The sequence below is a fragment of the Agrobacterium sp. ES01 genome (assembly GCF_050320885.1).
GTDB lineage: Bacteria > Pseudomonadota > Alphaproteobacteria > Rhizobiales > Rhizobiaceae > Allorhizobium.
This window is the reverse complement of sequence record NZ_JBNQTH010000001.1, coordinates 497,208-607,007: the sequence shown is the minus strand read 5'-3', so window position 1 is coordinate 607,007 and position 109,800 is coordinate 497,208. Positions and strand designations below refer to the sequence as shown.

Here is a 109,800-nt window from a genome sequence, read left to right as displayed (position 1 = left end):
ACGCGTGACGGATGTCAGTTCTTCCGTGGGCGCGCTATCCAAGCGCGTGGAGCTGCAGACAAGCTTTGTCAAGGATCTGCAGGACTCGCTGACCTATGGGGTTGGCCGCATGGTCGATGCCGATCTCAATGAGGAAGCGACCCGTTTCAAGGCGCTGGAAACCCAGCGCAAGCTCGGCATGGAATCGCTGTCCATGATCAACACGACCTATATCGATTTCTTCGAGTTGATGTCGGCCTGACCGCCCGCTCGACGAAAACGGCATTCCTGGGAACACTGCGCTGCGCCGGATGGTGGAGCGCAGTGTCTCTGTCGGCAGGAAGACGTGCTGCGTTTATGGCTTGCCGAGGAATTCTTCGCAGTAGCTCGGGCCGCCATCGATGCCGGGTTTGTCGACCACCAGACGCACGCTGCGGATCACGTAATCTGGGGAAACGGTCAACTGCGCTTCGCAGCGCACATATTCGGTGCGGGCCGAATGCAGCATCTTGCCCTTCTTGCCATTGATGGTCTCGTAAACCGCCGGGATCGTCCGTGTCTGGTATCCGCCACGCCAGGTGTAGAGCGTGCTGCCGCCGGCGGCCGTGTCGCTGATCGGCGGACCGAACTTGGCAAAGAAGGCCCCGGCCTGCTGCCCGTTCCAGCGCGCTTCGACATCATTGCGTGGCACGCCCGTGGTTGTGCATCCTGCAAGTGCCAGTATCAGGCCTGTGGTGACGGTCGCGCGAAAATTCATCTGTCTTCCCTTAAGAGTGAACAATTCAAACGAAGGAGAATTGCGCAATCTGCAAGCCCGCAAGTCCAAGGGCGCGCCGTGCCAGTCCCATCGTCAACAGCCCCCGTGTAAACCCATTCGTACACGGGTGAAATCGCTCAAGGCGACCTGCCGTTAAATTATCTCATCTGATGCAAGCGTGTCACGTTTGCAGTTGTTCCCGTCAACAGCGACGAGGCCGACACACAGGCGGATGAATACCGGTCTCAACAATTGAGACTTTCGTCGTATGTTTTTCACATTCCCGCTTGTGCATGAAAAAAGGCTGGTTTATGAAAACGCCGCTGGTCGCGGAGTGTAGCGCAGTCTGGTAGCGCACCACGTTCGGGACGTGGGGGTCGCAAGTTCGAATCTTGCCACTCCGACCAGCTTGAATTGATTGTATCAGTTCGTTTTTCCGCTGACTTTTTCCTTCTTCTACAACCTATATCCGAGAAAGCCGACAGCGTTCAGCTAATGTCTATCGAGCCATAAAGATGGTGCTGACCGTGCTGGAACTCGAAGAAGAGACCGCAAATGGTGTGTCTGAGCGCCTTACGATCGACGGATCCATAGACGACACTGCAACTCCTTTCAGAAACGACGACTACAACCAGCGCGCCTCTTTTAAGCAACGCTCCGTTGAAATTCATTTGGTTGTTGGAGGGCATCTTTGTATGGTTATCTTCAACACGCAAGGGAACGCATCGTTCTGGTCATGGCTTGCGGGGCTTGATTTGCCTCTAGTGAGCGAAAGCGCCACGTAAGCCGGTCCAATCATGTGTTTTTCTTTCATGAGATGGCACCCAGGGTAGCTAGGTGGGGGATGTATTCCGCGGCTCAAGGTACTCTCGAGATTGCCCGTCCACCTGTGTATCCGGCCCTGCAGGTAGAATTTACTGTTTGTCGAACCTTACAAGTGGCGTTGACAACAATTTAAGACCCGAAGCTAGCCGTTGGGGGCGCCAACAACGCAGAATTCGAATCTTTGGATTTTTAGGAGGTTAGGCAATTGGGTTTGCGAAGATTTCTCGGGTTGAAAAAAATGAAGGCCCAGCCGCCGTTCCCATCTCTGAAACAGTCCACCGCGCAGTTGCATCAAGATAGCTGGGTGGTGCACGAGACGAATGAAAAGAAAGGTGGTTTCTTTGTTGAGATCGGTGCCTTTGACGGCATTTCTCTGAGCAACACCTATATCTTGGAAAAAGATTTTGGCTGGAATGGCATCCTGGTGGAGCCCAATCCAACTCACACAATCCCGATCTTATCTAGACGAAAAGCGAGCCTGTGTACGCAGCCTATAGATAAAGTGACAGGTACCAATGTTACGATGCGCTTCTTGATCAATACGCCAGAACTATCCAGTTTGTCTTCCGCCTCACAAAAAGACATGCATGCGGCCCATCGCCGGAAGGACTATGTTGAGATAGAAATGCCATCCCTGAATGTAAATGAACTCTTAGAGAAAAACGCAGCGCCTATGATAATAGACTACATGAGCATAGACACAGAGGGTAACGAGCTCGACATATTAAATTCGTTCGATTTTGAGACGTACAAGGTGTCGCTTTTCTCGGTAGAGCACAATTTCACAGAAGATGAAGTGAAAATTGATAGTATTTTGTTCGAGAACGGATATGAAAGGGTGCACAGGGATTTCTCGAATTTCGACGCGTGGTATCGTCGCGAGAATTCATAACGTAGGTCCGCGAGGACAGGCAGTGGGCTAATAGCGGTCAGCGGTGTAATCGCTGCAACGTTCATCGCCCCGAGACTCCAGCGCTCGCAGTTTGGGCGTTTTGGGTAGTGCTTCTCGCAAACAAGGACGTATCGATTGTCGTTGTATTGCATGACTGCATCCGATATCCGAGTCGGGTCTCACGACTGTAACCTCATCGGCCGGCAAGTTTTTTGACCAATATTAGCACGATGTCGGTGAGTATTGGAGAGCCATCGGCTCTCCTTACGCATAAACAATTCGACAGATTAGAGTCCGAATTAGGTGAGCAAGCCGCATCCTCATCTTTTCGCGCTAATAACCATCGCTTTATTCAATAAACACCGCCTGATTTTCTGGCTGGGAGACTAATATGGGTATTGGGCTTAGCCGCCTCTGGAAAAAGAAGCGCATTGGAAGCATGGCGCTTGACGAGGTCAGGTTCCTGAAATCGCGCGGCACCACCCTGTATCTCGATGTGGGGGCGAATATCGGGCAGACGGCGCGGGGTCTCCGGTCCGCCGGTTGGGACGGGCAGATCATTTCCTTCGAGCCGCTACCGGACTGTTTCCAAGAACTGCATAAATCCGCCATTTCCGACTCGAAATGGTCCGCTCTTAATATGGCGCTCGGCGATACAGACAGCATGGCGGATATGGGAGTATCCAAAAGCAGGGCCTCCAGTTCGTTACGGAAAACCACGGAGCTTCTAACCTCCATACATGAGCCTACAACGTACGAGGCCACCATACAGGTGCCGGTGAAGAGACTGGACACAGTTCTTCCTGGCATAGCTTCGGACCGCGATATCATTCATTTGAAAATTGACACACAGGGTTATGAGAAAAACGTAGTAGAAGGCGCGCTCGGTGCTATCGGTCGGATTGATTCCATACGGATGGAGGTTGCAATATCGGAAGTCTACGAAGGCGAAATGACTCTGCCCGACGCAATTTTAAAGATGAAGGAATTAGGTTTTCTCTTGGTCGACGCATGGAATGGCTGGCGCCATCCACGAACGAACGAATTGCTGCAGCTTGATCTCCTTTTTCGAACCGGAGCAATGTCGGCTTGACTGCTTCGGTCGATATATGCCGAATGAGGCGGATCTATTCCTAGTCGCAGCATCGTCACAACCAAACCGGCAGTTTCCGCATCCACTCGACAATATTAATCTGTCTGGCAAACCCGCTGTTCAGCTTCCTGCGTGCTGGTATTCGTAAGGAGGCATCTGCTTGACGGGCTTTTCGACTTTGTCGCGCGCAATGCTTCCAGCCGGCTGATTGCGCAAGATCGAAGCCCAATGCCGACGATCGCGAAGCTGTTTTTGTCCGAGCTACAACTGTGCTTGACGCCATCAAACCTTGTTGCGATGAAGCACCCGACCGTGGGGAACGCGAAGATCGAGAGAGAACGTGGCAGAAAAGATTGTCGTCCAGGCTTGGACCCAAAAAGCCCGAAACTATGAGCAGACCGCAAAAGACGGATTCTGGGGTATTGGTGATCTGCTCCGGGGCTCCAATGTTCTGTTCGATGCCTGCAAGGCCATAGGTGCTGGCTATGTTCTCGATATAACCGGTCATCCTGTCTCAAATATATTCACGCCTGCCAACAGCGTTGGCGCCGACCCCGGCGATGTCGAATTCTGGACGTTCGGCCCTCCGGAGGAGGTGTCGGAACGTCTCACCAATGCCCTCGCTGTCAGCGACCGCTTGGTCCTTAACACCAATGGTGGTCGCAACTGGCCAGCGGAGTCGTCGGCCGACTGGAGCAAATTGGTTCGCCAGGTCATGACGCCAAACCCAATCTTCGAGCAGCATCTGGCACAGGTCATGCCGTCCGAGCCCTACAATATCTTCCACTTCCGCTTGGGGGATGCGGGTTTGGTTCGAGGGGAAAAATCCCAATTGCGGCGTGCCATACAAGCGTTGGACCGGCATGGAGAACACGACGATATTGTCATCACGGACTCACTGGAATTTCAGGAATATATCCGCAATCACAGGAAGTGTTTCCGCGTCAGCGACGCAATACCGGTCCATACCGGCCTAAGTTCTGACACGACAACCATTGCACAGACAATGGGCGATTTTTTTCTGATTGGTCATGCCAAGAAGGCAAAAAGCTACAGCGTTTACGGCCACACCTCAGGCTTTGTCGTCGCCGCATCGCGCCTGTTCGATGTCCCCTTGATATCCCTGAGTGTTAGATCAAAGAGCCGCACGAAGAATCTCTTCAAAAAACTCAAAACGCTCTGGCGTTGAAGAATATCAAGATGTCCGCTTTGTAATTCGCAGATGCCCATGCTCCGGCTTTGGTAACCGGTCCAATACATCCTGGTATAGAGTTTCTAGCGGCAATCAATCTTACGATTTTCCGGTGCAGCCTGTGCATTTGTTCTGCCCGTCCAAGCCGGTGCCGGCATGTTCAGTAGAACACTTATAAATATGTATTCTTATCAAAAAGCACGCTAAAATAGATTCAACAGAATCTAAATTAGATAGTTCTTAATGATGTGCATGATATCCCTTTGCCCATGGCAAGGGAGGCGTCAATGGCGGCAGTCGGAAAGATCATCGTGTCGGATATGGCATCGGATTCCGATTGGCTTTTGCCGTCTTCGACAATGTCTCTGCGTCCCCACATCCCCACAGCAATGCAGCACGCCGGAAATTTGGCCATTCAAGGCCTTGGCTGTCTCACACGCCTGTCGCAATGCCGCGCACCATCTTCGGGCGCCCATTTGGCACGGCATCCGATGAAAGCCGAGAGTTCGCCTACGGCAGGCTTCCGTTTCGACAGCATGGCATTTGCGCAGCTTCAGGAGAACTCTGATGCTTGACTACGTCGCTCCACCCACGGAAACCCAGACATTTTCCTCGAGCGGCGGACGCGTTCTGCTGGTTGACGATGACCGGATCGGCATTCAGATTTTGAAGGCCCTTCTCGAGAGCCTCGGCTATTGCGTCGATACCGCGGAAAACGGCGCCGATGCCTATGCCCTGCTGCGAGAAGATCCCGGTTGCGTGGATCTGGTGGTCACGGACCGGCTGATGCCGGTGATGGACGGCCTGGCACTGACGCGCCGGCTCAAGCGCGATCCGAAGGCTGCCGATATTCCGATCGTCATCTTGACCGGGGCCATGGAAGTGGACGAAATCGCGTCCGGCATCGAGGCGGGAGCCTTCTATTATCTCTCCAAACCCGTCATCCCTGAAATTGTCAGATCGGTGCTGGATTCGGCGATGCAGCGTTCGCGCCGCATGCAGGTCATCGCCGAGAAACCCCAGGGTCTGCAAGCGGGTTTCGCCAATGTGCAGATCCTGCGCACCACCCTGTCCAAGGCGTCAGAGGTTGAACGCGTCTGTCGTCTGTTGGCCAATGTCCATCCCCATCCGGAAACGGTGATTCAGGGTATCTACGAACTCGTTCAAAACGCCGTGGAGCATGGCTTGCTGCGCTTCAACAGGGAGACCAAGGAGCGTTTGCTGTCAAACGGCACCTGGCTGCAGGCGATGGCCGACCGCGCCCGCGATCCGGCATATGGGCACGGCATCGTCGAAGCAAACATGCTCAGACGTCCGGATTCGCTCGTCCTCACCGTCAAGGATCCCGGTCCGGGCTTCGACTGGAAGCCCTGTCTGGTGGATGGACCGCCTTCGCCTTCGGCCTTGTGTGGTCGCGGTATCGCGCGGGCAGTGGATTTCATTTTCGACGGCCTGACCTACAATGAGGCGGGCAACGAAGCGACGGCAATCATGCAATTGCGACAGGCATTCAGGTGCTAGTCCATGACGGCTGACGGAACGACACGGATAGCCATCCGTCCGAGATATTTTCTCGTTGCGCTGATACTTGTCCTGACGGCATCCCTGCTGGCCTGGTTGGTCATTTCTGCCGTGCGGGTCAGCATGGCAGATTTTGAACAGGACACCGACAATGCATCGAAACTGGTGCGCCAGAAACTGGATACGGTGGCCATCCGCTTGAAGGATCTGTCGACCTTTGTCGCATCGGGCATGGAGGATCAGATCAAGGCCAAGCTCAGTCGGATCAGTCGGGTGTCACCCTATATGACCGAGCTTGGCTATGTCCGCTCCGATCATCCAGGTTCGCCGCAGATCTATTATAGCCAAACATCTCATATGGATCCGAAAGCGGCTGATTTCCCGGAGATTCTCGCAGCGTTGAACGCGCAGCCCGGTCAGGTTGCATTCTTCGCAAAAGCCTTCAAACCAGCCTCGGTTTTCAGCCGATTGAGCGAGGACGATCTGGTTTTCGCTCAAAGTACCAGGGCACCCAATGCGCTGGGGCTGAGATCCCATCTTGATCCGTTTCTTGTGACCTATGCGGTCATCGACATGCATCAGCTTCTGGTGCAGTCGGCTGCCGAATTGCGCAATGCGCAACTGGTCGGGGTCCACTATACGACCGATGGAATGTATCGCGAACTGGAGATCGAGCAGGTCGACAACAGGAGCCTGCTGCAACTGGTCATGTCGCAGACCAAATCCGTTCCCGTGCTCGCCTCCAACAATCTCAACATGGTTCTCGAACTGAGAGGCGATTTCAAGGGCGGAGCAACGCTGTTGTTCTTCGTGCTCGGCATATTGACCCTGTCTTCGATTGCGACCGGGTTGTTCATCATGGCGGAATTCCGCAATCAGGCCGTGCGAAAAACCTTGCAACAGGCAGCCGAACGCGAACGTGTGGCCAATAATGCCAAGTCGGAATTTCTGGCCAATATGAGCCACGAAATCCGCACGCCGCTGAATGGCGTTCTGGGCATGTCTGAATTGCTTGCCAGATCCAGTCTGACACCGGCGCAGCAACGCTATGCCGATCAGATCAAGACCTCGGGCATGACACTGCTGGGCATCCTGAACGATATTCTCGACATGTCGAAGCTGGAGAGCGGTCAGTTGGCCATCGACGCGGTCCGCATCGATTTGCCCGCCCAGCTTCGCGAAACGCTCAGCTTCTTCACCGCCAATGCTCGCGCCAAGGGCATCGGCTTGCTGCTGGATATCGATGTTGACGTGCCCACTGCCGTGGTGGTCGACCCCATGCGCCTGCGCCAGATCCTTTCCAATCTCGTATCGAATGCCATCAAGTTTACCGAGGTGGGCGAAATTGTCGTGTCGGTCTCCTTCACGCCCTCGCAATCGGGGGAGGGCCATGTCGTTATCGCGGTCAGAGATCAGGGTATTGGCATGAAGCAGGAAGAGGCGGATCGCCTGTTCAGGCGCTTCAGCCAGGCCAATGCGGCAACCACACGCAATTACGGGGGCACGGGCCTGGGACTGGCCATCTGCAAACAGCTTTGCGATGCCATGGGCGGAACCATCACGGTTGAAAGCGAGCGCGGAAAGGGCTCCACCTTCTATGTCTCGCTGCCGGCTGCTGTCGAACAACAGGAGCAGATGCCAATCTGGAAGTTTGGCGATATTGCCATTGTCAGCAATTCCGACGGTGTTGCAGCCATTGTCGACAAGGCCCTTGCCAATGCGGGCGTCCGACCGAAACGCTTCCGCTACACACGGGATCTTTCCAGTCGTCTTTTGGCGGGACCGGAAGGCGGTCGCGAGAACTTCAGCCTGATCCTGTTCAACGATGACGGGGATGTGCATCACGCCAAGGACGAATGGAATGCGATCAAGGGCAAGATCGCGCCGGCAGCCAAATCGGTCATATTGGGCGAAATGCAAAGCAACCGGAATTACGTTGCTTTCGATGGTGTCGTAGTCAAACCCTTTGCGCCCACGGGCCTCATGGAAACCGTCATGCGCGTTATGGCGGATGGAGACGAACTGATCTCGCCAGAAGCGGCCGCGAAGCGCGCGCCAAGGTCCACGCGCCGGTTTGACGGTTACAAGCTGCTGCTGGTCGATGACAACCACGTGAATCTGCTGATCGCCGAGGAGTTCCTGAGTGAATACGGTTTCCAGGTGGTCACGGTCACGGATGCACGCAAGGCCATTTCTGTCGCACAGACAGGTGATTTCGACTTGATTTTCATGGACTGCCAGATGCCGGACATGGACGGATACGAGGCAGCCGAAATTCTCCGTCAGTTGATGTTGGAAGACAGGATTCGCCGCGTTCCGATCGTCGCGCTCACGGCCAATGCGCTGAAGGGCGACAGGGAGAAATGTCTAAGGGCCGGCATGGACGAGTTCGTTGTCAAGCCGCTGCAGACCCAAAGCTTAAGCGACATGTTCGAACGTCTGGTCACAATGGATGAATTTGGCGGGCTGACCAGGAACCGCACAGGACCAGCCGTCAGCACTGCGCCAGCCACGGCGACACCCGTCGAGGAAGCCAACCAGCCTTTGGCTATCCCGTCACCGCTGGAGACCGTCGAAGAGGTGCGGCGAACCGAGATCTCTCAAAGCCCGGATACCGCTTTGCCGAAACTGACGCTGGTGGCTGAAACGCCGCCCATGCAGCAGGGCAGTGATCAGGACCTATCGATCATGGATGTCGTCGTCTTCAAGCGAACCCGCGCATCGATGAAGAAGTTCGATACGCTCATGTCCTTCTACCGCAATGATACAGCCGACTACATGGAGGCGATCCGGCAGGCTTTGCACAACGGCGACGAGAAACTGGCAATTCTGCCGGCGCACACAATCAAGAGTTCCAGCGCTATGATCGGTGCTGTCGGCCTCTCGGCGCTGGCGGCCAAGATGGAAAAGCATCTTCGCATGCTGGATGCACCATCCGAGACCGAACTGGCATCCATTTTTGAAAAAATGCAGACCGCCTTTGAAGCGACGCTCAGACAGATCGATCTGCTTGTCGTTCAAAAGGAAGACCGGGCCGTCGGGTAAGTTCCTATAGCGGCTGTGTCAGCCACCTGCATTTTCTCGCTGGGTGCCGGCAATTGCCAAAAATGCGGTCACTGCAGTCGCACTTGCCAAAAACCCTTATTTCGCTATTTTCATCGTTATGTAGTTTATCTGCATAACGATGAAAGGCGCTGACATGAACGCTACCAGTTTGAGGCCGGCACTCGATTTCCATGGTGCCAATGGCCACCGCGCCGGTGCCGATCGCTTCGCCTTGCTCGACGCCATCGACGAGACCGGCTCCATATCCGCGGCTGCCAAGCAGGTTGGCCTCAGCTATCGTGGAGCATGGGATGCGGTAAATGCGCTCAACAATCTCTTTCCAAGACCGATTGTTACCGCACGGCCCGGCGGCAAGCAGGGTGGCGGTGCGGAAGTGACGGAGGAGGGGCGGCAAGCGCTGTCGCTTCACCGGCGCCTCACGGCATCGATTGCAGAAATCCTGTCCAGCGTGGAAGCCGGTCTGGCGGCCGGTGCCATCCCGCAGTCGCTGATATGGAGCCCGATGATGAAAACCAGTGCGCGCAACACATTCCACGGTGTCGTCACGGCCGTCGAGCATGGTGCCGTCAATGCCGAGGTTCTGCTGAAGATCTCGCCTGATGTCACCATGGCCGTCATCCTCACGGAAAAAAGCCTGACCGAGTTGAAGATCGAGCCTGGTGTCGAGGCCTATGCCCTGATCAAGGCCTCGACGCCGATCCTCATGGCGGATGACGGAACTTTGCGCACCTCGGCCAGAAACAGCATTGCCGGCACAGTGATCTCTGTTGAACCCGGTGCCGTCAACACCGAGGTTGTGATGGATATCGGCGAGGGCAAGACACTCTGCGCCATCGTCACCGATGACAGTGCAGACGCCATGGGCATCAGGCCCGGAAACCGGATGCGCGCGCTCATCAAGGCATCCCAGATCATTCTGGCACTCGCCTGATCCCTTCCCATCTGTCCTGTAACCTGGTGATCGATATGAAATTTGTCCTCTCCATCCTTGCCGCGCTGACACTGTTTTCCGCACCCGCTCAAGCCGGCGAAACCCATGTCGCGGTCGCCGCCAATTTCACCGCAACGGCGAAGGATATTGCCGCGGAATTTGAAAAGAAAACCGGCAACACCGCAATCTTGAGCTTCGGCTCCACCGGCAAGCTCTATACCCAGATCGCCAACGGTGCCCCGTTCCAGATATTCCTGGCCGCTGACGATGTGCGCCCCGCCAAGGCCGAGGACGAAGGTCTTGCCGTCGCCGGAAGCCGCTTCACTTATGCCATGGGCAAGCTGGTTCTTTATTCGACAGACAAGACCCTGGTCGACCGGGACGGAGCTGTTCTGGCAAGACCGGATGCCTTTGCAAAACTCGCGATCGCCAATCCGAACACCGCTCCCTATGGCAGCGCTGCCGTCGAGGTGATGAAGGCGAAGGCCGTCTATGATGCCGTGGCGGATCGCCTGGTTCAGGGCGACAGCATCGCCCAGACCTTCCAGTTCGTCGAAACCGGCAATGCAGCTTTGGGCTTTGTTGCCCTGTCGCAGGTGATCGCGTCTAAACAGGGCTCCCGCTGGATCGTGCCGCAGGATCTCTACACGCCCATCCGACAGGATGCAGTTCTGCTGAAAACCGGTGAACAGAATGAAGCGGCCAAGGCCTTCCTTGATTTTCTAAAAGGCCCTGAGGCGAAGAAGATCATCCAGTCCTACGGCTATGGCCTCGACAGCGCTTCCTGAGAGATCGGCCCATGGCAGAAACAATCTTCCTGACGCTGCAACTGGCAGTCACCGTCACCATCCTGCTGCTGCTGATCGGCATTCCCATTGCCTGGTGGCTGGCCCGCTCGAAGGCATGGTGGAAGGAGGCGGTCGGTGCGATCGTCGCTTTGCCGCTGGTGCTCCCGCCCACGGTGCTCGGTTTCTATCTGCTGCTGGCGCTGGGACCGTCCAGTCCGCTGGGCCAGGCCATTCAGGCCGTCTTCGGTCGTTCGCTTCCCTTCACCTTTGAAGGACTGGTGGTCGGATCGGTCGTCTATTCCATGCCCTTCGTCGTTCAGCCCATCCGCAATGCCTTCGAGGCCTTTGGCGACAAGCCCCTGGAGGCAGCGGCGACGCTCAGAGCATCGCCGCTGGACCGGTTTTTCACCGTCGCTCTGCCGCTGGCGCGTCCTGGCATCCTGACCGGCGCCATCCTGGGCTTTGCCCATACGGTGGGCGAATTCGGCGTCGTTTTAATGATCGGTGGCAATATTCCCGGCGAGACAAAGGTGCTGTCGATTGCCATCTATGATTATGTCGAGACGCTGGAATGGCAAAAGGCCCATATTCTGGCCGGCGGCATGGTGGTCTTCGCCTTCCTGGTCGTTCTCGCCATGATGGCAAGTGAACGGCGCATGCGGAGCCGCTTTACATGATGATCGAGGCCCGGTTTGCCGGCGATCTCGGCGCTTTTCGTCTGGATGCCAGTTTTGAGTTCCCTGACCGGGGCGTCACCGCCTTGTTCGGCCCTTCCGGCTGCGGCAAGACCAGCCTGCTGCGCTGCTTTGCCGGTCTCAACCACCTGCCGCAGGGAAAGCTCACGATTGATGGCACGCCATGGCAGGACGAGGCGCGCTTTCTGCCGCCGCACCGGCGTGCGGTCGGCTATGTCTTTCAGGATGCAAACCTGTTTGCCCACCTGTCGGTCCGGGACAACCTTCTCTATGGCCGCAAGCGCGCGCTGAAGAAACCGCTCTCGGCCAAAGGCGACGATGTGGATGATTTGGTCTCGCTGCTTGGAATTGGTCACCTCCTCGATCGCGCACCGGCCAATCTCTCCGGCGGCGAACGCCAGCGCGTGGCAGTCGGGCGCGCACTGCTGGCCGAACCACGGCTGCTGTTGATGGATGAGCCGCTCTCGGCCCTCGACTATGGCGCCCGCCAGGAAATCCTGCCCTATCTCGAGCGTCTGCCAAAGTCGCTCTCCATTCCCATCCTCTACGTCACCCACGCGCCGGATGAAGTGGCCCGCCTTGCCGATCACATCGTCTTGATCGACAAGGGCAGGGTGCGCGCAAGCGGCCCTGTGAGCGAAATCATGGCACGGCTCGATCTGCCGATGCTAAACGACGAAGACGCCGGTGTCGCAATCGAGGCCCATATCGGCGAACGCGATCCGCAGTGGCATCTGGCCCGCGCCGATTTTGCGGGCGGCTCCCTCTGGATCCGCGATCCGGACCGCGCGGTCGGCGCGCCAGTCCGTTTGATGATCCGCGCCCGCGATGTCACGCTGGCCTTGTCTCCGCAAACGGATTCCAGCGTGCTCAACAGCATTCCGGCTGTGATAACCGACATCGCGCCGTCAACGCACCCGGCCGCGATCACGGTGCGGGCCATGATGGGGGAGACGCCGGTGCTGTCTCGCGTCACCACCCGTTCTGCCGCCGAACTTGGGCTCGCGCCGGGCAGCAACGTCTGGGTTCTGGTGAAATCGGTTGCCGTCCTCGATTGACGAGCAAGCGACGGCTGGAACAATTGTGTGCCGTGGAGCGTATCAGCACAAGACGGCGCAATCCCTGCGCTGGATTGGAGGAACTTCCATGGTGCAGAAACCGCAAACTTTCCACGGCGAACCGCCGGAAATTGAGCAGGAGTTCGAAACACGGGCCGAACTGGAAAGCAAGATCGCAGAGCAACTGGCCGTTTCCGATGGGATTGACGCCTCCGATGTCCGGGCGATCCTGACCGAAAACGGGGACGTGTTGCTCGATGGTCATGTCATGATGCAGTCCGAAGTGGATCGCGCAGTCGAGATCGTGCGGTCCGTTGCGGGTGTTGGTCAGATTACGGTGAGGCTTGCCGTCGGTTAAGCCGGGTTGGCAGCAGGGCAACCTAGCTTGCAATGAAACGTCAATTGCATCCATTCAAGCATCGGTAAAATCAATAAAAATGGCTCTTGGCGGCGATCACTGTCACCAACGTCCACTTTTGTCTGTGGATGAGGTTGTGCGCAGATGCAACTCCCGCTTGAAAAATCGAAACTTTGATATGTATGGGTGATTAGATGCTTTATTAGATAGGTGTTTCTTGCCCGGCAGACGGCGAAGAGAATATGATCGGGTGACGCTTGCCGATGTTGCGCGTGCCGCAGGTGTCAGCGCTATCACGGTATCCCGGGCCTTGCGAAATCCTGAGCAGGTGTCACCAAATCTGCGTCACGCCATTCTCAAATTGGTGGACGATTTGGGCTATGTGCCCGACTTTGCCGCGCGTACTCTGGCTACCAAGAAAAGTAGTGTCTTTGCTGTTCTCGTGCCCTCCATGGCCGAGTATATTTTCATGAATGTCATGAGCGGCATCGAGGACTGCGTAAGGCCGACGGAATACCGCATCCAGTACGCAAATTCCCACATGGACGTGCGCGAGGAAATACGCCAACTCAAGCTGTTCCTCGGCCAGAACCCGGCCGGCATCATCGTGTCGGGCACCGAGGGTCACGTCGAAAGCATGGAGCTTCTGCAAAAGGTCGGCTGTCCGCTGGTGCAGATCATGGACACCGGTCTCGAACCGATCGATATGGGGCTCGGCATCAATCACTTCGATGCGGGAAAAGCGGCCGCACAACACCTGGTCGATTGCGGTTACCGACATATCGGTCTGTTAGGAGATTTTGCCGGTAAGCGTGCAGAACGGCGCTATCACGGTTTTCACTCGATCCTCGCGCCCCTCGGATTATTTGATCCGGCATTCATCTTTTCAGAAGACCGGTCGCCAAGTGTACGGGGTGGGGCCAGGCTCATGGCCAGATTGTTGGAAACCGCACCGGAAATAGACGCCGTCTTTTGCCGAAGCGACGATATCGCGCTTGGCGCCCTGTTCGAGTGTCAGCGGCGGGGAATTCGTGTCCCCGAGGACTTTGGTATTTGTGGTTTCAGCGATCTCAGTTTCGCCAATACCTCCGTTCCGGCTCTCACCACCATAAGGGTGCCACGCTATGAGATGGGCTATTGCGCCGTCGGCATGCTGCTCGACCGCGAAAAAGGCGTCCAGGATATGCCCAAAGTGGTCGATCTCGGCTTCCAGCTCATTCATCGGGAATCGACCAGAAGACCAAAACATCAGGACTGAGAAAAAAATCCACCTGTTAGAGCATGGATTTGGCAGCCAAAGTCGGCACCGTCAGATCTTTTACGATCGGGGCGAGGAACTGAACCCGTGCTGATCGTCTGCCATTGACTGTAACGCACCGCTCGGATCTTGCCGGCGTATGACGATGCGCTTGCCGTTTGCCGATTGCTGGGCGCTTTGACGCGCAGCGGCAAGAGCCAGCCAGAAGCTGTTAAAGCCGCGCGGCTTTTGACCTTCGATCAAGCATAGCCAGCCCCCGGAATGCGGGACGATATCGCAATAAGTGGTATGCATCGGATTGCTCCTCCTTCAACTCAAGAACGCCCCAGTCGATGCGCGGTTCCTGAAATGAGGACGGATAGCAGAGATAATGTCAGGCATGCATTCGGGTCAGCATGCCCGTCACGTCGTGATAGTCGGCAGGCTTTGCCAATATGAAATCTGCGGGAATGCCCGAACTCGCGATCTCGGCAATTGGACGGCCTGAAACGATGCGAAATGGCGTTCCCATCTCCATCAGACGCTTCGCCACGATCACCGAATCGCCATCCAGAAGATTGAAGTCAAGGATCGCGCATTTGAACCGAACACCCTCGAGCATTGCCAATGCCTCGCCGCATCGGGCGGTGATTGCGACATCAAAGCCGGCATCGGCCACCGCAGTGGCCGCATCCAGTGCCAACATCGGATTATCCTCTAAAACGAGGATCGTCTCCATCGGTGTCTCGTTTTGGGATAAGGTCATGTCATGTCTCCATAAGCTATTGATCACCCAATGCCCCAGCACCGCATTAGGTTCATTTTAAACTTATGAAAACGCGTGATTATGGTTACCGGTTGGTAAATGCCGGTTTGCAGGACATGCGCAAACCGCCTCGTCTTGCTGCACTGCGGAACCAAATCCCCTCTTGGGAATTACAGTCGCACAGGCACTGATGGAGAAGCCAATGGATACGCTGAAGACGTCCTTCGAAATGAGACCCGGCGATCCGAGCAAGCGCGGAGCCACCTTTGACGGAGAGGGCGTCAATTTCGCCCTGTTCTCCGCAACTGCCGAGGGCGTCGAGCTTTGCCTGTACGATCCAACCGGCAAGACAGAGATCGCCCGGCTTGCGCTCACCGAATATACCAACGAGATCTGGCACGGCTATGTGCCGGGCTTAAAGCCCGGCGCCCTGTATGGCTACCGCGTCCATGGTCCCTATGATCCGGCCAATGGCCACCGCTTCAACGCCAACAAGCTTCTGATCGATCCCTATGCCCGCGAACTTGTTGGCGACATCAAGTGGGGACCGGAAGTCTTTGCCTACGATCTCGAAAGCGAAGACAAGGATCTGAGCTTCGACGAGCGCGACAGCGCCGCCTTCATGCCCAAGGCCCGCGTCACCGATCCGGCCGCCATCGACTGGGGCAATGACCGGCCGCCGCTGATCGGTTGGGCCGATACCATCGTCTATGAGACCCATGTGAAAGGCTTCACCCATCTGAACCCGGCCATCCCGAAGGAACTGCGCGGCACATTTGAAGGTCTGGGCCACAAGGCAGCGGTTGATTATATCAAGAGCCTTGGCATCACCGCCGTGGAACTGATGCCGATTCATGCATTTCCCGACGACAGCCATCTGCTCGACAAGGGGCTGAAGAACTACTGGGGCTATAACACTATCGGCTTCTTTGCGCCGGCCTCGCGCTATTTCGGGCCGCGCGGCCTGCAAGGCTTCCGCGATCTGGTGCGCGCATTCCACGATGCCAATATCGAAGTGCTGCTGGATGTGGTCTATAACCATACCGCAGAAGGAAACGAGCTCGGACCAACGCTCTCCTTCAAGGGCATCGACAACTTTTCCTATTACCGCACGCTGCCCGACAATCATCGCTATTATATCAACGATACCGGCACCGGAAATACCGTCAACACCTCCCATCCGCGCGTGTTGCAGATGGTGATGGACAGCCTGCGTTACTGGGCCGAAGACATGCATGTCGATGGTTTCCGCTTCGACCTCGGCACCATTCTGGGCCGCGAGCCGGAAGGCTTCGATCAGCGCGGCGGCTTCTTCGATGCGGCAATGCAGGACCCGACGCTGTCGCGCGTCAAGCTGATCGGCGAGCCCTGGGATATCGGTCCGGGCGGCTATCAGGTCGGAGGTTTTCCGCCCGGCTGGGCAGAATGGAACGACAAATATCGCGACTCGAGCCGCGAATACTGGCTGAACGGCGCCGGTGCCGCGCCCGATTTCGCTGCCCGCATCCTGGGTTCCGGCGATATCTACGACCGGCGCGGTCGACGTCCATGGTCCAGCGTCAATTTCATCACGGCCCATGACGGCTTCACGCTCAACGACCTCGTATCCTATGACATGAAGCATAACGACGCCAATGGCGAGGACAATAACGACGGTCACAACCACAATATCAGCCACAATTATGGTGTTGAGGGACCGACCGACGACGAGGCCATCAACGCGGTGCGCGATCGCCAGAAGCGCAACTTTCTCGCCACCATGTTCTTCTCCCATGGCACGCCCATGCTGCTTGCCGGCGATGAGTTCGGCCGAAGCCAGATGGGCAATAACAACGGCTATTGCCAGGACAGCGAGATTTCCTGGCTGCACTGGGAGGATTTGCCACCCAGCAATGAAGAACTGCTCGATTTCACCCGCCGGCTGATTGCCCTTCGCAAAGCCCAGCCGCTGCTGCGCCGACAAAGCTGGCGCGACGGCACCCAGATCCACTGGTTCAACGCCACAGGCGGCGAACAACTGCCCGAACACTGGCTCGACGACAATACGCTGACACTGCAATTGAAGCGTGATGATTTGAAGGGTGAGGAAGGCATCTGGTCCGACGCGCTGATGCTGTTCAACCCGCTTAGCGAGGATACCGAATTCGTCCTACCCGCCAGCGATTGCGCCTGGACACTCGAACTCTTCACCCACCAGCCCGAACGCGAGCGCGAAGTGATCGGCAACGGCAACTTCATCATGCCACCGAGAAGTCTGGCGCTGTTTTCGGGCGCGGAATGAGGGAATATCTCTGTGCCTTCAGAGCAGGAGCTAGCGTTGCGACGGGGCACAAAGCCGCGCAGCTTCCGCGTCAACGGAAGCGGTAGTCTGACAGGCAGGGTCGATCGCAAGATGCGGCCATAATTGGTGGGCGTAACGCCTCATCTCTCGTCGCATAGGTCGAACTTTAAAATATCGCTGGTCATTTCCCTAACCACTCGGCGAGCCTCTCATCGGCCTTCAGCTTGTCGAGCTGGACGTTGCATGCCAAAACTCAGTCTTTGAGATTTTCGCAATGAAACGTTCTCATATCAGGCTTGGTATCGCTGCGGTTTTGGCGGTTGGCGTCTGGTTTCTGATTTTCCCGACCTATTCCTGGCATCAGAAGCTGACAATTCGTGTCGACACGCCGCAAGGCGCGGTCGAGGGGTCTTCTGTCGTCAAGGTGGCCTGGACCCGCGACCTGAAGCTTCTGCCGGACATGCGGGCCGCCCATGGGACGGTGACGGGTGAAGCGACCGTCGTTGCCCTGCCAAACGGCCGTTATCTCTTCGCGCTGCTTCCCAGCGAGTATTATGCCGCCCGTATCTTCGTCCCTGAAATGTTGCCCCAGAACGGATCGATCTCGCGCGACAGCATGATCCCGATTGCGCTGGCGATAACCTTGTACAAGGGCAAAACGCGCACGCTCACACCCGACCAGTACCCAGTCCTGGTAACCTTCGAAGACATCAACGATCCGGCGAGCGTGAAACATGTCCTTCCGGATGAGTTCGCAGCCGCCTTCGGCCCCGGCTACCGGCTCGACGCCATGACCATGTCGATTACCGGGGAAGCGTTAACCGACGGGAAGGTGGTGAGCGTGTTGGGGTGGTTGCCTTCTACGGGCTTCATTGTTCCGCCCGAGCAACAGCCTGAGCTCGCCCGAGACCAAACCATTGAGCAGCGACTTAGACCAAGCAATTTCATCGATATAGATACTTGGGCAGTCCTTAGAGGCAAGGAAAAATCAAAAAATGGCCATCTCAAATGAACTATTTTCTGCAGTGCTCTCGATGGACGCTTACAATAGAGGCCATAAATCAGGATTATCTGATGGGGTCAACGTCGTTAATGGTGTCGATATTGACGGCCTCGGTGAACGCGGTCCCGTCGGAGCTTCAGAGATCATCACCTATGAGAACTTGGAAATTGACGAAGAGCAATTCAAAGCGTGGGAGGCTGCAGGTTTCTATGTGGTCGCGTACAAAATCATAGACGAAAACGGAAACGCGAAAATCGTGATTTCATACCGCGGGACAGACTCTGTCGGCGAGTTGTTGACGACGGATCCAAGTGTCACATTTTTCGGTGACGAACAGGACCCGTCGATTGAACTGGCTCGGGATTTTGACAATCAGTCATCGAACAAAACCCAGCGAGGTGATGGGCGGCGGCTGCTTGCTCCAAGGCCGCCATACATCCTCCACCGGCTGATGGCGGGGGGCTCGAGAGGAGCCCCCTTCAATCCAGATCCTCGATCACGTGCTTGGCCTTGGCTGCCGTCACGCGGCGCAGTTCCACCTCGTCGCGGCGTGAGGCGAGGAGTTCCAGCGCCATCACTTCGTCTGCAAGGTCTGCGGGCAGCGACAGGATCACACGACCGGCATTGGCGTTGAGACCGCCGATGTCCGAGCGCCTGGCCGTGATCATCCCGCCGGCCACCGTGTTGTTGGTGTCGGGATCGATCAGGATGAAGGCGCCGGTGGCGCGGTTCTGTTCGTAAGGATCGAAGAAGGCCGTCTCGTCGAAACTCAACTGCACCTTGCCTATGGCATTCATGGCGAGGCTGTCTGCCGGTCCCCATTTGCCGCTCTTCAGGTCGAGCTGCGACACCGGCTGCACCTGCACGCGCTGGCGGCGCGACCCGGCCTTCAGCCAGTAGCGCTTGCCCGGCTGGATCGGTTCTGCCTGCAGCGCCACGATCTGGGCGTCGAAGGCAAGGCCTGCCTGCGGCTGGCCTTCCAGCGAGACGATCATGTCGCCGCGCGACACATCCACCTGCCGGTCGAGCACCAGCGTGATGGCATCGCCGGTAACGGCAGCATTGCGCACCAGATCGAAGGTCACGATCTGCTTGACATTGGCAATCGCGCCCGATGGCAGGATGGCCACGCTGTCGCCGGGCTTGACCGAACCGCCGGCAACCGTGCCCTGATAGCCGCGAAAGCTTTCGCCCGGACGCGAGACGCGCTGCACCGGCAGGCGGAAACCGCTGGTCTGCGAGCCGCGCAAGGTGGCAAGCTCCAGTGTTTCCACAAGCGTCGGGCCTTCATACCATGGCATCACGGCGGCGCCGGAATAGACCACGTTTTCGCCCTTCAGTGCCGACATCGGAATGGTCGTCACCTGACGCACGCCAAGCGACAGCGCCAATGTCTTGAACTCGTTGCTGATCGCCTCGAAGCCGGCGCGGTCATAATCGGTCAGGTCGATCTTGTTGATTGCCAGCACGAACTGCTTGATCCCCATCAGCGCGGCAATGGTGGCATGACGGCGGGTCTGCTCCAGAAGGCCGGCGCGTGCATCCACCAGCAGGATGGCCAGATCGGCGGTCGAGGCCCCGGTTGCCATATTGCGGGTATATTGCTCATGGCCGGGGGTGTCGGCGACGATGAAGGAGCGCTTGTCGGAGGCGAAATAGCGATAGGCGACATCGATGGTAATGCCCTGTTCCCGCTCGGCCTGCAGACCGTCCAGCAGAAGGGCGAAATCGGGCAGGCCCAGATCGTTCTGGCTGCCGCTGTCGCGGGCAAGGGTGGCCGCCTGGTCTTCCTTGACCGCCTTGGTGTCCCACAACAGGCGCCCGATCAGCGTCGACTTTCCATCGTCCACCGACCCGCAGGTGATGAGACGCAGCGGTCGTGTGTCGCGGGTGACAGGTGCCGGCTGGGCTTCCGGAGTGGTCTCGACAAGGGCTTCGGCGAGGGCGTTGCTGGGTGCGGTCATCTCAGAAATATCCTTCGCGTTTTTTCTTTTCCATCGAGCCGGACTGGTCGCGGTCGATCGCGCGGCCCTGGCGTTCCGACACCGTGGCAATTTCCAGCTCGGAAATCACTTCCTGCAGGGTCGTGGCAGTGGAACGGATCGCGCCCGTCAGCGGCCAGCAGCCGAGGGTACGAAAGCGGATCATGCCTTCCTGGATCTGTTCATCGGGCAGAGCCTCGAAGCGTGGATCTTCCGCCCAGACCAGCATGCCGTCGCGCTCCACATACTGGCGTTTCTTGGCATAATAGAGCGGCACCAGCGGAATGTTTTCCGCCTCGATGTAGCGCCAGATATCGACCTCGGTCCAGTTCGACAGCGGGAAGGCGCGCACGCTCTCGCCCTGACGGATCATGCCGTTATAGATGTTCCAGAGTTCCGGGCGCTGGTTGCGCGGGTCCCAGCGATGATCGGGGGTGCGGAAGGAATAGATGCGTTCCTTGGCGCGACTTGCCTCTTCATCACGCCGTGCACCGCCAAAGGCTGCATCATATTTGCCGGCATCCAGGGCCTGCCGAAGCGCCTCGGTTTTCATGATGTCGGTATAGAGCGACGACCCATGGCTGAACGGCGTGATACCTTCGGCCTCGCCGCGCGGGTTCTTGTGTTCGATCAGGTCCAGATCGTAGCGCTTGGCGATCTCGTCGCGAAAGCCGATCATTTCCGGAAACTTCCAGCCGGTGTTCACATGCAAAAGCGGGAAGGGCACGCGTCCGGGATAAAAGGCCTTGCGCGCCAGATGCAGCAGAACGGACGAGTCCTTGCCAATGGAATAGAGCATCACCGGCTTGTCGAACTCGGCAGCCACCTCACGAAAGATATGGATCGCCTCGTTTTCCAGCGCCTTCAAATGCGGATCGAGCGGCGGCTTGGTCGGGGCGTCTTTCGAATGTGGATCGAATTCGGAATGATGCAGGGTGTCCATGAACTGAATTCCAGTCTTGTGGCCGAACGGCCTGTCTCAGAGTGAGCTTGAATTGGGTGAGGATGCAGCGGCTTCCGGCACATGCAGGCCGCATTCGCGTGTCTCGTCGTTTTCCCACCACCAGCGGCCGGCCCGTTCAGGCTCGCCGGGCTTGATGGCGCGGGTACAGGGTTCGCATCCGATCGAGGGATAGCCGCGCTTGTGCAGCGGATTGGTCGGCACGGCCTGCTCTTCGACATAGGCATTGATATCGTCGATGGACCAGTCGGCCAGCGGGTTCACCTTGATGAGATTGCGCTCGCTGTCATATTCGGCGAACGGCGTGTTGGCGCGGTTGCCGGATTGCGAGCGGCGCAAGCCCGTGACCCAGACCGAGGCACCGTCAAGAGCCTTGGAAAGCGGCACGATCTTGCGCACATGACAGCAGGCGTGACGCGCTTCGACGCTTTCGTAAAAACCGTTGAGGCCGTATTTGGCGGCATATGTATCGATGTCGTCCTGCGTGGGGCGGTAGCGCTCGATCTCGATGCCGAAGCGGTCTTCGGTCTCATTCATCAGCGCCAGCGTTTCGGCAAAGAGGCGACCCGTTTCCAGCGTGGAGACGGTTATGGGCAAGCGGTCGAGGCCGATGGCCGCCGTGATCACCTGGTCTTCGATGCCAAGCGAGGTGGTAAAGACGGCCCGTCCGCCGAGATTGGCAACAAGCGCCAGTCGACCGGCAAGATCGAGGGCTGCCAGTTGTTCATCAAGCGCTGCTGCTGTTTGTTCTCGGCTGTGCAATGTCATTGGATCATCCTGCGTCCATCGTCAGCGGATTATCCCAGCAGCGCGGACAAACGGACAGAAATAGCCGTTCAGATTCGCTCAAACGCTGAGCAAATCTGTCTCGCATTGCCGCATGACGGGAAAAACACGCCCCGAATGACAGCAATCGCGAATATGTTCGCTAGCTAATTTTATTTTAGCAGATGCTTTAAAAAAGAATTCACATCCTGATGTCAAAACCACCCGACGGCACGCTTTCGCGTGCAGGCTGAGTTGCGTTCTTATTGAGGCTTTGATGGTGGCGTTGACGTCCAAACAACAACAATCGGATGGTCTTTCATCCGGCACGGCAGAGATCGTGGGCACTGGTCATGCAAGGCGGCGGCGTCAAGCCGCAAAAGTCGGAGGCGCACTCGTGGCGCTATCGAGTGCGACGGCACTCGGTGCCGAGTTTATTCTCAATGACGGGCTTATGGCCGCGACGTCGCGGTTCATCTCTGCCCGTCTGCTGCCGCAATCCACGGGCGGTGTCGGACTGGCCGTCGTCGCCGGCGCCGTTGCCGGCCGGAAACTCGTGCGCTTGCCGCGCCGGCGCGAATTGCCGCCAAGCGAAGACGAGATTGCGCGCGCCGTGGAAATCTTGGGCCGCCAGACAAATGCCGCCGCAGGCCTGGTCCGGTTGGGTGACAAGACCGTGTTGTTTTCCGATTGCGGCAACGCCTTCATCATGTATGCCCGCCGCGGTCGCTCCATGGTATCGCTGTTTGATCCGGTGGGAGACCAGTCCGCATGGCAGGCGCTCACGCGAAAATTCATCGCCCATGCCAGAAAGTCGGGTTGTCGCCCGGTCTTTTATCAGGTCTCGCCCGACTTCATGCCGGTGGCCGCCGATATGGGGCTGAAGACCTACAAGCTCGGCGAACAGGCTGTGGTCGATTTGTCCACCTTCACATTGGCCGGCGGCGACTGGCTGAAACTGCGCCGCTCCATCAATCGCGCAGAACGCGACGGCCTGGAGTTCGAAATGCTGGCAGCGGAAGCTGTGCCCGCAGTGCTGGATGAACTGTCCGAAGTCTCCGATAGCTGGCTTGCCGCGCACAATGCCGGCGAGAAGGGCTTTTCCCTTGGCACCTTCAAGCGCAACTATGTGCAGTCCGGTCCGGTGGCAGTCATTCGCCACGAAGGAGTCATCATTGCCTTTGCCAATATTCTGACGGCCGTAAGCGGCGGAGATGCCTTCATCGATCTCATGCGCAATCGTCCCGGCATCCATCGCGGTGCCATGGATCTCTTATTCGTGCGCATCATGTTGCATCTGCAGGCTCAAGGCTTTCGCAGTCTCAACATGGGCATGGCACCGCTTGCCGGGCTGGATGTGCACGGCAAACGCCCTCTGTGGAACCATATCGGCAATCGCATCTTCGAAAATGGCGAGCGCTTTTATAATTTCCGTGGCGTCCAGGCCTTCAAATCCAAATTCGACCCCGCATGGAAGCCACGCTACCTGGCGGTCGCCGGCAGCGCATTTCCAATGGCGGCGCTGCTTGACGTCACCCTCCTGATCGGAGGTGGTCTGCGGGGTGTCCTGAGGCGATGAAAAAAGTCCTGGTCGCAGTCTCCTCGGCTTGGCTCCTGATGGCGCCAATGGTTTTCGCCGAATCGTCCGAAACGTCCGAAACGCTGACGGCGACCAGCCTGCCGCTCGACCGCATTTATTATCCGCGCGATCAGGCCCGCGCCGTTGTGGTCCTGTTGTCGGGCGAGGAGGGCTGGTCAACGGCAGAGACTTCGATAGCCGGCACGCTTTCCGATAAGGGGGTCGTGACCGTGGGTGTCGATCTTCCGGCCTACTATCGCGCATTGGCTCTGGAAGAGAGATCGTGCCTCTATTTGGTCTCCGATATCGAGCGCATCTCCAAGCAACTGCATCGCCTGGCCGCTATCGAAACCTATCGCCCACCTGTCGTGGCGGGGTTGGGGGAAGGCGCAACACTGGCGCTGGCCATAGCGGCGCAGACCCCTGTCTCCACCATATCGGCCACCATCGCTGTCGATCCCGGCAGTGTCGTTCCGTTGGAAAACCCGCTCTGCACCCCGGCACCCAAAACGCCGTCAAGCGATGGGATCGCCTATGGGCTGACCAAAGGCCCGCTCCCTGATCCCGTCACCATCGCGCTGACGCATGCTGCCAGCGCAGTTGGCCGTCGCCATGCCGCACGGCTTCAAGCCAGCCATCCGGATGTGGCGGTGGTTCAGGCCAAGGGTAGTCCTGCAGCAGTTCTGTCCGATGCTCTGAATGCTGTATCCGCGAGCCTTGCGGGTGCCAATGTCGCGCTCGACCTGCCGCTCGTCGAGCTTCCGGCAGACGCCGGCCACGACGTCTTTGCCATCATCTATTCCGGAGATGGCGGCTGGCGCGATATCGACCGCAAGCTCGGCTTCTTCCTGCAACAGGCCGGTGTTCCCGTCGTCGGCGTCGATAGTCTGCGCTATTTCTGGAGCGAGAAAACACCGCAACAGACGGCGACCGATCTGACCGCCATCATCAAGGCCTATCGGAAGCGCTACGGCGTATCGCAAGTCGCCTTAGTCGGCTATTCCTTCGGTGCCGACATACTGCCCGCCGCATTCGCAAAACTGGAAGATGATATCAGAGACGATGTGAAACTCGTTTCCCTTCTGGCCTTGTCGCGCAGTGCCGACTTCGAGATCGCCGTCACCGGCTGGCTCGGTATGTCAGGCGAGGGGAAGTATGGCGATCCGGTCGATGATCTGGTGAAGGCCATGCCGGCGGGCAAATTGCAATGCGTCTACGGCGTTGCCGAGACCGAAAGCGGGTGCCTGGCGCTCGGGACGCTTGAACGACAAGGTGCCGAAATCATCCAGCGACCGGGCGGTCACCACTTCGACGGCAAATACGAACTGATTGCCGACCATATTCTGGACAGACTGCGCCAGCGTGTGGCTTCTAATCCCTGAGAGGATCTAGCGCTCCGGTTGGGCGTCGGGCTTGGTCGCTGCTTCGGTGTCGTCACCGTCCACCTTGGCCATCGCGCGCTGCATGCGGATGCCCTCGGCAATCCAGGCGCGGGAAAGACCGTGATAGAGCGGTTCCGGCGCAAACATGCGCGAGGTCAGATAACCGAGCATGGAGGCCGCCATCAGCGCAATCACGCCTTCATGGCTATCGGTCATTTCCAGAATGATCACGAATGCCGTCATGGGCGCCTGAACGACGCCTGCGAAATATCCGGCCATCCCAAGCACGGCAGCAAGGCCGATGGAGACACCGAGCATCTGCCCGACCGTGCTGCCGAAGCCGGCACCGACAGAAAGCGATGGTGCGAAAATACCGCCGGGAATACCGGATGCCATGGACAGGAAAGTCGCCGCGAATTTTTCCAGGAAATAGCTAAACGGCAGGGCATCGCCTTCAATGGCGCTGCGGGCCTGCTCATAGCCGGTTCCGAATGTGCTGCCATGACCGATGACGCCGATGACAGCGACGGCCAGGCCACAGGCAGCAGCAAGGCCGACCATACGCTTGATCGGATCGGGCTGCGCCCAGCGGCGGATGCGCCGCGATGCGCTGAGCGATCCGGCCGAAAACAGGGCACCCAGTCCGCCGCCACCGATGCCGCAGATGATCACCGCGGCCCATTCCGCGGGTTTCACCACTGTGATGCTGGCAGAGCCGAAATAGGTATAGCTTCCAACGAGACCAAGCGCCGACAGACCCGAGAGGATCACAGCGGTCAGCACCAGCCCGTTTGCGCGCGATTGATAGGTTCGGCTCATCTCCTCGATGGCGAAGACGATTCCGGCAAGCGGCGTGTTGAAGGCCGCTGAAATGCCGGCCGCTGAACCGGCAAGGATCAACCCTTGCGCCTGCGCCATGCCGCCAATGCGCCCGGCAATCATCATGATCGATGCACCCACCTGAACCGTCGGACCTTCACGGCCGATAGAGGCGCCGCAAAACAGGGCAACGATGGTCAGCATGATCTTGCCAACCGCAACCCTCAGCGACAGCAGTCTCGACCGTTCGCTGTCGCGCCGCAGATGGCGGGCGGCAATCGCCTGTGGAATGCCGGAGCCCTGTGACGCCGGGAAAAGGGTAAAGGCAAGCCAGGAACAGAATGCAAAACCGACAGGTGTCAGGATCAGCGGCAGCAGATAGGTGGATTCTCCGCTGTCGAGCAAACCGTGAAACAGGTTCTGCGCGACGTCGGCCATGTGGGCGAAGACGACACTGATCACGCCAATGGCGAGTGCACCGGCCCAGAAAACGGCGCGAGGCTTCCAGACCCGCCACGAGCCCCACATCACCCGGGACCGGCGCAGCATCTTCAGCTTCTTGTAACTCGTGGGCATGGTGTGGCGTCTTTACGCAAACAAAATGAAATTGACCGTCAGGCCGGGCGGACTGACGCAATCCAATCGTGAAGAAAGGAAGTTAAGAACCCTTATCCTCCTCGTGGTTTTTCATTGCAACCCGCTGGCAAAAATTCTTGTCGATGAACAGGAACCAAGCGATGAATTGAGATATGCGGCAACCTTGACATCATGCCTCGTCATCAGATGGCGGAAAATGAGATGCGGACAATTGTGGATATTGGCGAGGATGACCTGAGCGCCCTGGATCAACTCGCCAAGCGGGAGCGTTTGTCGCGCGCAGCTCTGGTTCGCCAGGCGGTCGCCGACCTTCTGGCGCGCAAGCGGCAACTGGATGCAGCCGACGCATTCGGCCTTTGGAGAAGCGAGCCTGTAGATGGGCTGGAATATCGGCTGCAATTCCGGTCTGAATGGTGAAGGCGTTATTCGACACCAATATCCTGATTGACTACCTCAACGGTCGGGATGAGGCGCGCGTTGAACTGGCGCGCTATGACGCAAAAGCCATTAGTGTGATCACCTGGATGGACGTGATGGTTGGGGCCGCTTCTGCCGTCTCCGAACGCACACGAGATTACCTGTCGGACTTCGACATCATTGCCATCGACCAGTCAGTCGCTGAGCAAGCAGTCAAAATCCGGAAAGCCGAAAAATAAGGTTACCCGACGCCATTATCTGGGCGAGCGCCGCGGTCGACAATCTCATTCTGGTCACGCGCAACCGCAAGGATTTCAGGGAAACTCACCCCGGTATCCGAATTCCCTACAGGCTTTGATGCATGCGCAAGGGCGCGGTCGCACGCATCAAGCAAGCAAGGGCAATCAGCGCCGCCTACCGGTCGCTCGTCTCCCACCGTGGATTGATCCAGGGCTCCTGGTTCGAGCGGGGCAGCGGTGCACGTCCCAGAATATGATCGGAGGCTTTTTCGCCGGTCATGATCGACGGGCCGTTGAGATTGCCATAGGGGATATCCGGGAAGATCGAACTGTCGGCAACCCGAAGACCGTCGACGCCGATCACCCGGCATTCCGGATCGACCACCGCCATCGGATCGTCTTTTGCCCCCATTTTGCAGGTGCCCGAGGGATGGTAGGCGCTCTCCAGATGCTCGCGCAGGAAGGCGTCGATCTGCTCGTCGCTTTGGACGTCTTCGCCCGGCTGGATCTCGGGGCCGCGGAAATCGTCGAACGCCTTTTGACCGAACAGTTCGCGGGTGAGCCGCACGCAGTGGCGGAACTTCACCCAGTCTTCCTCGTGGCTCATATAGTTGAAGCGGATCACCGGATCGGCCTTCGGATCGGAGGATTTCAGCGTGACATTGCCGCGCGACTTCGAGTGGTTGTAGCCGACGTGAACCTGGAAGCCGTGGCTCTTGGCCGCTGCCTTGCCGTCATAGGAAATGGCGACGGGCAGGAAGTGGAACTGGATGTCCGGCTGCTTGATGCCGGGCGCCGAGCGCACGAAGGCGCAACTTTCGAACTGGTTCGAACCGCCAAGGCCCTTGCCGGAAAACAGCCATTGCGCGCCGGCCACGCCTTGCCAGAACCAGGGCAGCCAGGAATAGAGCGAGACGGGCTTGGTCGACACCTGCTGGAAATAGAATTCCAGGTGATCCATCAGATTGGCGCCCACGCCCGGACGGTCAACCTTTACCGCGATGCCCATGTCCTTCAGATGCGATGCCGGACCGATGCCGGACAGCATCAGAAGTTTGGGCGAGTTGAACGACGAGGCTGCAACGATCACTTCGCGATTGGCCTTCACCACCTCGATTTTGCCGCCGCGTTCGATCTCGACACCGATGGCGCGGCCGTTCTCGATCACCACCTTGCGGGCAAGGCAGCGCACCAGCTCGACATTGGGCCGCTTCAAGGCGGGCTTCAGATAGGCATTGGCGGCAGACCAGCGGCGTGACTTCCAGATGGTCTGCTCCATCAGGCCAAAGCCTTCTTGCTTTTCACCGTTATAGTCTTCCGTGGTCTCGAACCCGGCCTGCTTGCCGGCCTCGACAAAGGCCTGCACCAGCGGGTTCTTGGCAGGGCCGCGCTGAACATGCAGCGGCCCGTCGGTCCCGCGCCATCCCGGCTGACCGCCATGGGAGTTTTCCATCCGCTTGAAATAGGGCAGCACATCCGCATAGCCCCAGCCTGCAGCGCCATTATCCTCCCAGCGAGTATAATCTTCCTGCGAACCGCGCACATAGACCATGCCGTTGATCGAGGACGATCCGCCGATCACCTTGCCTCGCGGCGCGGTAATGCGCCGGTTGTTGAGATGCGGTTCCGGCTCGGTCAGATAACCCCAGTTATAGCGCTTCATGCTCATCGGCCAGGCAAGAGCTGCCGGCATCTGGATAAACGGTCCGAAATCCGACCCGCCATATTCCAGCACCATGACCGTGTGCTTGCCGTCTTCGGAAAGACGATAGGCCATGGCCGAGCCTGCGGAGCCGGAACCGATGATGATGTAATCTGCCTGGTTCATTGCAAAACCCTCGTCGAATGGACGCAATTATAGCTGTAAGCTATATTTGCGAAATGAAACTTGCGCGCTACACCAAGGCAGCAAGCAAAGCACTGGATCGAATGCAGCCGAAACGGCGTATTGCAATCCGTTTCAAGTTGGATGCTTTTGCCCGCGGTGAGCTCGTCGATGTCAAGAAACTCAAGGGAAGTCAGCTGCTGCGTATCCGGGTCGGCGATGACCGCGTGATCGTTGATGAGCAGGAGGCTTTGGTCATCGTGATCGAAGCCGGTCCAGGCGGCATCTACAAGGAGTGAACCATGGGGCCGTTGCAAAAGACCGTAATCGAGGGGCAGTCCTATGTACTCGTCCCCGAGGAAGAATATGAAGATCTTCTGGACACTCTGGCCGCTCACCGGACCATGGCGCGGGTGGAGGCAGGTGAAGAAACCTGGCCCGCAGAACTTGTTTAAGAGCTGTGGGAGACGGACAGCCGTATCGGTACATTCCGCCGTTATCGCGGAATGAGCGTCTCTGAGCTTGCGCTCGCCGCCCGCATCTCCCAGCCCTATCTCTCGGAAATCGAAAAGGGCAAGAAGACGGGCTCGGTCGACGTCCTCAAGCGCATCGCGAATGCGCTCAAGGTCGATCTCGACGACATCGTGGTCGATATCGGCGACTGACCTCTGCATCAATACGGCGCCTCGCATGGTCCCATGCCGACATAGACCGTTCTCAGTTCCGTATAATGTTCGATCGCGGCGAGCGAGTTTTCGCGCCCGAAGCCTGACTGCTTGGAGCCGCCGAACGGCATTTCCACCGGGCACAGGTTATAGGTGTTGATCCACACCGTTCCGGCCTCCAGTTCTGAGACGACGCGGTGTGCGCGGGTCATGTCGGCGGTAAAGACGCCACCGGCCAGGCCGAACTCGGTCGCATTGGCCCGTTCAATCACTTCGGCCTCGTTGTCGAAATCGAGAACGCACATCACCGGACCGAAGATCTCTTCGCGAACGATGGTCATGTCGTCGGTCAAGTCGGCAAACACGGTTGGCTGCACATAATAGCCGTCGCCGGAAACATCGTTGGGAATGCCGCCGCCGGTGACCAGACGTCCGCCTTCGGCCTTGCCCTTTTCGATATAGCCGATCACCTTTTCGCGCTGCGACCAGGAAACCAGCGGACCCATCTGGGTCTCTTCCTTCTGCGGGTCGCCGATCAGGATCTTTTCCGAGCGCTCCTTCAGGCGAGCGAGGAATGCCTCCTTGATGCCTTTCTGCACGAACACGCGGGTACCGTTGGAGCAGATCTGTCCGGTCGAATAGAAATTGCCGAGCATGGCCCCGGAGATGGCGCTTTCGATATCGGCATCGTCGAAGACGATCATTGCCGACTTTCCGCCCAGCTCCATCGTCACATGCTTCAACTGGCTGGCGGCAGCGCCTGCTACCTTGCGGCCTGTCGGCACCGAGCCCGTCAGCGATACCTTGGCGACATCCTTGTGATTGACCAGCAGCGGGCCGGTATCGCGATCGCCCTGGATCACATTGAACACGCCCTTCGGCAGGCCGGCCTCGATCAGGATTTCGGCGATCTTGAGGGCGCCCAGAGGCGTCACCTCCGATGGCTTGAACACCATGGAGTTACCAGCAACGAGCGCCGGTGCCGCCTTCCAGCAGCAGATCTGCTGGGGGTAGTTCCACGCACCGATGCCGACGCAAACGCCAAGCGGCACGCGTCGTGTATAGGCCCAGTCCTGCCCAAGCGGAATATGCGAACCATTCATCGCAGCCGGTGCGACACCACCGAAGAATTCGAGCGAATCGGCGCCTGAGGTCGGATCGGCGACAATGGTTTCCTGGATCGGCTTGCCGGTATCCAGCGTCTCGAGGTCCGACAACTCCTTGTTGCGTTCACGCATGATCTCGGAGGCACGGCGAAGGACGCGGCCACGGGCCGTCGGGCTCATGGCGGCCCATTCCTTTTGCGCACGCTTGGCCGAGGCGATCGCCTTTTCGACGATGGCCGGCGTTGCTGCATGAAGTGTCGCGATCACTTCACCGGATGCCGGATAGATGTTCTCGATAACGGTGCCGTTCTTGTCTTCGACATATTCGCCGTCGATGAAATGGGAGCCGGGCGGTTGGGTCTGCATAGTCATTCTCCTCGCGGATAGCGCTTGGATTCTTCCAGGATGTTCAGGTCCATGTGGTTGCGCATGTAGCGCTCCGATGCCTTTTGCAGCGGCTGGTGATCCCAGGGGTAGTAGGACCCGTTTCTAAGGGCCTCATAGACGATCCAGCGCCGCGCCTGGCTTTCGCGCACGGCTGCGTCAAAATCGTCCATGTCCCAGCGGGCGCGACATTTGGCGTTGAAATAGACCAGCACGGGGGCATGGCGTTCGTCTGTCGCCAGATTGTTCTGCTCCAGCGGATCGGCTTCGAGGTCGAAAAGCTGGTCGGGATCGAGCGCGCAATGAATGTATTTCCACTTGCCCTCGCGGATGGCCACCATGGGCGCATAGGAGCCTTCAGCGGCATATTCCATCAACACCGGCGCGGTGCGCTTTTCACCGTTCATCACGCCCTTGAGGCTCATGCCATCGGTCCAGGGCATGATCTCGTCCATGGAAATACCGGCCAGATCGCAAAGCGTTGGGGTCACATCCAGGTTCGAGGTCGGCACCTGAAACAGGCCGGGCTCAATGCCGGGGCCGGATATCATCAGCGGTACGCGCGCCGAGCCCTCAAAGAAGCTCATCTTGAACCACAAGCCGCGTTCGCCAAGCATATCGCCATGGTCGGAGCAGAACAGGATATAGGTATTGTCCAGCATCCGCGTACGCGTCAGCGTATCGATCAGTTCGCCCACCTTGTCGTCGAGATAGGAGATATTGGCGAAATAGGCGCGACGTGAGTTTTTCACGTCTTCTTCCGTGACATTGAACTTGTCGTAGTCGCAGGAATGGATCAGGCGTTGCGAATGCGGGTCCTGGCTGTCGAACGGGATCTCGCCGATTTCCGGCAGCAGATATTCGCAGTCTTCATAGAGGTCCCAGTATTTGCGCCGCGCGACATAGGGATCGTGCGGATGGGTAAAGGATGCAGTCAGGCACCAGGGGCGGCGGCCTTGATCGTCGTTTTCGCGGGCCAGATGATAAAGCTTCTGGTTGGCCAGAAAGGCCACTTCGTCGTCATATTCCATCTGGTTGGAGATTTCGGCAACACCCGCACCGGTGACGGAACCGAGATTGTGATACCACCAGTCGATCCGCTCGCCCGGCTTGCGGTAATCCGGTGTCCAGCCGAAATCGGCCGGATAGATATCCGTCGTCAGCCGCTCTTCGAAACCATGAAGCTGGTCAGGGCCGACGAAATGCATCTTGCCCGATAGCGCGGTGTAATAGCCGGCGCGGCGCAGGTGATGGGCAAAGGTCGGGATCGACGACACATATTCGGCAGCGTTGTCGTAAACCTGCGTGCGGCTCGGCAATTGTCCGGCCATGAAGGAGGCGCGCGCCGGCGCACACAGCGGCGAGGATGTGTAATTGTTCTTGAAGCGCGCGGAACGGGCGGCCAGCGCCTTCAGGTTCGGCGCATGCAGCCAGTCTACCGGGCCGTCCGGAAAAAGCTTTCCGTTCAGCTGGTCGACCATGATGATCAGAATATTCGGCTTTGTCACGGCAATGGATTCCTGGAAAAGGGAGCGAGTTGGGCATTGATGTAGTCTTCGGTCAGCGCGATCGACGCCTTGATCGAGATCGGTGCCGATTTGAGACTTTGCCTCAGGTAAAGTCCATCGATCATCGCGGCTGCGCCTTCGGCAATTCGGGCCGCGTCATCGGGCGGGCAGAGCATTTTCAGGGCGGACAGGAGGTTGGAGCGAAGGCGCCTTGCATAGATGACGAGCAGCTTGCGGGTTTGTTCCGAACGCTGTGCTTCCGAATAAAAGGCAAGCCAGGCCGAAATCGTCTCTGGCGCGAATTGTTCGGTCGCAAAACTCGCCTTGATCACCGCCGAGATCCGAGCGCGCGGGTCGACCGTCCGCTCCAGTGCGACCACCGCATCGCGCCGCAGACGGCGAAGCAATTCGCGGATGGTCTCGACCAGCAACTGCTCCTTGGAGCCGAAATAGTGATGTGCCAGCGCTGGCGACACGCCCGCCTCCTTGGCAATCTCCGACATGGTCACTGCAAGCGAGCCGTGATGGCCGATTGCGCGCAAGGCGGCATCGGTCAGGGCTTTTCGACGAACAGGTTCCATTCCGACTTTGGGCATCGGGTCTCCGGGTTTTTTATTGATTGATTAGTCAATTAAAAACACGAAACGGGGTCGAAAGGCAAGTATTGCAACGGATTTTCCCCGATAGGGAGCAAACCTGCTTGTGCCAGCAGGGGCGTTTTGCTGCCCCAAGACGCCGAGACGCGAGAGATGTGTCGACAGGACATCCCCCGCGCTTTTCCCCCTGATGCTCTCGATGTCCTAGCGCAGGAACGGCTTTGCCGTCATGCTGCCAGGCAGCGGCACGCCGAGACGCGAAAGCACGGTCGGGGCGAGCTGAAGCTGATCGAGCAGGGTATCCTTGTCCGGCCCTTCGCCACCGCCAAACCAGTAGAAGGCGAAATCCTGCATTTCGTCATCATGACCGCCATGATGGCCGCGATCTGTCTGGCCATGATCGGCAGTGACGATCACCTCATATCCAGCCCTTCGCCAACGCGGCAGAAAGGCGGCAAGCTGGGCGTCGATGGTAAAACAGGCAGCATCCATCTGGGTGCAATCATGGCCGTAGCGGTGGCCCATACTGTCCAGCGTGCAGGTGTGGAGAATACCGTAGTCGATGGAAAACCGTTCCGTCAGCATGGTCAGCGTTGCAAACAGGTCGAGATCGCTCGGCGTCATCTGGTTCTGGTGGTTGTAGCCGGCCATGGTGTGGAAACGGCCATGATGGATCGGCCCGTCCACCTCGTCATATTCGATGTCGCGAACCATGTCGAAGGGCGCACGCTGAAAGAACGTCGACCAGAAGGAATGCGTGACGGCGCCTGACTTGCCGCCAGCCTTGGCAATTTCCGAGAAGATGTCTGGCTGCTCCACACGAAAAACAACGTCATTGGACAAGACGCCGTGTACCTGCGGCGGCACGCCGGTATGGATCGAGGCATAGCAGGACGCCGAGGTGGATGGCAGCACCGAGCGCATCTTCCACACCCGCGCTTCGCCGGATTGCACCCAGCCTTCCAGATTGCCCATCAGCCTGCGGGCATTCCGCCACGGCTGGCCATCCAGAACGATCAGCAGGAGTTTGTTGTTCAGTGTCATGTCGTCCTCCTCGGGCACGCTCGGCCGATCTCTCCGCAATGGGTAGATGTCGCGCGTTCACAGTCTCTTTCGCTGTATAACCGAATTGATCGGCTGAACAGCACCCCACCAATCGTCACAAAACTTTCATCAGATCGTCATGAACGGGAAAGGATTCCTTGAGGATTAGAAATCAGGATAAGGCCATAAAAAACAAAGATATTTGGAGAGCGAAATGGTTGCGGAAGCGGTTGAAGCGGGAGTATTGCGCCGATTTGCCAGCGACCAGTTATTATCGCTTGCCAAGCTTGTGGTGGAAAACGCTTTTCAGCCCATTGTCGAAGTCGGCACCGGAGATGTCTTCGGATATGAATCGCTGATGCGCGGACAGGATCGCATCGGCTTTGAAAACCCGATCGATCTTCTCGACAGTGCCCAGTCGTCCGGCCAGCTTCTGGCGCTGGAACAGATGGTGGCAAGCCGTGCGCTGGCCAAGTTCATTACCATTCCCGATTACACAAGCTCGACACTCTTCCTCAATCTCGATGTCAGGCTGATCCCGCAAGGGCAGGAGATGATCGAGGTTCTGGCCCAGCATTTGAAGACCTCCGGCATCCCGCCCTCATCGATCTGCTTCGAACTCTCCGAGCGTTTCGACAATACCGGTCATCCGGAATTCAACGGGCTCATCGACGCCATGCGCAAGGCCGGATTCAAGCTGGCCATCGACGATTTCGGCGTCGGTCATGGCGAGATGAAGCTGCTCTGCGACTATCCGATCGACTATGTGAAGATCGACCGCCATTTCATCAGCAATCTCGATTCCAGCCCGCGCAAGCGCCACCTTGTGCGAAACATCGTCAACATCGCCCATGTTCTGGGCGTAAGAGTGATTGCCGAGGGTATCGAGACCGAAGCGGAATTTCTGGTCTGCCGGGAATTCGGGGTCGATCTGGTGCAGGGCTGGTTCATCGCCCGACCGACCACGCATCTCAATGAATTGAAGCCGGCTTTTCCGCATCTGCAGGATCTCGGCAAGGTGCGCCGCTCCAGCCAGTCTCTGGATGAGATCCTGATCCGCAAGGAAATCGAGAACCGCTCGATCGTCTATGAAAATGACAGCATCGACCAGGTCTTCGATCTGTTCCGGCGCAATCCCACCCAGACCTTCTTTCCGGTCCTCAATGCCAATCGCGAGCCGCGCGGCACCATCAGCGAGCATCACCTGAAGGAATATATCTACCATCCCTTCGGCCGAGACCTCCTGAAGAACAAATTATATGAGCGTACCGTCTCGCAATTCGTCGCCCGCGCGCCCATCGTCGGGCTCGATACCAATGCCGAACGGCTCATGTCGATCTTTGCCAATATGGATGGCTCCGACTGCGTGATCCTCACGGAAAACATGCGCTATGCCGGTGTCGTCTCGGCAGGGTCACTGATCCGCGTGATCAACGAAAAGCAGTTGAAGGTGGCGCAGGATCAAAACCCGCTGACCGGCCTTCCGGGCAATCTCGCCATTCGCGACTTCATGCAGGATGTCGTGCGCGACGGCGATGAAACCCGCTTTTTCTGCTATTGCGATTTCGACTATTTCAAGCCGTTCAACGATCACTACGGCTTCCATATCGGCGATCACGCCATCACCCTGTTTGCCGCTCTCATGCGACGCTACTTCTTCTCCGAGGGCGATTTTCTGGGCCATGTCGGCGGCGATGATTTCTTCATCGGCGTGCGCGGCTGGACGCAAGAGGAATTGACCGAGATCCTCGACCGGTTGCTCAGCGATTTCCACGACGATGTCACCACGCTTTACGGACACGAAGAACGCCGTAACGGCTTCATCCACGGCAAGGACCGCAACGGTCATGAACGAACCTTCCCGCTGATGCGCTGCTCCATCGCGGTCCTGGCACTGCCGGACGGGCTTGTGATGGATGATGTGAGTCGCGTCAGTGCGGTGATCGCCCGCATCAAGAAAAAGGCCAAGGAAAGTGAAAGCGGTCTCTTCATCGACAGTTTCGCCATGGGCGAAGAAGCGGCGTGATTGACCGTCCGCGTCAATGAGCCTTCTTTTCAAGCGGGGTATAGCACCCTAAGTGTGTGCTGACCTCGCGAACAAAGGAGCCCCCCGATGACGCTTCCCGAAACCATGCGATTTGTAGACCTCAAGGATTTCGGCGCGCCGGATGTCATGCGGCTTTCGCAAATGCCTGTGCCGAAACCCGCAGCCGGCCAACTGCTGCTCAAGGTCGAAGCGGCTGGCGTCAACAGGCCGGATGTGGCCCAGCGTCAGGGAACCTATCCCGCACCCAAGGATGCAAGCCCGGTGCTTGGCCTTGAAGTTGCAGGTGAGGTGGTGGCCGTCGGCGAGGGCGTGTCCGACTTCAAGCTTGGCGACAAGGTTTGCGCGCTCGCCAATGGCGGCGGCTATGCCGAATATTGTCTGGTGCCAGCCGGTCAGGCCATGGCCTGGCCGAAGGGCTATGATGCGGTGAAGGCCGCAGCCGTGCCCGAAACCTTCTTCACCGTCTGGGCCAATCTGTTCCAGATGGCCGGTCTGACCGATGGCGAAAGCGTGCTCATTCACGGCGGCACCTCCGGCATTGGCACGACCGCAATCCAGCTTGCCAGGGCCTTTGGCGCAACGGTCTACGCCACGGCCGGCAGCGACGACAAATGCAAGGCTTGCGTCGATCTCGGCGCCATCAGGGCGATCAACTACAAGACCGAGGATTTCGTCGAGGTCATCAGGGAGCATACCGACAAACGCGGCGTCGATGCCGTGCTCGACATGATCGGGGCTGCCTATTTCGACCGCAATCTCTCCGTTCTTGCCAAGGATGGCTGCCTGTCGATCATCGCCTTTCTCGGCGGTGCGGTGGCGGAAAAGGCCAATCTCGCGCCCATCATGGTCAAGCGCCTGACGGTCACCGGTTCCACCATGCGCCCGCGCACGGCGGAGGAAAAGCGGGCCATCCGCGATGATCTGGTCAAGGAAGTCTGGCCGCTTCTGGAGACAGGCGATGTCGCCCCCGTGATTCACAAGATTTTTGCCTTCGATCAGGTGGTCGAGGCCCATAAGCTGATGGAAACAAGCGAACATATCGGCAAGATTGTCCTGTCCTTCGACTGATATCTCTGTCCCGATCCATCTGCTTATCTGCCGATCACGCCAGCCTCGTGCAACGGTCGCTCGATAACCTTCCCGCGCGAGCAATCTGTACAGCAAGCTGTCGCCGTCCGCGCGGTGTTCGCCAATTGCGCGCAGACGGAGTGTGGAAGGACATGCCAGGATGAACACCGATTTTCAGCGCGCGCTCAAGGAATACAAGGCAGGCCAATTGCCCAAGGCGCTGAAATTTGCGCAGTCGGCTGTGGGCAAGGCCGGGCCGCATGAGAGTGGTGTGCAGGCACTGATCGGCTCCATCCAGTACAAGCTCGGCGAGCGTCTGCCGGCAGCAGACGCCTTTGCCAGGGCCGGCAGCTACGAAGACGACAAGGCCGCCGGTTTCATGAAGCTGGCCGTCACCCTTTTTCACGACGCCCGCCGCTTTGATCGCGTGATTGCCGATGGACCGCGCGCCGTGGCGCTCAATCCGAACGACAGCGATCTGGCTTATCTGGTCGGCAGTGTCTTTTTCGGTAACGGCCTGCGTGGCGACATGTCGCCGATCATCGCGAAGCTCGAGCGCAGCAACGACCGCCACATGGCACTGATCATCAATTACTACCGTTTGTCCGGCCGTCTCGAGGAACTCTATGACGAGCTCAATTCGGCGATTGCGTCGGAACCCCACAACGCCTTCCTGCATATGTCACGTTACGTGGTGGCGCGCGAAATCTGCGATTTCGCAGCGCTGCGCGAGCATGACCGTCAACTGGAAACGCCGGATGCGCCGGTCGTCATGCGCCAGATCGCAGCCGAATCCGCGCTTGGCCGTCTTCTCTGGTGTGGCGATGAGGCCATCAATGCCCGTCCAAGCCAGGATACACGGACCCACAGTGCGAACCTCGAAAGGCTCAAGCGCGAGCGCCGCGCGATTTCGCCGGCCGGCAGCAAGCTCACCATCGGCTATCTCTCCAACGACTTTTTCGATCACGCCACCATGACGCTGTTTATGGAAGCCATGGCGCAGCACGATCTGGAGAAGTTTGACATCGTGCTTCTGTGTTACGGAGAGCAAAGCGTCGCTCATCATCGGGATGCGTGGCCGCAACATCTGCGCCAGGCGGTCGTCACCATCGACCATCTGTCCGATGATGCGGTGGCGGACCTGATCAGCGAACGCGGCATCGATATCCTGGTGGATCTCAAGGGCCATACGCTCGGCGCTCGGCTTGGCATCGTCAACCGCTCGGATGCACCGATCAAGGCAACCTATCTCGGTTTTCCGGGCTCCGTCGCCGGCATCGATCTCGATTACGCCATCACCGATCCGATCGTGACGCCTGACAGCAGCAAGCCCCATTGGGCCGAAAAGCTCTGCCGCTTGCCGGAAAGCTATCAGGCCAACAACTGGGAAACCCGGCCAAAGCCGGAACGTATGAGCCGCAGGCAGGCAGGATTGCCAGACGACGCCTTCGTCTTTGCCTCCTTCAACGCCACCTTCAAGATCACACCGCGCACCTTCGATATGTGGGCCGAGGTGTTGAATGCAGTGCCGGGTTCGGTTTTCTGGGTCATGTGCAACAATCCACTGGCGCGCCGCAACCTGACCGCAGCCTTTGCCGAACAGGGCATTTCGCGCGACCGGATCATTTTTGCCGAACGCGCCCCATATCCCGATCACATCAACCGGCTGCCGCTGGCCGATCTGGCGCTCGATACCATTCCCTGCAATGGCCACACGACCACGTCGGATATGCTGTGGGCGGGTCTTCCGGTCATTACGGTCAAGGGCACGGCCTTCGCCGGTCGCGTGTCGGAAAGTCTGTTGACGGCGCTTGGTGTTCCCGAACTCGTTCTGGATAACGAGAAAGCGCTGGTGGCGGAAGCTGCACGCCTTGCCGCAGACCCGCAGGCACTGGCCGCCATTCGCGCCCGCATGGAGGCTGCACGCTTTACCGCGCCACTGTTCGACAACGAACGTTTTGCCCGTCATCTGGAAACCGCATATGAGATGATGGCCGTCCGGGCGAGGGCCGGCCTCAAGCCCGATCATATCGATGTGCCAGCGCTTCCGGCGCGCACCGATTCCTTCGTGTAAGCGTATGAAAAAAAGCGTGATTAGACTTTAGCAGCAAGGGCTTGCCGGATTCCATTTTCCAGCCTATCCTTTCCATCAGTATCAACGAAACGAAAGGAAGGTGATCCAATGTCTAATGAGATTTCGGTCCGCATTGCTGACTTGGGAAAGGTACTGGTTTTGACGGGGCAGCCCTCGACCTAACCCGCCTTCCTTCGGGTCATCTGTGATGATCCGGGTCCGCAGATGGGACCAAACTCATGGAAGGGCCGCCTTGGGCGGCCCTTTTCCTGTTTCTGGGCCTGGCTGTCTCAGAAACGGATCGTGCCGAAGGCCGGCACCTTCAGACCCGGGGCTGAAAGATCGATACCGGCCACCAGTCCCAGAAGCTGAAACTCCAGCCCGCTGCGCGCACCTGCCGCGAGACCGATCAAGCCCTTGTAGTTGATGTGAAAATCCCGTCCGTCCGCGCCAAAGCTCAACAGCTGGCCATCGCTCGGATAGTCGCGCCCCACCGCATCCGATGGCAAAACGGCATCGAGCTCCGGCACCGCGTGCAGCACATGCGACACAAAGGTGTTGGAGTTGGGCCCCGGATAGATGTGGTAGCCGCCGGTCATGGCGAAGGGATAATCGGCGATGGCCCGTTCGACCTTGGGAATAAGGGCTTCGGCTCTCTCTCCATGCGCTTGCGTGACGATGACCGGCGCATTCGAATACCAGAATGCATCCGGCGCATAGTTGTTGCGGCGGATCGGCGAGCCCCAGCCCACCTTGTCATAGCGTGTATAGCTTGCGCCCTTCGGCTTCACCACCACCCAGGCATGGCTTGCAAAGGCACCCTTGAGCCCGCCGGTCTTGGCAGACAGAATATAGACCGCAGCCTCGTCGTCGGACGTCGCCTCGGGCAGCAGCCCTGACGACGACCACTTGGCCGCGCGCCAGTTTTCCGGATGCTCCGTTGTCATCCAGATCGCAGCCGACAGAAGGCTTGGCAGCAGGAAGATGACCGAGAACCCGAGAACCAGAATTTTCAAGATGCGCATGGGACCGCCTGAGTGAGGAAAGCGCATGAACTGTGAGGTCGAAAACGGCCAAATTGCGGTGCACGACCCCACAATGATGTGAACGCGGAACCGGCCCGATAAGAGGTCCTCACGCTTTCGGCGCAACAGGCCAGCCGCCGGGCAGGCGATGGGCGAGATAGGAGTGGATCTGATCGAGAGCCACCTGTCTGGTAATCCCGCCACTGTCGAGACCGAGCCTCAGCCACAGCCCGTCAATCAGCGTGGTCAGTGCCAGCACGACCTCTTCGCATTCTGCTTTCGGCAGGAGATGCTTGAGCGCGGAGCGAAGATTGGAGCGCATGCGGGCATGGATCACCTTCTGGATACGCGCAAACTGCGGCACGCGCGGCACCTCCGCGCAAAGCGAGAGCCAGGCATGGCAGGTGGCCGGCTGGTAGAACCGCTCCTCGAAATTGCCCTCGATCACGGCGTTCAGCCGTTCCTGCGGTGTCGTTGCAATTTTCAGCCGTGCGGACACAGCGTCGCGCAGCTGCGAATTGGCCTCCCGCATGGCCTGCTCGAACAGCTCCTGCTTGTTGCGGAAATAGTGCAGCACGATCCCCTTGGACGAATTCGTATGGGCAGCCACCTTCTCCAGCGTCGCGCCGGCAATCCCCTCACGCTGTAACACCTCGTAAGCGGCAAGCCTTAGCTCTTGCCGCCTGATCACGCTGATCCTTGTCAATTTCATCGCAGGCTTTCCCATTTGGGCCCCATGTTGACAAATTTACCGGAAAGATCAATTGTTGTCCCATGGGTCAATAAATTATCCGTATGGACAATTGAAGGAGAGCAAGATGCTGAAGCCGTTGGGACTATCGATCATTGCCGTTGCCGCATTCACCGGGCAGGCATTCGCCGCCGAGCCTGAAAGCTGCCGCACCGTGCGCATGGCAGAGCCCGGCTGGAACGATCTCGCCTTCACCACCGGTGTCGGCATGACCCTGCTCAAAAGTCTCGGATATGAGGCAAAGACCAGCCTTCTCGGCGTCGAAGTGATCTACAAGAGCCTTGAGAACAAGGACCTCGATGCCTTTCTCGGCTATTGGGATCCGGCCATGACAATCTATTTCAAGCCTTATCAGGACTCCGGCAATATCGAGAATGTGCGGGTTAACCTGACAGGCGCCAAGTACACTTTCGCTGTGCCGGCTTACGTCTATGAGGCCGGCGTTCACGACTTTTCCGACCTGCATACCTTCGCCGACCAGTTCGATCACAAGATGTACGGCATCGAACCCGGCTCCAACCAGACCATGTTCGATGTGATCGCAGATCCTGATTTCAAGCTCGACGGCTGGAATGTGGTCGAGTCGAGCGAACTCGGCATGCTGTCCGAGGTCAAGCGCAAGATGAAGAACAAGGAGTTCATCGTCTTCCAGGGCTGGGCTCCGCACCCGATGAACCGCTCGATCGACATGCGCTATCTCACCGGCGGCGACAAGTTCTTCGGTCCCGATTACGGTGCCGCCACCGTCTCCACCCAGGTGCGCAAGGGCTATCTGAAGGAATGCCCCAATGTCGGCAAGCTGCTTCAGAACCTCGCCTTCGACATCGATTTTGAAAACCGTGGCATGGGCTATCTGATCGATGACGGCATGGAGCCGGAAAAGGCTGCCAAGAAAGCCATCAAGGATGAGCCGCAGCGTCTCGACGCCTGGCTTGAGGGCGTCGAAACTGTAGACGGTCAACCCGGTCTGCCGGCAGTGAAGGCAGCGCTTGGCCTGTGATGCATGCTGTCAATGATGACTGGGCGGCCAGAAAACAGGTGCTTGATCTGACGGATGGCCGCCAGCTGGCTTTTGTCCATGCAGCCGAAGACGGTCCGGCACTGCTGCTCATCCATGGGTATACGGATAGCAGCCGCAGCTATGCCGGCCTGTCCGCCATGCTGCCCGGTTTCAACCTGGTCATTCCGGATCTACCGGGGCACGGCGCGTCCTCAGCCAGACAACAATCAGGCATAACAGGTTATGCCTTTGATATTGAAACACTGATCGATCATCTTGGCCTCGAGCGTCTGATCATCGTCGGTCATTCCATGGGCGGCATGATTGCGACGGAACTTGCGGCCAAGCTGGGCGATCGTGTCGAAGCCCTCGTCATTCTGGCCAGTTCGTTGACACCGGCCATGCCCGATGATGGCTTCCTGGCCATGGCGATTGAGCGCTTTTCCGATCCCATCGATCCGGCCGATCCCTTTTTCGACGACTGGCATGGCTGTGCCCGCCCGGTCGATCCGGCATTCTTGGCGGTCGCACGACGGGAGGCAGCCGCCATGCCGGCCGATGTCTGGCGTCGGATCTTCAAGGGCATGTCGTCGCTCGACCTGAGGAAACTGGCGGGCACAGTGACATGTCCGGTTCTGGCCCTGTCGGGCGCAGACGATCCGCTGTTTGGCCCGCATGAACAGGCAAGGCTCGTTGCCGCCTTTCCCAATGCGCGCGGCAGGACGTTTGCGGGGCAGGGGCACAACCTTCACTGGGAAGATCCGGCACTCGTGGCAAATCTACTCCGCGACCTGGCAGCGCCCGATCTGCGCGACTGACTATCGCTTTGCGGTTGGCAAAATGCGGGCGAGGGCGTATCAGGCACATCCAAATATCGTGATCGCATAGAGGTGCCGCATGACCAATCCCGTTCTCGTCGAAGTCACTCGTGGCAACCGTGTCGAAAGCCGTCACCGCGGTATTGCCGTCGTGGTCGATGGCGATGGCAAGGTCATGCAGTCGCTGGGCGATGTCGACGCAGCCGTTTTCCCACGCTCGGCCTGCAAGGCCATGCAGGCATTGCCGCTGGTTGAAAGCGGTGCCGCCAATGCCTTTGGCTTCGGCGCAAGCGAACTGGCAATTGCCTGTGCCTCGCATTCTGGCGAAGATGCCCATGTCGAACTCGCCGCCTCCATGCTGGCGCGCGCCGGACAGAACGAAAGCGTGCTTGAATGCGGCGCCCATTGGTCGTCGGAGAGCGAGGTCCTCATTCATCAGGCGCGCAGCCTCGACAAGCCATCCGCCCTTCATAACAATTGCTCGGGCAAGCATTCCGGCTTTGTCTGCGCCTGCTGCCATCTGGGTTACGATCCGAAAGGCTACACCACCTATGATCACCCGCTGCAACGCGACATCCGCGGTGTCATGGAAAGCCTGACGGGTGCGGCCCTTGGCGAGGACAATTGCGGCACTGATGGTTGTTCGATCCCCACCTATGCCATTCCGCTTGTCGCCCTGGCGCGTGGCTTTGCCAAGATGGGAACGGGCAACGGGCTTGAGCCGCTGCGGGCAGGGGCTGCGCGCCAGCTGATTGAAGCCTGCATGGCTGAACCCTTTTATGTGGCGGGAACCGACCGCTTCTGTACGCGCCTGATGACGCTGTCGCCCGGCAAGATCTTTGCCAAGACCGGTGCCGAAGGTGTGTTCTGCGCCATTCTGCCGGAAAAGGGCATTTCGATTGCACTCAAATGCGAAGACGGCACCACCCGCGCCGCAGAAGCCATGATTGCCGGCTTGCTGTCGGCCCATTTCGAGGCCGGAACGCCCGAGCGCGAAGCCCTGACGGCCATGGCCCATCACCGGATGCACAACTGGAACGGCATCCATGTCGGCGATGTCCGCGTCACCGACGCGCTGTTTGCCTGAGTGACGAACCTCAGTCGTCGAACCTAAACTGGGAACGGCCATTGGTGAGGTCGCTCACCAGGACGGAAACGGTGCCGGTATCCGAGATTGGAACGCGAAGGGTGATGTCGGCGCCGGTGGAGGTAAAATCCTCGCGCGTGATCGACAGACCGGGGATGGACAAGAGCCGTGCCTTGACCAGTGCCAGATCGGAAAACGGCACCGCTGCCGTCCCCTCGGTCATGGCAATCACCGGCGACAGCGTGCCCGCCTTCAGGCAACTGGCCGCGGTGCCCCCATAGGCGCGCATCAGCCCGCCAGTACCGAGCTTCACGCCGCCAAACCAGCGGGTGACGACAACGGCGATATTGTCGACGTCCTGGCCGTCTATGGCAGCCAGGATCGGCTTTCCGGCAGTGCCGCCGGGCTCGCCGTCATCAAAAAAGCGATACGCCTGACCTATCCGCCATGCCCAGCAATTATGGTTGGCATCACCGGTGGAACTCGCGGCAATTGCTTCCTTCGCTTCGTCCTCGCTTGCAACGGGGATAGCGAAGGCCAGAAACCTGCTTTTCTTGATGATCTGCTCGAAGGAGACCGGTTCTGCCAGTTGGAACATGTCAGACGGCGAAGATCTCGCCTTCGTCGGCATAGGCCTTGAATTCCAGCGCATTGCCGGATGGATCGTAGAGAAACATCGTGCGCTGCTCGCCGGCCATTCCCTCAAAGCGCAGCTTCGGCTTCATGCCCCAGCGCGTGGACGGATCCTCGTTTAGCCTTCGGGCAAGCGAGAGAAAGTCCTCCATCTTCAGGATCACGCCAAAATGCGGGATTGGCACGACATCGCCATCCACCGTGCCGCTTGCCGTATCCTTCGGCATCTCAGCGCGCAGATGCGCCGACATCTGATGGCCGAACAGATCGAAGTCGATCCACTTGCCGGGGCTTTCGCGCCCGATCCGGCAACCCAGCACCGTTCCATAGAAATGCCGCGTGGCTTCGATGTCGGTAATCGGAAAGGCAAGGTGAAAAGGGCGCATGGCAAGTTTCTCCAGGAGGGGCATTCGAGGGATTTGTTACCCCAATATCAGGCGGCTGCAAACAGGTAGTCTCGGCATCCGAGAGCTCCATGTCCCATGCCGGCGTGTCTGCTTTCTATTCGGCTTCGTCCGCGCGCGCGCTCCACATGGCCTTGAAAGCCGGACGGTCCTGGCAGCGCGCCAGCCAGTCGCGAACATGAGGATGTGCTTCCATCAGCGGAATATGCGCTGAGGCATAGCGGATAATTTCGGCCAGATTGACATCGGCAACGGTGAAACGGCCACCGACCATATAGTCGTTGGACGAAAGGTGCTGTTCCAGCACGCCGAATGGGCGTGTGAGCAGGCGAACGGCCACTGCCGCCTCTGCCTGTCCGGCCTCTGACTCGAGCCGGCCCTCGGCGGCTGCGGTGGATATCTTCAGCGCATTGGTCTCGATCTCGGTTGCACCGAAAAACGACCACTGGCTCATCAGCCCGTCTTCTTGCGTATCTGCCGGTGCCAGAGGTCCGCCATGCTTGCGCGCCAGATACAGATTGATGGCCATGGATTCAAACAGCACGAAGCCGTCATCGTCTATGGTCGGGATCGTGCCCATGGGATTGATGGCGAGGAAAGATGTCGAGCGTGTATTGATCGGCGCGTCCGGAGCGCGCGGATCGGCCAGCCTGCGGGCCTGCACCACCGGCACGTGATCGAAGGCAAGTCCCAGTTCCCCGGCAAACCACAGGGTTCTCGTAGCGCGCGATCGGTAGGCGCCGTAAATCGTCAGCATACCCTGTTCTCCTTCACTGATCTGGAATGAGAAACGACCCTAGCCGGGGTGGCTGACAATTTGAAGAGGCTCGCGACTGATCGCAGCAGCAATTTCAATCACGGCCCCCGCGCCTTGGAAACGGTCACAAAGCGGACCGCAGGATCGTCTTTGAAAGTAGCATGCAGCTCAGCCGGTAAGGGATGCTGCAAGCAGTCGCGGGCGGTTCACCTGTTTGCCGTGGTTCTTCAACAGACCTGTCACGGCGTCATAGTCCACGGCTTTCGAGAACAGATAGCCCTGACCTCTCTGGCAGCCGAGTTTTAACAGCAGGCCCGCCTGGTCGATCGTCTCGATGCCTTCGGCAATCACGGACATGTCCAGCCCCTTGGCGATTCCCACAAGGCCCTGGATGATGACCAGGCCACGGCTTTCATTGACCATGCGTTGCACGAAGGTTCGGTCGATCTTGATCATGTCGACCGGCACCGTCAGAAGATGTGTCAACGAGGCAAAGCCGGTACCGAAATCGTCCAGCGCGACGCGCATGCCCATGGCTCTCATGGCATTGATCTGTGAAGCGATATTCTGATCGCGCTGATCGAGATAGACGGATTCGGTGATCTCTAGGGTAAGCTTTGTCAGCGGCACGCCCGTCGTCTCAAAAACGGTGGCGATGCGCTCTGCCAATCCGTCGTGACAAAAGTCAGCAGCAGACAGATTGATGCCCACACGTCCAAAATCATAGCCCGTATCGAGCCAGCGCCGCGCATCGATCGCAACCTTGGTCAGCATCAACTGGGTCAGTTCCAGTGCAGCCTGGCCATCGCGTGTCGCCTCATGGAAGCTTTCGGCGGTGACCACGTTTCCGTCCGGGAGTACGAGGCGGCAGAGCGCTTCCATGCCCTTGATCTCGCCGGTGCTCAGTTCAACCACGGGCTGATAGAAGGGCACGATGCTGTCCGTGCGCAGCGCATCGGTGAGCGTCTGGATGGAGCGAAATCGCCTGGCGATTGCCGTGCCCAGTCCCGGAGCATATTCGATGAATTGCCCCCGTCCACGTTCCTTTCCGTGGTAGAGCGCGTAATCGGCCTTCTGGCGCATGCTTTCCGGCGTATCGTGCTCGGTTGCAACCGCGCCGCCGATTGTCATGGATGATCTGAGATGTTGACCGGCACAGATGCAGGCCTCCTTCATCGACCCGATCAGGCGCGCGGCAAGATCGTTCATCTCGGTCCTGCCGCCGTTGATCATAATGCCGAATTCGTCTCCGCCCATGCGGAAACTGGCACCCTTGGGGGCTTCGCGGGCGATACGTCTTGCGGCTTCGCAGATCAACTCGTCGCCGGCCTGATGGCCCAGCCTGTCATTGACGAGCTTCAGATTGTCCAGATCGGCAATCAGCAGGCTCCAAGGCTGTTTCCGCTTGTCACAGTCCTGGATCAGGGCGTTGAAGCGCCCGCGATTGGGCAATTGGGTCAGCGGGTCGGTTTCGGAAAGCCTTTGCCGTTCTTCCAGGCGCAGTTCTCGCTCTATGGCGATGGCACACAGATGCGTGCAGGTGTCGACAATGTGTTGTTCGAACGTGGAAGGTCCGCGTGTCGTATGGAAATAGAACGCAAATGTCCCCAGAACCTTGTCGCCAAGCTGGATCGGTGTCGACCAGCAGGCACGCAGCCCGCAGCCCAGTGCCAGGTCGGCAAACGGCGCCCAATAGGGGTGGTTGGCAATGTCGGTTATGACGATGGATTGTCCGGTATAGGCGGCCGCACCGCAAGAGCCAACGTCAGGCCCGATTGTGACGCCATCGATCGCTTCAATATAGTGTTGGGGCAAAGAGGGGCCCGAAAGGCTCCACAATCGTCCCTGCTCGCACAGTTTGAGAACAGAACACACCACATCCGGAGCCATCTCCTCCACCGATAGACACAACGTATCGAGCGTCTCGCGCAGCGGTGCACCGCGCGCGATCATTTCGAGGATGGTATTCTGTAACTTGGTAATCATGGCGTCTCGTCGGGTTACTCAGAGACAGTATGATCACGGCTCGCTTAAATTGTTGTTACGAATATGCTAAATATTTAAATATCGATGAGCTTGTTGTGGAAGATCTCGTCTCCGCATCAGGTTTTGCGGTTGCCGGCAATCGTCAGATGGGCATAGCGATCCGGTGTCCCCAGCAGGTCCTCCGTCTCCAGATCGTTCCAGCGATAACCTGCAATCGCAGCCTTGGAGACCGCGCTGAACACATTTGCGCTGATGATGGCGCTTCCAGAATCCTCGACCACGGTCACATAAATGCCGACAGGTGTATCGCGAATAACATTGCCGCTCGCAACCACATCGCGCAGATAAGGCCCCCAGCCGAGCATCAAGCCGTAACGCGGGGCCTTCTCGATCACGTTGTTGGAGACGACGGTGTCCGCCTCCACCGAGATGCCAAAGCCGAATCCAGCGCCGTCATGCTCGTAGGGGCCGGCGAGCTGGAGGTTGCGCACCAGATTGCCGGTCACGGTCGATAACCGTCCGCCATCCATGAAATTGGCGACCACAATGCCGTTTGCGGCGCCGTCGATCAGGTTGTCGGAGATGATGGCCCCTTCGAACACGAACTCCGAATAGATGGCCGTCTCGCCGCATGACAGGCATGTGTTGCCGCTGATGATGATGTCGGAAGCCGAATTGGCGCGGATGGCGGTGAAGGCGCAGTCGGAAATGTGGTTGCCGCTGACCATCACATTGTCGGCACGAAAGACATTGATGCCGTTGCCATATTCACCGGTTCCGCCGCTTCGGGCGCCAATCCGGCTGACACGATTGCCGAGAACCTGGCTTCCGTCTGCGCCTTTTTCCCAACGATGGACCAGAATGCCACCATTTCCGCAATCGGAGACGGTGTTGGCAGTAATCAGCAGTTCGACGCATTCCACTGCGTAAAGCCCCATATCGGCAGCCTTGGCAATGCGGGTGCGTTCAATCCGCCCCCCGCAACGCTCAAGTCGCAACCCCATATTGCCGCTATCGAAGATCTCGCAATTGTCGATCAGCACTGCGCCGCATTCGGTAAAATTGGCCAGGGCCGCTTCGGTGTCTTCGCCAAACCCGTGGCCCGCACCATCCAGCACGATATCGCGCAACTCCACCCGTGCCGCGCCGGCGCAGGACACAAGCGCGCCGCCACCGCCATGAACAATCCGCGATGCGCCGGAGACACCGATCAGCCGGGCACCATCCGGCAAGGTAAGATCGGATGCCACATAGCGCCCCGCCGGCAGGAAAACCGGCAGATCGCGCGCGGCTCCCTCATTGATGATGGCCTGCAGCGCCGCACTCTGATCCTCGTCGGCATTGCTCACCACACCGGCTGCTGTCGCATCGATCGCGCCGCGCAAAGGCGTCGCATCGAGGATCGCCTGGGCAAAAGATGGCCGGGCGGATGCGCCACAGCCAAGGGCAGGCAGCGTCATGAATGCCAGAACCTGTCGCCGCTTCACCATGGTCATCCCTTTGTCCCCCGCATAATCACGCCAATCGCATGGTCGTGCGATTCCCCTGAGGGAAAATAGCACAGCCGCATCGATAGATTTGCTTTAGATCAAAGCGGGCTTCAACCGAGCGGTTAGAACAGGGACAGCGTTTGGAGCACGGGGGCGCTGAAGGGGAGACGGCAGAAGCGCATCGTCTTGCGGCACGCTGCCGTGTGAGAAGGTCGGCACTGGCACAATCGCCAGGCCGGCCTTTCCGCTTTCGGGTAATTTATCTTTTATGCGCCGGGTTCGCGGGCCCGGGCAATGCCTTCGAACTCGTCGACGAAGCGGCTGAACAGACGGGAAAACTGGGCCACATCGTCATCGGCCCAGCCGGTGAGGCAGCCTTCTATGATGTCTCGCTTGATCCGCTGCATCTCCTTCATCATGCCAAGCGACTTTTCCGTCAAAAGCACAACGGTGCGCCGCGCATCTTCTTGGGAGACGGCGCGTTGCAACATGCCGTTCTGAACAAGCTCGGCCACCAGACGACTGCTGCGCGACGGGTCGACACGCATGGCCTCCGCGATCGCCCCGACGGTCACTTCGCCGGCGCCGCGCCGCACCACTTCGATGACATCGAAATGCGAAATATCCAGTTCCGGTGCCACCTTGTCTATGGTCACGCGGCTGATGATGCGCCGGCCGATCAGCAGTCTCCAACGCGACATGGCCTGCGAAATCAGATCGATGTCTGCATCGGCGCTCTCGTTTTTACTCTGTGTTTGCAATCGTTCAGCGGTCGTCATCATTGGTCCCAAACCTTGATTTGAAGCGAGACTACCCTAGTTGGTTGAAAATGTCATCTACGTGACATTGACATTTATGTGCGTTTGTCACATAAATTGCCGCAATTCAACGCAGGTATTGTTCATGGATATGCGCCCCGCGCCGCAGGAACCTCTGGTTTCCGACCCCCGTTTGCGACTTTTTCTGTTCCTGATCCTCATGACGGCCATGTTCATGGCAACGCTGGACAATCAGATCGTCTCCACCGCCCTGCCGACCATTGTCGGTGAATTCGGTCAGCTCGAGCGTTTCGGCTGGGTAGGCTCCGCCTATCTCCTCACCATGAGTGCGGTCATGCCGCTATATGGCAAGCTCGGCGATCTGTTCGGGCGTAAATATGTGATCATCGCAGCGGTCAGCATCTTCACGCTTGGCTCACTCGTCTGCGGGCTTTCCGTTTCCATGGATACACTCATTGCAGCGCGCGTGCTTCAGGCGCTCGGCGGTGGCGGCATCATGGTGTCGATCTTCGCCATCAATGCCGATCTGTTCGAGCCACGCGAGCGCGCCAAATACCAGAGCTATGCCAGCCTCGTATTGATGATCTCCGGCGCCCTTGGGCCGGTGCTGGGTGGGATCATGAGCGACACGTTCGGCTGGCGTTCCATCTTCCTCATCAACCTTCCGATCGGCATTGTCGTGCTCACCGGCCTGGTAATTTTCCTGCCTTACCGCAAGCCGCAACGCAAACCGAAGATCGACTATGCCGGCGCTCTGTTTTTGGCAGGGGCCATCTCCAGCATCGTGCTATGGGCAGACAGCAGCGAATTGTTTGGCTCGTTGGTATCTGCGCAAAGCCTGGCTATCGTTGCCTTCGGTCTTGTCTGCCTGACGATCTGGATTGGCGTCGAGCGTCGCGCGGAAGAGCCTGTCGTGCCGCTCAGCCTGTTTTCCAAATCCACCATCAACCTGTTGCTGATCATTTCGATCACCAGCGGTGCGGTTGGCATCGGCCTGTCGAACTATTTTGCCCTGTTCCTTCAGACCACCACGGGCCTGTCGCCAACGGTTGCCGGTCTTCTGTTTACGCCGATCACGATTGGCATTGCCGTCGGTTCCCTGTCTGCCGGTCGCATCATGTCGATCACCGGCCGCTACAAGATCTTCTCCATTGCAAGCACGACCTCCAGCATGATCATGCTTCTGGTGTTCAGCACTCTCGCCGCCGCTCCACCGCTTTATCTCGTCGCCATCCTGTTCTTCATCCAGGGCCTCGGGATCGGCGTCGGCCAGCAGGTCCCGGTGCTCGGCGTCCAGAATGCGGCCCTTGCGCGCGACACTGGCGCGGCCACCGGCACGGTCACGCTCACCCGCATGGGCGGTGCAGCCATCGGAATCTCGATTTATGGCGCCATCCTGTCGGCGGGCGTCGCCCATCTGGCAACGCCCATCCCCGGCGTCGACAATATCAAGGAACTCACGCCGGCAGTCCTGGAAACCCTGCCGGCGGCAACCCAGGCGCTGGTCGCGGAAGTCTATACCGGCGCTTTCCGCCCGCTCTTCCTCGGGGCAGCGCTCATCAGCGCCGTTGGCCTGATCGCCGCCGTGTTCCTCAAGAATGTGCAACTGCCAAGCTCGCTCGCCAAGAAGGCGGGCTGAGCCGGGTTGCATGACGGCATGGGTGTTCAGTTGGTCGACAACTTGTCGATCAGCGCCGATGCGGCCTCGGCAATCACCGTGCCGGGCGGGAAGATTGCATCTGCCCCGGCTGTCTCCAGCGCTGCAAAATCCTGCGGCGGAATAACGCCGCCGACTGCAATCAGCTTGCCGGATGCGCCTCGCTTGGACAGCGCGTCGCGCAGTTCCGGCACCAGTGTCAGGTGACCGGCGGCAAGCGATGAAGCCCCCACCACATGCACGCCCTCGCGCACGGCCAGTTCCGCAACCTCTTCCGGTGTCTGGAACATCGCGCCCACCACCACGTCGAAACCCAGATCGGCAAAGGCGGTGGCAATCACCTTCTGCCCCCGGTCGTGACCGTCCTGACCCATCTTGGCCACCAGAATACGGGGCTTTTCGCCGCTCGCCGCCTTGAACGCCTCGACCTTGGACACCGCCAGATTGAAAGCCGCATCGCTATCGCCGACTTCCTTGCGATAGACACCCGATATGGTGCGGATCTCGGCGACATGCCGGCCATAGGCCTTTTCCAGGGCAAGCGAAATCTCGCCAACAGTGGCGCGGGCACGGGCCGCCTTCACCGCAAAGTCGAGCAGATTGCCATCGCCGGACTTGGCCGACTGCGTCAGAGCATCGAGCGCTGTCTCCACGGCATGGGTGTCGCGCGTCCCCTTGAGCTGCTGAAGCTTGGACAACTGGCGAGCGCGGACCTCGGAATTGTCGACCTTCAGCACATCCACTTCGATATCGCGTTCGGGCCGCGAGAAATTGATCCCCACCACCGTCTGCTGCCCGCTGTCGATCCGGGCTTGCGTCCGTGCCGCGGCCTCCTCGATGCGCATCTTCGGAATGCCCTTTTCAATCGCCTTGGCCATGCCGCCGGAGGTTTCCACCTCCTCGATATGGACAAGCGCTCTCGCCGCCAGATCGTGCGTCAGCGCTTCCACATAGGCAGAACCTCCCCACGGATCGATGATCCGGGTCGTGCCGGATTCGGTCTGCAGCATGATCTGCGTATTGCGGGCAATGCGAGCCGAATGGTCGGTCGGCAGCGCCAGTGCCTCGTCGAACGAATTGGTGTGCAGCGACTGGGTGTGCCCCTGTGTGGCCGCCATCGCCTCCACCATGGTGCGAATGATGTTGTTCATCGGATCCTGCGCCGTCAGCGACCAGCCGGATGTCTGGCTATGGGTGCGAAGTGCAAGCGATTTGGGGTTCTGCGGCGAGAAGTTCTTGGCAATCAGCGTCGCCCATAAAAGCCGGGCCGCCCGCATCTTTGCCACTTCCATGAAGAAATTCATGCCGGTCGCCCAGAAAAACGAAAGGCGCGGGGCAAAGCTGTCGATATCGAGCCCGGCCTTCACACCGGCACGCGCATATTCAATGCCGTTGGCAATGGTATAGGCCAGTTCCAGATCCGCCGTCGCGCCTGCTTCCTGCATGTGGTAACCGGAAATCGAGATCGAATTGAACTTCGGCATGCGGGTCGAGGTATACTGGAAGATATCGGAAATGATCCGCATCGAGGGTTGCGGCGGATAGATATAGGTATTGCGGACCATGAACTCCTTGAGAATGTCGTTCTGGATGGTGCCCGAAAGCTTGTCTTCGGAAACGCCCTGTTCTTCCGCAGCAACGATATAGAGCGCCATGATCGGCAGCACCGCACCGTTCATCGTCATCGACACGCTCATCTGGTCGAGCGGAATGCCATCGAACAATTGCTGCATGTCGAGAATGCTGTCGATCGCAACCCCTGCCATGCCCACATCGCCGGCAACCCGCGGATGATCGCTGTCATAGCCACGGTGGGTGGCAAGATCGAAGGCTACGGACAGACCCTTCTGGCCGGCTGCCAGATTGCGCCGATAGAACGCATTGGATTCTTCCGCCGTGGAAAATCCCGCATATTGCCGGATCGTCCAGGGTTGCTGAACATACATGGTGGGGTAGGGGCCGCGCAGAAAGGGAGCGGTGCCGGGATAGGTATCGAGATGGCTCAATCCGTCAAGATCGCCCTCGCCATAGGCGCTCTTGACCGCAATGCCTTCCGGCGTATTCCACACCGCGCCATCGTGGCGGGCCTCAGGCGCATTGGGCGTGGTCCACGACGTCTCGGAGAAATTCGGGATCTTGCTCATCGCCTCACTCCGCCCTGTCCGAAAGCAGCGTCGGCGCGAGGCCGGATGCAGTGCATTTTTCCAACGGTCCGAGCACGGTGACGGCTCGTTCCTTGTCCATGGGAAACAAGGTCGTTCCCACAATGGGCCGCGAGACCCGGCTTTTGGCTTTCGATGCGACGGAGGCGGCAAAGGAGCCGTCGGTCAGCGCCCGGATGATCCCGCCATTCTTCTCGATCGCCATGAAGATCTCCCAGGCAGCCTCGCACAACCCGTCGGTCAAGGCCTCGATGCCGCCGGCACCGGCCGCGGGATCGCAGACCTGGTCGAGATGGCTTTCGGCCATCAGGATCACCTGCGTGTTGCGGGCAAGCCGCCGCGCCAGCGGATCGGGATTGCCGTGGGTCAGCGTGTGCGAAAGCACCGTCACCTCGTCGGCGCCGCCAACGCCGGCGGCAAATACCGCAGTCGTGTTGCGCAGGATATTGGTCTCCGGATCGAGCCTTGTGAGCATGCGGTAGCTGGTTTCCATCATCAGATGGGCCGCAGAAGGCTTGGATATTCCGCAAATTTCCTGCATGCGGGCAACGATCAGTCGGGCAGCGCGGCCCTTGGCAATGGTCAGGAACTGGTCCTGATCGGCACTGAGCGCAAGTCCGCACAGGGCAAACGTATCGCCCGCATCCATGCCGGCAGCGTCCATCTCCCGCAGATAATGAGCAAGCGCGGCGGCCATGAATGCCAGTTCCTGCGCTTCCGTCCCGCCGGCATTATGCACGGCGCGGCCACTGGCCGTCAGAATGCTGCCTGCATGGTCCAGAAGCTTGAGGGATTTGACTGCCTCTGCAAACTTGCCCGGCTGAGCCCCGTTGCCGGAAAAAACCATCGCACTCATGGGGTCTATGCCGAAATGAATGGCCCCGCCATTCCCGCCGGCGGTGTCGATGGCGCGGGCCAGTTCCTGTGCACCATCCACAGCCAGACTGCCGCCCTCAAGCCTGATCGCATAACGATGGGCAGCCCGGGCTGCCGCCAGCCGTGACAGCAGGGAAGCGGTCATCTGGTCAAGGCCCAGCCCGTAGGCACAGGGACTGTCGCCGCAGACGAGTGAAATGCCTGTCGCGCCGTTTTCCAGGTCGTCAGCCATCTGCACCAGAGCGCGTTTTTCGTCCGGATCGTCCATGCGCTGGGCGACTGTCCACCCACCGCTCGATTGCCGCGCCAGAGGGTGAGCGCCTTTACGGCGCGCATAAAGAGGTTCGATCACCAGCCCGTCATCGGAGGCGGACGTCAAGGTGGCAGCGAAATCTGCACCTTTCAGTGCTTTTTCCACCAGCTTTTGCCAATTGTCGCGGCCGTTGCCGGCAAAGGCGATGTCCTCCAGAATGCGTGCATCCATATGAATAAACTCCCTGAGGCGGCCTTTATGAGTCTTTTGAAACGAAGCGTCAAACCTGACTTTGGTTGAGGCTGCGCCATCTCCTTGTCAAATCGCCCGGCTCGCATGGCATCCGCGCATACGACAGCTTCGCGCCAGCCGCGATTGCCATGATGCCGCGGACTCAAAAAACGCGCACTGATGAAGTAAGATGGTATTGAAGATGGTATTTTTGCGCCGGGCTCTGGTTTTAGTCGGAGCTTTTTCCGGGCTCGCCACCCTCGGCGGATGTTATTTCGTCACCGATACGAGCCGGACGAATATCGAAGTCTTTCAGGATGAGGTGGCCCCGGTCTATTACGATCCGGCCCGCGTGCAGCCGGCTGTCGTTCAACCGGTACCGCAAAAGAAGAACCTCTACGAGACGCAGTTCCACCAGACCTACGGCCTGCCGGTCAATGCGCCGGTCAATCGTGCCATCTATGGTGAGCAGCGCGTGGATGGCCGGACCATCCCCGCCATTCCGCTGCAGCGCGTCGACGCTTCCGTCTTGCGGCGGGAAGTCAGCTACCAGACGCCGGAGCCTGCCGGCACCATTGTTGTCGATACCAAGTCGCGCCATCTTTATCTGGTCGAGCCGAACGGTAAGGCCATCCGCTATGGTGTGGGTCTCGGCAGCGAGGCCTTTGCCTGGAGTGGACGCGGCGTGATCCAGATGAAGCAGAAATGGCCACGCTGGACACCCAGCGATGACATGGTCGAGCGCCAGCCGGCGCTGAAGCCCTTCGGTGTTTCCGCAGGCGGGCTGGAAGCCGGCCTCAATAATCCGCTCGGGGCCCGCGCGCTCTACATCTATCAGAACGGCAAGGACACGCTCTACCGTGTTCACGGCACGCCCGACTGGCAGTCGGTCGGCAAGGCCACATCGTCTGGATGTGTGCGCATGTTCAATCAGGACGTCATCGATCTCTATGACCGCGTGGGCGACAAGGCCCCGATTGTGGTCATTTAGCCACGCTTTCGCAGAACGCCGTCAAGCTCTCGCTTTTGTGAAGCCCCAGCCATGTCGCAAGCGCTGCGGCTTTGCTACGGACCATGCATGAATTCCGGCGCTGCGGGGAACCAATTGGGCAGCAAAGGCATTTAGCCGGACGAGGGGCGGTCCGGTCCGCTCTTGTTCCGTGAAGGTATCCTGTATCCATGTCCTCCCAAAATCCAATATCGCGCCGCTCCTTCCTGTCATTTTCAGGCCTCGGCGCAGCAGCGCTGCTGACCGGCTGCGCATCCTACGGCCCATCGAACCCATCCATCACACCAATTGCTGCCCGTCCGGGTTTCCCGGATGGTGGTTCGGCTGAACTGGATGCGATGTATGGCCAGGTGGTCGACAACGGTTATGTCATCCCCGCCATCCCCTATAAGCGCATCAACCCGCGCTTCTATCGCCAGCGCGTAATCGATCCCACGGGCGAAGCACCCGGCACCATCGTGGTCGATACGCCATCGCGCTTCCTCTATCTGGTCGAGCCAGGTGGCAGCGCCATGCGTTACGGCGTGGGTATCGGTCGCGAAGGCTTTGCCTGGCAGGGCACAGGCGTGATCCAGTGGCGCCAGAAATGGCCGAAATGGACCCCGCCAAACGAAATGATCGCCCGCCAGCCGGAACTCGCCAAATACTCGTCGGCCAATGGCGGCATGCCGCCGGGTCTGATGAACCCGCTGGGTGCGCGCGCGCTTTACATTTTCCAGAATGGCAAGGACACGCTGTATCGTCTGCACGGTTCGCCGGAATGGAATTCCATCGGCAAGGCCGTATCGTCCGGCTGCGTGCGCCTGATGAACCAGGATATCATCGATCTCTACGACCGCGTGCCCAACAAGGCCCGCATCATGGTTCGTCAGTAGAACCCTGCGCAGTCTGTTCCAGACTGTGCCGCAATGCATGTAGATTTTCGCGCAGGGCGACCAGGCTGTCTTTCGTGCAGCCGGTCGCCTTGCCGATCTGCATCATGATACCGGCGGCTTGCTCCTGCAGCGCCGCACCATCTTCCGTCAGCGAAATCAGCACCTGACGCTCGTCGACATCCGCACGTCGACGCATGATCCTGCCTGCCTGTTCGAGACGCTTGAGCAGCGGTGACAGCGTGCCGGAATCGAGTCCCAGCTGATCGCCGATTGCTTTCACCGTCTGATGGTCTTTTTCCCAAAGTGCCAGAAGTACCAGATATTGTGGATAGGTCAGCGCCAATGGCTGCAGCAGCGGCTTGTAGGCTCTGTTGAAGGCATGGGCGGCACCATAGATCGCAAAGCACAATTGTTGATCCAGTGTCGTCTTTGCCTTCACGCCATTGTCTTCCGGCATTCACGGGTCTCCATGCGTTTGATTGCGCGATTGTCGCAATTCCGGTTGGCAGATGCAATGTGCGGAAATTTAAGTTGCGCACAATTCAATTGTGTATTATATAAATCGCATCGTCAATTCAACAAGGAACTCAGCCATGTCCATTCTTTATACCGCCCATGCATCCGCAACCGGCGGCCGTGCTGGCCAGGCCGTATCCAGCGACGGCGTTCTCGATGTCACGCTGACAGTGCCCAAGGAACTGGGCGGTGATGGGGCAACCGGCACCAATCCGGAGCAGCTCTTTGCTGCCGGCTATTCAGCCTGCTTCCTCGGCGCGTTGAAAAACGTGGCCGGCAAGGAAAAGGTCAAGATCCCCGAAGACACCAGGATCAGCACCAAGGTCGGCATCGGCCCGCGTGACGATGGCACCGGTTTCGGCATCGAAGTCGAAATCACCGTCGATATCCCCGGCCTCGACAAGGCAGTCGCCGAAGATCTGGTCGCCAAGGCTCATATCGTCTGCCCCTACAGCCACGCCATGCGCACCTCGACCGAAGTTCCCGTCAAGGTCGCCTGAAGCGAGGCTCTGACCGTTCAGGTATTGGAAGGGCATTTCCTGCCCAAAGGCCGGCCCCGCGCCGGCCTTTTTGTGTCTGCGTGAACGAAAGGCATCGACCAAGAAAATCCTTCTCCCTGCCATGATAAATCATGGAGCAGGGAGAAGGTTGCCGGCCGGCGGAGGAGAGGGGGAATTGCTCATGCGGCGAGCGGTGCCGTGTCCATCTGCCCAAGCTCACGAAGGCTGTCCCGCAGGTCGTCTGCATTGTCCCGCGACAATGCGTCTTCGACCGCTGCGTGCTCGGAGACCCACACCGGCAGCGCCTGGGTGAGCAAGGTGCGCCCGTCATCGGTCAGCGAGAGCAGCCGGCCGCGCTTGTCACGCGGATCGGGTGCAACGGTCAACAGACCGCGACGCTCCAGCGGTTTCAGCGCAGCCGTCAAGGTCGTGCGATCCATGGCCAGCAAGGAAGCGACCGGCCCCATGGGGGCGGGCTGCGGCCGATTGAGCGACATCAGCAGCGAAAACTGGCCATTGGTAATCCCGAACCGCTTGAAGGCCTTGTCGAACCGCCGTGCCAATGCGCGCGCCGCACGCTGTGCATGCAGGCAAAGGCAGTGATCGCGAACATGGATGGTGACAGAGAAGGGTATCGATTCGTTTGACATGATCCAATTATGTTGATATCAACATAAAAATCAAGAGAAATCGGGAGGATCTGACATGCAGCATGCCGTAGTGTCCCGCGATGAATGGCTGGATGCGCGCCGCAGCCTTCTCACACGCGAAAAGGCGGTCACCAAAGCGCGCGACAAGCTCAATGCCGAGCGTCTTGCCTTGCCCTGGGTCGCAGTCGACAAGGACTATGTCTTCGACACCGCCGATGGTCGCAGATCGCTGGCGGAACTGTTCGACGGTCGAAGCCAGCTTCTCGTCTATCACTTCATGTTCGGTCCCGACTGGGATGCCGGATGCACCGGCTGCTCGTTCTTCGCCGATCATATCGATGGGATGCTGGTTCATCTCAATAATCACGATGTCACACTGGTCTGCGCGTCACGCGCGCCGCTCGACAAGATTGAGGCCTACAAGCGCCGTATGGGCTGGCAATTCCCGTGGGTGTCTTCGAACGGTTCGGACTTCAATTTCGACTATCACGTCTCCTTTACAGAGGAAGAGCTGGCCTCCGGCAGCGTCGAGTACAATTTCACGACGATCCCGCGCGAGCGGGCCCATGACGAACTGCCCGGTATGTCGGCCTTCTACAAGGACGATCAGGGCCGCATCTTCCACACCTATTCCAACTACGCACGCGGCGGCGAGGAGGGACTCGGTGCCCTGATGATGCTCGATTATGCACCGCTCGGGCGCAATGAAACGGGCACCTTGAGTTTCCTCAAGCGGCGCGATGAATACGACCAGAAGCCGGTTGCCGGCTGCTGCAGCGGGTGAACGCGAGGGGAGGGGCAGCCGATGGAATTTTCAAAACCGGGACCGCAACACAGGTTTCTCGAACGATTGCTCGGCGAATGGGTCGTCACCTCTAGTGCGCACCACCCGGGCTATGATGCCGATGATCCCGACAAGCAGTGGCGCGAGACGGTCCGCACGCTGGGTGGCATCTGGTTTGTTGCCGAAAGCGGCGGGCTGATGCCCAATGGTGAACGCGGACAAATGATGATCACTCTGGGTTTCGACGCCAAGGCCGGACGATATGTCGGCTCATGGGTCGGTTCGATGATGGATACGCTTTGGCTCTATAGCGGCTGGGTGGAACCGGATGGCAATACGCTCATTCTGGAGGCCGAGGGTCCGTCCTTCACCGATCCATCGAAAACCGAGCTCTATCGCGACACCATCACCTTCCTCGATGCGGATCATCGCCGCTTTACAGGCGCTGTCCGCCAGGCCGATGGCACGTTCAAGGAATTCATGCGCGACGACATGAAGCGGCTCCGTTGAGCAAGGAAAGGGACCTGACATGATGCAAGGCAATTTCATCTGGTACGAACTGATGACCACCGATACCGCGGCGGCATCCGATTTCTATGCAAAGGTCAATGGCTGGAAGGCCAAGGATTCCAATGTACCGGGCGTGGATTATACAATCTTCAACGTCGACGGCTTCGAGATGGGCGTTGCCGGCATGATGGCATTGACGCCGGACATGCTGGCTGGCGGAGGCCGTCCAGGCTGGATGGGCTATGTCGCGGTTGACGACGTCGACCGGAAAGCGGACGAATTCAAAGCCGCCGGCGGCTCTATCCATGTGCCGCCGACGGATATCCCGCAAACGGGCCGCTTTGCGGTGGCCGCAGATCCGCAAGGGGCCGTTATCTGCCTGTTCAAGCCGGTTATGCCCGACGGACCGATGCCACCCGCACCAGCCGAAAATTCGCCCGGCACCTTTGGCTGGCGCGAACTCTATGCCGGCGATTTGGACACCGCATTCGATTTCTACTCCGGCATGTTCGGCTGGGAAAAGGAGATGGCTGTGGATATGGGCGCCATGGGCATTTATCAGACCTTCAAGCATGATGGTGCAAGCCTCGGCGGCATGATGACCAAGATGGCCGATATGCCAGCCCCGTTCTGGAACTATTACGTCAATGTGGACGGTATCGATGCTGCAGCGGAACGGGTCAAATCCGCCGGTGGCCAGATTGTCAACGGTCCGCATGAAGTGCCGGGCGGCTCCTTCATCGTCACCGGGCTGGACCCGCAGGGGGCGATGTTCTCGCTGGTGTCCAAGACACGATGATCGTTGATCGGTCAGGTCAGGACAGGGGGCGGGCGCTTGTCTGCCGGTGCGACTTATAGTTGAGAATTCGGGGTTCGCTGTTAATGCGCGATTAAGTTTGGTTCGGCATAAATCATAATATCTTGAAGTTCTAAATAAGGATATTCTGCTTATGGCTTTCCGAATGCGTATCGTCCACCGCATTCTTGCGCTGGCATGTGTGGCCGCCCTCGGTGTGGCCGCCGTAACCGGCATCTTTATGATGCAGAGTGCGACCGAACAGTCCTACCGGCAGGAGTTTACAAGACTTGATCAAATCGCGGGCAAGCTCTCTGCCCTGAACGGTGCCTTGCACAACAACAGACGATACGAGAAGGACTTCCTGCTCGATAAGTCCGTGGAAGCCCAGTCCAGCTTTGATGAAAGTGTCGCCAAAGGCGCGGCGCTGATTTCAGAAGTGTCTGCGCTGGTTGCTGCCCCGCAAAAACCCGCTCTCGCCGAAATCGAAACGAGCTACGATGCCTATGTGAACGCCATTCACAATGTCTTCGCCACCGACATCAAGCTGGGGCTGGTGCCGAACGAGGGCCTTGAAGGCCAGATGCGCGACGCTGTTCACGGCATCGAAACGGAGTTGAAGGCGGTCCAGAGCGACAAGCTCCTGGTCAGCATGCTCATGCTTCGGCGTCATGAGAAGGATCTGATGCTGCGCAAGGATCCGAAATATCTGGCCAAGCACGCCGATGAGGTCTCGAATTTTACCAATCTTGCCCAATCGGATTTGCCTGCCGATCTGCAGGCGAAGATTCTGTCGGCTCTGGATATCTATGCCAATGCCTTCAAGACCTATGCCGAGGTGGTGATCGAGGAAACCGAGGCGCGCGCAACGGGCAATATGCGTTTCGCCGAGATCGACACGAAGATCCTGTCAGCCCTTGATGCGGCCAAGGCGCAATCTGTGGCGCAGCTGGAAAGCAGCGATGCAGCGGTTTCTCGCAGCCAGACTATTGCAGCCATAGTGGTTCTGGCAACGCTTGCCGTGCTCGGCATGGCCGTCTTCCTCATCGGTCGCTCCATATCGCGCCCCATCGCCGGAATGGCGGGTGCCATGGAGCGCTTGGCCGATGGCGATGCGGACATGGAAATCGATGGGACCGGACGTCACGACGAGATCGGAGAAATGGCAAAGGCGCTGGAAGTCTTCCGGCTGGCTGCCATTTCCAATCGCAAGCTGGAGCGCGAGGCAGCCCAAAATCGCGCCCGTGCCGAGGCCGAACGCATTCGCGTGCAGGAGGAGGCTGAAGCATCGGCTCAGGCGCGCCTGAAACAGGCAACTGCGGGTCTCGCGGTCGGATTGCAGAAACTCGCGGAAGGCGATTTGACGTTTCAGCTGGATGAGCCCTTCGCGCCTGATTTCGAGCAGCTGCGCCTCGATCTCAACCGCGCCGTGGCCCAGCTGGGCGCGACCCTCGGGGACGTGTCCGGCTCGACGACTGCCATCGACAACGGCTCGACCGAAATCAGCAACAGCGCCGACGATCTGGCGCGCCGTACCGAGCAGCAGGCAGCCTCGCTGGAGGAAACCGCGGCAGCCCTTGAGGAAATCACTGCTAATGTCGGCTCCTCGTCCAAACGTGCCGAGGAGGCCCGCCAGGTGGCCGCGGAAGCCAATCGCAACGCTGCGGAATCAGCAAATGTCGTGGGCAACGCCATCAGTGCGATGCAGCGCATTGAAGCCTCCTCCAGTCAGATTTCCAGCATCATCGGCGTGATCGACGAGATCGCCTTCCAGACCAATCTGCTGGCGCTGAATGCCGGCGTGGAAGCGGCCCGTGCCGGCGATGCCGGCAAGGGATTTGCGGTGGTGGCCCAGGAAGTCCGTGAACTGGCACAGCGTTCGGCCAATGCCGCTCGCGAAATCAAGGCTCTCATCACCCAGTCTGGCGATGAGGTGTCCACCGGCGTGAAGCTCGTCAGCGAAACCAGCGGATCGCTTCAGCGCATTGTCGATCATGTCGGTCAGATCAATCAGCATATGGACGCCATTGCCCGTGCCGCCCGCGAACAGTCGCAAGGTCTGACCGAAGTCAATTCTGCGGTCAATCGCATGGATCAGGTCACCCAGCAGAATGCGGCCATGGTCGAGGAGACCAATGCCGCGAGCGCCAGTCTCTCCAACGAGGCAGCGCGCCTGCGCAATCTTGTCGGTGTGTTCAGCCTGCCGAGCGGACACCATTCGTCGGACAGGCAGGCGGCTTGAAGACGTCGCATCGCTGCAAGGCCAGTGTGACGACCGCGCGATCGAAGATAACGAAAACGGGCGCCATTCGCGCCCGTTTTTCATGCTCGTCGCCCCATGATCCGACCCCGATGAACAGCGTTTGCATGCCATTGGCACGCCACCTGGACGCGGATCGCTTTCCTCCTACTTGGCCGATTGCGGAAGGCCGAAAATCCGGTCGAAGGCGAAGTTGAAGAGATAGGTATAGACCAGGAAATAGAGAAGCAGGCCCAGATTGGTCACAAAGGCCTCACCGATTGAAATACCCAGAAGGACTGCCAGAACGGGCGTCAGCACCACCGCAAGTCCGCCCTCGAACAAGGCTGCATGCACCAGCCGCCGCAGGACGGAGCGTCCCCTCACGGCACTGCGCGCCTCCCACCATTCAAACATGGTGGTAAAGACAAGATTCCACACCACCGCCACCGTCGAGGATATCACCGCCGCCAACCCCGAAGACGTCTCGTCATGCCCGAGCATGAGAAAGATCAGAACGCTAAACCCAATGGCAATGCCCTCGAAGGCAGTGACATAGACGATACGGCGAAGAATGGGGGACATGGGGGACGGCCAGTAAGGTGAAGATGAAAGGGAAGGCGTTGCCGGGGCAGCCTTAACCGAAACAACGCGTCACTGAAATGCTTGGGGTCCGAAAAAGTTGCCATCCCCCCCCCCCCACACACACCCAATCGCCGACAAATATTAGGCTTCCATTAAGTGTCACATGCAATAGATATGGCTAATATGGTGAAATTCTAATATAACTGATTCGTCGGCAAGTGAGGTCAGCACCGCAGGCCGACAATCCTGCCCTTGGTTGTCCAGGGGGCAGGTGAGTGAATTATATCCGCGCGTCTCTCCCTCTCCCCCCCCGAGGCGCGTTGGTAGGCGGGGCGGAGCCGGCTTCCCCCCAAGCACCGGCTCCGCCCTATCGCCGGTCGCGGGAATGTGGCCTGGTCTTCGCGTTCAAGCGGCCGCCGTTTCTCTATTATCGCTTCAGGCTTCCCAGGATACCGCGCACAATGGCGCGACCGAGCGATGAGGCGACCGAACGGGCAGCGCTCTTCATGGCCGCTTCCACCACGCTTTCGCGCTGGCGCGTGCGCCGGGTCGTTGTCTTGCGGCTCGAGGTGCTGCGCCCGGATGGGGAGCGGCCGTCATCGCGATCATCCTCATCGCCAAAGCCGGGCAGGGTCCAGCGACCGGCAGCGCTGTCGTCGTCGGCCTGTTGTTCGGCCCGGGCCTCATCTGCCTGTTTCTGCGCCTCGGCCTGCGCTGCCTTTTGCGCGCGTTCGGCCAGGATCTCGAAGGCCGATTCCCGGTCCAGATCGGTATCGTACTGGCCGGCAACGGGGCTGAGCGCCATCACCTGCTGGCGTTCCGCATCGGTAATCGGCGCCGGGCGCGCAGAGGGCGGGCGCACCAGCGTACGCTCCACCATGGAGGGCACGCCCTTCGATTCCAGCGTGGAGACCAGTGCCTCGCCAATGCCGAGCGTGGTAATGGCGGTTTCGCAATCGAAGGCCGGGTTGGGGCGGAAGGTTTCGGCAGCCGTGCGCACCGCCTTCTGCTCGCGCGGCGTATAGGCACGCAGCGCATGCTGCACCCGGTTGCCCAGCTGGGCGAGAACGCTGTCTGGCACATCGAGCGGGTTCTGCGTGACGAAATAGATGCCAACCCCCTTGGAGCGGATCAGCCGGACGACCTGTTCCACCCGCTCGATCAGCACTTTCGGGGCGCCATCGAACAAAAGATGCGCCTCGTCGAAGAAGAACACCAGCTTCGGCTTGTCCGGATCGCCCACTTCCGGCAATTCCTCGAACAGTTCGGACAACAGCCACAACAGGAAGGTGGCATAGAGCCGCGGATTCATCATCAAACGGTCGGCCGACAGCACCGAGACGGCGCCGCGACCGTCATTGGTCACCCGCATGATGTCGGCAATCTTCAAGGCCGGTTCGCCGAAGAAATGTTCGGCACCCTGCTGTTCCAGCACCAGCAAGCCGCGCTGCAGCGAGCCGACGGAGGATTTGGAAATCAGCCCGAAGCGGCTCGACAATTCATTGGCATTGTCTGCCATATAGTTCAGCAGTGCCTGCAGGTCTTTCAGGTCGAGCAGGGCAAGACCGCCCTCATCGGCAATCTTGAAGGCAATGTTGAGCACGCCTTCCTGCGCCTCCGAGGCATCCATCAACCGCGCCAGCAAAAGCGGGCCCATTTCGGCGATGGTGGTGCGCACCCGGTGGCCCTTTTCGCCGAACAGATCCCAGAAGATCACCGGAAACTGCTGGAAATCGAAATCCTTGAAGCCGATCTGTGCGGCTCTGGCGGTCACCCAATCCTTGGCCGTGCCGATTTCGGCAATGCCCGAAAGGTCGCCCTTCACATCGGCGCAAAACACCGGAACGCCGGCATTGGAAAAGCTCTCGGCCAGCACCTGCAGCGTCACGGTCTTGCCGGTGCCGGTGGCCCCCGTCACCAGACCATGGCGGTTGGCATATTTGAGGTTCAGATATTCGCCCTTGTTCAGGCTGTCGTCCGGATTGCGGCTGGTGCCGATATAAATCTTGCCTGCTTCAAGCATTCCATGTCCCCATTTTGCCTGCTTGCGCAGATATGCCACAGCCAAAAACATGCCCGACCGGCGTCTTCACGGCGTCCTTGTCTTGCCCTTATAAGGATAGTGTGAAACATCGACAACTGCTTGGGGCAGCAGTTGAGACCGTCAAAAAATGCCCGGGAGAAAAGAGCGGGCGCGCTTGAGTTCGCCGTCAGCCTTGATTACGTTGACGTCAACGTCAGAACTTCAGAGGAGAACCTTGATGAACGCACTCGCAACCCGCATTGCCGAAAATGTTGGCCTGGAGCCGGATACAGCCGAAAAGGCGCTGGGCATGATGCTCGGCTTTTTGCAGCGCGAAGCCGATGACGGCGCCGTGGCCCGCATGATCGAAGCCATTCCCGGCGCCATGGAACTGGTGGCCGAACACAATGGCGAAGGCGAAAGCAAGGGCCTTCTCGGCGGCCTGATGAGCGCCATCGGCGGTGGCGGCGTCATGGGCCTTGGCCAGCAGCTGATGGCCCAGGGCCTCGGCATGGGCGAAATCACGGCCCTTGCCAAGGAAACCATCGCCGCTGCCCGCGAATATGCCGGCGACGACGTGGTCGACGAAGTCGTCAACTCCGTCCCCGGTCTCAGCCAGTTCGTCTGACCCGATTGACACCACGCGTTTTGCAAGAGCCGCCGGGTGAAAGCCTGGCGGTTTTTTCGTTAGTATGGGGAAGGGCGGGGAAGGAAAGAGAAAGTCCTCTTGGCCGGCGCATGTCACGGTGTCGGTCAGACCATCCCGATTCGCCTATGGCGGTGACCGGCCCTTAGCGGCAGGGCAACTCGTTTCTTACATATTTCGCAAACGACACAGGGAGATCCGCAAATGCCAAGTTTATTCGAGTTCGCTGGAGGCGAAGAGGCACTCCATAGGTTGGAGGAGTTATTCTATACGAGCGCTCTCGCTGACCCGTTGCTCCAACCACTGTTCGGCAAAGGCAAATCCGAGCACGTCGACCATCTCACTGCCTTCACGGCGGAGTCTTTCGGAGGTCCCGACCGGTTTTCGCGGGAAATTGGATTCCGGCATTTGATCGATGTGCACCGCGGGCTGAAAATAACCGAAGAACAGCGGTTGCGGTTCGTCGACCTTTACACGCAAGCGATTGACGCCGCCGGAATGCCCGCCAACCTCGAATTCAGGAAAGCGGTATTGGAGCACGTCGAATTCGGCACCAAGGTGGCGCGGCAGAATTCGCACGCGGAACGGGATGAAGAACTTCATCCTTTGCGGGAAGTGCCGCGCTGGACCTGGAGTGGCGACGACTGAGCTTCTCAGTCCGCCATAAGTGTAAATGCGACCTCGTATTCACCCGGTGCCACTCGTCCAAGCGCAGTATTTCTTTTGATATACCCCAGCTCTAACAGCTTCGTGGTAACGCGGCGCGCGGCTTCGGTGCTCTCGAATTGGATGTAATTGGTCACTTTGGTGCCATCGTGGCTGCGGTGTATGCTGGCCGAAATCCAACCTTCCATGTTTTGGGCCGCTTTCACCGTTTCAATCAATGAGTCGACCAAAGCCTGTTGTCTCGCAGGTTCCACCGTAAAAACATTAATCTGTGTCACGATATTTCGATCTGTCTGGATGGATATCATTTCCATTCTCTCTCACGGAAGATCGCCATAGAGAGGTAGGTAGGGAGGCCGGTGGTGACCTTCAAGGATTTGATCCAATAGGCTCGCGGAAACGAGGCTTGATCAAGTGGTGCTCGATAACAGCATGCAAATCGAGTGGGACAATGGACTGTCCCCTCCCGTCCCCAAAGGCGACAATCCCCCAATCCCCCAATCCCCCAATCCCCCCGCTCAAACCCGGATCGCAGGCGCCGCATCGAAATGCGGCGCCTCACTGTCATGGGAACTGGTCAGAACTTCGTCTGCCAGCCGGCGCGCAGCCAGATGTCCGGATCCGAGCCTTCGGTGGTGACATTGAGCATCAGCGATGCGGTACCGCCTGCCACGTCATATTCGCCACCGATACCGCCACGCAGCCAGAGCTGCTTCTGTTGAACCCCTTCCAAGTCGAAGCTCGAGACATCGATGATCTCGCCGGAAATATCCGCGGCTCGCTTTTCGAACCGGTAATCGGCTTCCGCACGGAACGTCAGGCGGAAATCGTTGGTCAACGGATGGATGAAATCCGAGCCGAGGCGAATGATGGTCTGGTGGTCGTCGACGGCATCATAGCTGACCGGGAAGGAACCACCGCTTTCGCGATAGGCGTCCGCATGGCTCCATGCGCGCGAGATCGCGGCATAGGGGGTGATCGCGGTGCCGTTGATCGAGGCGGCATCCAGCCAATCGAGGCGGGCCTTCAGGCCATAGGTCTTCGTATCCGTGGAGCCGGAAGAATAATCGAGCGCCGTGCCGTTCCTATAGCCACGATTGACATCGGCCGAGCCGCGCGAGGCGTAGCCGCCCACGGTCAGATAGACATTGTCGCCGAGAAGCGCGCTGACTTCGGGGGCAACATAGTAACCGCGGTTGCGGAACTCGCCGCCATCATCGAGATCCTGCCTGGTATAGGTGGCACCAACAGACAGGCGTGCCGTCACGCCGTCGGCAATGCCGTAACCCATGCCGACATCGCCGAGGGCGAGGCCCCCGTCGGAACTGGGACCATTGTCATAGCCGCTGTCGACGGTGCCCCAGACGGACTTCTGGCCGAGCGAGAGCAGATTGCGCATGGGGCTGCCCTGGGCACCGAACATGACCGTGCTTGCCTGTGCCAGGGCGGGGCTGGTGACCTGGACGCCATAGAGCGTCGGCAGGAAATCGTCATAGGTGATGATGCCGGAGCCCGAGTTGTCGCCACCGCTGGAGCCCGAACCGTCGTCATCTCCGTCGGTATCTGTATCTGTCTCCTCATCGACACTGACCTTGGCGATATAGATCAAGCCGTCTTGCGTGAAGCCGGTGACGATATTGCCGTCGGCAGAGACATATTTTGCACCACTGGTAATATCGGTATCGAGTGTCACGCCCGCATCGCGCAACCAGTCGTCGACACTGATCATCCCGGTCTCGTCCGTCCAGCGGAAACCGTGAGAGACACTGGCACTATCCCAGGCAGCGCCAACCACAACTTTGCCGTCGGCGGAAACGTCATCAGCAGCGGAAGTGTTGCCGCCGCCCAGTGTCCCAAGGTCACTCATCGTGCCGGTTATGCCATCGCCGGAGACGAACCAGCGATAGGCATGAAAGTAGGAATCCGAAGTGGTGCTGGATCGGCCCACGATCGCACCGCCATCATCGGACATCGCACTGACATAGGTATAGGTGCCTCCAAGCGTTCCGATATTGGTCATTCCACCTTCTTCGGTCCAACGGAAGGTGTAAGAATAATTGTCTGTCGTGATAGAAGAGCCGGCCACGACCGAGCCGTCATAACTGACCAAAGTCGCATAAGAATTGGTGATGCCGAGCGTGCCAAGACTTTCTATGGTCTGACTGACATTGTCCCAGCGGAAGGCCGTACTGTTACCGGACTCACTTAGTGAATATCCCACAACCGTCGAACCGTCACCGCTGATGGCATTAGCGAAGCTACTACCGGTGGTCAGACTCCCGATATCCACCATCCCTGTTTCTGCCGTCCAGTAGAAGGCGTGGTATGCGCCCGAAACGTTGTAGCTCATGCCCGTGACGGCCGACCCGTCGTCGCTGACATCCACTGCATAGGAACTGCTTCCGCCCAGGGTGCCGATATCAGTGTATCCATCGGCTGCTGTCCAGACAACGGCCGTGTACGGGTTGCCATCTTCCCAGTCCGCCCCGACAAAGGTCGATCCATCCGCACTGATGGCGCTCAGCCAATTGGTGCCATCTGATCCGGGATCGGTGAAGCCATCCGTCAGACTGTAGAAAACGTAATACCAGTCGCCATTGTAGCCTCTGTATTCAAATAAGACGATGCCGGTATCGCTCATGCCAAGTATATCGCCGTAATACTTAGCCGCGTCGCCGGCGCTGATATCGTCAACCAGGATGCCTGTAGCGCTGCTATCTTTAGCCATTGCGATCTGGGACATCCCGGCTGCGAGAACCAGCGACAGTGCACTGGTGACATAGAGCGAAGGCAAAGTAATGCCCTTGCGGCGCGCGGCACCCCATGAATTCTTCATAATGTCATTTCCTTAAGGAGCGCCTTTAGGCGCAAATCGTCGTCGATCAGTGTCCAGCCTGAAGAGCAAAAGCGGATTGCGTGGCCCAGACTGGAGGCGCCATCCCACCTTTTCCCAAGCTCCTGCCATCTGCGATACGCGGCACTTCGACGAAAAGCTGAGTCTTGAGATCTGAAGCAGGCGTATCAATGAGTCCGCATTTTGCACATGTCTGAGCGTGCGCGATCATTGTCTATTTGTCCCGGTACCAGTTCTGATCAGATTCCAATGGGTTGGGGCCTGCAAGCGACCGCAATGCCGCACTTCACCTGGCTCGACATTGGCATGATAATAAGCTTGCTTTTCGGATCCGCAGTCCAATATGCAATAGTCATGAGTTCCTTCAATTTCGACAGTTCAAGTCTCAGGCAGGACGAGGCCGTCGAGGCCTGTAGGCAGCTCTATGCCGGGAGGATCTGATGTGAGGTCGGACCGCGTCGACTTTTCCGCGCAGGTCGACGCCCGGAACTACTCGAAAGTTCTGGTTTTTGATCGGCACCTGAACGACGTCTCCCATGAGCGCTCCACCCGCAGAGTGAATGCGGATGGTTTCGAACATGGCACCTTACAGCTTAACCTCTCCGGCCAGCGTCTGGTCGAGACGCAAGACAACAGGCTGTCCGTCGATCCGGGGCAGATCGTTGCATTTGACATGACCAAACCTTAGCGCAGCTTTTTGAACGATTGTCATTTCATCGCCGTTTCCACCTCCCGCGCGATGCTGGATGTGCCGGAAAGCGTGCGTGACATATGCATGGCAAGATCGTCGATGGACCCAACGCCATCATATTGGCCGATCTCGTGGCCGCGCTGGCGCGCGCCAAGCTCGTGATCGGCGCTCATCTGTCAGAGCGTCAGCTATCCCCGGAATGGATTGCGGCGAAGACAAACGTCTCCCGTACCCGCCTCTACGAACTCTTCAAGCCGGAAGGTGGCATTTCGAGATATCTTCAGAAGGCACGGGCGACAAAGCTCCGCCAGCTATTGGCGCAGGCAGAGATGTCGCGCTTCAGCGTCGAAGCCCTGTGTCTCGGCGTCGGCTTTGCAAGCGAAAGCCACGGCATCCGGAGATTTTCCCAATTCTGTTCTGTTTCACCAGGTCTGTATCGCCGTCAGTTGGGCGATGTCGCAGCCAGTGGACATACAGGGCCTGCCAGCCAGTTTGACAGTTGGATGAGAGCCTTGAACATCGAGTTCTGACAGCCCATGCGAGCAAAAATTCCGATCTCCGGCACAAACGGATCGTACGAGAATAGGTCCGATCACGGAAGTCTGTTGGATAGCAAGTTGGATAGCAAAGAATGCCGGCGCCTGGCCGCTACGGATCACTGAATGAGCTATGTCGGGTGCTGGCGCATGGTTGTCTCCCCCGCTCAGACTCGGATCGCCGTCTCCTCCTTGGCCGTGCGGATAATGATCATGGTGAAGAAGCGGGCCACATTGGTCTGGTCGCGGAACAGCCTGTCGCACAGGGCGTCGAATTCTTCCATGTCGCGCAGGCGCAGCATCAGCACGACATCGGTTTCACCCGTCACGGCATAGGCCTGCGAGACGGCCTCCTCGGTGACGGCCAGATCGAGAAAACGGCGCATATGCTGTTCGCCATGCAGCTTCAGCTCCACCGTCACCAGCGCCTTGATCCCGCGTCCGGCCTTGGCCGGATTGAGAATGGCGACAATGCGGTCGATCACGCCGGATTTGCGCAGGCGCTGCAATCGGCGCAGGCAGCTGGAGGGCGACAGGCCCACCGCGTCGGCCATGTCGACATTGGTGCGCGAGGCGTCGCGCTGCATCAGGTTCAAGAGTTTCCGGTCGATCCGATCCATGAGGACAGCATATTGCACGTCGCAATCTTTGCAATAAAATTGCAAGAAGCTGCAATCTTTGACCAAAAATGTGAAACGACACGCGCTAGCAAGGGAAGACGAATTCCAAGGAGCCTCCTATGTCGATCTTGCTGCCCGCCTTGCGCAATACCCAAAAAACACTCCAGGTTTACTGGCTGCTCGTGCGCATCACGGTTCCCATTGCCGTCGCCACGGAACTCATGACACGCCTGGGCGTGATCGAGGCGGTCGCACCTGGCTTTGCGCCGGTCATGCAGGTGTTCGGCCTTCCGCCGGAGCTGGGCCTTGCCTGGCTGACGGCCATGCTGGTCGGCATCTGGGGCGCGGTTCCGCTGCTGTTTACGCTGGTCCCGGCATCCTCGCTCAGTATCGCCGATGTCACGGTCTTCTCGGCGCTCATCCTGTTTGCCCATGGCCTGCCGATCGAGCAGAAGATCATCCAGAAGGCCGGGCCGGGCATGATCGCAACGACCCTTCTGCGCATCATGGGCGGTCTGCTCTATGCCTTCTTGCTGCATCGGCTTCTGGCCGCCACCGGCTGGTTATCGGCCCCGGTCGAGCCGGTCTGGGTGCCCATGAGCGCAACGCAGGGCTGGCTGGATTATCTGACAAGCCTTGGCCAAACCATGCTGTGGATGCTCGTCATTCTTCTGGTGCTGTCCTGGGGGCTTGAATTCCTCAAGGTGAGCGGAATTCTGGATTTGATGATGAAGGCGCTCTCGCCATTCCTCAGCCTTGCCGGCATCAGGGGGGAGGCGGGTCATCTGACCGCGGTCGGCCTGTTTCTCGGCATATCCTATGGTGCCGGTCTTTTGATCCGCGAGGCGCAGTCCGGCCATATAGCCCCGCGCCAGATCTTCCTGTCCTGTGTCTTCATGGGCTTTGCCCATAGCGTCATCGAAGACACGCTCCTGGTCATCTCGCTGGGCGCAGATGTGCACGGCGTTCTGACCGGGCGGCTGGTCTTTGCCCTTTGCGCAACGGCGGCGATCGCCATCCTTCTGCGCCGCCTGTCGGACACCTCCTTCTTTAGGCGCCTGTTCCGGCATGCGGACACGGCCCTGGAGCGCGCGTGAGCGGGCGTGCGATATCCTTTGCCCCCACCGTTTCAGGGATTGGCAGTCCTCCCTCTGCGTGACATGATCAGCTTACGCATGAATGCCCGGCAGGAGATGTTGCCAAGCCTGCCGGTCCCTCGTCACTGTCCTCCGTCCACCGGGGCGCTTTGCCCCGAAAGGTAAGGCTGCCTCGATGACTGCGCATGATCCCTCCCTGTCTCCGGCTGCAGAACTGAAAGCCAATGTCGCCCTGCCGTTCGGGCAGGCCCGCGCCATGCCCAAAAGCGTTTACACCTCGCAAGCCTTCGTGGCGCAGGAACTGGAGCATATCTTCTCCAAGGAATGGCTCTGTGCCGGCCGTGCCGACGCGCTGAAAGGCCCCGGCGATTATCTCACCATGGAGATTGCCGGCGAGCCGGTGATCATCCTGCGCGACCGCGACAACCGGTTGCGCGCCATGTCCAATATCTGTCGCCACCGCATGTCGACGCTCTTGGAGGGGCGCGGTCATGTGCGCGCCATCGTCTGTCCCTATCACGCCTGGACCTACAATCTCGACGGTTCGCTGCGCGGTGCGCCGGCCATGCACATGAACGAAGGCTTCTGCAAGGAGGATGTGAAGCTGCCATCCATCCGCTGCACTGTCTGGCTCGGCTGGATCATGGTCACGCTCAACCCCGATGCGCCGGACCCCGCCGAGCAGTTGAAGGAGGTGGAAAACCTCGTCGGCTATCTCGACATGGCCAATTATGCCGAGACCTTCCGGGAAGAGCATCACTGGAACACCAACTGGAAGGTGCTGGCCGAAAATTTCATGGAAAGCTATCACCTGCCGGTCTGCCATTCCGGCACGATCGGCGGCTTCGTCTCGCTGGAAAAGATGACCTGTCCGGAAGGCTATGACGCCTTCAATTACCACTGGATACTGAAAAAGGATGATGCGCCGCTGACCGTGGCCCATCCGGAAAACACCGTGCTCAAGGGCGAGGAGCGGGTGAAGACCTGGCTGCTGGCCATCTATCCGGCGCTGATGATCACGCTCACCCCCGGTTACTTCTGGTATCTGTCCCTGCATCCCGACGGTCCCGGCAAGGTCAAGATCCTCTATGGCGGCGGGCTGCATGCTGACTATGTCAACGATCCGGACGCGCAGGCCCATTTCGCGGCACTGAAAGCCCTGCTCGATGCCGTCAACGATGAGGATCGCGGCTGCACCGAAAAGGTCTACAAGGGTCTGCTGGGGCGCCTTTCCGAGCCCGGCGCGCTTTCGCATCTGGAGCGCCCGAACTACGAATTCGCGACCTATATCTCATCGAAGATTGCCGGCTGAGGCAGGGTCCGAGACCGTCGCCATTCAAATACCGCTGAGCAGCCGGAAGGCGATCAGCCCCATCACGCCGGCAATGATCACCTCGAGGACGCGCCAGGCTGCGGGTTTGGCAACAAGCGGCCTCAGCCACCTTGCGCCATAGCCAAGCGCAAAGAAAAACAGGAACGATGCCGTCACGGCACCGAGGGCAAAGGCGAACTGATGGCCGGGAAAGCGCGTCGAGATCGTGCCCAGCAGCACCACGGTATCGAGATAGACATGCGGGTTGAGCCAGGTAAGCGCCAGGCAAAGCCCAAGCGTCTTTGCAAATCCGCTCGAGCCGCCATTGCTAACCTGCAATGCGCCTGTGCCTGTCCAGGCCGATCTGAGGTTCAGCGCGGCATACCAGAGAAGAAATGCCGCGCCCCCATATCGCATCACCGGCTCGAGAAAGGGCAAGAACTCGACAACCTGAGTGAGGCTCGTCACGCCGACGGTAATCAGGATCGCGTCGGACAGCGCGCAGGCAAGGCATACGGCCAACACATGCTCGTTGCGCAGCCCTTGTCGCAGCACGAAAGCATTTTGCCCGCCAATCGCGACAATCAGGCTGAGGCCCATCGCAAGGCCGGTGAAGAATGTGGTGAAGTCCATGATGATGCAATGCCGTAGACGAAGGATCGGAACCCGTTCGATAGACCGGCGATCGGAATTAGTCTAATTAACTCAGCTTCGTCAGATTAAGTAAAGCTAATGACATGATCGATTACGCCGCCCTTCGCGTTCTTCAGGCCGTCATTCAGACGGGGAGCTTCGACCGGGCCGCAGCCGCGCTGAATGTCACCCCGTCCGCCGTTTCGCAACGCATCAAGCAGTTGGAGGAACGCCTGGGCGCAGCGCTTGTGGTGCGCGCAAACCCCTGCACGGCAACCGAAAAGGGCGAGCGCCTCTGCCGGCACATGGAGCATGTCGGCATGCTGGAGCAGGACCTGTTGAAGGGCCTGCCGTCACTCGCCGATCCTGACGGCAGACAGCAACGCGTCACGCTTCGCATCGCAACCAATGCCGACAGTCTGGCCACATGGTTCCTGCAGGCCATGTCGGAGTTTTCCCAATCCTCGCGCTATCTGCTGGACATCGCGGTCGACGATCAGGATCATACCGCCGACTGGCTGCAGCAAGGCAAGGTCATTGCCGCAGTCACCGGCACAGACAAACCCATTTCGGGTTGCCGGCGCTATTTTCTCGGTGCGCTTCGATATCACGCGACGGCCAGCCCGGATTTTGTCGAAAGGCATTTTTCCCAAGGCATAACGCCGGCCTCCATGGCACAGGCCCCGTCGATGACCTTCAACCAGAAGGACCGGTTGCAGGCCGACTGGGTGAGGTCGGTGCTGGGCCGGGACGTCAATCTCCCCACCCATTGGTTGCCATCCACGCAAAGCTTCGTCGATGCCAGCCTCATGGGGCTGGGATGGGGTATGAACCCGCGTCCGCTGGTCCAGGAGCATTTGGCGGCCGGTCGGCTGGTGGAACTTGTGCCGGGCCAGACACTCGACATCAAGCTGTATTGGCACATCAACCGTCTGGCCGCCGACCAGTTGACCCCTCTTACACAAAAGGTCATCGAGGTATCCGCAAAAAAGCTGTCGCAGAGCCGGTAAGGGAAAGGGCTCAGGCGACCGCGCGTTCCGCTATGCCATGGTGAAAAACCCGGATAGCCAGATCGACGCGCTTGCGCAACATATCGACATCTTCCTGGCAAGAGCCGGTTACAAGCACCAGATGCTCCAGCAGGTTGGTATGTGCCATGTCGACCAGAAGGCGCGCGGCCTCCTCGGTATCGGCAATGGCAATTTCGCCGCGCGCGACGCTCCTGTCGAGTTCGGTGCGGATCATCGCGTAGAGAGCATAGGGGCCTTCCTGCAGGAATTGCTGCGCCAGGTCCGGCTGGCGCTCGGACTCGGCGATCACCGCCCTCAGGATGGCCATAGGCAGCGGGTCGGAGAATTTCTCCTGCGAGGGCGTGAGCAGCAATCGCAGGCGCTGTGCCAGCGGAAGTCCGTGCTGTTCATCGGCGAGCGGTCGCATCTTCCGGGTGCGTATGCGTCGGACAATGCTGGCAAACAATGTCGCGCGGCTCTCGAACACTTCGTAAAGTGTGCGCTTTGACATGCCGGCTTCTTTGGCGATTGCGGCCATGGAGGTAGCGGCCAGACCTCTTTCCAGAATAATTCGCTCAGCGGTATCGAGGATGATCGCCTCTCGCTCTGCAAGATCGAACTGACGCGGTCGCCCCGGGCCGCGATGTGCATCGCGGCATTTTGGCAACAACATACGCATTACCTCCTTTGCAGCAGCGCGCATAACGCTTGCGCACTGCAAAAATTCTATTATAAAACCATCTGGTTTTAATATTAGACTCTTCGCGTCCCTTCGCCAAGCGTCAACTCCCCATTAACTGGAGAAGTTCCATGAGGTCTGCGACAAACGCCCTCCTTTCATGCCTGTTTGCTGCTGTCATTACGCCGGCAGTGGCCTTTGCCCAGGAAGGCAAGAAAGAGGCTCCGCCAACACCGGTCACGGTGGTTGAGCTGAAGCAGCAGACGATCACAGTCACGTCGAAACTGCCAGGTCGTGTGGTCGCGTCCGGCGTTGCCGAAGTGCGGCCTCAGGTCAACGGCATCATCATGGAACGGCTTTTCGAAGAGGGCTCCAAGGTCAAGGCGGGCGATATATTGTACCGCATCGATCCGGCCAGCTACGAGGCGCAGGTTGCAGCCGCCAAGGCATCGGTTGCCCAGGCTCAGGTCAATCTGGATTCCGGTGAACGCGAGTTGAAGCGTATTGAAGCGCTGCGCAAGAGCAATGTCTCGACCGATCAGGCCCTGGATACAGCCATTACCACGCGCGATGCCGCCAAGGCCGCATTGCAGGTGGCCAATGCGCAATTGATGACGGCCAATATCGATCTGGACCGCGCCACCATCCGCGCCCAGATCTCCGGTGCCATCGGTCTTTCACTGACCACGCAAGGTGCGCTTGTGATCTCCGGTCAGAGCGATCCGCTGGCGGTCATCCGCAAGCTCGATCCGGTTTATGTCGACGTCGCCCAGTCGGCCGCCGATCTGGTGCGCTGGAAGCGCAAGGGCGCAGCCTCGCTCGGCCCCAATGCCGATACCACGGTCAAGCTGACCCTTGCCGATCGCACTGCCTACGATCAGACCGGTGAGCTCACCGCTGCGGAACCGCATGTGGATGAAGAAACCGGCGTGATCACCTTGCGTCTGCAATTCCCAAATCCAGATGAGATGCTGTTGCCCGGCATGTATGTGCAGGTCGAGATGCCTCAGGGTGTCATCGACAATGCCGTACTCGTTCCCCAGGAAGGCGTGTCGCGCGACCGTCGCGGCAACCCGATCGCCATGGTCGTCACGGCGGACAACAAGGTCGAACAGCGCACATTGACGATCGTCAGTGACCGAGGGTCCGACTGGATCGTCTCCGACGGTGTCAAGGCTGGCGACCGGGTGATTGTAGAAGGCCTTCAGAAAATTGCGGTCGGCGCTACCGTCGCCCCGGAAGAACGCGCCGAACAGCCGGCCAAGAACTGACCTCGCGGAGACCGACATGGCACGCTTTTTTATTGACCGGCCGATCTTTGCATGGGTGATTGCGATCATCATCATGGGCGCCGGTATTCTGTCCATCACGACCCTGCCGATCTCGCAATATCCGCAGATCGCACCGCCGACCATCTCGATCAATGCAAGCTACCCCGGCGCATCGGCACAAACGATCGCCAATACGGTGACCCAGGTCATCGAACAGCGGCTGACCGGCTTGGACGGATTGCGGTATTTCTCGTCGAGTTCGACCTCGGCAGGCACCGCTTCGATCACGCTGACCTTCGAAACCGGAACCGATCCGGATATCGCTCAGGTGCAGGTGCAAAACAAGCTGTCGCAAGCGACCTCGCTGCTGCCGGAAACGGTTCAGCGTCAGGGCGTAACCGTGCAGAAGTCGTCGGCAAGCTTCCTGATGGTGATTGCGCTCATCTCCAATGATGGCAAGCTCGACCAGACCGACCTTTCCGACTACCTCAACACCAATCTCGTCGACGAATTCAGCCGTCTCGAAGGCGTCGGCGAAGTCCAGGTCTTCGGTTCCAAATATGCCATGCGCATCTGGCTGGACCCGGTCAAGCTCTCGGCCTACGGCCTGGCGCCAAGCGATGTCGTCAGTGCAGTCTCGGCTGAAAACGCCCAGATTTCGGCGGGCGCATTCGGGACTTTGCCCGCCATCCAGGGGCAGCAGCTGAACGCCACCATCACGGCCCAGTCGCTTCTGACCACGCCTGAAGATTTCGAAGGTATCGTCGTGCGTGCGGCCACCGACGGCGGTCTGGTATTGCTGAAAGACGTCGCACGCGTCGAAATTGGCTCGGAAAGCTATTCCACGATTGCGCGTTTCAACGGCAAGCCCTCGACCGGTATGGCAATCAAGCTGGCCTCCGGCGCTAACGCGCTCGATACCGCGGAACTGGTCAAGGCCAAGATCGAGGAGGCTTCGGCCTTCTTCCCCGAAGGCGTCTCCTATGTCGTGCCTTACGACACCACGCCCTTCGTTCAGATCTCGATCGAGGAAGTGGTCAAGACACTCGGCGAAGCCATCGTGCTGGTCTTCCTCGTCATGCTGGTCTTCCTGCAGAACTTCCGTGCGACGCTCATTCCGACGCTCGCTGTTCCTGTGGTTCTGCTCGGTACATTCGGTATCCTGGCGGCGTTCGGATTTTCCATCAACACGCTCACCATGCTGGCCATGGTGCTTGCCATCGGCCTTCTGGTGGACGATGCCATCGTGGTTGTGGAGAACGTCGAGCGTATCATGGAGGAAGAGGGGCTCAGTCCGCTCGAGGCCACGCGCAAATCCATGGGGCAGATCACCGGCGCCCTGATCGGTATTGCCCTGGTTCTCTCCGCCGTGTTCGTGCCCATGGCATTCTTCGGTGGGTCCACCGGCGTCATCTATCAGCAGTTCTCGATCACCATCGTCTCGGCCATGGGCCTGTCGGTGCTGGTGGCGTTGACGCTTACACCGGCTCTTTGCGCCACCATTTTGTCGTCCAAGTCGGCGCATCATGCCAAGAAGGGTCCTGCCGGCTGGTTCAACCGCAACTTCGACCGCATCAGCGGCGGCTATGGCAGCACCATTGGCTGGATCGTGCGTCGGCCATTCCGCGTCGGCGTCATTTATCTGGCACTGGTCGGCGTCATGGTCTGGAGTTTCATTCAGACCCCGACCGCCTTCTTGCCGGATGAAGACCAGGGCATTCTTCTGGCACTCATTCAGGCACCCACGGGTGCAACGGCTGAGCGCACCCAGAAGGTTCTCGATCAGGTCGAGCAACACTTTCTGGTGAATGAGAAGGACAATGTCGAATCCGTCTTCGGTGTCGTCGGCTTCTCCTTCTCCGGTCAGGGCCAGAATATGGGTCTTGCCTTCGTGCGCCTGAAGGACTGGAAGGATCGGCCGCTGCCGAGCCAGAGCGCCCAGGCCATTGCCGGGCGCGCCTACCCGGCCTTCATGGGTATCAAGGACGCGATGGCCTTCCCGATCGTCCCGCCATCGGTTCCCGAACTCGGCATCATGAGCGGCTTCGACTTCTATCTCGAAGCCCGCAATGGCCAGTCCCATGACGAATTGCTGGCTGCCCGCAACCAGCTGCTCGGCATGGCGGCGCAAAGCCCGCTGATCGGTTCCGCGCGTCCATCCGGTCTGGAAGATGCCGCCCAGTATCACCTCGATATCGACTGGCGCGCAGCCGGTGCCATGGGCGTCTCCGCGACAGATGTTGCCGCATTGTTGCAGGTCGCCTGGGCGGGTAACTATGTCAACGACTTCATCGACCGTGACCGCATCAAGCGCGTTTACATCCAGGGCGAAGCGGATTCGCGTGCGCTTCCGTCGGATATTTCGGAATGGAAGGTGCGCAATTCCAGCGGCGGCCTGGTGCCTTTCTCCAACTTCGCTCAGGGCAGCTGGACTTTCGGTCCGCAAGGCATCAACCGTTATAATGCGGTGAGCTCCATGCAGATCCAGGGTTCGCCTGCAGCCGGTGTGACCACCGGTGAGGCCATGGCCGAGATAGAGCGTCTGGCATCGCAACTGCCGGGCTACGAAGTATCCTGGACCGGACTGTCGCTGGAAGAACGTGAATCCGGAAACCAGGCACCACTGCTCTATGCCTTGTCGCTGGCGGCAGTCTTCCTTTGCCTTGCGGCACTCTATGAGAGCTGGTCGATCCCGTTTGCCGTCATGCTCGCCATGCCGGTGGGTATTCTCGGTGCGTTGTTGTGGACCCTGTTCGGCGGCTACCAGAATGGTGTCTTCTTCCAGGTGGGCCTGCTCACCGTTGTCGGACTGACCGGCAAGAACGCCATCCTGATCGTCGAGTTCGCCCGTGAACGCTTCGACGCTGGCGAGGATCTCTTTGTCGCTGTCCGGGAGGCTGCCCGTCAGCGTTTCCGGCCGATCATCATGACCTCGATGGCCTTCTCGCTCGGCGTGCTGCCGCTGGTGCTCAGCACCGGTGCCGGTTCCGGCGGTCGCAACGCCATCGGCACCAGCGTGCTCGGCGGTACCATTTCGGGCACGGTGCTCGGCATTCTGTTCGTTCCGCTGTTCTTCGTGCTGGTCAATCGCCGGCGCAAGAAGAAGGAAGAACCGGCCAAGACAGCTGCCGAGATATAGGGAACCCGCCCGAATAGGCAGAACCCTTAATTCAAGCCAGACATTCAAACGGCCGCGCCTTCTGGTGCGGCCGTTTCGCATTCAATCATTTGTCTTGTCGCATCCTAATCGCCATCGATCACCGTCAAATGCGGCACACCGTCGATGTCGAGCCGCAACCGGCCTCGATCGGCGCGAATAAGCCGGATCGGTCCGCCCTTTTCCTCCAGCCGCCGCCGCAACAGGATCAGCCTCGTCTCGAGATTATCCTTGAAGTCGGGCAGCAGCAGTCCCGGATCGCGACGGATTTCCCGATTTGTGAAATCTCGCTGGCCGGTCGCGAGATACGCGTCGAGACAGTGTTTCAAAAGTCGCCCCGGCACGCCCCGTATCAGATAATCGCCATCCACGAACACGGAGCCGTCGCGGCGGTAGTAGCGGATCTTCACACCTCCTGCGTCTGTCGTCGGGGCAGCGGCCGGCGGCGCGGTGGGGGCAGGCGGCCGCTCGCCGCGCTCGCGTCCGGGATCGGCAAGCATCAGCGCCAGTGCCAGCTGCCGAGCGATCACCAGCAGGGCTTCCTCATCCTTGTGTCGGAAGGCGAAGGCCGTGTCGGATTCGACGAAAAGCACGCCCATGAGCCGGCGCTGGGCGATCATCGGCACGGCCAGCTGACTGACCGGGGAGGAGATGGCCGGCAAGGCGATCGCCTCGTCCATGCCGCTCATGGCCTTGACCGCCTGCACATAGCGACGCCCGCGGCTCATATCGCTGATGCGCACCGGAAGCCGGGTCGCTGCGGCCTTGCCGATCGTGCCCTGGCCGAAGGGGATTTCGGAGCCGATGCCGTAGCGGTCGTAGCCGTGGCTGGCGATGGTTGTCAGTTGCATGCGTTCGGTATCGGGCAACAGCACCATGGCGTGGCTATAGCCGAACAACGCAGCCAGCCCCTCCAGCGCCCGGTCGAGCATCTGCTCGATATCGGTCTCTGCGGTCAGCCGTGCCGTCAGGATCTCCGTCCATTGCAGATGGTCACGAACAGCGCTCGCGGATTTTTCCGGCGCCTGTTCGAGCGGGTTTGCCGCCATCACCAGCCGGCAGTCCTCGACGCGATAGATATCGACGGCGCGCAGTTTCATGATCGTGTCCATGCCCTGTTCGGCGCTCATCACGTCGAGATGGGCGCAGACGCGGTCGAACACGTCCCCATCGCTCCGGGAGGACTCGAACACCAGATCGAGAATGTGCTGGTTGCCGTTATAGCCATCGACCACCATCACCGTCGCAAGCCCGTTGGCCGCGACATTGGCGGCCGTTTTCGAAAAATACTGGTTCGACAGCGCCACATGCCGTTCATCCACGTAATAGACATGCGACAGCGAGGTGATGTTGGGCATGCCGTCGCTGTCGGTGGTTGCGATCAGTGAGGGAATGACGCCTTCGAAGGAATCGCGGATCGTGCTCAGCGGGATCATTGCGGCTGTCCCTCCGCCGTTATTCGTCGGCCGGCCGCGGGGCCCGGCGTCTGCACATAGAGGTCGCGCGGACGAAAGGCGATATGCACGAGGTCGCGGTCGCTGAGCGTGCTCGAAAGCTGCAGGCGCGTCACGCCAAGCGAGCCCAGTTGCTGCAGCATGGCCGCCACATAGCGGCTGCCACGACGCTCTTCGTCCCGGTCAGCCGAGCGCACGCTGCCGATCATGCCCTTGATCTGATAGGCCTGATAGTCGGTCGGGCGCACGCAGGTAATGGCGATCGGCATCCCGGCCTTGGCCCAGGCAACCATGGAGGGCCACTGGCTGGAAGACACCAGCAGAGCAACGTTCCCCGTTGCCGCATCGACCCAGGCGCCGCTGCCGCGGCCGATCATCGGGCGGCGCTCCTCGTTGCGCGTGGCAACGAAGATCATCACCTTACTCTCGATGAAGCGCGCAACCTCGGTGTCGATCACTGTTCACCACCGCATCAAAGTCTGGAGATTAGAAAGATAGGAAGTTTTTAGCAATGCGCACTCGCGCTTAGCAAGCATTTAGGAAGTCGCGTTTCGCGTCTCGGTTTATCTCGCGGTCCATCAGCCGGCACCGCCGGTTTTCAACAGCAAAGGAAAAACACGATGACCGAGCATCTTTCCCTGACAACCATTCCCGACCTCAACGGTCGTTTCGATCTCTACGGCAATATCCACAAGGCCATCCGCAAGGCGGGCTGCGAACTCCTCTGCCGTTTGGGTGCGGCCGACTATGACAATGCCGACGAGCGGGCAGCCGTGCTTGCCGGATTGCGTGGCTATCTCGCCATCGCAGCCGGCCATGTGGTGCACGAGGACGAACACGTCCACAAGGCGTTGCAAGCCAGGGGCGCCTCCACCGCCACCGTCGATGACCAGCACGACGATCATCGCCAGGCTTTCCGCGATCTCGAAGCGCTGGCACAGGCGGTCGAACAGGCAGGGGCGCTCGACCGCAGTGCCGCTGGCAGAAAACTCTATCTCGCCTTCGCTGCCTACATCGCCGAAGACCTTGCCCATATGCACGAAGAGGAGACCGTGACCGCACCCGCATTGTGGAAGAATTTTACCGACCAGGAACTGATCGGCATCGAAATGCGGATCGTCTCTTCCATTCCGCCCGAAAAGCACTTGGCTTTCATGCGCACCATGATCCCGGCCCTAAACCCCGCCGAACGCGCGGCATTGCTCGGCGCCATGAAGCGGGGCGCGCCGCCGGAAATCTTCAACGCGGTGATCGAGTTTGCCGTTCGCCCCAGCCTGTCGGAAATCGCCTTCGACGATCTCGCCAACCGGCTGTGTCTCGCAGCATGAGACCGGCAGTCTCCCTGACTGTCCCTCCGCCGCCCGGTACGGCGGAGGGTGACACGGCCGCCTGCTCGCGCTGCCTTAATCCCTGCATCGCCCGATTGAACCGGTTGCTTGCGGAGGCGGATATGCGTGTGCCCGACCCTCCACACGGACGCCGTGAGGTCATGACCCTCAACACGCAAATGGTCTCCAGGCATTTTCCGGTGGAGCGCCAGACCTTGCCGGATTGACGATCATGATGCGCGATGGTCTAGACAAAGGGGTAGCGGGCGTCGTGCCCGCGCTCCTGTTTCTCCAGCACGGCACAAACACCATGCCTGCCACCAAGAATGCGCTTGCCCGGCATGTCCTGCCCTGGTTCAAGGTCATCCTGTCTCAAGGGATCGTGCTGGCGGGCGTCTGGGCGGTTCGCGACATGTTGCCGTCCGGCAGTCCGGCGATCGCTGTGGCGCTGCTATTGGCGCAAGGCGCTTTGGCCGCCCTGATCGGGCGCGTACTGGGCCTGCCGCCAGCCTGGATCCTCATACAGGTGTTCTTGCCGCTCGTCATCGCGCTCGGGCCGGTACTGCCCTCCTGGCTGTTTCTGGCAGGCTTCGTACTCATCCTGCTATTCTACTGGAACAGCGCCTCCGAGCAGGTGCCGCTCTATCTCACCAACCGGCGCACATGGCAGGCGCTGGAGGCGCTGGTGGCCGATGCCAAGGCGAAGTCCTTTGTCGATATGGGCTGTGGTCTGGGCGGCGTTGTCACTTTTCTCGCCCGCGCTCAGCCCGACCTCAAGGCAAGCGGTGTGGAAACGGCACCGCTGGTCTATCTGGCAGCGCGCCTTCGCGCATTGGCGCTTTCCAATGCGACAATCTCCTATCGCAGCATCTGGGATGAGAACCTCGCAAGCCACGATATTGTCTATTGTTTCCTGTCGCCGGCGCCGATGCCGCGCATGTTTGAAAAGGCGCGCGCCGAGATGCGTCCCGGCACGCGCTTTGTCAGCAACAGTTTTGCCGTGCCCGATGTCGAGCCGGAACGGATCATCGCGGTCGACGACGGCCGGAAAACCCGGCTCTTCGTCTATCGTCTCTAGATGCCCCTAATCCCAGTCTGGTGCCAGATGCGCCGGACTGACGATCCGGCCATCGGCCCTGGCGAGACCGTGGATCGCGTCCATTTCTTCGGCAGAGAGCGAGAAATCGAAGACTGAGAAATTTTCAGCCAGCCGGCCTTCGGTCGCCGTCTTGGAAAGCGCCACCACGTTCTGCTGCTGGATCGCCCAGCGCAATGTCACCTGCGCTGCCGTCTTGCCGTGGCGTGCGCCGATATCCTGAAGCAGGGCATCATTGGGCACCTGACCATCCGCCATCAGATAATAGGCCGTAACGCTCATGCCGTAGCTTCGGGCAGCGTCCAGGACTGCCGTCTGGTCGAGATAGGGGTGGTATTCGATCTGGTTGTTGACCAGCGGGACGTCCGACAGTTCCATCGCCTTGGCCATCAGTTTGGTCGAATAGTTGGAGACGCCGATATTGCGTACCTTGCCGGATTTCACCAGCCTGTTCAGGCTTTCGATCTGGTCTTCCAACGGTACCGGACTTTGCGGCCAGTGCAGCAACAACAGATCGATGTAATCGGTTTTCAGCTTGCGCAGACTCTCCTCGACGGAGGGGATGAAATCGCCCTTGGCGAATTTGTCGACCCACACCTTGGTGGTCAAGAACAGATCGCCGCGGAAGATCCCGGACTTCGACAAAACCGAGCCTACAGCCGCTTCATTGCCGTAGACCTGGGCGGTGTCGACATGGCGGAACCCCACCAGCAATGCGAGCGGAAGGATGCGCGCGATGTCCTCCTCCGGCATTCTGAATGTGCCGAAACCGAGGGATGGGAGGCTGGCTCCATTAGCGTTGACATAGTCCATGATTGGCCTCCTTGTTTGCTTGTGCAGTTTTTGTTTTGTCCAAGGCTAACTGTGGAGATCGAAACACTGTTCCAACTTATTTTTGCAAACTCTTGATCATGGGTGCAGCGACCGGCCAGTGGCCGACCGCATTTGCATGCCGAAAATCTAAAATATAAACCGTGCTCGGAAGGCTGTATGCTTCTTTCACCACTGCGGGAGATCGCGTCATGACAAATCATGCTTTTATGATCGTATGCGCTGTCTGCGCCATCATGTCTTCGGCAGTCTCGGCCAGGGCCGCATCCCCGACATTCGATTGCGCCAAGGCCACGCACGAGATCGAGGGCCTGATCTGTCAGGATGACGAACTGGCGCAGAAGGACCAGTTGCTCGACAAGGTTTATAGCCAAGCCCTTGCCTCGCTTGCCGGTGCATCGGATGAGAAAACCGCGACGTCGGAGTTGAAGACAGGGCAGCGCGGCTGGGTCGGCGGACGCGACGATTGCTGGAAGGCAGACGACAAGCGCCAGTGCACGCTGATGTCCTATGATCGGCGCATTGCCGAATTGCAGGCTGCCCATAATCTGGTACCCGCCATGGATCCGGTTTTCTTTACCTGCGAGAACAACCCGGCCAACGAGATCGTCGCCACCTTCTTTGAGACCGACCCGCCCGCAGTCAGGCTGGAGCGCGGCGACAGTCAGGAGATCGCCATTCAGGGCATCTCCGGCTCTGGCGCACGCTACGAAGGCTCCTTCGGGATCGTCTTCTGGGTGAAGGGCGATGAGGCCATGGTGGAATGGCCCGAGGGCCACGCGTTCGATTGCAAGCTTGCCAAGTGAGGGGCACGCACTGTCAAAATATGCGCGTGCTCACCCGCCGCGAACCCCGCACGCCTCCGGGCCTGAAATCGCGAATCGTCCGATCAGGCCTTGCCGTCATACTGGTCCGCACTCACGGCTTCCAGCCAGTCGGCGGTGACGCCATCGAGCGCTTCCTGAATGGCGATGTGGCTCATGCCGTTGGTGGCGCTTGCACCATGCCAGTGCTTTTCGCCGGGCGCAAACCAGACCACATCGCCGGGCCGCAATTCTTCCACCGGTCCGCCCCAGTGCTGGGCAAGGCCACTGCCCGATGTGATGATGATCGTCTGCCCCAGGGGATGGGTATGCCAGTTGGTGCGCGCGCCCGGCTCAAACGTCACATGCACGGAGCGAATACGGGCGGGCTCGGGTGCCTCGATCAACGGATCCATTCTGACCGCGCCGGTAAAATATTCAGCCGGTCCCTTGCCCGATGGGCGCGATCCATTGCGTTTGATGTCCATGACAGGGTCCTTCGATTGGCGTTGCGGCAGAACAGATGCTGATAGCCCTACGTCTAGAGCCGCGCCAGCAATTCGGATTTCTTTTCGGCATATTCCGCGTCGGTCAAAATGCCCTTGGAATGCAGGTCGGCCAGGCGTTCTATCTTGGCGAAGATATCGTCTTCCAGATTGGCATTCGATGCGGTCTTCATCGACGGCTGCCACGGTTGCGGCATCGCGACCGGAGCGGGGGCTTGCTCGGGCACAACCTCTTGCGGTTCACGCCACGACACTTGCGGTGCCTCCGGCTCGACGTCAGCCGCCGCCGGCGCCTGTCTCTCGCTGTGGTGGCTGACGATATTGAGGTCCGACACCCGCACAAGCCCGTATTGCGACGTGAATGTCAGGCTCTGGCCGCCGCCCTGCTGCTGCGAAAACCCGCCGATCTGGTGGTCGGCGGTATCGTAGACCGTCACCCGCCCGGCAATGTCGATGGCCAGGCGTTGGCTTGTTGGAAAGAGCGCATAGCGCAGATTGTTCTGCGCCCCCACCGAAGAGGGGACACCCAGATTGCCCGGCCACCAGTTGGCAGACCCGCTGCCGCCGGAGACGAACAGGCTGACACCGCCGCCCGACATGCCGATCTGATGGCCGCCTTGCGATTGCGACTGCGATTGACTTGAATTGAACCCTTGGAAATCCGAGCTGCGCACCAGGTTCGACAACTCCGTACACAGAGTGTCGACCTTGGCTTTCAGGGTGTTGTTGAACATGTCGCCGACCATGGTCATGCCGCCCAGCGACCATTGGCCCATGCCGCCGAGATCCGGATGGTTGAACTGCGCCTGCGTCGATTGCCCCGATAAAAGCGCAGCCAGCAGATGCTCCACCGCGCCGAAGCTCACCCCGTGTCGGTTCGCGATATCGTTGAGGTGCGCGCGGCCTTCCTCGCTCAGTGTCGGCATCCGGTCTTCCTCATCCAGTGAAATCGTGGCGCAAGGCCAAAGGATCTAGCACGCAGGGTCATCGGATGACAGGGCAATCGAACGAAAGGGGCTCGTGGAGAGAGGCGTAACCGGCGTTCAGCCGGCTTCACTGCTGGACGATCGTGATCCCGGCTTCCTTGACCGCCTGCAGAAAGGCCGCCCGGGCTTCTTCATCCGTGCGTTTGCCACGCACCACATCGGCAAAGATCAAAAGTGCCTTGTCGAGTTCCGGTCCGTCTTCAACCGGCCAGTCCTCGATCATCGCCCAGGAAGCTGCCTCTGTGCTGTTGATCAGCACATTCTCGTTTTTTTCGCCAAGGGCGATGATGATGGGCTTGGGCCAGTTCTTCGACATGGAATTCGCTTTCGCGGTTTGCAGTTTGGCCGCTCTCTTAGCCCCTTCAGCGCTTCACCGCCACCACGAACAGGCGGGGAAACTTCAAAAGCACACGACCATCCACCATGGGCGGGTATGCTTGGGCAATACGGCGGGTGTAATCGGCCAGAAATTGCTCTTGAGCGGCCGCGCCGACCGTCGACAGATAAGGCCTCAGCCCCGTGCCCTTCACCCATTCGACAATCGCCTCGGCATTGGCAAGTGGATGATAGTAATGCGTGTGCCAGACATCCACCCGGGAAGAAAGGCTGCCAAGCGCATTCATGTAGTCGGTGGGCGAGGGGAGTGTGGCGCGCACTTGCCGCCCTGCAAAAAGGGATGCCCATGGTCCGCTTTCCGCCGTCTCGCGCATGGCAACATGGCTGGGCTCTCCCAGATTGTCCGGCATCTGGATCGCAAGCACGCCGCCGCTCCTGAGCTTTCCCATAAGCCCTGCCAGCACCGGCAGGTGATCCGGCAGCCACTGGAACATGGCATTGGAGTAGAGCAGATCGGCGTCGGTGTCCGGCAGCCAGCTCGAAAGATCGGCCTTGGCGAAGGCAACATCCGGCAGGCGTTTGGCTGCCTTGTCCAGCATGTCGTCATCGCTGTCGATCCCGGTGACAGACTTCGCCCCGAACCGCTCCACCAGAAGCTCGGTCGAATTGCCCGGTCCGCAGCCCAGATCGTAAACGGCGGCCGCCCGTTCCAGCGGCACCTGCGCCAGCAGATCCCGCGCCGGCCGCGTCCGCTCATCCTCGAATTTCAGATATTGGCTGGCAGACCAGGTCATGGGCGTTCTCCGGTTGATAATCCGACAGATCGGCAGCAGGCATCGTTCAAGCCAAGAAAGGTGAGGAACCCGATGTCGCCGCTGTTTCGGACTCGCTTAGTCCTGCTTGGCCTCCATGCCAAGCCACTGTTCGGTATGAACACGTAGGTCACTACCGAGTTTGTGATCATAGGCTAGCCAGGCACTGGTCACGAACATCGTCCACAGAATGCTGAAGAGCGATCCGACGAGAAAATATTCAGCGAAGTCGCGTTCGTCCATTTCCTTGAAGCGCGCGACAGTCTTGAGAGCGATCACTGCTGCGATTATTTCCCAGCTATGCTGGTGTAAGTGAGTGCGTGCACCACTTGTCGGCCCCCGGTAGTTGGTAGCGATGGTCAAGCTGGCTAAGCGCTGTCTGAATTGCATCCCATTGAAGCATATAGAGTTCAAAGTCACCGGCGCTTCGCACCTTGTAGACATTGTGCACGCTGACATTGCGCGCATGCGCTACTTCAGAAACAGAGGCACCCTCCAGCAACTTGATGATGTCATCGCGTTGAACTTTTGACCAGCCGCGTTCTATGGCGCTGAGGCTTGCGCCGCTCGCCTCAAGCATGGTCTCAAGAAGCGTGTCCTGCTGAATGGAAAAGCGATAGCGGCTTGGAGACCGTTTCTCTCCGAGCCGCTCGCGGGCCTCCGAAAAGCCTGGTTCCATGGTAAAATATGAGGCTGACCGGAGTGGCCTCTTACAGGCTCTCCAGCGATGGCAGGATCAAATCGGGTCCGAGATCGGTATATTCGTCGGGCATGTTCGCCCGGTTGATCCACACGGTGCGGAAGCCGAAGGACTTGGCACCGGCGATATCCCAGCGGTTGGATGACTGGAAGGAAACGGCATCGGGGTATAGCCGGTAGGCGGTGGTCACCAGATCGTAGACGGCGGGTGCGGTTTTGTAGGTCTTCAACGGCTCCACCGAAAACACATCGTCGATGATCTGTCCGAGGGCGGCATTGTTGACGGCCGCCTCCAGCATGTCCGGCGAACCGTTGGAGAGGATCGCCACCTTGGCGCCACGGCTTTTCAGGGCCTTCAGAACGGCTGGCACTTCGGGATAGCAATCCAGGGACCAATAGGCCGAGAGCAGGTCGTCGCGCAGCGCCTTGTCGACGCTCGGTATCCGCTGCAGGCTGTAATCGAGTGCCTGTTCCGTCAACGTCCAGAAGTCCTGGTAGCTCCCCATCAATGCCCGCACCCAGGAATATTCAAGCTGCTTGGCCCGCCACATTTCGGAGAGACGCTGACCGTCCGGTCCGGCCCTTTCGGAATGACGCCGCACCGCCGCATGGACATCGAACAATGTGCCATAGGCATCGAATACAAAGGCCGCGCTCATTCATTACCCTCCACCATGGGCGACAGTTGCGCCTGTCGCCGGCTCTTCACCATCATGCCACGCCCGCGGTGCCTCAAGATAGTCGCTCGCCATCATTTAATTTGATGAAATCATAAGGCAAGGTTTTGATTTCGTGAAAAATTCTTGCGTCGGACAGGCTGCGTCGTGTGCTTTCTTGTTAAAACGACATGGTGGCAAAATTTGGCTTGACCGCCACTGGCTGCTGTCATTGACTGCGCGCTCAAGAATTCGGAGACAAGAAATGGCAGTCGATACGTCCCCCCGCAGCAGCACCTGGACCTTCGTTGACGGAGAGTGGATCTCCGGCAATCCACCGCTGATCGGGCCAACCTCCCACGCCATGTGGCTGGGCTCCACGGTATTTGATGGCGCCCGCTGGTTCGACGGCATTGCGCCCGACCTCGATCTGCACTGCCAGCGCGTCAATCGCTCGGCGGTCAATATGGGCCTGAAGCCGGTCAAGACTGCAGAAGAGATCGAGACCCTTGCCTGGGAGGGCGTGAAGAAGTTCGACGGCAAGACCGCGATCTACATCAAGCCCATGTATTGGGCCGAACACGGCTCACCTTATTCCGTGGTGGCCGCCGATCCCGAATCCACACGCTTTGCGCTCTGCCTGTTTGAAGCGCCCATGCACACGGCAAAACCGTCCTCGCTCACCGTCTCGCCCTTCCGCAGGCCCTCCGCCGAAGTGGCCGTCACGGCGGCCAAGACCGGTAGCCTCTATCCCAATTCCGGCCGCATGCTGATCGAGGCCCATAGCCGCGGCTTCGACAATGCCATCGCGCTCGACATGAACGGCAATGTTGCCGAGACCGCATCCTCCAACATTTTCCTGGTCAAGGACGGTGTGGTCATGACGCCGGTGCCAAATGGCACCTTCCTGTCCGGCATCACCCGCGCCCGTGTGATCGCGCTGCTGCGGCAGGGCGGTTTTGACGTTCGCGAATGCACGCTGACGGTCAAGGACTTCATGGATGCCGACGAGATCTTCACCTCCGGCAACTATTCCAAGGTCGTGCCCGTGACAAAGCTCGACGATCGCGAATTGCAGGAAGGTCCTGTCACCCGCAAGTCGCTCGATCTCTACATGGACTGGGCCCGCTCTTCCGGCGACTTCTGATCGGCCGCAATCCATCTGCCCATCGACCACGCCCGCGTCTTTCTTCCTGGAAAGGCGCGGGCGTTGTCATGAGTGCCTGTCAAAAACGGCAGGCCCATCTTGCATCAATTTTATGTAACTGTATAACGTTACGAATATCGACTGATGCAACGCAAATGGACAAGTCCACCATGACCCAAAAGCTCCCTGTCACTGTTCTCTCCGGCTTCCTCGGGGCCGGAAAGACCACCTTGCTCAACCACATTCTCGCCAATCGCGACGGCCTGCGGGTCGCACTCATCGTCAACGACATGAGTGAGGTGAATATCGACGCAGCCCTTGTACGCGATGGCGGGGCCAATCTGTCGCGCACCGAAGAGCAGCTGGTGGAAATGACCAATGGCTGTATTTGCTGCACCCTGCGCGATGATCTTCTGACGGAGGTGCGAGCTTTGGCCGAGCAGGGGCGATTTGATTATCTGCTGATTGAATCCACCGGCATCGCCGAGCCATTGCCGGTTGCCGCCACCTTCGATTTCCGCGACGAACATGGCCAGAGCCTCGCCGACGTCGCGCGCCTGGATACCATGGTCACGGTCGTCGATGCCGCCAATCTTCTCGCCGATTACGGGTCGACCGACTTTCTCGCCGACCGGGGAGAAACGGCCGGCGAGGGCGATGCCCGCACCATTGTCGATCTCCTGGTCGAGCAGATCGAATTTGCCGATGTCGTTGTGCTCAACAAGGTCGGCGCTGCGACACCGCAGGCGTTGGAGGCCGCCCGCAAGATCATCACAGCCCTCAATCCGGATGCCAGGCTGATCGAGGCCGACTTTGCCAATGTGCCTCTAAACGAGGTGCTGGGCACCGGTCGCTTCGACTTTGCCAAAGCCGAAACCCATCCGCTCTGGTTCAAGGAACTGCACGGCTTCAAGGATCACATTCCCGAAACCGAGGAATATGGCATCCGCTCCTTCGTCTATCGCGCGCGCCGCCCGTTTCATCCGCAGCGTTTCCAGGCCTTCGTCGATCGCAGCTGGCCGGGCGTGGTTCGCGCCAAGGGATTCTTCTGGCTGGCCACACGACCCTATCACGTCGGCGAGATCAGCCAGGCCGGCGCTCTGGTGCGCACCGGCAAGATGGGCCTGTGGTGGTCGGCAGTGCCGCAGGACCAATGGCCCAACGATCCGGGTTTCCACGAGATGATGAAACCGTATTTCGATCCCGTCTGGGGCGACCGACGTCAGGAAATCGTCTTCATCGGCGCCGATCCCATGGACGAAGCGCTGCTCACCGCGGAACTGGATGCCTGCCTCATTAATGCCGACGCTTTCGAACCTGAGCTTTGGCGCGGCTTGGCCGATCCCTTCGCCAGTTGGGATCGCCGCGCTGCTTGACGGCAGCAGTGTGCGATATCGGGGGGCGGCCCGTCTGCTGCCCCTCTCGACTTACGGCGGTGGCTCGGATAGACGAAGTGATCGCTGGCCTTGCCGGCATTTCTCAGTTGGAATTCGGTCATGCAGGCATCGGCAATCGCGGAAGATTTCGCGCCGGATTGGGCGGCAATTGCTGTCGTTGTGCTGGGGGTGACGGCCTTTTCGGTCGGGCAGGGGCTCACTTATCCGCTGATCGCGCTGGTCATGGAAGGGCGCGGCGTGTCGTCCACCATGGCCGGGCTCAATGCATCGGTCTTTGCAGCCGGTATCGCCACCTCCACCTTGATGGTCAGCCGCATGACGCGTCATTTGCGCGGCGACCGCCTGATTGTCGCTGGCCTGCTGGGCTGCTCGGTTGCACTGATCGCCTTTTCGCTGAGCGACAATCTCGGCGTCTGGTTCGTCGCCCGTTTCGTGCTCGGCTACGGCACCAGCATCATCTTCACCATCAGCGAAGCCTGGCTCAATACCGCCTGTCCTGACCGGTTGCGGGGGCGTGTGTCCGGCATCTATGGCGCCAGCATGTGCGCCGGCTTTGCCGCTGGCCCGCTCGCCATCCCTCTGGTCGGCACGAAGGATGGCTTCGCCTTTGCGCTGGTGGCAATTTATATCGCCCTGGTGGCCTTTGCCTCGGTCATGCTCGGCCGTTATGCCCGCACCCGTCCGGAAGCCTCTGCCCCCGGTGGCCTGTTCCGCTTCTTGATGGTCGCGCCGCTTCTGGCGCTGATGGTGGTTGGCTTCGGCTTTTCCGATATCGCCGCCATCTCCAGCATTCCGCTTTATTTCGTCGAGCGTGGCCATTCCGAAAATTTCGCAGCCCTTGCCGTCACCATGGTGGCGCTGCCAACGGCATTGGCCCAGCCACTGGTGGGCTGGCTGCTCGATCATGCTCCGCGCACGGCCATTGCGGTTGGCTCGGCCTGCTTGAGCGGCCTGTCCTTCATTCTCTTGCCCTTCATCCATTGGGAGCCGGGGCTGCTGATCACCGTATCGGTCATGGGCGCTGCAAGCTTCTCGCTTTTCACCTGTGCGCTCACTTTGCTGGGCGATCGCTTTCGCGGTTCGATGCTGGTCTCCGGCAGTGCCGCCTTCGGCCTTGCCTATGCCATCGGCAGCGCCGTCGGCTCCGGTGCCACCGGCATGGTCATGGATGTCTCGCTCGATGCCGGACCGATATTGACCGGTGTCGTGATGCTTGTCCTCGCCGCCATCTTCGCAGCCGGCCTGCGCCATAAACCCTCAACCGGAAAGTAGGGCGCCAGCATGAGTGATGAACCTTCCACCGATATGTTCGATTGCCAGTCCTGCGGCGCCTGTTGCGCCCATTCGGCAGACTGGCCGCGCTTTTCGCTGGAAAGCGACGAGGAGCTGGCGCTGATCCCGGAAAAGCTGGTCGCCCGGGATGAAAGCGGCATGCTGTTTACCGAGGGGCGTTGCGCGGCACTGAAGGGCGAGCTCGGCAAACATGTCGCCTGCACCATCTATGCGGTTCGCCCGCTCGTGTGCCGTGACTGTATGCCCGGCGATCCGGAATGCCTGGAGGCGCGCGCCGCGCGCGGATACGCGGTCGACCCGGCACCGTCCGCCTGATCCCGTCAGGGAATGGTGACAGTCACCGCATCCTGGTCGAATCCGGGGCTGACCTCGGCGGTCTTGCTCTGCTTGTCGTAAACGCAAACGAGGCTCACAGCCTCATCGGCCCCCACGGCCCGGCCCGTCAGGATCGCCACGCCGTAACTTTGTGTTCCAAGCGGATCGACGGCAATCTTTTCCGCGCGCACAAGGCTTTTTGAGGCCGCAAGGCAGCGCGTCTCGACGTCCGCCGCAAACTGCTTCCATGCCTCGTCAGACGAGGCGAGCGCAGGTCCGGCACCGAGCAACAGAGTGACGGAGGCAGCTTTGAGGGCTGTGATGCGCATGGGCGTGTCTCCTGCAACGCGAAAGGTTTCCGTCCTATAGCGATTGATACGGAACTCTGTTCCCGCCTACCCGTTAATTCAACAATAGAGTTTGCTCCGAAAGGAACAAATTTCATGCGCGCAAGGTTGCCTGAACAAGGTTCCGCTCCTATGTTCCGTGCACCTGCCCGATTAAGATTTTTAAATGCCGAAAGGAGATCCCTCATGGCTTTCGAACTTCCAGATCTGCCCTATGCCTACGACGCTCTGGCCCCCTACATGTCGGCCGAGACGCTGGAATTCCACCACGACAAGCACCACAATGCCTACGTGACCACGGGCAACAAGCTGGCCGCCGATGCCGGCATGGGTGATCTGTCCGTCGAGGAAGTGATCAAGAAGTCCTACGGCAACAACCAGCCGCTCTTCAACAATGCTGCCCAGCATTACAACCACATCCATTTCTGGAAGTGGATGAAGAAGGATGGCGGCGGTAACAAGCTGCCCGGCGCGCTCGAAAGCGCATTCGCCTCCGATCTCGGCGGCTTCGACAAGTTCAAGGCCGACTTCACCGCAGCTGGCGTCGGCCAGTTCGGTTCCGGTTGGGCCTGGGTTGCCGTCAAGGATGGCAAGCTTGAAATCATGAAGACCCCGAACGGCGAAAACCCGCTGGTTCACGGCGCAAAGCCGATCCTCGGCGTCGATGTCTGGGAGCATTCCTATTACATCGACTACCGCAATGCTCGCCCGAAATATCTCGAGGCCTTCATCGACAACATGATCAACTGGGACTACGTCCTGGAAATGTACGAAGCCGCCAAGTAAGCGCAGCTTCGCATAAGTTGAACAACCCGGCGCTTTCGAGCGTCGGGTTTTTTGTTGGTAGAGCCGCAGCGGCCAAGGTCACAGGCGCGTTTGGCCATGCCGCGTCTGCCGTGCCAAACGACCCTTCGCAGATCAGAGGCCTGCGGCACTGGATCCGGGCTCGAGGCCGGACTGACGGAGGGCGTGCGCCCGACAGCGGTTCTGTCCTCAGCCGCCAGCCGCCATGGTCTCGAAAAATCCCTCCGGACTGTCGACCTCGACAATCCGCCTCTTCTCGATCACCCAGAAACGGTTGCCCACCGCACGGATAAAGCTGCGGTCATGGGAGACCAGCAGGCAGCTTGCCTGATGCGCCATCAGTTCGGCCTCCAGCGCTTCCTGCCCCTCGATATCGAGATGGTTGGTCGGTTCGTCCAGCAGATAGAAATTGGGTTCGGCAAGCCTCAGCATCAGCATGCCCAGGCGCGCCTTCTGCCCGCCCGACAGCGTGGAGATCAGGCGCGGCTGCATGTCGATGCCGATACCGGCACCCGCAAGCAGGGTGCGCGCCCGCTGGTCGCCGATATCGAAACGGCGGGTCACGGCATGGATGGGCGTATCGATGCCGGACAGGTCCGCCAGCGCCTGGTCGCCATAGCCCAGCACCACCGATGGCGTGACCTTGATGCCGCCCGACGCCATTTCCGCTTGCTCGATGGCCTGACGCAGCATCGACACCAGGCGCGTCTTGCCGGTGCCGTTGGCGCCTAGAAGCACGATCCGGTCATCCTGGCAGATGAACTGCTTGCCTGTGCGAAACAGCGGCTTGCCGTCCGGCGTCGCCACCGCCACATCGTCCAGCGTCAGCAGAACCTTGGCATGGGTGCCGCGATTGGCAAGCCTGATGGCGCCGGCCGAGCGGTCCAGATGCGCAGGCTTTGCCGCCTCTTCCAGCCGCTCGGCCCGTTCCTTCAACTGCTTGGTCTTCACCACCAGAAGATCGCTGCCGGAATTGATGCCGATATTGTTGAGCTTGGCGGCCTGCCGGCGCAGCTGCTCCGCTGTCTTCATGTCTTTTTCGAACCGCCGCGCCTCCGCCGCGTCAACCTCGTCCACCGCTGCGCGCGCCCGCGAATAGGGCAGTGCGAAAGCCGGTGAATTGTCAGGGCGCAGAAACAGCGTGCGGTTGGTAACGGCATCCAGAAAGGCGCGGTCGTGGCTTGCCAGGATCACCGGCACATCGCGCGGCAACGCATTGAGAAAACGTTCCACCAGGCCGATCTTGGCAAGGTCCAGATGGTTGGTCGGTTCGTCCAGCATCAGCACGTCAGGCTCGGTCACCCACACGCGCGCCAGAAGCGCGATCCGCTGCCAGCCGCCGCTCAGCGCCGCAAGCGGACGCCGATAATAGTCTTCCGGCACCTCCAGCGAGGCAAGCACCACATCCACCCGCCAGCTTTCGCTGATCGCTTCTTCCTCCGACAACGCGTCGAGCACTGCGTCATGGAGCGTCAGCGGCATCAGGGTAGGGGGCACATTCTGCTCGACATAGCCAACGGTCAGCCCGCGCGCCCGCGTGATCTCGCCTTCGCTGGGGTCAAGCATGCCCGCAAGGGCACGAAACAGTGTCGACTTTCCCCGCCCATTGGCAGCGACGATGCCGATCCGGTCGCCGGAGTTGACGACGAGGTTGAGATTGGAAAACAGCGGGGACGAAAGGGTAATGCCGAGATTGCGGATATTGATAAGGCTCATGGTCGTTCTCTGATCGAAACCGCGGGAGCTCCGTCGCGGGCATCTGGCCATCGACGACGGGTGCATCACAAGCGGTGAATAATGATCGCAGACGAAACTGAGCCAAGGGCTCAGTGCCTGCGGGCCACAAAGGGCAGACCAGGAACGGTGTTTGAAACGAGAAACAGGCTCTGATCAGCCCTGCAAACGCATCTGCAGGGCGACGACCGGGCCACGTGTCCGGTAGAACCGGAAATAGTAATTGTGCATGTGACCCTCCTTTCTCAAGCGCGCAACAGGCCGAATTATAGCCATGCTTGTCGACCGCTGCAAGACAGGCAAACGCACACTGGCAATCAGAGGCCAAGAAAGAAAGAGGCCAAGAGAGAAAGGGGCCATGAGAGAAAGGGGCCAGGAGAGAAATAGGACGGCCAGCGTGTCCTCGCGGCAGCCGCCTGACGTCAATCAGCAGCCCGACCCCATTCTAAAGATAACGGCGGTCGCGTCCATGCAACGGCTTTTGGCAGATCGCCAGGCCTTCGTCCAGACGTCACGCCTTAAGGAGAGGCAAAAGCACAGTTCAAGCTTGGCCATCCGCCCTTTTTTGGGGAGTGTCCGATACACTGGCAAATCAGCGGTCGGCTGCATGGCGCGGGAGAGCGGCTCGCCGGATCCGCCGCAAAGACTTCACCAACGATATAAACGTCGCCGTCGTCACTTTGCATGCAAGAGCAAGCAGCCGTCACCCGGCGCCATCGACCCATCCCGGAATCTCTTGGTAATCTGGTCGGATTAGCCACACTGCGTCCGGCTCATTGTCCGGCGACAGGCGGCTTCGCGTTGGTTTCGAGATCGCAATCCTACTCCTGCGTCTCGACTTTCCCGGTGCCTGCTGGCACCGGGCTTTTTCTGCCAGATGTCCAGTGATGCCCGGCGCTTCAGCGCGCCCTCAAGCCGTCCACGAACACATCGACCATGCGCATCGCCGCCGGTTGCCAGTTGGCGCTGTTTTGGGCGTAGAGAATGCCAAACAGTGTCGACAGCAGATCCTGCGCCGGAATATCGTCGCGCACCATTCCAGCCTTGACCGCCCGGTCGAGCAGCAATCCGACGGCCTCCACCATGCGCTGAAAGGTATAGGCTTTCAGTTCCGAAGAGCCGTGCACGGCCAGTTGCAGCGCCTCGATCATGCCCTTCTTAGTGGCCACCAGCCGGATATTGGTCTGGAACCATTGGCGTAATGCCTCGACCGGATCCGGCTCTTCGAGCAATTGTTCGGCAAGGGCGCGCAATTGCTCCACCTCGTGCCGATAGACGGCATCGAACAAAGCTTCGCGCGTGGGAAAATGACGATAAAGCGTGCCGATGCCCACGCCGGCCTTGCGCGCCACCGCCTCGAGACTCGCCTGTGGGCCGCCGGTCGAGAAGATTTCGCCGGCGGCAACCAGCAGCAATTCCCTGTTACGAAGGGAATCTGCGCGCGGTTTTCGCCTTGCTTTCGGGAGTTGATGTTCCATTTTCTAAAAACAGCGAGCGCCCACTTGATAAACGGAGGGTGCCTCCGTATATTTCAAGTGAGGCTGAACAAATCCAATGCATACTGCGTTAACGGTTCGGGCGCAGATCAGTTCAGTCAATTCACAGCCTCGCCCGCTTTAAAATGCTCCGCCTGCGCAGGCGGTTGGTATCCTTATAACACTTTCTCTGATCGGAGTATCGCATGAAACTCTCCATCAGCCTCACCATCAACGGTCAGCCGCAAGAAATTGCGCTCGATGACCCGCGCGTGACGCTGCTCGACCTCTTGCGCGAGCGGCTGCATCTGACGGGCACGAAGAAAGGCTGCGACCGCGGACAGTGTGGTGCCTGCACCGTACTCGTCGATGGACGGCGTATCAATTCCTGTCTTTCGCTCGCCGCCAGTCTGGATGGAGCGCAGGTGACCACGATCGAGGGGCTGGCCGTCGGCGAAGCCCTTCATCCGGTCCAGGCGGCTTTTATCGAATGCGATGGCTTCCAGTGCGGTTTTTGCACGCCGGGCCAGATCATGAGCGCTGTCGGACTGATGGCCGAGGGCCATGCCGGGGACGATCCGGAACGCGTGCGCGAACTGATGAGCGGCAATCTCTGTCGATGCGGCGCCTATCAGGGCATCACCGAAGCGGTGCTCGAGGCGCAAAGGACTGTTCTCGAAAAGGGGAGTGACGCGGCATGAACCGTTTCGAATTCCTGCGTCCCGCAAGCATCAGGGAAGCGGTTGTTGCAGCCGCCGAACCGGGCTCTGCTTATCTGGGGGCCGGCACCAACCTGCTCGATCTGATGAAGATCGGTATTGCCCGTCCGGACCGTCTGATCGACGTTACCCGCCTGCCGGAACTCTCCAACATCGAATGGCAGGACGATGGCGGCGTGCGCATTGGCGCCATGGTCCGCAATTCCGATCTTGCCTATGACGAGCGCTTTGCCCGCACCTTTCCGGCAGTCGCCGAAGCCTTGCTATCGGGTGCATCTGCCCAGTTGCGCAATGCCGCAACGGTTGGCGGCAATCTCCTGCAACGCACGCGCTGCGCCTATTTTCAGGATCTCGCCAGCGCCTGCAACCGCCGTGAACCGGGCTCCGGCTGCGACGCCAAGGGCGGCGAAAACAAAAGCCATGCCATCCTCGGCTGGAGCGATCATTGCATTGCCACCAACCCGTCCGATTTCTGCGTGCCGCTGTCAGCGCTGGATGCGGTGGTCGAGGTGGAAGGGCCGGACGGCACCCGCGAGATTGCCTTCAGTGACCTGCACATGCTGCCGGGCGATACCCCGCAGGTGGAGCATGCACTGGCACAGGGCGAGCTGATCACGGCGCTCAGGCTACCGGCGGACGGCGCAGCCTTTGCGGCCAATTCCCGCTACATAAAGCTGCGCGAACGCACCTCCTATGCCTTCGCCGTGGTTTCGGGCGCAGCCATGCTGGAGATGAAGGATGGCGTGATTGCAAGGGCCCGTCTGTCGCTGGGCTCTGTTGCCGCCAAACCCTGGCGGGTGGCCGAGGCAGAGGCTGCCCTTGAGGGCGAAGAGCCAACCCCGCAAGCCTTTGCCAAAGCCGCCGACATTCTGCTCGCCGGTGCCAGACCATCGGGCGACAATGCCTACAAGATCGAACTGGCGCGCCGCATTGCCGTGCGGGCGCTGACCCTCGCATCCAGGGGAACGCCGCAGGTCATGCCAGCCCTGCCGGCCTCGCCCTTCTCGACCAATTCGGGAGAGAGCCATGTCGCTTGAAAATACGTCGCCTGAACATATGTCGCCTGACACCGTCTTGGGCCAGAATACCCGCTACGGCTCCAATGCCGGCCAGCCTCTGACCCGCCGCGAAGGTGTGTTGAAGGTCACCGGAAAGGCCACCTATGCCGCGGACAACAACCCGGACGGCATGCTCTATGCCGTCTATGCCAGCGCCCGCATTGCCCGCGGTCGGGTGACGTCCATGAATGTCGCCGCCGCAAAGGCCCATCCAGGCGTGGTCGAGGTCATCACACCTGAAAACCGCCCGGCGCTGTCCCATGATCCGGACGAAAAGATACCGCCATTCGGCTTCCGCATCGATGTCCTCCAGGATGACGGCATACGCTATGCCAACCAGCCGATCGCGCTGGTGGTGGCCGAGACGCTGGAAGCGGCAACCGAAGGGGCGGCCCTTCTCGCTCCGCAATATGAGGTCGAGCAGGCCCGCACGGAGATCGATAACGGCGAGCGTTTCGATCCCGGTTCGGTCGGCATCGGTGGCAATCCCCGCAGTGAATTCGGCGACCTGGAGACTGGCTTCAAGAGTGCCGAAACGGTGATCGAGGCGGACTATGAAACGCCGGCGCAGTATCACAATGCCATGGAGCCGCATGCGGTGGTCGCCAGCTGGGACGGCGACAAGCTCACCCTGGATATGCCCAACCAGGCACTGGTGATGAGCTGTGCTGCCTATGCGACATATTTCGGTATTCCACCCGAAAATGTCGTCATCCGCTCGCCTTTCCTGGGCGGTGGTTTCGGTTCCAAGGCCATTCTCAATGGTCCGCAAATGCTGGGCATCATCGCTGCCCGCATGCTCGACCGACCGGTCAAGCTGGTCATCACCCGTGCCCAGATGTTCGGCCCCGTGGGCCATCGCGGCCACACATGGCAGACCCTGCGCATGGCCATGGACGGCGAGGGCAAGCTGACAGCACTGCACCACAAATCGCTGTCGGCCACGTCGTCTTTCGATGATTTCCTCGAACCCGCAGCCAATGCCTCGACCCATCTCTATGCAAGCCCGGCGGTCCTGTCGGAGCATCAGGGTATTCGTCTGGATGTCGGCACGCCGGGACCGGTGCGCGCACCGGGAGAAGCCTCCGGCTCGGCAGCCCTGGAAGTCGCCATCGACGAGGCAGCCGAAGCCTGCGGCATGGACCCGCTGGACTTTCGCCTGAAAAACTACGCCGAAACAGAACCCGGTTCCGGCCGGCCATTCTCGTCCAAGGCGCTGCGCGAATGTTACACCGAAGGTGCCAAACGTTTCGGCTGGGCCTCGCGTCCGCTTCAACCCCGCCAGATGCGCGATGCCGATGGCTTTCTCGTCGGCTGGGGCATGGGCACGGCGCTCTTTCCCTGTCCGATGTTTCCAACAGAGGCCCGCTCGACCATCAGGGCCAACGGCAAGGCGCTGGTCGAGATTGCAGGCGTGGACATGGGGCAAGGTGCCTGGACCGCACTTGCCCAGATCGGCGCGGAAGGTCTGGGCCTCGATCCGGATCGGATCGAGTTCAACATGGGTGTCTCCACCCTGCCGGATGGCGGCGTGGCCGGTGGGTCCGGTCATACGGCCAGCGCCGGTCTGGCGCTTCACAATGCCGGCAAGGATGCCATTGCCCAGTTGACGGAACTGGCCAGCAATGATCCGGCCTCGCCACTTTACGGTTCCGGCAATATCGGAGTGGTGGCACGCGATGGACGGCTCCACCGTCGCGATGATGACAGCCGAAGCGAAAGCTATGATGAGATCATGGCCCGCGCCGGGAAGAGGGAAATCGTCGGTTCAGCCAAGGGCGTGCGCGATCCGGCAGCGGCAGAATCCCATGCCATGTTTTCCCATGGTGCCGTCTTTGCCGAGATCAAGATCGATCCCGATCTTGGCCAGATGCGCACCACCCGTCTTGTGGGCGCCTTTGCCGCTGGCCGCATCATTAACCCGCGTATGGTGCAAAGCCAGTATTTCGGCGGCATGATCTGGGGCACGTCATTCGCGCTTCATGAAGAGGCCATTGTCGACAAACGTTCTGGCCGCATCATGAATGCCGATCTCGGCGAGTATCATGTGCCGGTCAATGCCGACATTCCCTCGCTCGACGCCATCCTGATCCCGGAGGAGGACGCCATCGTCAATCCGCTCGGCGTCAAGGGTGTTGGCGAAATCGGCATCACCGGCACAGTCGGCGCCATCGCCAACGCCATCTGGCACGCCACCGGTGTCCGCGCCCGGAAATTCCCGATCCGCATCGAGGATATTCTCCAAGGGCTGTGACGGGCACATCGTCTCAATACAAAACCCGGCATCGCAAGGTGCCGGGTTTTTTCATCGTATGCCAGGCGCGGAGAACTACCCCTTGCGACCCTCAACATAATCGACAAATCCGCGCATCAGCTTGACAAGCTGTTCCTTCACCTTGTCATCGGTCATATCGCCGTTCTCGAACACGGCCGAGGCGCGCGAGACGAGCAGGCGACCGCCGCTCCAGTGGTCTGTGCCCAGCGTTCTGAGAACCGGCAGCCAGGCGTTTTGCGACAGGATCGTGCCAAAGCCGCCCGGAGACGCGCCCATCAGAAGCACCGGCTTGCCGCCGAACACCTTGCCAATGTCGGAGGAGGGGCGCGACAGCCAGTCGATCGCGTTCTTGAAAACGCCGGGAATGGAATTGTTGTATTCCGGCGTGACCAGCACCAGCCCGTCGGCTGCCTCGATCTGCGTCTTCAGTTTCGTGACGGCCTCGGGAATACCCTCTTCGGCTTCCACATCGCCATCGTAAAGCGGGATGCCGGCAATTGTGCCGGTCTGAAGCGTCGAGCCATCGGGCATCGAGGCGGCGGCAGCCTTCAAAAGCGCGGAATTGAGCGACTGTTTGCGCAGGCTTCCTGAGACGCCAATCAATGTCACCATGGTCTGGTCCTTTGTCTTTGGGAGATCGGCATCAGTCAGAGGTCCGGGAGGCTTTGTCCGACATCCAGCCAAAATCGCGTTCGAGGTTTCTGAGCAGATATATGCCATAGCCGAGCAGAGGAATCACCAGCATGACCGGCACAATCAGGCTCTGGAAGGTGATCTCCGGCTGTTCGTTCACGGCCCCTGCAGAATGCACCACCATGAACAGCGAGAAGTCCCATAGCGCATGGATCACCATCATCGGATAGACCGACTGGGTGCGGATGCGGATGGCCTGATAGAGCATGCCGCTCATGAAGGCGGCGACTGACTGGATGACCGCCACCGTCAACTGACCCGTGGCAAACACGTTGAGCGTATGGATCAGGCCGAACACGGCCGAGGTGAAGATGGTCGCCGGCAGAATGCGCATGCGCGCCAGCGCGCCACGAAACAGGATGCCGCGAAACATCGCCTCTTCGGAAAAGCCGACAAACAGGCAGTTGATCAAGACAATGGCGACGGTGGTCGCCGGCGGCAGGCCTGTGGCAATGGCGCCGCCAAGCAACAGCACGATATAGCCGAGGGGAAGCCAGGTCAGCATGACGCTCTTGAGCGGCTGCGGTTTCTGGAAGCCCAGCCGGTCCCACTTCAGGAAGAGCAGGATGACGACCAGAAAAGCCGATGCAGCAATGATGCTGTAGATGATCTCACCGCTGATCAGTGCCGCCTGATTGGCGGTCGCATGGGGCTGAACAAGCCCCACCAGCACCGTCACGGCCATCCAGATCACGAGAACAAGAAGAGCGATCCAGAACTTGCCTGCCGAACGCATGAAATCTCCTGAAAGGGAAAAAGAAATGGCACCATAGGCGAATATCCCCGTCATGGAAGAGCCTATCTTTGTCACATCCCTGTCATCCCGGCCTCGTAATCGGCAGCCCATAGCCCTCTCTTGATTTGATCCCCAGCATATCGTGAACCCCATGCCCGAATCCGCCACACCGATCCTCCGTCTTGGCATCATTGCCGATCCGCAATATGCGCCCGTTGCGCCAAACCCGGAGCTTGGCCGTTATTTCCGCCAGAGCCTCGACAAACTGCGCACGGCCATTGCGTTCTTCGAGCAGGAGGATCTCGATCTGATTGTCGTGCTTGGCGATCTGATCGACCGTGACTGGGATAATTTCGATCCCGTGCTCGACATTCTGGCAACCTCCCGGCACGAAGTCCTCTGCCTGCCGGGCAATCACGATTTTGCCGTCGCTGCCGACAAGCTGGCGCACGTTCATGCCAAAATCGGCATGCCGTCGCCCTATTATGATCGCGTGGTCAATGGCGTGCGCCTGATCGTGACCGATGGAAGCGAGATCTCGCTGTTTGCTCCGCCGCTGGATGACGAACGCCGCATCGAAGCATCCGAGCGCTTGGAGACGATGACGAAACAGGGCGCTGCCAATGCCATGATGTGGAATGCCGGCATGAGCGAAACCCAGGTCGCCTGGCTGCAGGAGCGCCTGACCATGGCAGCGCAAGCGGGCGAAAAGGCCATTGTGCTCGGCCACTATCCCCTGCACCCCTTCACCGACCATGCGCTTTGGGATGCGCCTGGGATCGCCGAACTGATTGCCGCCCCCGGTGCAGCCGTCGCCTATCTCTGCGGTCATGACCACCGCGGCAATTACGGGCAGAAGAACGCCACCCACTTCATCAACTTCAAAGGAATGGTGGATACAGAAGACGAAAACGCCTTCGCCATTTTCCAGCTCTATGCAGATCACATCCATATCGACGGTCTGGGGCGCGAGGAAAGTCGTCGGCTGCCTGTATCGCGCTGACGGATTGAAACGCCCACGCGTTGTCTCGACATCGACCAGGGAATGCGGCCAGCTGCACGGTCGGGGTTCAGGTTCACCCGATTGTGACTTCATTCCGTCATATCCTTCCGGCAATCATCATGTGCAATGCATGCACCACCGGTGATGCCGGGAATGGAACAGGGAGATAGTGACGATGATGTTGAAACGATTGATGGCGGCAGCCGTTCTGGCGGCATTTGCAGCCGGTGTGGCCGTGGCTGCAGACGAGCCGCAGGTTCTCCGCCAGCAGATGATGAAGAAGATCGGCGGTAGCATGGGGGCAATGGGCGCCATTGCCAAGGGTGAAAAGCCCTTCGACGCCGACGTCGTCAAGGCAGCACTGACGACTATCGAGGAAAATGCCAGGGCCTTCCCCGATCAGTTTCCGGCAGGAACAGAGACCGGTTTCGAGACCGAAGCCAGCCCCAAGATCTGGGAAAACATGGATGACTTCAAGGCGGAAGCTGCCAAGCTTGCCGAGGTCGCTGAAGCCCAGCTCGCATCCATGCCCGTCGATCAGGCAGGCGTCGGCGCGACATTGAAGGCCGTCGGTGCCGTGTGTGGCGAATGTCATCAGTCCTACCGCATGAAGAAGTAGACGCGCAGAAAACGACCCTCCGTCCGCTCTTGCAAAGCGGGGCGGAGGGGCATCTGTTTGCAGCGGAGTCTCGCGGGGACCATCAATGACAGCTCTTTGGCTTAAGACACTCGGTACGCTCGTTCTCATCGGCGGCGTCGGTGCGGGCGGCTTTCTGTTCGTCACGGCGCCGCAGCGCCAGCCGTACGCGCATTGGGAAAATCTCGGTGAGCCTGATCTGCAAAACGGAGAGCGCATCTTCTGGGCCGGCGGCTGTGTGTCCTGTCATGCGCCTGCGGGTGCCGAGGGTGAGGCACGACTGGTGTTGTCGGGCGGCGCACCCTTGAAAAGCCCGTTCGGCACCTTCCACGCCCCCAATATTACACCCAACCCCGATGTCGGCATTGGCGGTTGGAGCCTCGCGGAATTCGGCGATGCCATGACCCGCGGCGTCGGCCCCAATGGTCAGCATCTCTATCCGTCTTTTCCCTATGGCTCCTATGCGCGTATGACGTCGACCGACATCAACGATCTCTTCGGCTACCTGAAAACGCTGCCATCCAGCGACAAGGTGGCACCGCCGCACGAACTGCCCTTTCCCTTCAACATAAGAGCTGCGGTCGGCGGCTGGAAATTCCTCTATTTCACCGACGCGCCACGCGTTGATCTGGCCAATGCGGATGATCGGGTCAAACGCGGCCAGTATCTGGTGGAAGGTCCCGGCCACTGCGGCGAATGCCACACCCCGCGCAATGCGCTGGGCGGCTTTAAATCGGGGCAATGGCTGGCCGGTGGTGCCAATCCGGAAGGGGAAGGCACCATTCCCAATATCACGCCGGGCTCGAAAAGCATCGGTGGCTGGAGCCAGGGCGATATCGTCGAATATCTGACCACTGGCTTTACCCCGGACTACGACAGCGTTGGCGGTTCCATGGTCGAGGTGCAGAAGAACCTGTCAGAACTTCCAGCCGAAGACCGCGAGGCGATTGCGGCCTATCTGAAGGCCGTGCCGGCAGTGGAATAGTCGAGTTTCGATTTATGCGGGGCGCGTGTTGAACAAGGCATGATAGTCCCGCCCGCCATAGAAGATGTTGACGATGACGACCTTGTCATCCTGCAGAATGTAGGCAATCACAGCCTTTTTCTCGAACGGAACAACGCGAATGCCCGGCATCAGGTCGTCCCGCGCCACGCCGCCCCTGGGAGCGTCGCCGATGCGCTGGCAGCGATCAAGAATACGGTCGGTGAAGCCGGATGCAATTTGCAACGATTGGCTTGCCTCGAACACGTACAGGAAAATGGCTTCAATATCCGTAAGGGCTTCGGGACGATAGACGACCTCGAAGCGCTTCATTCGTCACCTTAGGCACGGTTCTTGGCGTAAAGCAGGTCGAGGTGTTGGCGGGCTGCATTGCCGCTGATATTCGCACGCGGGTCGTCCATCGAATGACGCAGACGTTCCCGCAGGGCATCCAGCCGATAATCGTCGGCAGGTACCGATTCCAGCATATCTTCAATGGCGGCGAGGACGGCTTCATCGTTTGATGCGAATTCCCGTGCGCCCAGTCGTTCGCGCAGGAGCGCCACGATGTCGCTGGGTAGTTTAACGCTCACCATCTCGCCCATATCAATCGCTCCGGCCAACCTTCGATCCAAAGGATAGTCCTCATCTCATATCGACGCAACCAACACCCGTTCCAGCGTCGCGCAAGCCACGTCATGCATGGTCCTTTCCAGCAGCACGGAGAGTATATGGGAATGAGCGCTGAACGCAGGCGGATGGAGAGTGCCATTCGCTCTTTGCTGGACAACTATCCCGATCCCGCGTTGCATAACTGGGTCGTCAAGACGGTCGGCGCTTTCGAGGAGCGTTTGAGTGCGATTGTCGATCCGAGGGAGCGTGACCAGGTACAACAGGCCGCGCTGATCCTCATCAAGTCCACTTTGCAACAGTGGTCTGAAAAGCCTCCCGTCAGGCATTGACGGGCTGTAAGTTTAACGTGGCGGACTGGCCGGCCGGGCGGAGTTTTACTCCTCTCGGCCGTGTTCGCGTTGAAAAGCCGTAATTTCTGTGTCGGCCTCCGCAGTCCAGATCCCGAGCGCCTTCAAAACTTCCGTGGTGAAGGTCACCGGAGAATTTCCGGGCGCCGTCACGATCTTCTTGTCCGACACCGCCTGCGGCTGGTCGAGATAACGGGCTTCGCCGTGATAACCGGGATATTGCTGATGGGACGCGAGCGAATTTCCGGTATGGGCAACATTGTCCAGCACCCCTGACGCTGCCAGTGCGCTGGCCGCAGCGCAGATACCGGCCAGCACCTTGTCTTTTTCATGAAAGGCTGTCGCCATGGCGGCAAAGTCGTAGGCGCTGCCTTTTTCCCAGGCGTAACCGCCGGGAATGACAAGGGCATCGAACTCGGAGGCATCGATGGCATCGAAACCGATGTCAGGCGACACCTTCATTCCACCCATGGAGATGACCGGGCCGCCGTCGGGCGACGCCGTCACCACATCGCAGCCGAGATAATAGCGCGATGCTGCCATCAGGAGGGCGGGCTCCCAGTCGGCAAAATCATGCTGCAAGGCAATGGCAATACGGGGCATCGGGAAAGTCCTCCTTAAGAAGCTCAGGCCAATGCCTGCGTGTAGCGCATGCCAGTGACAGGACGAGGCAGGAAGTCCATGTGTTCGTAGAAGCGGTGGGCGGCGAAATTACCGGTCGCGGCACTCACCGACAGGAAGTCGCAGCCGGATTTGCGGGCAATGTCGCGGGCGCGTGCCACCAGATGCTGACCGATGCCATTGCCGCGCTGGCCGTCAGCCACGAACAGGTGATGCAGGTCCATGCCGCGCTTGCCTTCCTGCGCCTTGTAAAGCGGCACCAGAATGGCGTAGCCGATCAAGCCTTCGCCGCTATCGGCGACCAGAGCCTGGATCCAGGGCATGGGCCCGAACAGATCGCGTTCCAGCTTGTCCGGGGTCATGTCCGATGCATCGCCATGATGGATCGCAAGGGCTGCAATCATCTGGTTGAGTTCCGGCAGGTCGCCGACCCGCGCCGAGCGGATCACCACAACGGGCGGTCTTGGAAGTGTAATGTCGGTATCTTCAGTCATTGTTCGCGTCCCTTGTTCGTTTTGCCGTCAGGGGAAGCTGTTCATACAACAAGGCCGCCTGACGGCGGCCTGTTGACATAAGTGATCAGTCGGGCCGCCTGTTACCGGTAGGCCCAAAAATACGTGCTGGTGATGAGTGCGCGTGCGTTGATCATGGAAGCCTAGATGCTCCCAATTGCAATGCTTGTCAACGGGGCTTTTTGCGCATCGCTTGCCGGCAATCCGCGCTGGCACGACTGCGCCTGGCTTGATAGGAAAATGCGTCCGCCCCAGCCAATAGGGAAACCACCATGACCATCAAACTCTATCTCGCAGGTCCGGAAGTCTTCCTGCCCGATGCCCGTGGCGCACTCGATGCCAAGGCAGACATGGCGCGCGCTTACGGTTTCGAGCCGATCATGCCAGGCGATATCGCGATCGAACCGGCGCCCACCCGTCGCGAATTCGGCTTGCGCATCAGCGAAGTCGACGAGCGGATGATGAATTCGGCCGATGGCATCATTGCCAATCTGACC

111 protein-coding genes and 1 tRNA gene (2 of these 112 running past the window's edge) are annotated in these 109,800 nt (G+C 59.4%); 62 read left to right on the top strand and 50 right to left on the bottom strand.

The features are described from left to right. Positions 1-241: the 3' end of a flagellin gene (locus ACQQ2Q_RS03140; protein ID WP_428185561.1), read on the top strand. Its footprint begins 728 nt before the window's first position; only the last 241 of its 969 coding nucleotides appear in the window; its start codon lies beyond the left edge, outside the window; the stop codon is at positions 239-241. Positions 242-334: 93 nt separating this feature from the next. Here ACQQ2Q_RS03140 and ACQQ2Q_RS03135 read toward each other — a convergent pair whose 3' ends face one another. Beyond that, positions 335-736, bottom strand: coding sequence for a hypothetical protein (locus tag ACQQ2Q_RS03135; protein ID WP_428185560.1), 402 nt, complete (start codon positions 734-736; stop codon positions 335-337). 330 nt (positions 737-1,066) lie between these two features. Here ACQQ2Q_RS03135 and ACQQ2Q_RS03130 point away from each other — a divergent pair. The 13 genes from ACQQ2Q_RS03130 (at position 1,067) to ACQQ2Q_RS03070 (ending at position 14,413) form a co-directional block, all read left to right on the top strand. Then, positions 1,067-1,143, top strand: a tRNA-Pro gene (locus ACQQ2Q_RS03130). A gap of 108 nt (positions 1,144-1,251) precedes the next feature. After that, positions 1,252-1,521 carry a hypothetical protein gene (locus tag ACQQ2Q_RS03125; protein WP_428185559.1) on the top strand — a complete coding sequence of 90 codons (270 nt, stop codon included), beginning with the start codon at positions 1,252-1,254 and terminating at the stop codon, positions 1,519-1,521. 278 nt (positions 1,522-1,799) lie between these two features. Beyond that, positions 1,800-2,453: an FkbM family methyltransferase gene (locus tag ACQQ2Q_RS03120; RefSeq protein WP_428186470.1), complete on the top strand. Its 654-nt coding sequence runs from the start codon at positions 1,800-1,802 to the stop codon at positions 2,451-2,453. 391 nt (positions 2,454-2,844) lie between these two features. Continuing rightward, positions 2,845-3,546, top strand: a complete 702-nt coding sequence (locus tag ACQQ2Q_RS03115) for an FkbM family methyltransferase (protein WP_428185558.1) — start codon at positions 2,845-2,847, stop codon at positions 3,544-3,546. A gap of 340 nt (positions 3,547-3,886) precedes the next feature. Continuing rightward, on the top strand, positions 3,887-4,735 hold the full coding sequence (locus ACQQ2Q_RS03110) for a hypothetical protein (protein ID WP_428185557.1): 849 nt from the start codon (positions 3,887-3,889) through the stop codon (positions 4,733-4,735). 570 nt (positions 4,736-5,305) lie between these two features. Continuing rightward, positions 5,306-6,259 carry a response regulator gene (locus ACQQ2Q_RS03105; RefSeq protein WP_428185556.1) on the top strand — a complete coding sequence of 318 codons (954 nt, stop codon included), beginning with the start codon at positions 5,306-5,308 and terminating at the stop codon, positions 6,257-6,259. Between the two features lie 3 nt (positions 6,260-6,262). Beyond that, the gene (locus ACQQ2Q_RS03100) at positions 6,263-9,304 is read left to right on the top strand and encodes an ATP-binding protein (RefSeq protein ID WP_428185555.1); all 3,042 of its coding nucleotides are present in this window, start codon (positions 6,263-6,265) and stop codon (positions 9,302-9,304) included. 154 nt (positions 9,305-9,458) lie between these two features. Next, the gene (locus tag ACQQ2Q_RS03095) at positions 9,459-10,256 is read left to right on the top strand and encodes a TOBE domain-containing protein (protein ID WP_428185554.1); all 798 of its coding nucleotides are present in this window, start codon (positions 9,459-9,461) and stop codon (positions 10,254-10,256) included. Between the two features lie 35 nt (positions 10,257-10,291). Further along, a complete protein-coding gene (gene modA, locus ACQQ2Q_RS03090; RefSeq protein WP_428185553.1) occupies positions 10,292-11,044 on the top strand; it encodes a molybdate ABC transporter substrate-binding protein in 753 nt (250 codons plus the stop codon). Positions 11,045-11,055: 11 nt separating this feature from the next. Then, the gene (modB, locus tag ACQQ2Q_RS03085; RefSeq protein WP_428185552.1) at positions 11,056-11,721 is read left to right on the top strand and encodes a molybdate ABC transporter permease subunit; all 666 of its coding nucleotides are present in this window, start codon (positions 11,056-11,058) and stop codon (positions 11,719-11,721) included. Beyond that, complete coding sequence (gene modC, locus ACQQ2Q_RS03080; protein WP_428185551.1) at positions 11,718-12,797, top strand: molybdenum ABC transporter ATP-binding protein; 1,080 nt, start codon at positions 11,718-11,720, stop codon at positions 12,795-12,797. Before modB ends, modC begins: the two co-directional genes overlap by 4 nt. 88 nt (positions 12,798-12,885) lie before the next feature. Continuing rightward, positions 12,886-13,155 (top strand): BON domain-containing protein, encoded by a 270-nt coding sequence (locus ACQQ2Q_RS03075; RefSeq protein ID WP_428185550.1) that lies wholly within the window; start codon positions 12,886-12,888, stop codon positions 13,153-13,155. 250 nt (positions 13,156-13,405) lie between these two features. Next, entirely contained in the window at positions 13,406-14,413 is a 1,008-nt protein-coding gene (locus ACQQ2Q_RS03070) for a LacI family DNA-binding transcriptional regulator (RefSeq protein WP_428185549.1), read from the top strand. 60 nt (positions 14,414-14,473) lie between these two features. On the opposite strand, the gene ACQQ2Q_RS03065 is transcribed toward ACQQ2Q_RS03070, so the two are convergent. Further along, entirely contained in the window at positions 14,474-14,707 is a 234-nt protein-coding gene (locus tag ACQQ2Q_RS03065; RefSeq protein WP_428185548.1) for a hypothetical protein, read from the bottom strand. Positions 14,708-14,786: 79 nt separating this feature from the next. Continuing rightward, the gene (locus ACQQ2Q_RS03060) at positions 14,787-15,158 is read right to left on the bottom strand and encodes a response regulator (RefSeq protein WP_428185547.1); all 372 of its coding nucleotides are present in this window, start codon (positions 15,156-15,158) and stop codon (positions 14,787-14,789) included. Between the two features lie 202 nt (positions 15,159-15,360). Here ACQQ2Q_RS03060 and glgX point away from each other — a divergent pair, with 202 nt between their 5' ends. Continuing rightward, on the top strand, positions 15,361-17,439 hold the full coding sequence (gene glgX / locus ACQQ2Q_RS03055) for a glycogen debranching protein GlgX (RefSeq protein WP_428185546.1): 2,079 nt from the start codon (positions 15,361-15,363) through the stop codon (positions 17,437-17,439). A 274-nt stretch (positions 17,440-17,713) separates the two neighbouring features. Continuing rightward, the gene (locus tag ACQQ2Q_RS03050) at positions 17,714-18,451 is read left to right on the top strand and encodes a hypothetical protein (protein ID WP_428185545.1); all 738 of its coding nucleotides are present in this window, start codon (positions 17,714-17,716) and stop codon (positions 18,449-18,451) included. 470 nt (positions 18,452-18,921) lie between these two features. Here ACQQ2Q_RS03050 and cysN read toward each other — a convergent pair whose 3' ends face one another. Genes cysN through ACQQ2Q_RS03035 form a run of 3 tightly spaced genes read right to left on the bottom strand, consistent with a single transcriptional unit; the run spans position 18,922 to position 22,153 of the window. After that, the gene (gene cysN, locus ACQQ2Q_RS03045; protein WP_428185544.1) at positions 18,922-20,406 is read right to left on the bottom strand and encodes a sulfate adenylyltransferase subunit CysN; all 1,485 of its coding nucleotides are present in this window, start codon (positions 20,404-20,406) and stop codon (positions 18,922-18,924) included. Between the two features lies 1 nt (position 20,407). Then, positions 20,408-21,367, bottom strand: coding sequence for a sulfate adenylyltransferase subunit CysD (gene cysD, locus ACQQ2Q_RS03040; protein WP_428185543.1), 960 nt, complete (start codon positions 21,365-21,367; stop codon positions 20,408-20,410). A gap of 36 nt (positions 21,368-21,403) precedes the next feature. Further along, positions 21,404-22,153 carry a phosphoadenylyl-sulfate reductase gene (locus ACQQ2Q_RS03035; protein ID WP_428185542.1) on the bottom strand — a complete coding sequence of 250 codons (750 nt, stop codon included), beginning with the start codon at positions 22,151-22,153 and terminating at the stop codon, positions 21,404-21,406. A 394-nt stretch (positions 22,154-22,547) separates the two neighbouring features. Here ACQQ2Q_RS03035 and ACQQ2Q_RS03030 point away from each other — a divergent pair, with 394 nt between their 5' ends. After that, the gene (locus tag ACQQ2Q_RS03030; RefSeq protein WP_428185541.1) at positions 22,548-23,729 is read left to right on the top strand and encodes a phosphatidylglycerol lysyltransferase domain-containing protein; all 1,182 of its coding nucleotides are present in this window, start codon (positions 22,548-22,550) and stop codon (positions 23,727-23,729) included. Beyond that, positions 23,726-25,111, top strand: a complete 1,386-nt coding sequence (locus ACQQ2Q_RS03025) for a virulence factor family protein (protein ID WP_428185540.1) — start codon at positions 23,726-23,728, stop codon at positions 25,109-25,111. Before ACQQ2Q_RS03030 ends, ACQQ2Q_RS03025 begins: the two co-directional genes overlap by 4 nt. 6 nt (positions 25,112-25,117) lie before the next feature. Here ACQQ2Q_RS03025 and ACQQ2Q_RS03020 read toward each other — a convergent pair whose 3' ends face one another. Further along, on the bottom strand, positions 25,118-26,506 hold the full coding sequence (locus ACQQ2Q_RS03020; protein ID WP_428185539.1) for a chloride channel protein: 1,389 nt from the start codon (positions 26,504-26,506) through the stop codon (positions 25,118-25,120). A gap of 222 nt (positions 26,507-26,728) precedes the next feature. Between ACQQ2Q_RS03020 and ACQQ2Q_RS03015 the strand changes: the two genes are divergently transcribed. Further along, complete coding sequence (locus tag ACQQ2Q_RS03015; RefSeq protein WP_428185538.1) at positions 26,729-26,944, top strand: CopG family transcriptional regulator; 216 nt, start codon at positions 26,729-26,731, stop codon at positions 26,942-26,944. Then, positions 26,938-27,183, top strand: coding sequence for a PIN domain-containing protein (locus ACQQ2Q_RS03010; protein WP_428185537.1), 246 nt, complete (start codon positions 26,938-26,940; stop codon positions 27,181-27,183). The genes ACQQ2Q_RS03015 and ACQQ2Q_RS03010 overlap by 7 nt, the downstream gene beginning before the upstream one ends. A 175-nt stretch (positions 27,184-27,358) precedes the next feature. On the opposite strand, the gene betA is transcribed toward ACQQ2Q_RS03010, so the two are convergent. Next, the gene (gene betA / locus ACQQ2Q_RS03005) at positions 27,359-29,011 is read right to left on the bottom strand and encodes a choline dehydrogenase (RefSeq protein WP_428185536.1); all 1,653 of its coding nucleotides are present in this window, start codon (positions 29,009-29,011) and stop codon (positions 27,359-27,361) included. Positions 29,012-29,028: 17 nt separating this feature from the next. On the opposite strand from betA, the gene ACQQ2Q_RS03000 reads away from it, so the two are divergent. The 3 genes from ACQQ2Q_RS03000 to ACQQ2Q_RS02990 are packed head-to-tail and all read left to right on the top strand — an operon-like array spanning position 29,029 to position 29,673. Then, on the top strand, positions 29,029-29,307 hold the full coding sequence (locus tag ACQQ2Q_RS03000; protein WP_428185535.1) for a type II toxin-antitoxin system RelE family toxin: 279 nt from the start codon (positions 29,029-29,031) through the stop codon (positions 29,305-29,307). A 3-nt stretch (positions 29,308-29,310) separates the two neighbouring features. Continuing rightward, positions 29,311-29,463: a hypothetical protein gene (locus ACQQ2Q_RS02995; protein ID WP_428185534.1), complete on the top strand. Its 153-nt coding sequence runs from the start codon at positions 29,311-29,313 to the stop codon at positions 29,461-29,463. Between the two features lie 3 nt (positions 29,464-29,466). Next, positions 29,467-29,673 (top strand): helix-turn-helix domain-containing protein, encoded by a 207-nt coding sequence (locus ACQQ2Q_RS02990; RefSeq protein WP_428186469.1) that lies wholly within the window; start codon positions 29,467-29,469, stop codon positions 29,671-29,673. 8 nt (positions 29,674-29,681) lie between these two features. On the opposite strand, the gene betB is transcribed toward ACQQ2Q_RS02990, so the two are convergent. From betB to ACQQ2Q_RS02970, 4 genes are all read right to left on the bottom strand, one after another. After that, positions 29,682-31,145, bottom strand: a complete 1,464-nt coding sequence (gene betB, locus ACQQ2Q_RS02985) for a betaine-aldehyde dehydrogenase (RefSeq protein ID WP_428185533.1) — start codon at positions 31,143-31,145, stop codon at positions 29,682-29,684. A gap of 2 nt (positions 31,146-31,147) precedes the next feature. Further along, positions 31,148-32,677, bottom strand: a complete 1,530-nt coding sequence (betC, locus tag ACQQ2Q_RS02980; RefSeq protein WP_428186468.1) for a choline-sulfatase — start codon at positions 32,675-32,677, stop codon at positions 31,148-31,150. Further along, entirely contained in the window at positions 32,668-33,267 is a 600-nt protein-coding gene (betI, locus tag ACQQ2Q_RS02975) for a transcriptional regulator BetI (protein WP_428185532.1), read from the bottom strand. The genes betC and betI (ACQQ2Q_RS02975) overlap by 10 nt, the downstream gene beginning before the upstream one ends. Positions 33,268-33,471: 204 nt before the next feature. Next, entirely contained in the window at positions 33,472-34,311 is an 840-nt protein-coding gene (locus ACQQ2Q_RS02970; protein ID WP_428185531.1) for an alkaline phosphatase family protein, read from the bottom strand. A 214-nt stretch (positions 34,312-34,525) separates the two neighbouring features. Between ACQQ2Q_RS02970 and ACQQ2Q_RS02965 the strand changes: the two genes are divergently transcribed. From ACQQ2Q_RS02965 to ACQQ2Q_RS02955, 3 genes are all read left to right on the top strand, one after another. Continuing rightward, on the top strand, positions 34,526-36,337 hold the full coding sequence (locus tag ACQQ2Q_RS02965; RefSeq protein WP_428185530.1) for a bifunctional diguanylate cyclase/phosphodiesterase: 1,812 nt from the start codon (positions 34,526-34,528) through the stop codon (positions 36,335-36,337). 87 nt (positions 36,338-36,424) lie between these two features. Beyond that, positions 36,425-37,426, top strand: coding sequence for an NAD(P)H-quinone oxidoreductase (locus tag ACQQ2Q_RS02960; RefSeq protein ID WP_428185529.1), 1,002 nt, complete (start codon positions 36,425-36,427; stop codon positions 37,424-37,426). 160 nt (positions 37,427-37,586) lie between these two features. After that, the gene (locus ACQQ2Q_RS02955) at positions 37,587-39,500 is read left to right on the top strand and encodes a glycosyl transferase (RefSeq protein WP_428185528.1); all 1,914 of its coding nucleotides are present in this window, start codon (positions 37,587-37,589) and stop codon (positions 39,498-39,500) included. 290 nt (positions 39,501-39,790) lie between these two features. Here ACQQ2Q_RS02955 and ACQQ2Q_RS02950 read toward each other — a convergent pair whose 3' ends face one another. Together ACQQ2Q_RS02950 and betI (ACQQ2Q_RS02945) are read right to left on the bottom strand one after the other, a co-directional pair. Then, positions 39,791-40,525 carry a DUF3750 domain-containing protein gene (locus ACQQ2Q_RS02950; protein WP_428185527.1) on the bottom strand — a complete coding sequence of 245 codons (735 nt, stop codon included), beginning with the start codon at positions 40,523-40,525 and terminating at the stop codon, positions 39,791-39,793. 109 nt (positions 40,526-40,634) lie between these two features. After that, positions 40,635-41,237: a choline-binding transcriptional repressor BetI gene (betI, locus tag ACQQ2Q_RS02945; protein ID WP_428185526.1), complete on the bottom strand. Its 603-nt coding sequence runs from the start codon at positions 41,235-41,237 to the stop codon at positions 40,635-40,637. Positions 41,238-41,343: 106 nt separating this feature from the next. Between betI (ACQQ2Q_RS02945) and choX the strand changes: the two genes are divergently transcribed. The 3 genes from choX to ACQQ2Q_RS02930 all read left to right on the top strand — a co-directional run bounded on the left by choX (position 41,344) and on the right by ACQQ2Q_RS02930 (position 44,181). Then, the gene (gene choX / locus ACQQ2Q_RS02940; protein ID WP_428185525.1) at positions 41,344-42,276 is read left to right on the top strand and encodes a choline ABC transporter substrate-binding protein; all 933 of its coding nucleotides are present in this window, start codon (positions 41,344-41,346) and stop codon (positions 42,274-42,276) included. After that, complete coding sequence (locus ACQQ2Q_RS02935; protein WP_428185524.1) at positions 42,276-43,094, top strand: alpha/beta fold hydrolase; 819 nt, start codon at positions 42,276-42,278, stop codon at positions 43,092-43,094. The genes choX and ACQQ2Q_RS02935 overlap by 1 nt, the downstream gene beginning before the upstream one ends. Positions 43,095-43,173: 79 nt before the next feature. Next, a complete protein-coding gene (locus tag ACQQ2Q_RS02930) occupies positions 43,174-44,181 on the top strand; it encodes an asparaginase (RefSeq protein ID WP_428185523.1) in 1,008 nt (335 codons plus the stop codon). Between the two features lie 10 nt (positions 44,182-44,191). Here the strand turns inward: ACQQ2Q_RS02930 and ACQQ2Q_RS02925 are convergent, their stop codons facing one another. From ACQQ2Q_RS02925 to ACQQ2Q_RS02900, 6 genes are all read right to left on the bottom strand, one after another. Next, positions 44,192-44,779 (bottom strand): IMPACT family protein, encoded by a 588-nt coding sequence (locus ACQQ2Q_RS02925; RefSeq protein WP_428185522.1) that lies wholly within the window; start codon positions 44,777-44,779, stop codon positions 44,192-44,194. A gap of 1 nt (position 44,780) precedes the next feature. Next, a complete protein-coding gene (locus ACQQ2Q_RS02920) occupies positions 44,781-45,200 on the bottom strand; it encodes a VOC family protein (RefSeq protein WP_428185521.1) in 420 nt (139 codons plus the stop codon). 115 nt (positions 45,201-45,315) lie between these two features. Next, positions 45,316-45,975 (bottom strand): glutathione S-transferase family protein, encoded by a 660-nt coding sequence (locus tag ACQQ2Q_RS02915; RefSeq protein ID WP_428185520.1) that lies wholly within the window; start codon positions 45,973-45,975, stop codon positions 45,316-45,318. A gap of 168 nt (positions 45,976-46,143) precedes the next feature. Next, a complete protein-coding gene (locus ACQQ2Q_RS02910; RefSeq protein WP_428185519.1) occupies positions 46,144-47,961 on the bottom strand; it encodes a putative bifunctional diguanylate cyclase/phosphodiesterase in 1,818 nt (605 codons plus the stop codon). Positions 47,962-48,077: 116 nt separating this feature from the next. Next, positions 48,078-49,451 (bottom strand): TIGR03808 family TAT-translocated repetitive protein, encoded by a 1,374-nt coding sequence (locus ACQQ2Q_RS02905; RefSeq protein WP_428186467.1) that lies wholly within the window; start codon positions 49,449-49,451, stop codon positions 48,078-48,080. Between the two features lie 266 nt (positions 49,452-49,717). Further along, positions 49,718-50,233: a MarR family winged helix-turn-helix transcriptional regulator gene (locus tag ACQQ2Q_RS02900; RefSeq protein ID WP_428185518.1), complete on the bottom strand. Its 516-nt coding sequence runs from the start codon at positions 50,231-50,233 to the stop codon at positions 49,718-49,720. A 121-nt stretch (positions 50,234-50,354) separates the two neighbouring features. On the opposite strand from ACQQ2Q_RS02900, the gene ACQQ2Q_RS02895 reads away from it, so the two are divergent. After that, on the top strand, positions 50,355-51,869 hold the full coding sequence (locus ACQQ2Q_RS02895; protein WP_428185517.1) for an MDR family MFS transporter: 1,515 nt from the start codon (positions 50,355-50,357) through the stop codon (positions 51,867-51,869). Positions 51,870-51,895: 26 nt separating this feature from the next. Here the strand turns inward: ACQQ2Q_RS02895 and scpA are convergent, their stop codons facing one another. After that, complete coding sequence (gene scpA, locus ACQQ2Q_RS02890) at positions 51,896-54,031, bottom strand: methylmalonyl-CoA mutase (RefSeq protein WP_428185516.1); 2,136 nt, start codon at positions 54,029-54,031, stop codon at positions 51,896-51,898. A gap of 4 nt (positions 54,032-54,035) precedes the next feature. Continuing rightward, a complete protein-coding gene (locus ACQQ2Q_RS02885) occupies positions 54,036-55,409 on the bottom strand; it encodes a methylmalonyl-CoA mutase family protein (RefSeq protein WP_428185515.1) in 1,374 nt (457 codons plus the stop codon). A 202-nt stretch (positions 55,410-55,611) separates the two neighbouring features. Here ACQQ2Q_RS02885 and ACQQ2Q_RS02880 point away from each other — a divergent pair, with 202 nt between their 5' ends. Next, the gene (locus ACQQ2Q_RS02880) at positions 55,612-56,400 is read left to right on the top strand and encodes a L,D-transpeptidase (protein ID WP_428186466.1); all 789 of its coding nucleotides are present in this window, start codon (positions 55,612-55,614) and stop codon (positions 56,398-56,400) included. Between the two features lie 188 nt (positions 56,401-56,588). After that, entirely contained in the window at positions 56,589-57,293 is a 705-nt protein-coding gene (locus ACQQ2Q_RS02875; RefSeq protein ID WP_428185514.1) for a L,D-transpeptidase family protein, read from the top strand. On the opposite strand, the gene ACQQ2Q_RS02870 is transcribed toward ACQQ2Q_RS02875, so the two are convergent. Next, entirely contained in the window at positions 57,277-57,750 is a 474-nt protein-coding gene (locus ACQQ2Q_RS02870) for a MarR family winged helix-turn-helix transcriptional regulator (RefSeq protein ID WP_428185513.1), read from the bottom strand. The genes ACQQ2Q_RS02875 and ACQQ2Q_RS02870 overlap by 17 nt on opposite strands. Before the next feature lie 136 nt (positions 57,751-57,886). Between ACQQ2Q_RS02870 and ACQQ2Q_RS02865 the strand changes: the two genes are divergently transcribed. Beyond that, positions 57,887-58,309: an organic hydroperoxide resistance protein gene (locus ACQQ2Q_RS02865; RefSeq protein ID WP_428185512.1), complete on the top strand. Its 423-nt coding sequence runs from the start codon at positions 57,887-57,889 to the stop codon at positions 58,307-58,309. A gap of 179 nt (positions 58,310-58,488) precedes the next feature. On the opposite strand, the gene ACQQ2Q_RS02860 is transcribed toward ACQQ2Q_RS02865, so the two are convergent. After that, a complete protein-coding gene (locus tag ACQQ2Q_RS02860; RefSeq protein WP_428185511.1) occupies positions 58,489-58,959 on the bottom strand; it encodes a MarR family winged helix-turn-helix transcriptional regulator in 471 nt (156 codons plus the stop codon). Between the two features lie 55 nt (positions 58,960-59,014). On the opposite strand from ACQQ2Q_RS02860, the gene ACQQ2Q_RS02855 reads away from it, so the two are divergent. From ACQQ2Q_RS02855 to ACQQ2Q_RS02840, 4 genes are all read left to right on the top strand, one after another. After that, complete coding sequence (locus ACQQ2Q_RS02855; RefSeq protein WP_428185510.1) at positions 59,015-59,743, top strand: DUF899 domain-containing protein; 729 nt, start codon at positions 59,015-59,017, stop codon at positions 59,741-59,743. 21 nt (positions 59,744-59,764) lie between these two features. Further along, on the top strand, positions 59,765-60,253 hold the full coding sequence (locus tag ACQQ2Q_RS02850) for a DUF1579 domain-containing protein (RefSeq protein WP_428185509.1): 489 nt from the start codon (positions 59,765-59,767) through the stop codon (positions 60,251-60,253). Between the two features lie 19 nt (positions 60,254-60,272). After that, complete coding sequence (locus ACQQ2Q_RS02845) at positions 60,273-61,052, top strand: VOC family protein (protein ID WP_428185508.1); 780 nt, start codon at positions 60,273-60,275, stop codon at positions 61,050-61,052. A 151-nt stretch (positions 61,053-61,203) separates the two neighbouring features. Then, entirely contained in the window at positions 61,204-63,291 is a 2,088-nt protein-coding gene (locus tag ACQQ2Q_RS02840; RefSeq protein ID WP_428185507.1) for a methyl-accepting chemotaxis protein, read from the top strand. Positions 63,292-63,456: 165 nt separating this feature from the next. Here ACQQ2Q_RS02840 and ACQQ2Q_RS02835 read toward each other — a convergent pair whose 3' ends face one another. Together ACQQ2Q_RS02835 and ACQQ2Q_RS02830 are read right to left on the bottom strand one after the other, a co-directional pair. Beyond that, positions 63,457-63,873 carry a PACE efflux transporter gene (locus tag ACQQ2Q_RS02835; protein WP_428185506.1) on the bottom strand — a complete coding sequence of 139 codons (417 nt, stop codon included), beginning with the start codon at positions 63,871-63,873 and terminating at the stop codon, positions 63,457-63,459. 427 nt (positions 63,874-64,300) lie between these two features. Then, complete coding sequence (locus tag ACQQ2Q_RS02830) at positions 64,301-65,896, bottom strand: helicase HerA-like C-terminal domain-containing protein (RefSeq protein ID WP_428185505.1); 1,596 nt, start codon at positions 65,894-65,896, stop codon at positions 64,301-64,303. 238 nt (positions 65,897-66,134) lie between these two features. On the opposite strand from ACQQ2Q_RS02830, the gene ACQQ2Q_RS02825 reads away from it, so the two are divergent. Both ACQQ2Q_RS02825 and ACQQ2Q_RS02820 read left to right on the top strand, forming a co-directional pair. Then, a complete protein-coding gene (locus ACQQ2Q_RS02825; protein WP_428185504.1) occupies positions 66,135-66,524 on the top strand; it encodes a hypothetical protein in 390 nt (129 codons plus the stop codon). A gap of 222 nt (positions 66,525-66,746) precedes the next feature. Beyond that, entirely contained in the window at positions 66,747-67,190 is a 444-nt protein-coding gene (locus ACQQ2Q_RS02820; RefSeq protein ID WP_428185503.1) for a group II truncated hemoglobin, read from the top strand. 5 nt (positions 67,191-67,195) lie between these two features. Here the strand turns inward: ACQQ2Q_RS02820 and ACQQ2Q_RS02815 are convergent, their stop codons facing one another. Further along, complete coding sequence (locus tag ACQQ2Q_RS02815; RefSeq protein ID WP_428185502.1) at positions 67,196-67,522, bottom strand: antibiotic biosynthesis monooxygenase; 327 nt, start codon at positions 67,520-67,522, stop codon at positions 67,196-67,198. 263 nt (positions 67,523-67,785) lie between these two features. Beyond that, on the bottom strand, positions 67,786-70,044 hold the full coding sequence (locus ACQQ2Q_RS02810; RefSeq protein ID WP_428185501.1) for an autotransporter domain-containing protein: 2,259 nt from the start codon (positions 70,042-70,044) through the stop codon (positions 67,786-67,788). 460 nt (positions 70,045-70,504) lie between these two features. On the opposite strand from ACQQ2Q_RS02810, the gene ACQQ2Q_RS02805 reads away from it, so the two are divergent. After that, on the top strand, positions 70,505-70,750 hold the full coding sequence (locus tag ACQQ2Q_RS02805) for a hypothetical protein (RefSeq protein ID WP_428185500.1): 246 nt from the start codon (positions 70,505-70,507) through the stop codon (positions 70,748-70,750). Between the two features lie 83 nt (positions 70,751-70,833). Next, a complete protein-coding gene (locus tag ACQQ2Q_RS02800) occupies positions 70,834-71,283 on the top strand; it encodes a helix-turn-helix domain-containing protein (protein ID WP_428185499.1) in 450 nt (149 codons plus the stop codon). Positions 71,284-71,456: 173 nt separating this feature from the next. Here the strand turns inward: ACQQ2Q_RS02800 and ACQQ2Q_RS02795 are convergent, their stop codons facing one another. Then, on the bottom strand, positions 71,457-71,909 hold the full coding sequence (locus ACQQ2Q_RS02795) for an Lrp/AsnC family transcriptional regulator (RefSeq protein ID WP_428186465.1): 453 nt from the start codon (positions 71,907-71,909) through the stop codon (positions 71,457-71,459). A gap of 119 nt (positions 71,910-72,028) precedes the next feature. Between ACQQ2Q_RS02795 and ACQQ2Q_RS02790 the strand changes: the two genes are divergently transcribed. Then, positions 72,029-73,006: a nucleoside recognition domain-containing protein gene (locus ACQQ2Q_RS02790; protein WP_428185498.1), complete on the top strand. Its 978-nt coding sequence runs from the start codon at positions 72,029-72,031 to the stop codon at positions 73,004-73,006. 175 nt (positions 73,007-73,181) lie between these two features. Beyond that, positions 73,182-74,318, top strand: coding sequence for an aromatic ring-hydroxylating oxygenase subunit alpha (locus ACQQ2Q_RS02785; RefSeq protein ID WP_428185497.1), 1,137 nt, complete (start codon positions 73,182-73,184; stop codon positions 74,316-74,318). 24 nt (positions 74,319-74,342) lie between these two features. On the opposite strand, the gene ACQQ2Q_RS02780 is transcribed toward ACQQ2Q_RS02785, so the two are convergent. Beyond that, entirely contained in the window at positions 74,343-74,951 is a 609-nt protein-coding gene (locus tag ACQQ2Q_RS02780; protein WP_428185496.1) for a LysE/ArgO family amino acid transporter, read from the bottom strand. 104 nt (positions 74,952-75,055) lie between these two features. Here ACQQ2Q_RS02780 and ACQQ2Q_RS02775 point away from each other — a divergent pair, with 104 nt between their 5' ends. Continuing rightward, the gene (locus ACQQ2Q_RS02775) at positions 75,056-75,961 is read left to right on the top strand and encodes a LysR family transcriptional regulator ArgP (protein WP_428185495.1); all 906 of its coding nucleotides are present in this window, start codon (positions 75,056-75,058) and stop codon (positions 75,959-75,961) included. A gap of 10 nt (positions 75,962-75,971) precedes the next feature. Here ACQQ2Q_RS02775 and ACQQ2Q_RS02770 read toward each other — a convergent pair whose 3' ends face one another. Next, complete coding sequence (locus ACQQ2Q_RS02770) at positions 75,972-76,634, bottom strand: TetR/AcrR family transcriptional regulator (RefSeq protein WP_428185494.1); 663 nt, start codon at positions 76,632-76,634, stop codon at positions 75,972-75,974. Between the two features lie 137 nt (positions 76,635-76,771). On the opposite strand from ACQQ2Q_RS02770, the gene ACQQ2Q_RS02765 reads away from it, so the two are divergent. Both ACQQ2Q_RS02765 and ACQQ2Q_RS02760 read left to right on the top strand, forming a co-directional pair. Then, complete coding sequence (locus ACQQ2Q_RS02765) at positions 76,772-77,911, top strand: efflux RND transporter periplasmic adaptor subunit (RefSeq protein ID WP_428185493.1); 1,140 nt, start codon at positions 76,772-76,774, stop codon at positions 77,909-77,911. A 16-nt stretch (positions 77,912-77,927) separates the two neighbouring features. Beyond that, positions 77,928-81,050, top strand: a complete 3,123-nt coding sequence (locus ACQQ2Q_RS02760) for an efflux RND transporter permease subunit (protein WP_428185492.1) — start codon at positions 77,928-77,930, stop codon at positions 81,048-81,050. A 104-nt stretch (positions 81,051-81,154) separates the two neighbouring features. On the opposite strand, the gene ACQQ2Q_RS02755 is transcribed toward ACQQ2Q_RS02760, so the two are convergent. After that, positions 81,155-82,504, bottom strand: coding sequence for a GAF domain-containing protein (locus tag ACQQ2Q_RS02755; protein WP_428185491.1), 1,350 nt, complete (start codon positions 82,502-82,504; stop codon positions 81,155-81,157). After that, entirely contained in the window at positions 82,501-82,980 is a 480-nt protein-coding gene (locus tag ACQQ2Q_RS02750) for a hypothetical protein (protein ID WP_428185490.1), read from the bottom strand. The genes ACQQ2Q_RS02755 and ACQQ2Q_RS02750 overlap by 4 nt, the downstream gene beginning before the upstream one ends. Positions 82,981-83,142: 162 nt before the next feature. On the opposite strand from ACQQ2Q_RS02750, the gene ACQQ2Q_RS02745 reads away from it, so the two are divergent. Both ACQQ2Q_RS02745 and ACQQ2Q_RS02740 read left to right on the top strand, forming a co-directional pair. Continuing rightward, positions 83,143-83,850 carry a hemerythrin domain-containing protein gene (locus ACQQ2Q_RS02745; protein WP_428185489.1) on the top strand — a complete coding sequence of 236 codons (708 nt, stop codon included), beginning with the start codon at positions 83,143-83,145 and terminating at the stop codon, positions 83,848-83,850. A 232-nt stretch (positions 83,851-84,082) separates the two neighbouring features. Beyond that, a complete protein-coding gene (locus ACQQ2Q_RS02740) occupies positions 84,083-84,928 on the top strand; it encodes a hypothetical protein (RefSeq protein WP_428185488.1) in 846 nt (281 codons plus the stop codon). A gap of 6 nt (positions 84,929-84,934) precedes the next feature. Here the strand turns inward: ACQQ2Q_RS02740 and ACQQ2Q_RS02735 are convergent, their stop codons facing one another. Then, positions 84,935-85,759 (bottom strand): aldo/keto reductase, encoded by an 825-nt coding sequence (locus ACQQ2Q_RS02735; protein ID WP_428185487.1) that lies wholly within the window; start codon positions 85,757-85,759, stop codon positions 84,935-84,937. Positions 85,760-85,968: 209 nt separating this feature from the next. Here ACQQ2Q_RS02735 and ACQQ2Q_RS02730 point away from each other — a divergent pair, with 209 nt between their 5' ends. Further along, positions 85,969-86,583 (top strand): MliC family protein, encoded by a 615-nt coding sequence (locus tag ACQQ2Q_RS02730; protein WP_428185486.1) that lies wholly within the window; start codon positions 85,969-85,971, stop codon positions 86,581-86,583. Positions 86,584-86,666: 83 nt separating this feature from the next. Here the strand turns inward: ACQQ2Q_RS02730 and ACQQ2Q_RS02725 are convergent, their stop codons facing one another. From ACQQ2Q_RS02725 to ACQQ2Q_RS02695, 7 genes are all read right to left on the bottom strand, one after another. Next, positions 86,667-87,068 (bottom strand): (R)-mandelonitrile lyase, encoded by a 402-nt coding sequence (locus ACQQ2Q_RS02725; RefSeq protein WP_428185485.1) that lies wholly within the window; start codon positions 87,066-87,068, stop codon positions 86,667-86,669. 53 nt (positions 87,069-87,121) lie between these two features. Then, positions 87,122-88,012 carry an SHOCT domain-containing protein gene (locus ACQQ2Q_RS02720; RefSeq protein ID WP_428185484.1) on the bottom strand — a complete coding sequence of 297 codons (891 nt, stop codon included), beginning with the start codon at positions 88,010-88,012 and terminating at the stop codon, positions 87,122-87,124. Positions 88,013-88,139: 127 nt separating this feature from the next. Then, the gene (locus ACQQ2Q_RS02715) at positions 88,140-88,388 is read right to left on the bottom strand and encodes a DUF982 domain-containing protein (protein ID WP_428185483.1); all 249 of its coding nucleotides are present in this window, start codon (positions 88,386-88,388) and stop codon (positions 88,140-88,142) included. A gap of 46 nt (positions 88,389-88,434) precedes the next feature. Then, positions 88,435-89,202 carry a trans-aconitate 2-methyltransferase gene (gene tam, locus ACQQ2Q_RS02710; protein ID WP_428185482.1) on the bottom strand — a complete coding sequence of 256 codons (768 nt, stop codon included), beginning with the start codon at positions 89,200-89,202 and terminating at the stop codon, positions 88,435-88,437. A 96-nt stretch (positions 89,203-89,298) separates the two neighbouring features. After that, entirely contained in the window at positions 89,299-89,499 is a 201-nt protein-coding gene (locus ACQQ2Q_RS02705; protein WP_428185481.1) for a hypothetical protein, read from the bottom strand. Positions 89,500-89,518: 19 nt separating this feature from the next. Further along, positions 89,519-89,899, bottom strand: coding sequence for a hypothetical protein (locus ACQQ2Q_RS02700; RefSeq protein ID WP_428185480.1), 381 nt, complete (start codon positions 89,897-89,899; stop codon positions 89,519-89,521). Positions 89,900-89,930: 31 nt separating this feature from the next. After that, on the bottom strand, positions 89,931-90,578 hold the full coding sequence (locus tag ACQQ2Q_RS02695; RefSeq protein ID WP_428185479.1) for a haloacid dehalogenase type II: 648 nt from the start codon (positions 90,576-90,578) through the stop codon (positions 89,931-89,933). A 262-nt stretch (positions 90,579-90,840) separates the two neighbouring features. Between ACQQ2Q_RS02695 and ACQQ2Q_RS02690 the strand changes: the two genes are divergently transcribed. From ACQQ2Q_RS02690 to ACQQ2Q_RS02675, 4 genes are all read left to right on the top strand, one after another. Then, on the top strand, positions 90,841-91,722 hold the full coding sequence (locus ACQQ2Q_RS02690; protein ID WP_428185478.1) for a branched-chain amino acid aminotransferase: 882 nt from the start codon (positions 90,841-90,843) through the stop codon (positions 91,720-91,722). 170 nt (positions 91,723-91,892) lie between these two features. Further along, complete coding sequence (gene zigA, locus ACQQ2Q_RS02685) at positions 91,893-93,098, top strand: zinc metallochaperone GTPase ZigA (RefSeq protein WP_428185477.1); 1,206 nt, start codon at positions 91,893-91,895, stop codon at positions 93,096-93,098. 120 nt (positions 93,099-93,218) lie between these two features. Then, positions 93,219-94,391 (top strand): MFS transporter, encoded by a 1,173-nt coding sequence (locus ACQQ2Q_RS02680; RefSeq protein ID WP_428185476.1) that lies wholly within the window; start codon positions 93,219-93,221, stop codon positions 94,389-94,391. 9 nt (positions 94,392-94,400) lie between these two features. Next, positions 94,401-94,727 (top strand): YkgJ family cysteine cluster protein, encoded by a 327-nt coding sequence (locus tag ACQQ2Q_RS02675; protein ID WP_428185475.1) that lies wholly within the window; start codon positions 94,401-94,403, stop codon positions 94,725-94,727. Between the two features lie 5 nt (positions 94,728-94,732). Here ACQQ2Q_RS02675 and ACQQ2Q_RS02670 read toward each other — a convergent pair whose 3' ends face one another. After that, entirely contained in the window at positions 94,733-95,056 is a 324-nt protein-coding gene (locus ACQQ2Q_RS02670) for a hypothetical protein (RefSeq protein ID WP_428185474.1), read from the bottom strand. A gap of 204 nt (positions 95,057-95,260) precedes the next feature. Here ACQQ2Q_RS02670 and ACQQ2Q_RS02665 point away from each other — a divergent pair, with 204 nt between their 5' ends. Continuing rightward, positions 95,261-95,860 carry a superoxide dismutase gene (locus ACQQ2Q_RS02665; RefSeq protein WP_428185473.1) on the top strand — a complete coding sequence of 200 codons (600 nt, stop codon included), beginning with the start codon at positions 95,261-95,263 and terminating at the stop codon, positions 95,858-95,860. 207 nt (positions 95,861-96,067) lie between these two features. On the opposite strand, the gene ACQQ2Q_RS02660 is transcribed toward ACQQ2Q_RS02665, so the two are convergent. Next, a complete protein-coding gene (locus tag ACQQ2Q_RS02660; protein ID WP_428185472.1) occupies positions 96,068-97,594 on the bottom strand; it encodes an ABC-F family ATP-binding cassette domain-containing protein in 1,527 nt (508 codons plus the stop codon). A gap of 917 nt (positions 97,595-98,511) precedes the next feature. Next, positions 98,512-99,090 carry a TetR/AcrR family transcriptional regulator gene (locus tag ACQQ2Q_RS02655; RefSeq protein WP_428185471.1) on the bottom strand — a complete coding sequence of 193 codons (579 nt, stop codon included), beginning with the start codon at positions 99,088-99,090 and terminating at the stop codon, positions 98,512-98,514. A gap of 203 nt (positions 99,091-99,293) precedes the next feature. On the opposite strand from ACQQ2Q_RS02655, the gene ACQQ2Q_RS02650 reads away from it, so the two are divergent. From ACQQ2Q_RS02650 to ACQQ2Q_RS02640, 3 genes are read left to right on the top strand one after another with little or no spacing between them, the layout of a single operon-like run. Further along, positions 99,294-99,788 (top strand): (2Fe-2S)-binding protein, encoded by a 495-nt coding sequence (locus ACQQ2Q_RS02650; RefSeq protein ID WP_428185470.1) that lies wholly within the window; start codon positions 99,294-99,296, stop codon positions 99,786-99,788. After that, the gene (locus ACQQ2Q_RS02645; RefSeq protein WP_428185469.1) at positions 99,785-100,843 is read left to right on the top strand and encodes an FAD binding domain-containing protein; all 1,059 of its coding nucleotides are present in this window, start codon (positions 99,785-99,787) and stop codon (positions 100,841-100,843) included. Before ACQQ2Q_RS02650 ends, ACQQ2Q_RS02645 begins: the two co-directional genes overlap by 4 nt. Positions 100,844-100,862: 19 nt before the next feature. Further along, the gene (locus ACQQ2Q_RS02640; RefSeq protein WP_428186464.1) at positions 100,863-103,118 is read left to right on the top strand and encodes a xanthine dehydrogenase family protein molybdopterin-binding subunit; all 2,256 of its coding nucleotides are present in this window, start codon (positions 100,863-100,865) and stop codon (positions 103,116-103,118) included. Between the two features lie 75 nt (positions 103,119-103,193). Here ACQQ2Q_RS02640 and ACQQ2Q_RS02635 read toward each other — a convergent pair whose 3' ends face one another. Both ACQQ2Q_RS02635 and ACQQ2Q_RS02630 read right to left on the bottom strand, forming a co-directional pair. Beyond that, entirely contained in the window at positions 103,194-103,751 is a 558-nt protein-coding gene (locus ACQQ2Q_RS02635) for an NADPH-dependent FMN reductase (RefSeq protein ID WP_428185468.1), read from the bottom strand. Positions 103,752-103,782: 31 nt separating this feature from the next. Beyond that, on the bottom strand, positions 103,783-104,568 hold the full coding sequence (locus tag ACQQ2Q_RS02630; protein WP_428185467.1) for a lysostaphin resistance A-like protein: 786 nt from the start codon (positions 104,566-104,568) through the stop codon (positions 103,783-103,785). Positions 104,569-104,719: 151 nt separating this feature from the next. Here ACQQ2Q_RS02630 and ACQQ2Q_RS02625 point away from each other — a divergent pair, with 151 nt between their 5' ends. The 3 genes from ACQQ2Q_RS02625 to ACQQ2Q_RS02615 all read left to right on the top strand — a co-directional run bounded on the left by ACQQ2Q_RS02625 (position 104,720) and on the right by ACQQ2Q_RS02615 (position 107,193). Next, positions 104,720-105,571, top strand: coding sequence for a metallophosphoesterase (locus ACQQ2Q_RS02625; protein WP_428185466.1), 852 nt, complete (start codon positions 104,720-104,722; stop codon positions 105,569-105,571). A gap of 175 nt (positions 105,572-105,746) precedes the next feature. Then, on the top strand, positions 105,747-106,190 hold the full coding sequence (locus ACQQ2Q_RS02620) for a c-type cytochrome (RefSeq protein ID WP_428185465.1): 444 nt from the start codon (positions 105,747-105,749) through the stop codon (positions 106,188-106,190). Positions 106,191-106,275: 85 nt separating this feature from the next. After that, positions 106,276-107,193, top strand: a complete 918-nt coding sequence (locus ACQQ2Q_RS02615; protein WP_428185464.1) for a c-type cytochrome — start codon at positions 106,276-106,278, stop codon at positions 107,191-107,193. 12 nt (positions 107,194-107,205) lie between these two features. Here ACQQ2Q_RS02615 and ACQQ2Q_RS02610 read toward each other — a convergent pair whose 3' ends face one another. Beyond that, entirely contained in the window at positions 107,206-107,523 is a 318-nt protein-coding gene (locus tag ACQQ2Q_RS02610; protein ID WP_428185463.1) for a type II toxin-antitoxin system RelE/ParE family toxin, read from the bottom strand. Between the two features lie 8 nt (positions 107,524-107,531). Continuing rightward, on the bottom strand, positions 107,532-107,795 hold the full coding sequence (locus ACQQ2Q_RS02605) for a hypothetical protein (protein ID WP_428185462.1): 264 nt from the start codon (positions 107,793-107,795) through the stop codon (positions 107,532-107,534). Between the two features lie 132 nt (positions 107,796-107,927). Between ACQQ2Q_RS02605 and ACQQ2Q_RS02600 the strand changes: the two genes are divergently transcribed. Next, positions 107,928-108,152 carry a hypothetical protein gene (locus ACQQ2Q_RS02600; RefSeq protein WP_428185461.1) on the top strand — a complete coding sequence of 75 codons (225 nt, stop codon included), beginning with the start codon at positions 107,928-107,930 and terminating at the stop codon, positions 108,150-108,152. 45 nt (positions 108,153-108,197) lie between these two features. Here ACQQ2Q_RS02600 and ACQQ2Q_RS02595 read toward each other — a convergent pair whose 3' ends face one another. Together ACQQ2Q_RS02595 and ACQQ2Q_RS02590 are read right to left on the bottom strand one after the other, a co-directional pair. Next, positions 108,198-108,773: a DJ-1/PfpI family protein gene (locus ACQQ2Q_RS02595; protein WP_428185460.1), complete on the bottom strand. Its 576-nt coding sequence runs from the start codon at positions 108,771-108,773 to the stop codon at positions 108,198-108,200. A 23-nt stretch (positions 108,774-108,796) separates the two neighbouring features. Next, entirely contained in the window at positions 108,797-109,285 is a 489-nt protein-coding gene (locus ACQQ2Q_RS02590) for an N-acetyltransferase family protein (protein ID WP_428185459.1), read from the bottom strand. A gap of 290 nt (positions 109,286-109,575) precedes the next feature. On the opposite strand from ACQQ2Q_RS02590, the gene ACQQ2Q_RS02585 reads away from it, so the two are divergent. After that, a protein-coding gene (locus ACQQ2Q_RS02585; RefSeq protein WP_428185458.1) for a nucleoside 2-deoxyribosyltransferase crosses the window boundary here: on the top strand, positions 109,576-109,800 show its beginning. Its footprint extends 345 nt past the window's final position; the window shows 225 of its 570 coding nt (coding positions 1-225); its start codon is at positions 109,576-109,578; the stop codon falls past the right edge of the window.

Excerpts from the sequence above, each read along its gene's own strand:
- ACQQ2Q_RS03135 (WP_428185560.1), bottom strand. The coding sequence starts at position 736 with ATGAATTTTCGCGCGACCGTCACCACAGGCCTGATACTGGCACTTGCA.
- ACQQ2Q_RS03125 (WP_428185559.1), top strand. The coding sequence starts at position 1,252 with ATGGTGCTGACCGTGCTGGAACTCGAAGAAGAGACCGCAAATGGTGTG.
- ACQQ2Q_RS03120 (WP_428186470.1), top strand. The coding sequence starts at position 1,800 with ATGAAGGCCCAGCCGCCGTTCCCATCTCTGAAACAGTCCACCGCGCAG.
- ACQQ2Q_RS03115 (WP_428185558.1), top strand. The coding sequence starts at position 2,845 with ATGGGTATTGGGCTTAGCCGCCTCTGGAAAAAGAAGCGCATTGGAAGC.
- ACQQ2Q_RS03105 (WP_428185556.1), top strand. The coding sequence starts at position 5,306 with ATGCTTGACTACGTCGCTCCACCCACGGAAACCCAGACATTTTCCTCG.
- ACQQ2Q_RS03100 (WP_428185555.1), top strand. The coding sequence starts at position 6,263 with ATGACGGCTGACGGAACGACACGGATAGCCATCCGTCCGAGATATTTT.
- ACQQ2Q_RS03095 (WP_428185554.1), top strand. The coding sequence starts at position 9,459 with ATGAACGCTACCAGTTTGAGGCCGGCACTCGATTTCCATGGTGCCAAT.
- modA (WP_428185553.1), top strand. The coding sequence starts at position 10,292 with ATGAAATTTGTCCTCTCCATCCTTGCCGCGCTGACACTGTTTTCCGCA.
- modB (WP_428185552.1), top strand. The coding sequence starts at position 11,056 with ATGGCAGAAACAATCTTCCTGACGCTGCAACTGGCAGTCACCGTCACC.
- modC (WP_428185551.1), top strand. The coding sequence starts at position 11,718 with ATGATGATCGAGGCCCGGTTTGCCGGCGATCTCGGCGCTTTTCGTCTG.
- ACQQ2Q_RS03075 (WP_428185550.1), top strand. The coding sequence starts at position 12,886 with ATGGTGCAGAAACCGCAAACTTTCCACGGCGAACCGCCGGAAATTGAG.
- ACQQ2Q_RS03065 (WP_428185548.1), bottom strand. The coding sequence starts at position 14,707 with ATGCATACCACTTATTGCGATATCGTCCCGCATTCCGGGGGCTGGCTA.
- ACQQ2Q_RS03060 (WP_428185547.1), bottom strand. The coding sequence starts at position 15,158 with ATGACCTTATCCCAAAACGAGACACCGATGGAGACGATCCTCGTTTTA.
- glgX (WP_428185546.1), top strand. The coding sequence starts at position 15,361 with ATGGATACGCTGAAGACGTCCTTCGAAATGAGACCCGGCGATCCGAGC.
- ACQQ2Q_RS03050 (WP_428185545.1), top strand. The coding sequence starts at position 17,714 with ATGAAACGTTCTCATATCAGGCTTGGTATCGCTGCGGTTTTGGCGGTT.
- cysN (WP_428185544.1), bottom strand. The coding sequence starts at position 20,406 with ATGACCGCACCCAGCAACGCCCTCGCCGAAGCCCTTGTCGAGACCACT.
- cysD (WP_428185543.1), bottom strand. The coding sequence starts at position 21,367 with ATGGACACCCTGCATCATTCCGAATTCGATCCACATTCGAAAGACGCC.
- ACQQ2Q_RS03035 (WP_428185542.1), bottom strand. The coding sequence starts at position 22,153 with ATGACATTGCACAGCCGAGAACAAACAGCAGCAGCGCTTGATGAACAA.
- ACQQ2Q_RS03025 (WP_428185540.1), top strand. The coding sequence starts at position 23,726 with ATGAAAAAAGTCCTGGTCGCAGTCTCCTCGGCTTGGCTCCTGATGGCG.
- ACQQ2Q_RS03020 (WP_428185539.1), bottom strand. The coding sequence starts at position 26,506 with ATGCCCACGAGTTACAAGAAGCTGAAGATGCTGCGCCGGTCCCGGGTG.
- ACQQ2Q_RS03015 (WP_428185538.1), top strand. The coding sequence starts at position 26,729 with ATGCGGACAATTGTGGATATTGGCGAGGATGACCTGAGCGCCCTGGAT.
- ACQQ2Q_RS03010 (WP_428185537.1), top strand. The coding sequence starts at position 26,938 with ATGGTGAAGGCGTTATTCGACACCAATATCCTGATTGACTACCTCAAC.
- betA (WP_428185536.1), bottom strand. The coding sequence starts at position 29,011 with ATGAACCAGGCAGATTACATCATCATCGGTTCCGGCTCCGCAGGCTCG.
- ACQQ2Q_RS03000 (WP_428185535.1), top strand. The coding sequence starts at position 29,029 with ATGGACGCAATTATAGCTGTAAGCTATATTTGCGAAATGAAACTTGCG.
- ACQQ2Q_RS02995 (WP_428185534.1), top strand. The coding sequence starts at position 29,311 with ATGGGGCCGTTGCAAAAGACCGTAATCGAGGGGCAGTCCTATGTACTC.
- betB (WP_428185533.1), bottom strand. The coding sequence starts at position 31,145 with ATGCAGACCCAACCGCCCGGCTCCCATTTCATCGACGGCGAATATGTC.
- betI (WP_428185532.1), bottom strand. The coding sequence starts at position 33,267 with ATGCCCAAAGTCGGAATGGAACCTGTTCGTCGAAAAGCCCTGACCGAT.
- ACQQ2Q_RS02970 (WP_428185531.1), bottom strand. The coding sequence starts at position 34,311 with ATGACACTGAACAACAAACTCCTGCTGATCGTTCTGGATGGCCAGCCG.
- ACQQ2Q_RS02965 (WP_428185530.1), top strand. The coding sequence starts at position 34,526 with ATGGTTGCGGAAGCGGTTGAAGCGGGAGTATTGCGCCGATTTGCCAGC.
- ACQQ2Q_RS02960 (WP_428185529.1), top strand. The coding sequence starts at position 36,425 with ATGACGCTTCCCGAAACCATGCGATTTGTAGACCTCAAGGATTTCGGC.
- ACQQ2Q_RS02955 (WP_428185528.1), top strand. The coding sequence starts at position 37,587 with ATGAACACCGATTTTCAGCGCGCGCTCAAGGAATACAAGGCAGGCCAA.
- ACQQ2Q_RS02950 (WP_428185527.1), bottom strand. The coding sequence starts at position 40,525 with ATGCGCATCTTGAAAATTCTGGTTCTCGGGTTCTCGGTCATCTTCCTG.
- betI (WP_428185526.1), bottom strand. The coding sequence starts at position 41,237 with ATGAAATTGACAAGGATCAGCGTGATCAGGCGGCAAGAGCTAAGGCTT.
- choX (WP_428185525.1), top strand. The coding sequence starts at position 41,344 with ATGCTGAAGCCGTTGGGACTATCGATCATTGCCGTTGCCGCATTCACC.
- ACQQ2Q_RS02935 (WP_428185524.1), top strand. The coding sequence starts at position 42,276 with ATGCATGCTGTCAATGATGACTGGGCGGCCAGAAAACAGGTGCTTGAT.
- ACQQ2Q_RS02930 (WP_428185523.1), top strand. The coding sequence starts at position 43,174 with ATGACCAATCCCGTTCTCGTCGAAGTCACTCGTGGCAACCGTGTCGAA.
- ACQQ2Q_RS02925 (WP_428185522.1), bottom strand. The coding sequence starts at position 44,779 with ATGTTCCAACTGGCAGAACCGGTCTCCTTCGAGCAGATCATCAAGAAA.
- ACQQ2Q_RS02920 (WP_428185521.1), bottom strand. The coding sequence starts at position 45,200 with ATGCGCCCTTTTCACCTTGCCTTTCCGATTACCGACATCGAAGCCACG.
- ACQQ2Q_RS02915 (WP_428185520.1), bottom strand. The coding sequence starts at position 45,975 with ATGCTGACGATTTACGGCGCCTACCGATCGCGCGCTACGAGAACCCTG.
- ACQQ2Q_RS02910 (WP_428185519.1), bottom strand. The coding sequence starts at position 47,961 with ATGATTACCAAGTTACAGAATACCATCCTCGAAATGATCGCGCGCGGT.
- ACQQ2Q_RS02905 (WP_428186467.1), bottom strand. The coding sequence starts at position 49,451 with ATGGTGAAGCGGCGACAGGTTCTGGCATTCATGACGCTGCCTGCCCTT.
- ACQQ2Q_RS02900 (WP_428185518.1), bottom strand. The coding sequence starts at position 50,233 with ATGATGACGACCGCTGAACGATTGCAAACACAGAGTAAAAACGAGAGC.
- ACQQ2Q_RS02895 (WP_428185517.1), top strand. The coding sequence starts at position 50,355 with ATGGATATGCGCCCCGCGCCGCAGGAACCTCTGGTTTCCGACCCCCGT.
- scpA (WP_428185516.1), bottom strand. The coding sequence starts at position 54,031 with ATGAGCAAGATCCCGAATTTCTCCGAGACGTCGTGGACCACGCCCAAT.
- ACQQ2Q_RS02885 (WP_428185515.1), bottom strand. The coding sequence starts at position 55,409 with ATGGATGCACGCATTCTGGAGGACATCGCCTTTGCCGGCAACGGCCGC.
- ACQQ2Q_RS02880 (WP_428186466.1), top strand. The coding sequence starts at position 55,612 with ATGGTATTTTTGCGCCGGGCTCTGGTTTTAGTCGGAGCTTTTTCCGGG.
- ACQQ2Q_RS02875 (WP_428185514.1), top strand. The coding sequence starts at position 56,589 with ATGTCCTCCCAAAATCCAATATCGCGCCGCTCCTTCCTGTCATTTTCA.
- ACQQ2Q_RS02870 (WP_428185513.1), bottom strand. The coding sequence starts at position 57,750 with ATGCCGGAAGACAATGGCGTGAAGGCAAAGACGACACTGGATCAACAA.
- ACQQ2Q_RS02865 (WP_428185512.1), top strand. The coding sequence starts at position 57,887 with ATGTCCATTCTTTATACCGCCCATGCATCCGCAACCGGCGGCCGTGCT.
- ACQQ2Q_RS02860 (WP_428185511.1), bottom strand. The coding sequence starts at position 58,959 with ATGTCAAACGAATCGATACCCTTCTCTGTCACCATCCATGTTCGCGAT.
- ACQQ2Q_RS02855 (WP_428185510.1), top strand. The coding sequence starts at position 59,015 with ATGCAGCATGCCGTAGTGTCCCGCGATGAATGGCTGGATGCGCGCCGC.
- ACQQ2Q_RS02850 (WP_428185509.1), top strand. The coding sequence starts at position 59,765 with ATGGAATTTTCAAAACCGGGACCGCAACACAGGTTTCTCGAACGATTG.
- ACQQ2Q_RS02845 (WP_428185508.1), top strand. The coding sequence starts at position 60,273 with ATGATGCAAGGCAATTTCATCTGGTACGAACTGATGACCACCGATACC.
- ACQQ2Q_RS02840 (WP_428185507.1), top strand. The coding sequence starts at position 61,204 with ATGGCTTTCCGAATGCGTATCGTCCACCGCATTCTTGCGCTGGCATGT.
- ACQQ2Q_RS02835 (WP_428185506.1), bottom strand. The coding sequence starts at position 63,873 with ATGTCCCCCATTCTTCGCCGTATCGTCTATGTCACTGCCTTCGAGGGC.
- ACQQ2Q_RS02830 (WP_428185505.1), bottom strand. The coding sequence starts at position 65,896 with ATGCTTGAAGCAGGCAAGATTTATATCGGCACCAGCCGCAATCCGGAC.
- ACQQ2Q_RS02825 (WP_428185504.1), top strand. The coding sequence starts at position 66,135 with ATGAACGCACTCGCAACCCGCATTGCCGAAAATGTTGGCCTGGAGCCG.
- ACQQ2Q_RS02820 (WP_428185503.1), top strand. The coding sequence starts at position 66,747 with ATGCCAAGTTTATTCGAGTTCGCTGGAGGCGAAGAGGCACTCCATAGG.
- ACQQ2Q_RS02815 (WP_428185502.1), bottom strand. The coding sequence starts at position 67,522 with ATGGAAATGATATCCATCCAGACAGATCGAAATATCGTGACACAGATT.
- ACQQ2Q_RS02810 (WP_428185501.1), bottom strand. The coding sequence starts at position 70,044 with ATGAAGAATTCATGGGGTGCCGCGCGCCGCAAGGGCATTACTTTGCCT.
- ACQQ2Q_RS02800 (WP_428185499.1), top strand. The coding sequence starts at position 70,834 with ATGCATGGCAAGATCGTCGATGGACCCAACGCCATCATATTGGCCGAT.
- ACQQ2Q_RS02795 (WP_428186465.1), bottom strand. The coding sequence starts at position 71,909 with ATGGATCGGATCGACCGGAAACTCTTGAACCTGATGCAGCGCGACGCC.
- ACQQ2Q_RS02790 (WP_428185498.1), top strand. The coding sequence starts at position 72,029 with ATGTCGATCTTGCTGCCCGCCTTGCGCAATACCCAAAAAACACTCCAG.
- ACQQ2Q_RS02785 (WP_428185497.1), top strand. The coding sequence starts at position 73,182 with ATGACTGCGCATGATCCCTCCCTGTCTCCGGCTGCAGAACTGAAAGCC.
- ACQQ2Q_RS02780 (WP_428185496.1), bottom strand. The coding sequence starts at position 74,951 with ATGGACTTCACCACATTCTTCACCGGCCTTGCGATGGGCCTCAGCCTG.
- ACQQ2Q_RS02775 (WP_428185495.1), top strand. The coding sequence starts at position 75,056 with ATGATCGATTACGCCGCCCTTCGCGTTCTTCAGGCCGTCATTCAGACG.
- ACQQ2Q_RS02770 (WP_428185494.1), bottom strand. The coding sequence starts at position 76,634 with ATGTTGTTGCCAAAATGCCGCGATGCACATCGCGGCCCGGGGCGACCG.
- ACQQ2Q_RS02765 (WP_428185493.1), top strand. The coding sequence starts at position 76,772 with ATGAGGTCTGCGACAAACGCCCTCCTTTCATGCCTGTTTGCTGCTGTC.
- ACQQ2Q_RS02760 (WP_428185492.1), top strand. The coding sequence starts at position 77,928 with ATGGCACGCTTTTTTATTGACCGGCCGATCTTTGCATGGGTGATTGCG.
- ACQQ2Q_RS02755 (WP_428185491.1), bottom strand. The coding sequence starts at position 82,504 with ATGATCCCGCTGAGCACGATCCGCGATTCCTTCGAAGGCGTCATTCCC.
- ACQQ2Q_RS02745 (WP_428185489.1), top strand. The coding sequence starts at position 83,143 with ATGACCGAGCATCTTTCCCTGACAACCATTCCCGACCTCAACGGTCGT.
- ACQQ2Q_RS02740 (WP_428185488.1), top strand. The coding sequence starts at position 84,083 with ATGATGCGCGATGGTCTAGACAAAGGGGTAGCGGGCGTCGTGCCCGCG.
- ACQQ2Q_RS02735 (WP_428185487.1), bottom strand. The coding sequence starts at position 85,759 with ATGGACTATGTCAACGCTAATGGAGCCAGCCTCCCATCCCTCGGTTTC.
- ACQQ2Q_RS02730 (WP_428185486.1), top strand. The coding sequence starts at position 85,969 with ATGACAAATCATGCTTTTATGATCGTATGCGCTGTCTGCGCCATCATG.
- ACQQ2Q_RS02725 (WP_428185485.1), bottom strand. The coding sequence starts at position 87,068 with ATGGACATCAAACGCAATGGATCGCGCCCATCGGGCAAGGGACCGGCT.
- ACQQ2Q_RS02720 (WP_428185484.1), bottom strand. The coding sequence starts at position 88,012 with ATGCCGACACTGAGCGAGGAAGGCCGCGCGCACCTCAACGATATCGCG.
- ACQQ2Q_RS02715 (WP_428185483.1), bottom strand. The coding sequence starts at position 88,388 with ATGTCGAAGAACTGGCCCAAGCCCATCATCATCGCCCTTGGCGAAAAA.
- tam (WP_428185482.1), bottom strand. The coding sequence starts at position 89,202 with ATGACCTGGTCTGCCAGCCAATATCTGAAATTCGAGGATGAGCGGACG.
- ACQQ2Q_RS02700 (WP_428185480.1), bottom strand. The coding sequence starts at position 89,899 with ATGGAACCAGGCTTTTCGGAGGCCCGCGAGCGGCTCGGAGAGAAACGG.
- ACQQ2Q_RS02695 (WP_428185479.1), bottom strand. The coding sequence starts at position 90,578 with ATGAGCGCGGCCTTTGTATTCGATGCCTATGGCACATTGTTCGATGTC.
- ACQQ2Q_RS02690 (WP_428185478.1), top strand. The coding sequence starts at position 90,841 with ATGGCAGTCGATACGTCCCCCCGCAGCAGCACCTGGACCTTCGTTGAC.
- zigA (WP_428185477.1), top strand. The coding sequence starts at position 91,893 with ATGACCCAAAAGCTCCCTGTCACTGTTCTCTCCGGCTTCCTCGGGGCC.
- ACQQ2Q_RS02680 (WP_428185476.1), top strand. The coding sequence starts at position 93,219 with ATGCAGGCATCGGCAATCGCGGAAGATTTCGCGCCGGATTGGGCGGCA.
- ACQQ2Q_RS02675 (WP_428185475.1), top strand. The coding sequence starts at position 94,401 with ATGAGTGATGAACCTTCCACCGATATGTTCGATTGCCAGTCCTGCGGC.
- ACQQ2Q_RS02670 (WP_428185474.1), bottom strand. The coding sequence starts at position 95,056 with ATGCGCATCACAGCCCTCAAAGCTGCCTCCGTCACTCTGTTGCTCGGT.
- ACQQ2Q_RS02665 (WP_428185473.1), top strand. The coding sequence starts at position 95,261 with ATGGCTTTCGAACTTCCAGATCTGCCCTATGCCTACGACGCTCTGGCC.
- ACQQ2Q_RS02660 (WP_428185472.1), bottom strand. The coding sequence starts at position 97,594 with ATGAGCCTTATCAATATCCGCAATCTCGGCATTACCCTTTCGTCCCCG.
- ACQQ2Q_RS02655 (WP_428185471.1), bottom strand. The coding sequence starts at position 99,090 with ATGGAACATCAACTCCCGAAAGCAAGGCGAAAACCGCGCGCAGATTCC.
- ACQQ2Q_RS02650 (WP_428185470.1), top strand. The coding sequence starts at position 99,294 with ATGAAACTCTCCATCAGCCTCACCATCAACGGTCAGCCGCAAGAAATT.
- ACQQ2Q_RS02645 (WP_428185469.1), top strand. The coding sequence starts at position 99,785 with ATGAACCGTTTCGAATTCCTGCGTCCCGCAAGCATCAGGGAAGCGGTT.
- ACQQ2Q_RS02640 (WP_428186464.1), top strand. The coding sequence starts at position 100,863 with ATGTCGCCTGACACCGTCTTGGGCCAGAATACCCGCTACGGCTCCAAT.
- ACQQ2Q_RS02635 (WP_428185468.1), bottom strand. The coding sequence starts at position 103,751 with ATGGTGACATTGATTGGCGTCTCAGGAAGCCTGCGCAAACAGTCGCTC.
- ACQQ2Q_RS02630 (WP_428185467.1), bottom strand. The coding sequence starts at position 104,568 with ATGCGTTCGGCAGGCAAGTTCTGGATCGCTCTTCTTGTTCTCGTGATC.
- ACQQ2Q_RS02625 (WP_428185466.1), top strand. The coding sequence starts at position 104,720 with ATGCCCGAATCCGCCACACCGATCCTCCGTCTTGGCATCATTGCCGAT.
- ACQQ2Q_RS02620 (WP_428185465.1), top strand. The coding sequence starts at position 105,747 with ATGATGTTGAAACGATTGATGGCGGCAGCCGTTCTGGCGGCATTTGCA.
- ACQQ2Q_RS02615 (WP_428185464.1), top strand. The coding sequence starts at position 106,276 with ATGACAGCTCTTTGGCTTAAGACACTCGGTACGCTCGTTCTCATCGGC.
- ACQQ2Q_RS02610 (WP_428185463.1), bottom strand. The coding sequence starts at position 107,523 with ATGAAGCGCTTCGAGGTCGTCTATCGTCCCGAAGCCCTTACGGATATT.
- ACQQ2Q_RS02605 (WP_428185462.1), bottom strand. The coding sequence starts at position 107,795 with ATGGGCGAGATGGTGAGCGTTAAACTACCCAGCGACATCGTGGCGCTC.
- ACQQ2Q_RS02600 (WP_428185461.1), top strand. The coding sequence starts at position 107,928 with ATGAGCGCTGAACGCAGGCGGATGGAGAGTGCCATTCGCTCTTTGCTG.
- ACQQ2Q_RS02595 (WP_428185460.1), bottom strand. The coding sequence starts at position 108,773 with ATGCCCCGTATTGCCATTGCCTTGCAGCATGATTTTGCCGACTGGGAG.
- ACQQ2Q_RS02590 (WP_428185459.1), bottom strand. The coding sequence starts at position 109,285 with ATGACTGAAGATACCGACATTACACTTCCAAGACCGCCCGTTGTGGTG.